95 protein-coding genes, 18 tRNA genes and 1 pseudogene (2 of these 114 running past the window's edge) are annotated in these 115,343 nt (G+C 48.9%); 81 read left to right on the forward strand and 33 right to left on the reverse strand.

Annotation, left to right across the window (positions count from 1 at the left end; translation table 11 throughout):
- Both L2725_RS09875 and pyk read left to right on the forward strand, forming a co-directional pair.
- Nucleotides 1-793, forward strand: the 3' portion of a protein-coding gene (locus L2725_RS09875) for a MurR/RpiR family transcriptional regulator (RefSeq protein WP_115138490.1). 65 nt of this gene lie to the left of the window's left edge; only the last 793 of its 858 coding nucleotides appear in the window; the start codon falls outside the window, past its left edge; its stop codon occupies nt 791-793.
- A gap of 272 nt (nt 794-1,065) precedes the next feature.
- Nucleotides 1,066-2,505: a pyruvate kinase gene (gene pyk, locus L2725_RS09880; RefSeq protein ID WP_248936351.1), complete on the forward strand. Its 1,440-nt coding sequence runs from the start codon at nt 1,066-1,068 to the stop codon at nt 2,503-2,505.
- A gap of 60 nt (nt 2,506-2,565) precedes the next feature.
- Here the strand turns inward: pyk and L2725_RS09885 are convergent, their stop codons facing one another.
- A complete protein-coding gene (locus L2725_RS09885; protein WP_249248821.1) occupies nt 2,566-4,842 on the reverse strand; it encodes an acyl-CoA dehydrogenase in 2,277 nt (758 codons plus the stop codon).
- 11 nt (nt 4,843-4,853) lie between these two features.
- Nucleotides 4,854-5,495, reverse strand: coding sequence for a TetR family transcriptional repressor PsrA (psrA, locus tag L2725_RS09890; RefSeq protein ID WP_249248822.1), 642 nt, complete (start codon nt 5,493-5,495; stop codon nt 4,854-4,856).
- A gap of 176 nt (nt 5,496-5,671) precedes the next feature.
- On the opposite strand from psrA, the gene L2725_RS09895 reads away from it, so the two are divergent.
- Nucleotides 5,672-7,531, forward strand: a complete 1,860-nt coding sequence (locus L2725_RS09895) for a M2 family metallopeptidase (protein WP_249248823.1) — start codon at nt 5,672-5,674, stop codon at nt 7,529-7,531.
- 103 nt (nt 7,532-7,634) lie between these two features.
- On the opposite strand, the gene smrA is transcribed toward L2725_RS09895, so the two are convergent.
- On the reverse strand, nt 7,635-8,225 hold the full coding sequence (gene smrA, locus L2725_RS09900) for a DNA endonuclease SmrA (protein WP_248936355.1): 591 nt from the start codon (nt 8,223-8,225) through the stop codon (nt 7,635-7,637).
- Nucleotides 8,226-8,343: 118 nt separating this feature from the next.
- Between smrA and L2725_RS09905 the strand changes: the two genes are divergently transcribed.
- Nucleotides 8,344-8,910, forward strand: a complete 567-nt coding sequence (locus L2725_RS09905; protein ID WP_249248824.1) for a YybH family protein — start codon at nt 8,344-8,346, stop codon at nt 8,908-8,910.
- Nucleotides 8,907-9,374: a YchJ family protein gene (locus L2725_RS09910; RefSeq protein WP_249248825.1), complete on the forward strand. Its 468-nt coding sequence runs from the start codon at nt 8,907-8,909 to the stop codon at nt 9,372-9,374. The genes L2725_RS09905 and L2725_RS09910 overlap by 4 nt, the downstream gene beginning before the upstream one ends.
- 21 nt (nt 9,375-9,395) lie before the next feature.
- On the opposite strand, the gene L2725_RS09915 is transcribed toward L2725_RS09910, so the two are convergent.
- The 3 genes from L2725_RS09915 to L2725_RS09925 all read right to left on the reverse strand — a co-directional run bounded on the left by L2725_RS09915 (nt 9,396) and on the right by L2725_RS09925 (nt 12,570).
- Complete coding sequence (locus L2725_RS09915; protein WP_249248826.1) at nt 9,396-11,573, reverse strand: putative bifunctional diguanylate cyclase/phosphodiesterase; 2,178 nt, start codon at nt 11,571-11,573, stop codon at nt 9,396-9,398.
- Between the two features lie 167 nt (nt 11,574-11,740).
- The gene (locus tag L2725_RS09920) at nt 11,741-12,022 is read right to left on the reverse strand and encodes a DUF406 family protein (protein ID WP_249248827.1); all 282 of its coding nucleotides are present in this window, start codon (nt 12,020-12,022) and stop codon (nt 11,741-11,743) included.
- A gap of 26 nt (nt 12,023-12,048) precedes the next feature.
- Nucleotides 12,049-12,570 (reverse strand): VC2046/SO_2500 family protein, encoded by a 522-nt coding sequence (locus L2725_RS09925; RefSeq protein ID WP_283164266.1) that lies wholly within the window; start codon nt 12,568-12,570, stop codon nt 12,049-12,051.
- 125 nt (nt 12,571-12,695) lie between these two features.
- Here L2725_RS09925 and L2725_RS09930 point away from each other — a divergent pair.
- The 6 genes from L2725_RS09930 to L2725_RS09955 all read left to right on the forward strand — a co-directional run bounded on the left by L2725_RS09930 (nt 12,696) and on the right by L2725_RS09955 (nt 14,451).
- Nucleotides 12,696-12,780, forward strand: a tRNA-Tyr gene (locus L2725_RS09930).
- Between the two features lie 40 nt (nt 12,781-12,820).
- Nucleotides 12,821-12,905: transfer RNA gene (locus L2725_RS09935), tRNA-Tyr, on the forward strand.
- A gap of 28 nt (nt 12,906-12,933) precedes the next feature.
- A tRNA-Tyr gene (locus L2725_RS09940) sits at nt 12,934-13,018 on the forward strand.
- A 41-nt stretch (nt 13,019-13,059) separates the two neighbouring features.
- Nucleotides 13,060-13,144 (forward strand) — tRNA-Tyr (locus tag L2725_RS09945).
- A 42-nt stretch (nt 13,145-13,186) separates the two neighbouring features.
- Nucleotides 13,187-13,271, forward strand: a tRNA-Tyr gene (locus L2725_RS09950).
- 106 nt (nt 13,272-13,377) lie between these two features.
- On the forward strand, nt 13,378-14,451 hold the full coding sequence (locus tag L2725_RS09955; protein WP_248936381.1) for a PLP-dependent cysteine synthase family protein: 1,074 nt from the start codon (nt 13,378-13,380) through the stop codon (nt 14,449-14,451).
- A gap of 65 nt (nt 14,452-14,516) precedes the next feature.
- Here L2725_RS09955 and queE read toward each other — a convergent pair whose 3' ends face one another.
- Complete coding sequence (gene queE, locus L2725_RS09960; protein WP_249248829.1) at nt 14,517-15,185, reverse strand: 7-carboxy-7-deazaguanine synthase QueE; 669 nt, start codon at nt 15,183-15,185, stop codon at nt 14,517-14,519.
- A gap of 138 nt (nt 15,186-15,323) precedes the next feature.
- On the opposite strand from queE, the gene queC reads away from it, so the two are divergent.
- The 6 genes from queC to L2725_RS09990 all read left to right on the forward strand — a co-directional run bounded on the left by queC (nt 15,324) and on the right by L2725_RS09990 (nt 19,020).
- On the forward strand, nt 15,324-16,016 hold the full coding sequence (queC, locus tag L2725_RS09965) for a 7-cyano-7-deazaguanine synthase QueC (protein ID WP_115138476.1): 693 nt from the start codon (nt 15,324-15,326) through the stop codon (nt 16,014-16,016).
- The gene (rrtA, locus tag L2725_RS09970) at nt 16,001-16,597 is read left to right on the forward strand and encodes a rhombosortase (RefSeq protein WP_249248830.1); all 597 of its coding nucleotides are present in this window, start codon (nt 16,001-16,003) and stop codon (nt 16,595-16,597) included. The genes queC and rrtA overlap by 16 nt, the downstream gene beginning before the upstream one ends.
- A gap of 136 nt (nt 16,598-16,733) precedes the next feature.
- Nucleotides 16,734-17,501 (forward strand): nuclear transport factor 2 family protein, encoded by a 768-nt coding sequence (locus tag L2725_RS09975; protein WP_249248831.1) that lies wholly within the window; start codon nt 16,734-16,736, stop codon nt 17,499-17,501.
- A gap of 26 nt (nt 17,502-17,527) precedes the next feature.
- The gene (locus L2725_RS09980; protein ID WP_249248832.1) at nt 17,528-17,848 is read left to right on the forward strand and encodes a hypothetical protein; all 321 of its coding nucleotides are present in this window, start codon (nt 17,528-17,530) and stop codon (nt 17,846-17,848) included.
- A 17-nt stretch (nt 17,849-17,865) separates the two neighbouring features.
- Nucleotides 17,866-18,669: a glucose 1-dehydrogenase gene (locus L2725_RS09985; protein ID WP_249248833.1), complete on the forward strand. Its 804-nt coding sequence runs from the start codon at nt 17,866-17,868 to the stop codon at nt 18,667-18,669.
- A 48-nt stretch (nt 18,670-18,717) separates the two neighbouring features.
- Nucleotides 18,718-19,020, forward strand: a complete 303-nt coding sequence (locus L2725_RS09990; RefSeq protein WP_249248834.1) for an ankyrin repeat domain-containing protein — start codon at nt 18,718-18,720, stop codon at nt 19,018-19,020.
- 90 nt (nt 19,021-19,110) lie between these two features.
- Here the strand turns inward: L2725_RS09990 and uvrB are convergent, their stop codons facing one another.
- Nucleotides 19,111-21,135 (reverse strand): excinuclease ABC subunit UvrB, encoded by a 2,025-nt coding sequence (gene uvrB, locus L2725_RS09995; protein WP_249248835.1) that lies wholly within the window; start codon nt 21,133-21,135, stop codon nt 19,111-19,113.
- A gap of 784 nt (nt 21,136-21,919) precedes the next feature.
- Between uvrB and L2725_RS10000 the strand changes: the two genes are divergently transcribed.
- The 17 genes from L2725_RS10000 to nth all read left to right on the forward strand — a co-directional run bounded on the left by L2725_RS10000 (nt 21,920) and on the right by nth (nt 32,303).
- Nucleotides 21,920-21,995 (forward strand) — tRNA-Asn (locus tag L2725_RS10000).
- A 20-nt stretch (nt 21,996-22,015) separates the two neighbouring features.
- Nucleotides 22,016-22,091, forward strand: a tRNA-Asn gene (locus L2725_RS10005).
- Nucleotides 22,092-22,130: 39 nt separating this feature from the next.
- Nucleotides 22,131-22,206: transfer RNA gene (locus L2725_RS10010), tRNA-Asn, on the forward strand.
- A gap of 18 nt (nt 22,207-22,224) precedes the next feature.
- A tRNA-Asn gene (locus tag L2725_RS10015) sits at nt 22,225-22,300 on the forward strand.
- A 27-nt stretch (nt 22,301-22,327) separates the two neighbouring features.
- Nucleotides 22,328-22,403: transfer RNA gene (locus tag L2725_RS10020), tRNA-Asn, on the forward strand.
- A gap of 16 nt (nt 22,404-22,419) precedes the next feature.
- A tRNA-Asn gene (locus tag L2725_RS10025) sits at nt 22,420-22,495 on the forward strand.
- A 32-nt stretch (nt 22,496-22,527) separates the two neighbouring features.
- A tRNA-Asn gene (locus L2725_RS10030) sits at nt 22,528-22,603 on the forward strand.
- A 15-nt stretch (nt 22,604-22,618) separates the two neighbouring features.
- Nucleotides 22,619-22,694: transfer RNA gene (locus L2725_RS10035), tRNA-Asn, on the forward strand.
- Nucleotides 22,695-22,717: 23 nt separating this feature from the next.
- Nucleotides 22,718-22,793, forward strand: a tRNA-Asn gene (locus L2725_RS10040).
- A gap of 550 nt (nt 22,794-23,343) precedes the next feature.
- The gene (locus tag L2725_RS10045; protein ID WP_249248836.1) at nt 23,344-25,248 is read left to right on the forward strand and encodes an EAL domain-containing protein; all 1,905 of its coding nucleotides are present in this window, start codon (nt 23,344-23,346) and stop codon (nt 25,246-25,248) included.
- Nucleotides 25,249-25,431: 183 nt separating this feature from the next.
- Nucleotides 25,432-26,010: an electron transport complex subunit RsxA gene (gene rsxA, locus L2725_RS10050; RefSeq protein WP_115138468.1), complete on the forward strand. Its 579-nt coding sequence runs from the start codon at nt 25,432-25,434 to the stop codon at nt 26,008-26,010.
- Between the two features lie 2 nt (nt 26,011-26,012).
- Entirely contained in the window at nt 26,013-26,591 is a 579-nt protein-coding gene (gene rsxB, locus L2725_RS10055) for an electron transport complex subunit RsxB (RefSeq protein ID WP_115138467.1), read from the forward strand.
- A complete protein-coding gene (gene rsxC, locus L2725_RS10060) occupies nt 26,585-29,266 on the forward strand; it encodes an electron transport complex subunit RsxC (RefSeq protein WP_249248837.1) in 2,682 nt (893 codons plus the stop codon). The genes rsxB and rsxC overlap by 7 nt, the downstream gene beginning before the upstream one ends.
- Before the next feature lie 3 nt (nt 29,267-29,269).
- Nucleotides 29,270-30,319 carry an electron transport complex subunit RsxD gene (gene rsxD, locus L2725_RS10065; protein WP_249248838.1) on the forward strand — a complete coding sequence of 350 codons (1,050 nt, stop codon included), beginning with the start codon at nt 29,270-29,272 and terminating at the stop codon, nt 30,317-30,319.
- A 16-nt stretch (nt 30,320-30,335) separates the two neighbouring features.
- Entirely contained in the window at nt 30,336-30,974 is a 639-nt protein-coding gene (gene rsxG, locus L2725_RS10070) for an electron transport complex subunit RsxG (protein WP_249248839.1), read from the forward strand.
- Nucleotides 30,967-31,662 (forward strand): electron transport complex subunit E, encoded by a 696-nt coding sequence (locus L2725_RS10075; protein WP_249248840.1) that lies wholly within the window; start codon nt 30,967-30,969, stop codon nt 31,660-31,662. Before rsxG ends, L2725_RS10075 begins: the two co-directional genes overlap by 8 nt.
- Entirely contained in the window at nt 31,662-32,303 is a 642-nt protein-coding gene (nth, locus tag L2725_RS10080; RefSeq protein WP_115138463.1) for an endonuclease III, read from the forward strand. The genes L2725_RS10075 and nth overlap by 1 nt, the downstream gene beginning before the upstream one ends.
- Nucleotides 32,304-32,322: 19 nt before the next feature.
- On the opposite strand, the gene L2725_RS10085 is transcribed toward nth, so the two are convergent.
- A complete protein-coding gene (locus L2725_RS10085; protein ID WP_249248841.1) occupies nt 32,323-33,207 on the reverse strand; it encodes a LysR family transcriptional regulator in 885 nt (294 codons plus the stop codon).
- Nucleotides 33,208-33,361: 154 nt separating this feature from the next.
- On the opposite strand from L2725_RS10085, the gene metE reads away from it, so the two are divergent.
- The 3 genes from metE to L2725_RS10100 all read left to right on the forward strand — a co-directional run bounded on the left by metE (nt 33,362) and on the right by L2725_RS10100 (nt 37,601).
- Nucleotides 33,362-35,650, forward strand: coding sequence for a 5-methyltetrahydropteroyltriglutamate--homocysteine S-methyltransferase (gene metE, locus L2725_RS10090; RefSeq protein WP_249248842.1), 2,289 nt, complete (start codon nt 33,362-33,364; stop codon nt 35,648-35,650).
- 405 nt (nt 35,651-36,055) lie between these two features.
- A complete protein-coding gene (gene gloA / locus L2725_RS10095; protein ID WP_115138460.1) occupies nt 36,056-36,466 on the forward strand; it encodes a lactoylglutathione lyase in 411 nt (136 codons plus the stop codon).
- A 265-nt stretch (nt 36,467-36,731) separates the two neighbouring features.
- Nucleotides 36,732-37,601, forward strand: a complete 870-nt coding sequence (locus tag L2725_RS10100; protein ID WP_249248843.1) for a GGDEF domain-containing protein — start codon at nt 36,732-36,734, stop codon at nt 37,599-37,601.
- A gap of 23 nt (nt 37,602-37,624) precedes the next feature.
- Here the strand turns inward: L2725_RS10100 and L2725_RS10105 are convergent, their stop codons facing one another.
- The 4 genes from L2725_RS10105 to L2725_RS10120 form a co-directional block, all read right to left on the reverse strand.
- Nucleotides 37,625-39,448: a VRR-NUC domain-containing protein gene (locus L2725_RS10105; RefSeq protein WP_249248844.1), complete on the reverse strand. Its 1,824-nt coding sequence runs from the start codon at nt 39,446-39,448 to the stop codon at nt 37,625-37,627.
- Between the two features lie 221 nt (nt 39,449-39,669).
- Nucleotides 39,670-39,948, reverse strand: coding sequence for a hypothetical protein (locus L2725_RS10110; RefSeq protein ID WP_249248845.1), 279 nt, complete (start codon nt 39,946-39,948; stop codon nt 39,670-39,672).
- A gap of 585 nt (nt 39,949-40,533) precedes the next feature.
- Nucleotides 40,534-41,094 carry a DUF7010 family protein gene (locus L2725_RS10115; protein ID WP_249248846.1) on the reverse strand — a complete coding sequence of 187 codons (561 nt, stop codon included), beginning with the start codon at nt 41,092-41,094 and terminating at the stop codon, nt 40,534-40,536.
- An 86-nt stretch (nt 41,095-41,180) separates the two neighbouring features.
- A complete protein-coding gene (locus L2725_RS10120; RefSeq protein WP_249248848.1) occupies nt 41,181-41,348 on the reverse strand; it encodes a hypothetical protein in 168 nt (55 codons plus the stop codon).
- Between the two features lie 106 nt (nt 41,349-41,454).
- On the opposite strand from L2725_RS10120, the gene L2725_RS10125 reads away from it, so the two are divergent.
- On the forward strand, nt 41,455-41,874 hold the full coding sequence (locus tag L2725_RS10125; protein WP_249248849.1) for a secondary thiamine-phosphate synthase enzyme YjbQ: 420 nt from the start codon (nt 41,455-41,457) through the stop codon (nt 41,872-41,874).
- 80 nt (nt 41,875-41,954) lie between these two features.
- Here L2725_RS10125 and L2725_RS10130 read toward each other — a convergent pair whose 3' ends face one another.
- The 3 genes and pseudogenes from L2725_RS10130 to L2725_RS10140 form a co-directional block, all read right to left on the reverse strand.
- Nucleotides 41,955-43,169 carry an RsmB/NOP family class I SAM-dependent RNA methyltransferase gene (locus tag L2725_RS10130; protein WP_249248850.1) on the reverse strand — a complete coding sequence of 405 codons (1,215 nt, stop codon included), beginning with the start codon at nt 43,167-43,169 and terminating at the stop codon, nt 41,955-41,957.
- Nucleotides 43,170-43,320: 151 nt separating this feature from the next.
- Nucleotides 43,321-44,472 carry a cupin domain-containing protein gene (locus tag L2725_RS10135; protein ID WP_249248851.1) on the reverse strand — a complete coding sequence of 384 codons (1,152 nt, stop codon included), beginning with the start codon at nt 44,470-44,472 and terminating at the stop codon, nt 43,321-43,323.
- A 205-nt stretch (nt 44,473-44,677) separates the two neighbouring features.
- Nucleotides 44,678-45,289, reverse strand: a pseudogene (locus L2725_RS10140) (DUF3334 family protein); the annotation flags it as partial.
- A 194-nt stretch (nt 45,290-45,483) separates the two neighbouring features.
- On the opposite strand from L2725_RS10140, the gene L2725_RS10145 reads away from it, so the two are divergent.
- The 11 genes from L2725_RS10145 (at nt 45,484) to L2725_RS10195 (ending at nt 54,215) form a co-directional block, all read left to right on the forward strand.
- Nucleotides 45,484-47,043 (forward strand): methyl-accepting chemotaxis protein, encoded by a 1,560-nt coding sequence (locus L2725_RS10145; RefSeq protein WP_249248852.1) that lies wholly within the window; start codon nt 45,484-45,486, stop codon nt 47,041-47,043.
- A 136-nt stretch (nt 47,044-47,179) separates the two neighbouring features.
- Complete coding sequence (locus L2725_RS10150; protein WP_249248853.1) at nt 47,180-47,563, forward strand: ACT domain-containing protein; 384 nt, start codon at nt 47,180-47,182, stop codon at nt 47,561-47,563.
- An 11-nt stretch (nt 47,564-47,574) separates the two neighbouring features.
- Nucleotides 47,575-47,841: an HPr family phosphocarrier protein gene (locus L2725_RS10155; RefSeq protein ID WP_249248854.1), complete on the forward strand. Its 267-nt coding sequence runs from the start codon at nt 47,575-47,577 to the stop codon at nt 47,839-47,841.
- Between the two features lie 4 nt (nt 47,842-47,845).
- Nucleotides 47,846-49,567: a phosphoenolpyruvate--protein phosphotransferase gene (ptsP, locus tag L2725_RS10160; RefSeq protein ID WP_249248855.1), complete on the forward strand. Its 1,722-nt coding sequence runs from the start codon at nt 47,846-47,848 to the stop codon at nt 49,565-49,567.
- 44 nt (nt 49,568-49,611) lie between these two features.
- A complete protein-coding gene (gene crr / locus L2725_RS10165; RefSeq protein ID WP_248935571.1) occupies nt 49,612-50,124 on the forward strand; it encodes a PTS glucose transporter subunit IIA in 513 nt (170 codons plus the stop codon).
- A 46-nt stretch (nt 50,125-50,170) separates the two neighbouring features.
- Nucleotides 50,171-50,512, forward strand: a complete 342-nt coding sequence (locus tag L2725_RS10170) for an ArsC family reductase (RefSeq protein WP_249248856.1) — start codon at nt 50,171-50,173, stop codon at nt 50,510-50,512.
- A complete protein-coding gene (dapE, locus tag L2725_RS10175; protein WP_249248857.1) occupies nt 50,512-51,645 on the forward strand; it encodes a succinyl-diaminopimelate desuccinylase in 1,134 nt (377 codons plus the stop codon). The genes L2725_RS10170 and dapE overlap by 1 nt, the downstream gene beginning before the upstream one ends.
- Nucleotides 51,603-52,331: a M15 family metallopeptidase gene (locus tag L2725_RS10180; RefSeq protein ID WP_249248858.1), complete on the forward strand. Its 729-nt coding sequence runs from the start codon at nt 51,603-51,605 to the stop codon at nt 52,329-52,331. The genes dapE and L2725_RS10180 overlap by 43 nt, the downstream gene beginning before the upstream one ends.
- Nucleotides 52,332-52,401: 70 nt before the next feature.
- On the forward strand, nt 52,402-53,019 hold the full coding sequence (can, locus tag L2725_RS10185; protein ID WP_115138444.1) for a carbonate dehydratase: 618 nt from the start codon (nt 52,402-52,404) through the stop codon (nt 53,017-53,019).
- A gap of 191 nt (nt 53,020-53,210) precedes the next feature.
- Nucleotides 53,211-53,948, forward strand: a complete 738-nt coding sequence (kdsB, locus tag L2725_RS10190) for a 3-deoxy-manno-octulosonate cytidylyltransferase (protein ID WP_115138443.1) — start codon at nt 53,211-53,213, stop codon at nt 53,946-53,948.
- Between the two features lie 21 nt (nt 53,949-53,969).
- The gene (locus tag L2725_RS10195) at nt 53,970-54,215 is read left to right on the forward strand and encodes a DUF2897 family protein (RefSeq protein WP_249248859.1); all 246 of its coding nucleotides are present in this window, start codon (nt 53,970-53,972) and stop codon (nt 54,213-54,215) included.
- A 60-nt stretch (nt 54,216-54,275) separates the two neighbouring features.
- On the opposite strand, the gene L2725_RS10200 is transcribed toward L2725_RS10195, so the two are convergent.
- From L2725_RS10200 to rlmKL, 7 genes are all read right to left on the reverse strand, one after another.
- Nucleotides 54,276-57,368: an efflux RND transporter permease subunit gene (locus L2725_RS10200; protein WP_249248860.1), complete on the reverse strand. Its 3,093-nt coding sequence runs from the start codon at nt 57,366-57,368 to the stop codon at nt 54,276-54,278.
- Nucleotides 57,368-58,447: an efflux RND transporter periplasmic adaptor subunit gene (locus L2725_RS10205; protein ID WP_249248861.1), complete on the reverse strand. Its 1,080-nt coding sequence runs from the start codon at nt 58,445-58,447 to the stop codon at nt 57,368-57,370. Before L2725_RS10205 ends, L2725_RS10200 begins: the two co-directional genes overlap by 1 nt.
- A gap of 236 nt (nt 58,448-58,683) precedes the next feature.
- Complete coding sequence (gene rmf, locus L2725_RS10210; RefSeq protein ID WP_248935579.1) at nt 58,684-58,860, reverse strand: ribosome modulation factor; 177 nt, start codon at nt 58,858-58,860, stop codon at nt 58,684-58,686.
- Between the two features lie 221 nt (nt 58,861-59,081).
- Nucleotides 59,082-61,031, reverse strand: a complete 1,950-nt coding sequence (locus L2725_RS10215; protein ID WP_249248862.1) for a DUF3466 family protein — start codon at nt 61,029-61,031, stop codon at nt 59,082-59,084.
- 27 nt (nt 61,032-61,058) lie between these two features.
- A complete protein-coding gene (locus L2725_RS10220) occupies nt 61,059-63,005 on the reverse strand; it encodes an ABC transporter ATP-binding protein (protein ID WP_249248863.1) in 1,947 nt (648 codons plus the stop codon).
- Nucleotide 63,006: 1 nt separating this feature from the next.
- Nucleotides 63,007-63,246: a glutaredoxin family protein gene (locus L2725_RS10225; RefSeq protein ID WP_249248865.1), complete on the reverse strand. Its 240-nt coding sequence runs from the start codon at nt 63,244-63,246 to the stop codon at nt 63,007-63,009.
- Nucleotides 63,239-65,365 carry a bifunctional 23S rRNA (guanine(2069)-N(7))-methyltransferase RlmK/23S rRNA (guanine(2445)-N(2))-methyltransferase RlmL gene (gene rlmKL, locus L2725_RS10230; RefSeq protein WP_249248867.1) on the reverse strand — a complete coding sequence of 709 codons (2,127 nt, stop codon included), beginning with the start codon at nt 65,363-65,365 and terminating at the stop codon, nt 63,239-63,241. Before rlmKL ends, L2725_RS10225 begins: the two co-directional genes overlap by 8 nt.
- A gap of 287 nt (nt 65,366-65,652) precedes the next feature.
- On the opposite strand from rlmKL, the gene L2725_RS10235 reads away from it, so the two are divergent.
- The 4 genes from L2725_RS10235 (at nt 65,653) to L2725_RS10250 (ending at nt 66,189) form a co-directional block, all read left to right on the forward strand.
- Nucleotides 65,653-65,729, forward strand: a tRNA-Met gene (locus L2725_RS10235).
- A gap of 122 nt (nt 65,730-65,851) precedes the next feature.
- A tRNA-OTHER gene (locus L2725_RS10240) sits at nt 65,852-65,947 on the forward strand.
- Nucleotides 65,948-65,995: 48 nt separating this feature from the next.
- Nucleotides 65,996-66,072 (forward strand) — tRNA-Met (locus L2725_RS10245).
- 40 nt (nt 66,073-66,112) lie between these two features.
- Nucleotides 66,113-66,189, forward strand: a tRNA-Met gene (locus tag L2725_RS10250).
- Nucleotides 66,190-66,842: 653 nt separating this feature from the next.
- Here L2725_RS10250 and L2725_RS23225 read toward each other — a convergent pair.
- Complete coding sequence (locus L2725_RS23225; protein WP_283164268.1) at nt 66,843-67,331, reverse strand: type II secretion system protein; 489 nt, start codon at nt 67,329-67,331, stop codon at nt 66,843-66,845.
- A 1,726-nt stretch (nt 67,332-69,057) separates the two neighbouring features.
- Between L2725_RS23225 and L2725_RS10260 the strand changes: the two genes are divergently transcribed.
- The 19 genes from L2725_RS10260 (at nt 69,058) to L2725_RS10350 (ending at nt 94,035) form a co-directional block, all read left to right on the forward strand.
- The gene (locus L2725_RS10260) at nt 69,058-69,876 is read left to right on the forward strand and encodes an ABC transporter permease (RefSeq protein WP_249248869.1); all 819 of its coding nucleotides are present in this window, start codon (nt 69,058-69,060) and stop codon (nt 69,874-69,876) included.
- Complete coding sequence (locus L2725_RS10265; RefSeq protein ID WP_249248871.1) at nt 69,873-70,550, forward strand: ABC transporter ATP-binding protein; 678 nt, start codon at nt 69,873-69,875, stop codon at nt 70,548-70,550. The genes L2725_RS10260 and L2725_RS10265 overlap by 4 nt, the downstream gene beginning before the upstream one ends.
- Entirely contained in the window at nt 70,540-71,769 is a 1,230-nt protein-coding gene (locus tag L2725_RS10270) for a KpsE/RkpR family capsule polysaccharide export protein (protein ID WP_249248872.1), read from the forward strand. Before L2725_RS10265 ends, L2725_RS10270 begins: the two co-directional genes overlap by 11 nt.
- 2 nt (nt 71,770-71,771) lie before the next feature.
- A complete protein-coding gene (locus L2725_RS10275) occupies nt 71,772-73,433 on the forward strand; it encodes a polysaccharide biosynthesis/export family protein (RefSeq protein ID WP_249248874.1) in 1,662 nt (553 codons plus the stop codon).
- A gap of 342 nt (nt 73,434-73,775) precedes the next feature.
- Nucleotides 73,776-74,753 (forward strand): glucose-1-phosphate thymidylyltransferase RfbA, encoded by a 978-nt coding sequence (gene rfbA, locus L2725_RS10280; protein ID WP_428985281.1) that lies wholly within the window; start codon nt 73,776-73,778, stop codon nt 74,751-74,753.
- Nucleotides 74,744-75,289 carry a dTDP-4-dehydrorhamnose 3,5-epimerase gene (rfbC, locus tag L2725_RS10285; protein WP_249248876.1) on the forward strand — a complete coding sequence of 182 codons (546 nt, stop codon included), beginning with the start codon at nt 74,744-74,746 and terminating at the stop codon, nt 75,287-75,289. Before rfbA ends, rfbC begins: the two co-directional genes overlap by 10 nt.
- A gap of 267 nt (nt 75,290-75,556) precedes the next feature.
- The gene (locus L2725_RS10290; protein WP_249248877.1) at nt 75,557-75,895 is read left to right on the forward strand and encodes a four helix bundle protein; all 339 of its coding nucleotides are present in this window, start codon (nt 75,557-75,559) and stop codon (nt 75,893-75,895) included.
- A gap of 417 nt (nt 75,896-76,312) precedes the next feature.
- On the forward strand, nt 76,313-77,197 hold the full coding sequence (rfbD, locus tag L2725_RS10295; protein WP_249248879.1) for a dTDP-4-dehydrorhamnose reductase: 885 nt from the start codon (nt 76,313-76,315) through the stop codon (nt 77,195-77,197).
- A gap of 435 nt (nt 77,198-77,632) precedes the next feature.
- Nucleotides 77,633-78,718: a dTDP-glucose 4,6-dehydratase gene (gene rfbB, locus L2725_RS10300; protein WP_249248881.1), complete on the forward strand. Its 1,086-nt coding sequence runs from the start codon at nt 77,633-77,635 to the stop codon at nt 78,716-78,718.
- A gap of 197 nt (nt 78,719-78,915) precedes the next feature.
- Nucleotides 78,916-81,624, forward strand: coding sequence for a hypothetical protein (locus L2725_RS10305; RefSeq protein WP_249248883.1), 2,709 nt, complete (start codon nt 78,916-78,918; stop codon nt 81,622-81,624).
- A complete protein-coding gene (locus L2725_RS10310; RefSeq protein ID WP_249248885.1) occupies nt 81,621-82,478 on the forward strand; it encodes a sulfotransferase domain-containing protein in 858 nt (285 codons plus the stop codon). Before L2725_RS10305 ends, L2725_RS10310 begins: the two co-directional genes overlap by 4 nt.
- A gap of 735 nt (nt 82,479-83,213) precedes the next feature.
- Nucleotides 83,214-85,016, forward strand: coding sequence for a glycosyltransferase family 2 protein (locus L2725_RS10315; protein ID WP_249248886.1), 1,803 nt, complete (start codon nt 83,214-83,216; stop codon nt 85,014-85,016).
- A gap of 563 nt (nt 85,017-85,579) precedes the next feature.
- On the forward strand, nt 85,580-86,692 hold the full coding sequence (locus L2725_RS10320; protein WP_249248887.1) for a hypothetical protein: 1,113 nt from the start codon (nt 85,580-85,582) through the stop codon (nt 86,690-86,692).
- 11 nt (nt 86,693-86,703) lie between these two features.
- A complete protein-coding gene (locus tag L2725_RS10325; protein ID WP_249248888.1) occupies nt 86,704-88,464 on the forward strand; it encodes an SLC13 family permease in 1,761 nt (586 codons plus the stop codon).
- 389 nt (nt 88,465-88,853) lie between these two features.
- The gene (cysC, locus tag L2725_RS10330) at nt 88,854-89,468 is read left to right on the forward strand and encodes an adenylyl-sulfate kinase (RefSeq protein ID WP_249248889.1); all 615 of its coding nucleotides are present in this window, start codon (nt 88,854-88,856) and stop codon (nt 89,466-89,468) included.
- Nucleotides 89,465-90,274 (forward strand): 3'(2'),5'-bisphosphate nucleotidase CysQ, encoded by an 810-nt coding sequence (gene cysQ, locus L2725_RS10335; RefSeq protein WP_249248890.1) that lies wholly within the window; start codon nt 89,465-89,467, stop codon nt 90,272-90,274. The genes cysC and cysQ overlap by 4 nt, the downstream gene beginning before the upstream one ends.
- 27 nt (nt 90,275-90,301) lie before the next feature.
- Nucleotides 90,302-91,210 (forward strand): sulfate adenylyltransferase subunit CysD, encoded by a 909-nt coding sequence (gene cysD / locus L2725_RS10340; RefSeq protein ID WP_249249077.1) that lies wholly within the window; start codon nt 90,302-90,304, stop codon nt 91,208-91,210.
- 436 nt (nt 91,211-91,646) lie between these two features.
- Nucleotides 91,647-93,050, forward strand: a complete 1,404-nt coding sequence (gene cysN / locus L2725_RS10345; protein WP_249248891.1) for a sulfate adenylyltransferase subunit CysN — start codon at nt 91,647-91,649, stop codon at nt 93,048-93,050.
- Between the two features lie 61 nt (nt 93,051-93,111).
- Nucleotides 93,112-94,035 (forward strand): sulfotransferase, encoded by a 924-nt coding sequence (locus tag L2725_RS10350; protein WP_249248892.1) that lies wholly within the window; start codon nt 93,112-93,114, stop codon nt 94,033-94,035.
- A gap of 11 nt (nt 94,036-94,046) precedes the next feature.
- Here the strand turns inward: L2725_RS10350 and L2725_RS10355 are convergent, their stop codons facing one another.
- Entirely contained in the window at nt 94,047-95,465 is a 1,419-nt protein-coding gene (locus tag L2725_RS10355; protein WP_249248893.1) for a glycosyltransferase family protein, read from the reverse strand.
- Nucleotides 95,466-95,700: 235 nt separating this feature from the next.
- On the opposite strand from L2725_RS10355, the gene L2725_RS10360 reads away from it, so the two are divergent.
- Nucleotides 95,701-97,743 carry a capsule polysaccharide biogenesis protein gene (locus tag L2725_RS10360; RefSeq protein WP_249248894.1) on the forward strand — a complete coding sequence of 681 codons (2,043 nt, stop codon included), beginning with the start codon at nt 95,701-95,703 and terminating at the stop codon, nt 97,741-97,743.
- A complete protein-coding gene (locus L2725_RS10365; RefSeq protein WP_249248895.1) occupies nt 97,740-98,957 on the forward strand; it encodes a capsule polysaccharide biogenesis protein in 1,218 nt (405 codons plus the stop codon). Before L2725_RS10360 ends, L2725_RS10365 begins: the two co-directional genes overlap by 4 nt.
- Before the next feature lie 72 nt (nt 98,958-99,029).
- Here L2725_RS10365 and L2725_RS10370 read toward each other — a convergent pair whose 3' ends face one another.
- Entirely contained in the window at nt 99,030-99,548 is a 519-nt protein-coding gene (locus L2725_RS10370) for an acyloxyacyl hydrolase (RefSeq protein ID WP_249248896.1), read from the reverse strand.
- 408 nt (nt 99,549-99,956) lie between these two features.
- Between L2725_RS10370 and L2725_RS10375 the strand changes: the two genes are divergently transcribed.
- Together L2725_RS10375 and L2725_RS10380 are read left to right on the forward strand one after the other, a co-directional pair.
- Nucleotides 99,957-100,580: a winged helix-turn-helix domain-containing protein gene (locus L2725_RS10375; protein ID WP_249248897.1), complete on the forward strand. Its 624-nt coding sequence runs from the start codon at nt 99,957-99,959 to the stop codon at nt 100,578-100,580.
- Nucleotides 100,543-100,956, forward strand: coding sequence for a hypothetical protein (locus L2725_RS10380; RefSeq protein WP_249248898.1), 414 nt, complete (start codon nt 100,543-100,545; stop codon nt 100,954-100,956). The genes L2725_RS10375 and L2725_RS10380 overlap by 38 nt, the downstream gene beginning before the upstream one ends.
- Nucleotides 100,957-101,020: 64 nt before the next feature.
- Here the strand turns inward: L2725_RS10380 and L2725_RS10385 are convergent, their stop codons facing one another.
- Nucleotides 101,021-103,699 carry a winged helix-turn-helix domain-containing protein gene (locus L2725_RS10385; protein WP_249248899.1) on the reverse strand — a complete coding sequence of 893 codons (2,679 nt, stop codon included), beginning with the start codon at nt 103,697-103,699 and terminating at the stop codon, nt 101,021-101,023.
- 257 nt (nt 103,700-103,956) lie between these two features.
- Between L2725_RS10385 and L2725_RS10390 the strand changes: the two genes are divergently transcribed.
- The 5 genes from L2725_RS10390 to L2725_RS10410 are packed head-to-tail and all read left to right on the forward strand — an operon-like array spanning nt 103,957 to nt 111,181.
- Entirely contained in the window at nt 103,957-106,125 is a 2,169-nt protein-coding gene (locus L2725_RS10390) for a TonB-dependent receptor (protein ID WP_249248901.1), read from the forward strand.
- 3 nt (nt 106,126-106,128) lie between these two features.
- On the forward strand, nt 106,129-106,626 hold the full coding sequence (locus tag L2725_RS10395) for a hypothetical protein (RefSeq protein ID WP_249248902.1): 498 nt from the start codon (nt 106,129-106,131) through the stop codon (nt 106,624-106,626).
- A complete protein-coding gene (locus L2725_RS10400) occupies nt 106,616-108,706 on the forward strand; it encodes a hydantoinase/oxoprolinase family protein (protein ID WP_249248903.1) in 2,091 nt (696 codons plus the stop codon). The genes L2725_RS10395 and L2725_RS10400 overlap by 11 nt, the downstream gene beginning before the upstream one ends.
- Nucleotides 108,703-110,370: a hydantoinase B/oxoprolinase family protein gene (locus L2725_RS10405; RefSeq protein WP_249248904.1), complete on the forward strand. Its 1,668-nt coding sequence runs from the start codon at nt 108,703-108,705 to the stop codon at nt 110,368-110,370. The genes L2725_RS10400 and L2725_RS10405 overlap by 4 nt, the downstream gene beginning before the upstream one ends.
- A 1-nt stretch (nt 110,371) precedes the next feature.
- Entirely contained in the window at nt 110,372-111,181 is an 810-nt protein-coding gene (locus L2725_RS10410; protein ID WP_249248905.1) for an aspartate/glutamate racemase family protein, read from the forward strand.
- 54 nt (nt 111,182-111,235) lie between these two features.
- Here L2725_RS10410 and L2725_RS10415 read toward each other — a convergent pair whose 3' ends face one another.
- The 6 genes from L2725_RS10415 to L2725_RS10440 form a co-directional block, all read right to left on the reverse strand.
- Complete coding sequence (locus tag L2725_RS10415; protein WP_249248906.1) at nt 111,236-111,436, reverse strand: hypothetical protein; 201 nt, start codon at nt 111,434-111,436, stop codon at nt 111,236-111,238.
- A gap of 118 nt (nt 111,437-111,554) precedes the next feature.
- A complete protein-coding gene (locus L2725_RS10420) occupies nt 111,555-112,151 on the reverse strand; it encodes a HupE/UreJ family protein (RefSeq protein WP_249248907.1) in 597 nt (198 codons plus the stop codon).
- A 144-nt stretch (nt 112,152-112,295) separates the two neighbouring features.
- Entirely contained in the window at nt 112,296-113,354 is a 1,059-nt protein-coding gene (locus tag L2725_RS10425) for an FUSC family protein (RefSeq protein ID WP_249248908.1), read from the reverse strand.
- Between the two features lie 122 nt (nt 113,355-113,476).
- Nucleotides 113,477-114,013, reverse strand: a complete 537-nt coding sequence (locus L2725_RS10430) for a cell division protein ZapC (protein WP_115138422.1) — start codon at nt 114,011-114,013, stop codon at nt 113,477-113,479.
- Nucleotides 114,014-114,194: 181 nt separating this feature from the next.
- Nucleotides 114,195-115,214: a quinone-dependent dihydroorotate dehydrogenase gene (gene pyrD / locus L2725_RS10435; RefSeq protein WP_249248910.1), complete on the reverse strand. Its 1,020-nt coding sequence runs from the start codon at nt 115,212-115,214 to the stop codon at nt 114,195-114,197.
- 66 nt (nt 115,215-115,280) lie between these two features.
- Nucleotides 115,281-115,343 carry the end of an NAD-glutamate dehydrogenase gene (locus L2725_RS10440; RefSeq protein ID WP_248935613.1) on the reverse strand. The gene runs 4,782 nt beyond the window's last position, so 63 of the gene's 4,845 nt are visible here — the last part of the coding sequence; its start codon lies beyond the right edge, outside the window; it ends in the stop codon at nt 115,281-115,283.

A 115,343-nucleotide genomic window follows, 5' to 3' on the forward strand; every position in this document is an offset into this window, starting at 1 on the left:
TGAAGTCATCCTGGCTTCACCCCAGACGGCCATTCACTCCAGTATTGCCACGCTGGCCAAGATGGCGGACGTCAGCGAGCCAACCGTTAACCGTTTTTGCCGCAGATTGGATACCAAGGGCTTCCCTGATTTTAAACTGCATCTGGCCCAAAGTCTCGCGAATGGCACCCCCTATGTGAGCCGCCACGTAGAAGAAGATGACTCCCCGGATTCTTACACCACTAAAATCTTCGAATCTTCAATGGCATCGCTGGATACGGCCCGTCAAAGCCTGGATACCAGCGCCATTAATAAAGCCGTGGATGTGCTGACTCAGGCAAAGAAAATTTCCTTCTTCGGCCTGGGCGCATCGTCAGCTGTGGCCCACGACGCTCAGAACAAGTTTTTCCGATTTAATGTGCCGGTCATCTGTTTTGATGATGTGCTGATGCAGCGCATGAGCTGTATCAACAGCACTGAGGGTGATGTTGTGGTGCTTATCTCCCACACAGGTCGTACAAAATCACTGATCGACATTGCCCGTCTGGCGCGTGAAAACGGTGCCGCAGTTATCGGTATTACCGCCCGTAATTCGCCACTGTCTGCCGAGTGTACCCTGCCGGTCACGATTGAAGTACCGGAAGACACTGACATGTACCTGCCAATGGCATCGCGCCTGGCACAGCTGGTTATTATCGACGTATTGGCTACCGGCTTTACCCTGCGCCGCGGCCCTCGATTTCGTGACAGTCTGAAACGTGTCAAAGAAGTTCTGAAAGAGTCCCGAATCACAGTTGACCACAGCCACGTGTAGTTAGTGTGATTTCGAAAAAAAAGCACCTGCAGGTGCTTTTTTATTGTCTGTATTACGGCAAACTGACCTTTGCAAACGGTGTAATCAAGTTGTCATCTATGCCCCAGATACTGACCACAACTGGAATACAGGCAAATTCCGGCATAAAAACCCGGTGAGACTTCACAAATTTCGATCAGGCGTTTTACGGTTTTTGATTGTAATTTTCCTACAATTTCAGGTGGAAGCTGATAATATAACGGGCAGACAATATGAAATTAACGGAGTGTCATATGTTCCGCAGAACCAAAATCGTGACCACACTCGGCCCAGCCACTGATCGTGATGATAACCTTCGCCGCATCATCGCCGCCGGTGCCAATGTTGTCCGCATGAACTTCTCCCATGGCTCACCAGAGGATCACCTCGAACGCGCCAACGCAGTCCGTCAAATCGCCAAAGAGCTCGGCACCCATGTCGCTATCCTGGGTGATCTTCAGGGCCCTAAAATCCGCGTTTCTACCTTTAAAGATAACCAGAAAATTCAGCTGAACCTGGGCGATACTTTCGTGCTGGACGCTGAGCTGGGTAAAGGTGAAGGTGATCAAAACGCGGTAGGTATTGATTACAAGGCGCTGCCTGACGACGTGGTTGTTGGCGATATCCTGATGCTGGACGATGGCCGCGTGCAACTGAAAGTGGAAAAGGTTGAAGGCCGTAAGGTTATTACCAGTGTTGTGGTGGCAGGTCCCCTGTCCAACAATAAGGGGATCAACAAGCAAGGTGGTGGTTTGTCTGCGGCAGCTCTGACCGACAAGGACAAAGCTGATATTCATACTGCAGCTCAAATTCAGGTGGACTACCTGGCGGTGTCTTTCCCACGCAGCGGTGCTGATCTGGAATACGCCCGTAAGTTGGCCCGTGAAGCTGGCAGCAACGCACTGATTGTAGCCAAGGTAGAGCGCGCAGAAGCGGTTGCCACCGATGAAGCGATGGATGATGTTATCAATGCTTCAGACGCTGTGATGGTTGCCCGTGGTGATCTGGGTGTTGAAATTGGTGACGCTGCACTGGTGGCTGTTCAGAAGAAACTGATCGCCCGCTCACGCCAGTTGAACAAAGCGGTAATCACTGCGACTCAGATGATGGAGTCCATGATCTCCAGTCCAATGCCAACCCGCGCAGAAGTTATGGACGTTGCCAACGCAGTACTGGACGGTACTGATGCAGTGATGCTGTCCGCCGAGACTGCAGCCGGTGATTTCCCTGAAGAAACCGTTAAGGCCATGGCCAATGTGTGCCTGGGCGCAGAGTCACACCCAAGCGTACGTGTATCCAAGCACAGACTGGATGAGTCTTTCACCACAGTGGAAGAAACCATCGCCATGTCTACCATGTACGCTGCCAACCACCTGCCAGGCGTCAAGGCGATTATTGCCCTGACTGAGTCTGGTTCGACTCCTCGCCTGATGTCACGTATCACCTCGGCACTGCCTATTCTGGGTCTGTCCCGTCATGAGACGACCCTGGCGAAAATGGCACTGTACCGCGGCGTTCAGCCTATCTACTTTGACACCACAGCTTACACAGCAGATGAAGTTGCGGCCAACGCGCTGGTTATGCTGAAAGAGTCAAACTACCTGCAGTCCGGTGACATGGTATTGATGACCAAAGGTGATGCCATGGAGACCATTGGCGGCACCAACACCTGTAAGGTTTTGATTGTGGCTTAATTGCCAACGTCATAAAAAAGGAACGCCGCGGCGTTCCTTTTTTGTTTCAACAGTTTGTCGTCAGAGCTTGTCAAACTCATCAACTGCAATGGCCGCCTTTCTGGCCTCATCTGCCTGCTTAAGCTTGTCAGACTCTTCCGCTGTGATGATACCTGCCTCATAGGCAGCATCGAAACGGTTGTCACCGGACTTGAGCTGAACTTTGCCCTTACGAATGGCTTTATCCACTCTGGCTCTCAGGGACTGGGTACAGTGCATCGCCATAAAGGCAGTTTCCACTTCAGCTATACCACTGGTGTCCCCCTCAAGATCCGGACACAGGAAGGTGAGACGAGACCGACCCGGCCCCGGCTTTAACATACCCTCAACCGCCAGCCGAACGGTCTCATCCGATGGGCCATTAAAATGGTTGCCCAGTGGAAACAGAATCAGTCCCAGCTTGAACTTCAACACTGGATTCGGGAAGTTCCTCACCACATCCTTCAGCGCCGCGGCAGCCTGCTGCAAACGGGTTTGCATAACATAATGCACCACAGGCAGATCTTCATACTGACGACCGTTGTCCTCGAATAACTTAAGGGTGGCAGATGCCAGATATAGCTGGCTGAGCACATCTCCCAATCTGGCAGACATCATCTCCCGGCGCTTCAATTCACCGCCCATCACCAGCATGGCGAAATCTGTTGCTATAGCCAGGCCCGAAGAGATCCGCTCCATATGTTGATAGTACGTCCGGGTTTCACCGCTGACTGGGGTCGTGGCTAAGCGGCTTCCTGTCAGTGCATGACCAAAGGCACGGAAACCATTCTTATAGGCATAAATAATGTGTGAGATAAGCAGCTCATCAAATTGATCCAGTCCTTCCTCTTCATCATCCATTGAGGCCGCAGCCATCTCTTTAAGAACAAATGGATGACAACGGGTTGCCCCCTGACCAAATATCATCAGGCTGCGGGTCAGTATGTTGGCGCCTTCAACAGTAATGGAAAGCGGGTTCGCCATATAATGGTGACCCAGGTAGTTTTTGGGACCCAGTTGAATCCCCTTACCTGCCTGAATATCCATGGCGTCGTTCATTACCGAACGCCCCATTTCAGTCATATGGTATTTGGCAATTGCGGTAACCACAGAAGGCTTAACTTTAAGGTCCAAACCTGTCGTGGTGAGTCGGCGCGCAGCCTCCAACTGATAGGTGTTGCCGATAATACGTGCCAGTGCTTCCTGTACCCCTTCAAACGCCCCAATTGGCATACCAAATTGCTGACGCACCGCACTGTAGGCAGTGGTGGTTTTGGTCGCCATATGACCACTGGCCGTGGCCAGCGCAGGCAGCGAAATGCCCCGGCCGGCTGACAGACACTCCACCAGCATTCTCCAGCCATGTCCGGCATATTGAGCACCGCCGATAATCCAGTCCAGAGGAATAAAGACATCCTTGCCCCTGGTGGTGCCATTCATAAATGCCAGACCAAGTGGGTCATGACGAATGCCGGTTTCAACACCTGGGTGAGAGACAGGGATCAGCGCACAGGTAATGCCAATATCCTGTTTGTCACCGAGCAAACCATCGGGGTCTTTTAACTTGAACGCCAGACCCAGCACTGTTGCTACGGGTGCAAGAGTGATATATCGCTTGTCCCAGTTGAGTCGAATGCCCGTGACTTCCTCGCCAGCAAACTCACCCAGGCAAACCACACCTGTGTCGGGTATAGCGCCCGCATCTGAGCCGGCTTCAGGGCCTGTCAGTGCGAAACAGGGAATTTCATCCCCTTTGGCCAGTGCTGGCAGCCACTGCTCTTTTTGCTCACGGGTACCATAATGACTGAGCAATTCGCCCGGTCCCAGGGAGTTGGGCACCATCACAGTTACCGCGGCGCTGATACTGCGGCTAGCCAACATGGATACAATCGTTGAGTTGGCGTAAGCGGAAAACTCATGACCACCGTACTGTTTGGGGATAATCAGTGAGAAGAACCCCTCTTTGCGGAAGTATTCCCACAGTTCAGGCGGCAGATCCCTGCGGTTGTGGACTATGTCGTAATCATCGATAAGACTCAGGGCGTGGCTGACCTGAACCTTGATGAACTCCTGCTCCTGTGGAGTCAGCTCACTCTTGCCAAAACCGTGTAAGCGATCCCAGTCTGGCTTGCCCCCAAACAGTTCCCCTTCCCACCAAATATCGCCGGCTTCCATCGCCTGTCTTTCGGTGTCAGATAAAGGGGGTAAGACGCGCTTAAAAAAAGCAAAGGCAGGTCGTGAAATGACCTGCCTGCGAACACTGGTTACACCAAACAGCACGACAATCAGTGCTGTCAGCAATAAAAGGAAACTTATCATCACATCAGCCTTTATGCAGTCAGTTGCGGCGCATTGACCCCGGCAGCCATATAAGGAATCACCTTGCGGATCACTGCTTCAATATCATTTTGCTCATTGAAGTCTGCGGCAGCAATTTCCATCAGGGCATCAGCCGACGCCATGGTGAAAACAATCGTGCCCAGGGTGAAGTGCAATCGCCAGAACATATCCGCTTTGGGGATCTCCGGAACACTTTCAGATACCGCATCAACAAAGAAACTCAGGTGCTCACCATAATGGGTGGTAATAAACCATCTCAGGTGACCCTGACTCTCAATATACCCTCTGCCGAGCAGTTGCAGAAACAAAGTCGTTCCATCAGGACGCAATTTATTGAGTTCGAGCAAAGGATTGACCAGAACTGAGAACACCTGCTCAAGTGGAATGTGCTGTTTTTCTGCTTTGAGCTGTTTCAGCTCATCGGTTGCCAGCGGCATAAAGACATCGAGATACCTGGCCAGAACAGCGCGAATAAGCTCTTTTTTAGAGCCAAAATGATAGTTGACTGATGCCAGATTCACTTCCGCTTTACTGGTGATCAGTCGCAGCGAAGTTTCAGAAAAGCCACGTTCAGCGAAGAGTTTCTCTGCAGCGTCTAAAATTCGGGTTTTGGTGTCACTTCGGCTTGCCATGAGTTCTACCTAACTTATTTAAAACACTCGTTTAAATTAAACAGCGGTTAATAAATTGTCAAACACTATATTCGATGTTTTTCTCTGGTAGAACCGCGCCTTTCAACGCCTCAGGCTATCTGGCTACTTAAGGATAGGGTAAACTCTCCAACAAAAAAACAACAGGGATAGCATATATGTTTCAACGACACCTCAGTATATCCACACTGGCAGTGATCACGGCAATAGGAATTACCGGCTGTCAGCAGCCCCAGTCTCCGCAATCAGATACAAACACACAGTCGCTTGAGTCCAAACAGCTGGCACCTTCGACTGAACAGGCAGTAGCATTTATAACAAAAGCTGAAAACCATCTGGCTCAGCTCTCGGAAAAACAATCCCGGACAGAATGGATTTACTCCAACTTTATTACTGAAGATACCGCAGCATTGGCTGCGGAAGTCGCCGAAGAGGTAACAGCAGCCCAGGTCGGCTATGCCACCGAAGCGGCTCAGTTTGTCGGCGTTGAGCTGGACCCTGTCAATCAACGCAAACTCAATATACTGCGCAGTGCACTGGTATTACCGGCGCCACTGGATCCCGCCAAGAATAAGGAACTTGCCTCCATCGCCGCTGACCTTAATGGCATATATGGCAAAGGTAAGTACTGTTTCGCTGATGGTGACTGCAAAACGCTTCCCGAACTTTCAGCCATACTGGCAGAGTCCAGAGATCCCGCCCTGCTTGAAGAGGTATGGACTGGTTGGCGTCAAATCTCACAACCTATGCGCCCTTTGTTTGAGCGTGAAGTCCAGCTGGCCAATGAAGGGGCGCAGGATCTTGGCTTTGCCGATCTGTCCGAGTTGTGGCGCAGCCAATATGATATGAAGCCTCAAGAGTTCAGCGCCGAGCTTGACCGTCTTTGGGGTCAGGTTGAACCTCTGTATGAGTCACTGCACTGTTATGTCCGTGGTGAGCTTAATGAAGAGTATGGTGACGAAGTCGTCGCCAAAGACCAGCCAATTCCGGCCCACCTGCTTGGCAATATGTGGGCGCAACAATGGGGCACCATCTATGACATGGTCGCACCGGAAGATGCCGACCCTGGTTATGATGTTACCGCCTTGCTGGCCGAGCACAATTATGACGAGATAAAGATGGTGAAGCAGGCTGAATCCTTCTTTACCTCTTTGGGTTTTGAGCCGCTGCCCGATACCTTCTGGACTCGCTCCCTGTTCGTTCAACCACAGGACAGAGATGTTGTGTGCCATGCTTCTGCCTGGGATTTGGATAATGAAGACGATATCCGCATCAAGATGTGTATTCAGAAGACGGGTGAAGAATTTGTGGTGATCCATCATGAACTGGGCCACAACTTCTATCAAAGAGCATACAAGGGCCAGCCTCATCTGTTTAAAAACAGCGCCAATGATGGTTTCCATGAAGCCATTGGCGATACCGTAGCCCTGTCTATTACTCCGGCTTATCTGCAACAAATTGGCCTGCTTGAAACCATTCCCGATGAAAGTAAGGACATTGGCCTGCTGCTCAAACAGGCGCTGGATAAAGTTGCGTTTCTGCCCTTTGGTCTGATGATTGACCAATGGCGCTGGAAAGTGTTCTCCGGTGAAATCAAACCTGAGCAGTACAATCAGGCCTGGTGGGAACTGCGTGAGAAGTATCAGGGCGTCGCTGCACCGGTGGCGCGCAGCGAGCAGGATTTCGACCCGGGTGCAAAATACCATGTTCCGGGTAATGTGCCTTATACCCGCTACTTCCTCGCCCATATTCTGCAGTTTCAGTTCCACCGCTCCTTATGCGAGCTGGCAGGAAATACCGGCCCGGTTCATCGCTGCAGCATCTATGGCAGCGAAGTGGCCGGTGAGAAACTCAACACCCTGCTCGAAATGGGGATGAGCCAACCCTGGCAGGTCGCACTTAAAGAAGTGACAGGCACTGATACCATGGACGCTGGCGCCGTACTTGACTACTTTGCCCCGCTGAAAGTTTGGTTGGATGAGCAAAACAAGGCAGCCAACCGTCAGTGTGGTTGGTAAAAAGCTTAACGTAAAAACGCGGCCCATGGCCGCGTTTTTTATTTTGTGTCCGCTGTTGTAAAAATCAACCTGTGACTACAAATCAATGGATAAGGTCCCGGTATTATCTGAAGCCAGAACCTTTATGGTGAGTTTCCCTCGCGGCATCCTTCTGAGCCTGAGACTTAGCCAGCATCACATACATGGCACCATTTCCGCCCTCTTCTTTGAGGGCAGAATGAAATCCCATCACCTCATCCAATTGCGGCAACCAGCTGCTGACAGCCGATTTAATCAGGGCAGGATAAGGTTTGTTCCCCAGACCTTTACCATGGATAAGCAACACACAGCGCTCTTCACGGCCAAACGCTGCCAGCATGCCATTGACCAGTGCCTCTTTGGCATCTCTCAGCCGCATACCCCTTAGATCAAGAATGGTGGGATGCTTGTATTTCCCCAATCGCAGATTTTTAAACACCTGGTCCTGAACTCCCTGGCGTTTGAAGGAAACAGGGTCGTCCGGGGCCATGGGTTTAAACAGGGCTGGATCAGTTGGCATTCTGTCGAGATACTCATTGGCCTCAGCCGCTGCACGCCTGCTCAACTGCGCCTGAGTAACAGAATTTGCCTCCGGGTTGAATACCTTATCGCCCTGCTCCAAAGGCTTCACACCCGCCATTTCAGCCCAAAACAGTTCGCTTTCATCTCCGGTCATACACCCTCCCGACATCTAAGACTCATCGAGCAACACACTTTGTAAAGATCTAATACTTTAGTTAGTTAGCTGCATTTATTATATTTACTGCATCAGATACAGACACAGTGTTTTTTTAATGGGAAAGTTTTTTCGGGGTATTTTTGTCCTGTTGGCAATCTTCGCAACCCCAAAGAGTTGGGCACAGGACAGCCCGAACCTCAACAGTGATATCAATGTACACTACCAGCAATTGAAAAAAGCATTCAACAAACTGGATGTATCACTGATCGCCCCCCTCTATTCCGAAAATGCCTGTTATCTTCCTGAGGGTCAGAGTAAAGCCATCATTATCGGCAAAGAGAAGATACTGGATCTGCATCGCAACTTCTTTTCCCGCATTCGTGCCAAACGCGCCCGAATAGAGGTGGACTTCCGGGTGATAGACAGGCAATTGAATAAGCCAAAAGCCACAGATGTTGGTTACTTTCTGGTGCGCTTTTACCCTGCCGCTGAGACAGGGGAACCCACCAGTGAGTTTGCCGGTAAATTCGTCTCCGTGCTGGAACAAAGCGAAGATGGCAAGTGGCACCTGACGGTAGACAGCAGCCACAAAGCCGACCCATCCCTCTATTTCTCTGCAAAACCAGTCGACAAACTGTATTATGGCGAGCTGTTCAGCCCCTTAAACCAAGAGAAAGAATGACAGCTCAACCCAAGCTTTGCCCCTGCCAGTCAGGTCGGGAGTATGATGCCTGTTGCCAACCCAGACACACAGGCAAGACTCCCGCAGAAACTCCAGAAGCGCTGATGCGATCCCGTTACTGTGCCTTTACTTTGGCACTTTGGCCCTATCTGATTGCCACCCACCATAAGGCGCACCTGAACGGTTTAACCGAGACAATGTTGGCAGAAGGCCCACAAACCCAATGGTTGGGATTGGATGTCATCGCATCTGACAGCGTGAAAGACAGTGGCAGTGTCACCTTTAAAGCCTGGTATAAAGACGGTCAGGGTGTCGATGCGATTTTTGAGCAGTCACAGTTTATTCGCGAAGATGGGCTTTGGTTCTACACCACTGGTGAACAGTTTACCGCTCAGCTGCCGGGTCGAAATGATGCCTGCATTTGTAAAAGCGGTAAGAAATTCAAGAAATGCTGCGGTAAGTAATTACTCGGGGGGCGAGTATCATCAAACTTCGTCCCTGAGTTTATCCTCCAGATTGATAAACTCGTTGAACTCCGGGCTTCGCAGCGCCGGACTGTACAAAAATCCCTGCGCCTGATGGCAATCACAACCTGACAGGAACTCTTCCTGCTCACAGGTCTCCACCCCTTCCGCAGTCAGGGAAATATTCAAGGCTTTGGCCATAGCGATAATGGCACTGACAATCTCCTGGCTTTCTCTGCTGACAGTCAGATCTGAAATAAATGAGCGGTCAATTTTAATCTTGCTGATGGGAAACTGCTTGAGGTAACGCATCGAGCTATAGCCGGTACCAAAATCATCGATGGCCAAGCCTACGCCAAGTTCAGACAACTCTTTGCACATATTGGTCGCGTGGATCACATCTTCCATCAATTCGGTTTCAGTAATCTCAAGAATCAGGGTTCTGGGCTTTAATCGATAACGGGTAAGCAGTTGCCACACCTGCTCATACAGGTGACCACCAAAGAATTGCCGGGCAGATACGTTCACATGCATCGACAGATTGATATTATGGTGTTGCCATAAATTCAATTGCTTACAAGCAGCTTCCAATACCCAACTGCCAATATGGCCGATAAGCCCGCTCTGCTCAGCGACGTCGATAAAAGAGCCGGGATAGAGAACGCCCCGTTTAGGGTGATGCCAACGGATCAAAGCTTCAGCACCTATATATTGCTGGGTTTGCAGATCCCGCAGAGGCTGATAATAGAGTTCGAACTGGCGACCCCGAATCGCCACATGCAGCTCCCGCTCAATTTCAGAATCCTGGTGAAACGCACTGACCAGGGCACTATTAAATAGCTGAATATTGTTGCCCTGCTTTTTCTTGGCATATTGAACCGCAATATCCGCACCCGCAATGGGAGAAATAATATCTGCCACTTCGGCAATGTCGACCACTGCCAATGCTGGTTTGGGATCCACCTGCTCTCGTCCGATATGCAGTGGCGCCTTCAGTTGCTCATAGAGCTTTTCAATCCGCGCATCTTCGCCCAGCTGCTGTGATGGTGCCAACAACAGAGCAAACTCATCGCTGCCGACTCTGGCAATCTCAATTGCTTTATGAATATCGCCGAAGTGACGGATCCGCCTGGCCATCTCAATCAGCATGACATCGCCCTGATCATGACCATAGGTATCGTTGAAGCGTTTAAAGCCCACCAGATCAACCAATACCAACACCCCTTCCATAGTGCGTTCGAGTATCTGGATAAAATGGGTGCGGTTATAAAGACCGGTTAAGCCACAACACCAGGCCAGCCTTTCCAGCTCAGCCTGGTAAAGATGAGGTTGAGTGTTGTCTTCGCTGTGAACCAGCGCGTAGAGATTCCCTCTTTGGGTAACAAAGGGGGTTGCGTGATATTTGAGATAGTAGCGTTTACCATCGGGACGGGTCAGGGGCACCTCACCGCTGACCGGCTTGCCTTCCCGCAGCTGGGTGAGTAAGAGCTGCGCTTGCTCAGGGTATTGATTGAAAAAAGTCAGGTTACCTACACTGCCACCCTGCACCTTTTCCCGTGCAATACCCGACATTTTGCTGTGAGCCGGGTTGATATACTCGATGCGCTCTGAGTTCAGATTCACCAACATGGTGACATAATCGGACTGCTCAACAGCACTTTGGAACAGCGACAGTATCTCCTGCTGTTCATAGCCTTGCTGAGTTGCCAGGGTTAACGCCAGTTGATCGGCAATCTGGCAAGCGACATAGATTTCACTGTCATGCCATATACCTCTGGAATTTGCCCGCTCCAGACACAACACGCCTTCCAGCCGCCCATTGATTCGAATAGCCACATCCAGGGTGGACTTAACCCCCCTTCCACTTAGCCAGCAGGATTCTATCTCCCTGACTCTGGGATCTGACGCAGCGTCACTGGCATCTATGTAGCGGTTGGTTTTCAGGGTGTTGAGATAGGAAGGACATAGTGAGATGTCGACATCTCTGAGCTGGTAAACATCATCGTTGAGGGCAAAGCGCGACACCGCATATTGTCTGGTTAAATCCAGGTTATAGCGCCAGATACTGACACCATCCAGAACCAGATGTTGACACAGGAGCTCACTGATAAGCTCGGCTGTTTCACGAAAGTTTCCCTGCATTTTGGCAGGTGAGTTGACGATCGTTTCAACAAGATGTTGATGCTTTCGTTGTTTCACTAATGCCCCTGACGACCAACATCCATATTGTTGGCGATGACAATTATTATTATTTTTATATTTTATTCGGGCTCAGCTGAGCCCGAATATACAGTCAGCAGATTACAGGAAGTAAACCTGCCTCATCAAGTTGTTAACAATAAAAACTTGAAGCTACAACAAGGGGATCAGATGCTCAGTTGAAAAATCATCTTTTCCACGCTGACATCAAAGGTCAGCACCAGTTCGACACCATCAGCCTGTGGGTTGATAGCAAACTGAGTTTTGTCAAAACGGCTGACGGCACGCTGAGCCAGCGCTTCAGCCTGGGCGTGAGCATCGTCACCGGCAAAGTGAACTTTCAGCTCTGTATCATCGGCTTCGATAACCGCGCCAACATCTACGAAGCTGCCACAGTATGTGCAGGTATCGTTAATAGCGTCGGATTGTGCATCTCGGATGGCTTTCATCACTATATCTCCTGTGAAAAGCCGCATTATATGCCAGCGACCTCAGGCTCACCAAGGTGCTGATCTGATAAACCAGCTAATTTTCGACTGAAATTCCGCTGCATGGTCAATATATCAGCCAGAGTTAATGTTTCGGGCATCTCAGCCCTAGAGTCGTCCATCCTCAGCCGGGTGTGTAAGTCGGTATTATCCAGTACTTCGCTCATGGCGCTCTCCCTGCCACCGCGGATAACCAGCGCCTCCGGCACCAATGCCTGATGCAGCTGAAAACTTCGGGCCCCTTCCGTCAGAAAGTGGCGGCTGTTATCTACTATATAGTCGGTAGAGAGATCTGCAGTAAGAGGTTGAGACTCAGGTAACTCAAATTCCAGCTTGAGTTTCGCCTCGAGTGGCGTGTCCTGGCTGAGGGTGAATTGAGCCATATCCCTGGCATCATTGGATAGCATGGCCAATAGTAAGCCAAACTCACCCCGGCGATTGAACTCTATCGCCCGGTTAAGCGTATCTCCCAATTGAAGCTCATTGATTAAAACTGGCTCAACGCGCATAAAAAAACATCACAAAAACAACTCGTTGTTACTTAATCGACCGGTCGAGCCCGAACTTTAGAAGATTTTTGCGTTTTAGGCTTTACATGCAAATCCAGAATGAATAATATTGCCGCCGCTGATGAGGAGGGGTTCCCGAGTGGCCAAAGGGATCAGACTGTAAATCTGACGGCTCCGCCTTCGAAGGTTCGAATCCTTCTCCCTCCACCACTTCAGCAACAACAATTTGAAAGTACGCGATTGAATTCGTGGAGGGGTTCCCGAGTGGCCAAAGGGATCAGACTGTAAATCTGACGGCTCCGCCTTCGAAGGTTCGAATCCTTCTCCCTCCACCACTTTCAATTCAAGTACATTCGCCATGATGGAGGGGTTCCCGAGTGGCCAAAGGGATCAGACTGTAAATCTGACGGCTCCGCCTTCGAAGGTTCGAATCCTTCTCCCTCCACCATCTTCTTTGTTGTAAAACTGGCTGTAAAAATCTCCAAATGTGGAGGGGTTCCCGAGTGGCCAAAGGGATCAGACTGTAAATCTGACGGCTCCGCCTTCGAAGGTTCGAATCCTTCTCCCTCCACCATCTTCTTTGATGTAAAAATGGCTTTAATAATCTCCAAAATGTGGAGGGGTTCCCGAGTGGCCAAAGGGATCAGACTGTAAATCTGACGGCTCCGCCTTCGAAGGTTCGAATCCTTCTCCCTCCACCATCTTCTTTGCTGTTCATTGCTTAATCTTTCGCACGTTAATCCCTGTTTTTCTGCAGACGAATTCTCTATCATCTTTGGTTATGAATAATAAATAAACCTTATGACTATGAATTCTTCCTGGGTCAGCCAGGCTATCGAGAAAATCGAAGCCGACTTCCAACGCAGTGCCGACACTCATCTGATAAAACTGGATATTCCCGCACTGTCTGGTGTCGACATCTACCTTAAAGATGAAAGCACCCACCCTACCGGCAGCCTGAAACATCGTCTTGCCCGATCTCTTTTCCTTTATGCCCTGTGTAACGGTTGGATTAAGGAAGGCACCACGGTTATTGAATCTTCTTCCGGCAGTACTGCCGTCTCAGAAGCCTATTTTGCCAAGTTGCTGGGCCTGCCATTTATTGCAGTAATGCCAAGCTCCACCGCCAAAAAGAAGATTCAACAGATTGAATTTTATGGTGGGCAATGCCACTTCGTTGACCACTCTAGCCAGATTTACGCAGAGTCAGAGCGTCTGGCAAAAGAACTGAATGGCCACTATCTCGATCAGTTCACCTATGCCGAGCGCGCGACCGACTGGCGCGGCAACAACAATATTGCCAACTCAATCTTCAGCCAGATGGAGCGTGAGCCTCATCCGACACCACACTGGGTAGTCATGAGCCCGGGTACAGGTGGCACATCAGCAACCATTGGCCGTTATATCCGCTATCAGCGACTGCCGAGTAAACTGTGCGTAGTAGACCCTGAAAATTCCGTGTTTTACGACTTTTACAACACAGGGAATGCCAATATCAGCTGCGAAAAAGGCAGCCGCATTGAAGGTATTGGTCGCCCGCGGGTAGAGCCATCCTTTATCCCTGGTGTAGTGGACAGAATGATCAAAATCCCTGATGCCGCCTCCATCGCCACCATCAACTGGCTGGAGACGCTGATTGGGCGTAAGACTGGTGCGTCAACCGGTACCAACCTGTTTGGCGCCCTGATGCTGGCAGCGGAAATGCAGCAGGCAGGTCAGTCAGGCTCCATCGTGACCCTGATCTGCGATTCAGGTGAAAGATATCTGGATACCTACTATAACCCTGACTGGATAGCAGCGAACATCGGCTGTTATCAGCACTATTCAGGACTGTTGAATCAATTCTCCGAAACCGGTGAACTGACACTGCCAGAGTGCTGAACAAGAGTACTTGATATAAAAAACGCCTCGCTTTTCAGTGAGGCGTTTTTTATTCAACAGTACAATCAGTCAATATTCAGATACTTGTGGGTCTGTACCGATAAGCGCCAATTGCGGGCAATACAGGTTGCCATAGCCAGCTCAGTCGCTCTTGGCTTCTGACTGATGGGCTGCAAACAGATGGTTTTGCCAGTTGTGTCTACCTCAGCCAATAGTGCATCCAGCTCATCGATGTGCTTTTGTGTTGCTATCGGGTGCTTAATCTCATTGGCTCTGTTCAGTGCCTGAGGCAATACCGCCAGCCCACCTTTCATATTGACCTTGGGCGACACCGTCACCCAGGTGTTACTGCTGCAAACAACATCAAAGGTGCCACTGGTTTCAATCTGACATTGGTATCCGGCAGCTTCCAGCTCAGTCGTCATATCTGTCAGGTCATGCATGCAGGGCTCACCACCTGTGATCACCACATGTTTGGCGCTGAAGCCTTTATCGTTAAAAGCCTGAATCAGCTCCGCTGCGGATAACATGGCCCAACGCCCCTGCTCTCCATCGACCTGAATCACATCCGCTTTGGCAACCTTGTTGGTGTCCAGTAATTCCCAGGTATGTTGGGTGTCACACCAGGGACAACCAACCGGACATCCCTGCAACCGCACAAACAGCGCTGGCACTCCGGTATAAACACCTTCACCCTGTATGGTTTCAAAAACTTCATTGACCGGATATTGCATAGCAGAGTGTTCCTGTTTAAACCCTATTGTAATGGCGGGGAGTTATAGAGGATTTTGCAGCGCTTCGCAAGCTGATGGATTTGCATCACTGACGACCCGAGCTACAATGTGCGCTTTTATTGTTAAGGACTTATCTCCATGTCAAAAGCAGTTGTGGTATTCAGTGGTGGCCAGGACTCAACTACATGCCTTATTCAGGCTATGAAGCAGTATGACGAAGTCCACGCCATCACCTTTGACTATGGTCAGCGCCACAGCGGCGAAATTCAGGTCGCTGAACAACTGGCAAAAGATCTGGGTATTGCCAGTCACAAGGTACTGGATGTGGGACTACTGAATGAGCTGGCGATCAGTGCTCTCACCCGGGACAACATCCCTGTCTCCCATGAGCTGATGGATAATGGCTTGCCCAATACCTTTGTACCCGGCCGTAATATTCTGTTCCTTACCCTGGCCGGCATTTATGCGTACCAGCTGGGCGCAGAGGCGGTTATTACCGGAGTATGTGAAACCGATTTCTCCGGTTATCCGGATTGCCGTAATGACTTTATTAAAGCCATGGAGTCTGCGCTGGTTCAGGGAATGGACAGACAGCTGAATCTGGTTACACCATTGATGTGGCTGAATAAGGCAGAAACCTGGGCACTGGCGGACAAGTTTGACAGTCTTGAGCTGGTTAAAAACCAAACCCTGACCTGCTACAACGGCATTAAGGGTGATGGCTGTGGTGATTGCCCAGCCTGCCATCTACGCCGCAATGGATTGGAAGAGTATCTGAATAACAAAGCTCAGGTGATGAAGTCATTGGATGACAAATGCAGCAAAAACTAGCCAGTTGGTTTAATTCTCCCATGGGAGCAGCTTTGCTGCTCTCTTTACTATGTCCTCTACTCTACTTTCTTGGTCTGGATAACGAGCTGGCTTTTCGCCGTTCCCAAATCGGGGATGGTCAGTGGTTCCGGTTGATGACCGGTAACTTGCTGCATACCAATCATTGGCACTTGCTGATGAACCTCGCCGGGCTCTGGGTCATCATCTCACTGTTTAAGTGGCCATTCCGTCTGCCGGGCTTTAGCCTGCTGCTATTGGCACTGTTTGCCACCGAAGGTCTGGGACTGTACTGGTTTGTTCCCGCTATGATGGGCTATGTGGGTCTAAGTGGTGTGCTGCACGGCCTGTTTGCCTTTGGCGCCTGTAATGAGTTGCTTAACGGCGTCCGTTTCGGTTGGGTACTGATAATCGGCGTCATCGCCAAGGTCAGTTATGAAATGGTCAGCGGTGGCAGTACTGAGCTGGCGTCACTGATAGATGCCAAAGTCGCGGTAGAGTCTCACCTTGTGGGCATGCTAGCCGGTATTATCTGTGCGCTGCTGTGGCAGTGGTTGTCCAAACGTCCGGGTTCAAATCACTGACATCCCCGTCAAAGGGGCGTTTGCCCCTACTCCCAGGTTAATCTGAAAATTCACATCTCTTACTCTACTTTCCGGGGGTATTAAACTCCCTAAAGGCAGAATATGCTGGCAAAGTCAGTCAACTCCGGGAGTGATTATGGAAGAAAGACGCAAACAGGGGATTATTGCCCTGCTGAAAGGCATAGAAACCGGCGAGCCAGAATCGGTTGCCGTGGTCAATGAGCAGCAATACATCCAACACAATCCGCTGACCCGGGAAGGCGATGTGGGTCTTGCAGAACTCTTTGCCCGCCTGGCTAAAACCAACCCCAGAGTCTCAATTATCAGAATATTTGCCGATGGCGATTTCATTTTTGCCCACACAGAATATGACTTCAGCAGCGAGAAGATCTGTTTCGAGGTCTTTCGCTTTGACGGTGATCAGGCGGTGGAGCACTGGGATAATCTGCAGCTAAAGCAACCTGCAAACCTATCCGGACATACCATGACTGATGGTGAAACCCGAGTGCTGGACAAACACCTGACGGAAGCCAACCGCCAACATGTTTCAGACTTTATCCAAACAGTCATGATCAACAGGCAGTTCAACCAGCTCAGCAGTTTTATCGCCCCTGCAGAGTATATTGAGCACAACCCGCAACTCGAAGATAACCTCAGCGTACTTGAGACCCATTTAGCCCGACAAAGCGACAAAGGTGACGCCCTGACTGAATACCGGCAGTTACACCGTACATTTGCTGAAGGCAACTTTGTGCTGACCCAATGTGAAGGTCAAAAGCTGGGATACGCCACTGCGTTTTACGATCTGTTTCGTCTGGACAACGGCAAGATAGTGGAGCACTGGGATACAACGGAAACCATACCGCCACGCAGTGATTGGGTGAATCAGAATGGCAAGTTCTGAGTAGCAGGAAACAAAGGAAGAAATAGATGGAAGAAGAGATAATCCTTGGTGATTTCCACATCCTGACCCGCCCCCATGAAGTCAGGATGTCACATTGGATCTACGCCCCTGTCGTCACTCACAGGCAAAACGGCCGTCTCTTACTGGATCTGTCACTCAGCCAATGGGACTTTATCGAGGCCCGCGAAAACTCGGGTAAGTTAGTGTTGTATTTGCAGCCTTATGGCCAAAACCAACACCCAAACCGGGTTGAGCTGTTACTATGCCCGGATACCGACACTATTATATTAAATGGTCAAAGGTTTCCCGCTTCATCAGCCCGTGAAGCACTGCATAGGGTCTGTTGACCTTTCATGGAGGAAAAATGCCAAGATTAACCAACAAAGTCGCCCTGATTACCGGTGCCGCCCGGGGGATTGGCCAGGCTACGGCTGAACTGTTTGTGCAGGAAGGCGCGGAAGTGATCATTACCGATATCAATGACCAACAGGGGGCAGAGTTAGCCGGCAGACTGGGTCACCTCGCCAGCTATATCCATTTGGACGTCAGCGATGAGAGCCATTGGCAAAAGGTTGCCCAACAGATACTGGATCAGTTTGGTCGCCTGGACATTCTGGTCAATAACGCCGGTATTACGGGTTTTCTTGAAACACCTGGGCCCCATGACCCGGAACACCTGGATTTGGACAGTTGGCACAAGGTCCACAGCACCAACTTGAATGGGGTGACGCTCGGCTGTAAGTACGGTATCAGCATGATGAAGTCTTCAACTGCGGCGAGTATTGTGAATATCTCCTCCCGCTCCGGCATGGTCGGTATACCCGGTGCGGCAGCCTATGCATCAAGCAAGGCTGCCGTGCGCAACCACAGTAAAACAGTCGCCCTTTACTGCGCCCAACAAGGTTATCCCATCCGCTGTAACTCAATTCATCCGGGAGCCATATTGACTCCCATGTGGGACGCCATGCTGGGAGACGGAGAAGCAAGGGAAAACGCCATTAACGCTGTGGCTGCCGATGTGCCGCTGCAAACCATGGGAGAGCCACTGGATGTGGCCTACGCCGCACTCTATCTTGCCAGTGATGAGTCCAAATATGTGACTGGTACTGAGTTAACCATAGATGGCGGCATTTTGGCGGGCTCAGCCGCAGCACCGGCCAAGAGCTGAAACCGAAATGAAAAGGCTTGTACCAGACAGGGAAGATTGAAGTCTTAGATGAACTCACAACTGACAGACGCAGCAAAGCAAAATGATCTCGACGGAGTCATTCAGGCATTGAAGCAAAAAGCTGATCCTGATATCAGGGATAGATCTGGGCTGGCTGCTATACACTACGCATGCCAGCATCAAAACCCACAGATACTTCGCCTGTTACTCCAGGCCGGCGCGGACCCAAACCTGCAAACATCTGACGGGCACAGCCCGCAGGAGCTTACCCTATGGCATGGCGAAGTCAGTATGGGGGTACAAAGCCAAACCAGCCAGAAGATGCTCAAGCTACTCAAGCTCCGCAGTTAAACGCCATAATCCACTGGTAAAGCTTGCCGTGATGGGAACTTGAGATGATAAAAAAGCGACCACCCAGGTCGCTTTTTTATTAGTGCGGCATCATGCTTTAATCATCATCTCCCGCATCTGGCTGACCTGATCCCGCAGAGCTGCGGCCTCTTCAAACTCCAGATTGCGGGCATGCTCATGCATCTGTTTTTCAAGCCTGTCAATCTCATGGCTGAGATCAGCCGCATCACGTACCTGATAATCTCCTTTCGGCTCAGCAACTCTCGCTGTTCGACTGTCACTGCCACGACGGGAAGAGCGCTTGTCGCTGTCACCAACATCCATAACGTCAGTGATCTTTTTCACCACGCCTTTGGGGACAATGCCATTAGCAAGGTTAAACTCGTGCTGTTTGGTACGTCGCCGTTCAGTTTCTCCCATGGCACGGGCCATAGAATCTGTAATACGGTCAGCATACAGAATAACTTTGCCATTCACGTTTCGGGCGGCACGACCTATGGTCTGGATCAGAGAACGCTCTGAGCGCAAAAAGCCCTCTTTGTCAGCATCCAGCACGCAGACCAAAGAGACTTCCGGCATATCCAGACCTTCCCTCAACAGGTTAATGCCCACCAGTACGTCGAACATGCCAAGGCGTAGATCCCGGATGATCTCAACCCGCTCGACGGTATCGATATCTGAGTGCAGATAGCGTACCCGTACACCATGTTCATCGAGGTATTCAGTCAGATCTTCCGCCATCCGCTTGGTCAGCGTGGTCACCAATACCCTTTCGTTGACGGCGGTACGTTTGCCGATTTCAGACAGCAGATCGTCCACCTGAGTCGCCACCGGACGCACTTCGATCTCAGGATCCAACAGTCCTGTAGGCCTGACCACCTGCTCGGCGATCTCACCATCACTCTTGTCCAGCTCATAGGGTCCCGGCGTTGCCGATACGAATACAGTCTGCGGGATCAGAGACTCAAACTCTTCAAACTTGAGCGGTCTGTTATCCAGTGCAGAGGGCAAACGGAATCCATATTCCACCAGAGTTTCTTTCCGTGATCTGTCACCTTTATACATGGCACCAATCTGAGGCACGGTATTATGAGACTCGTCTATCACCAGCAGGCCGTCAGCCGGAAGGTAGTCAAGCAGAGTCGGAGGTCCTTCACCCTCGGCCCGGCCCGACAGGTAACGGGAGTAGTTTTCAATCCCAGAGCAGTAACCCAACTCTGTCATCATCTCCAGATCATACTGCACCCGTTCGGTGATCCGCTGAGCTTCAATCAGCTTGTTATTGTCCAGCAGTTGCTGCTTGCGAACCTTGAGCTCCTCTTTTATATAGTCAGTCGCTTCAAGGATCTTCTCTCTGGGCGTCACATAGTGAGTCTTGGGGTAAACAGTGGTTCTTGCCAGCTTGCGGGTCATCTGCCCTGTCAGCGGATCAAACTCGCTCAGGCGCTCAATCTCATCATCAAACAGTTCAACGCGGATCGCATCGCGATCAGAGTCCGCAGGGAAGATATCTATTACCTCCCCCCTGACCCTGAAGGTACCACGCTGCAGGTCCATATCATTGCGGGTGTACTGGAGTTCGCTGAGGCGCTTGAGGATATCCCTTTGCCCCATAAAGTCGCCCTGACGCAGATGCAACAGCATCTTCATATAAGAGTCAGGGTCACCCAGACCATAGATAGCAGACACTGAGGCAACCAAGACGACATCTTTGCGCTCAAGCAAGGCCTTGGTGGCCGACAGTCGCATCTGCTCAATATGGGCATTGACCGATGCATCTTTCTCAATAAAGGTATTCGACGCGGGCACATAAGCTTCAGGCTGGTAATAGTCGTAGTAGGAAACGAAGTATTCCACCGCATTATTGGGAAAGAACTCCTTCATTTCGCCATAGAGCTGGGCCGCCAGGGTTTTGTTGGGCGCCATTATAATGGTCGGACGTCCCAGGGTGGCGATCACATTGGCAATAGTGAAGGTTTTCCCCGAGCCCGTTACCCCGAGTAGTGTTTGTCTCGCCAGACCGGACTCAATCCCGTCAACCAGTTGTTCAATGGCTTTGGGTTGATCCCCGGCAGGAGTATAGTTGGATTGCAAATCAAAGACGGTTTTTGACACTGGCACTATTCCTTTTGGTTAGAGCTCTAGTGTACTCAAGCCTTCCTGCCAGCTCCAGTGACACAAGCTGTTGTGTCACCGATTAAAAATCGTGCCCAATAGCTGTTGAAAGTTTTCGACAGCTGTAATTCCCCCTTCTGTGCGAAAAACTGGACGCCAGCACCCAGCCTGTCGGCAATTTAATACACAAGCATGAGTCAATTGTGACATCAGTCGGTAACACTTGCTCAAAATCAGTACGATTGCCGACTTGATTTTCTTATCTGTCTGAAAAATAGCCAGTTTCCAAAACTCATCAAAAGTCGTACATTTTGTAGCAAATGCCCATTGGGGCTGGGATACAGCCGAGTATGATCAGTGTGCTCACAGGCTTATCCACAGAAACAGTGGATAACTGAAGCCAGCCCTTAGTTGATGCGGGATTCAGGCTTGTGGATTTGTAAGGCCTTTCATCTCCACATTGTGAAAGTTTATTACATTTGAAACTCAGCTCAGGCGAATTTCAATATAATCAGCCACTACCATTCTCTATGTCTGTGGGTATAGCCAAGGACAAGCACAAAGGCCTGAACACGCGAACAGGCCTATTACCTTTGCTTTTTATCTATCGCCATTTGTCAAAAGGGCGCATTTATTCAACAAGTTGCCTGCAAACAAAGCGGCCGTGCACATTAGATGAGCACTTGATGCAATAAAACCGATTTTTTTAGGGTAGCGAGTTGACTCATATGACTGAGCGATTTACTATGCGCTCCGTTCTCAGCGAGACGCTGTTGAAAACGATTCCCCCGTAGTTCAGTCGGTAGAACGGCGGACTGTTAATCCGTATGTCACTGGTTCAAGTCCAGTCGGGGGAGCCAATTTTCAACGTAAAGTATGTTCCCCTGTAGTTCAGTCGGTAGAACGGCGGACTGTTAATCCGTATGTCACTGGTTCAAGTCCAGTCAGGGGAGCCAAGCTGAGTTCAGCGCTTTGCGCATAGTAAGTAACGAAATTCCCCCGTAGTTCAGTCGGTAGAACGGCGGACTGTTAATCCGTATGTCACTGGTTCAAGTCCAGTCGGGGGAGCCAATTTCGATACAGTGTAATTCCCCTGTAGTTCAGTCGGTAGAACGGCGGACTGTTAATCCGTATGTCACTGGTTCAAGTCCAGTCAGGGGAGCCACACACTTTATCGCGCTTTTGATGCAATTCCCCTGTAGTTCAGTCGGTAGAACGGCGGACTGTTAATCCGTATGTCACTGGTTCAAGTCCAGTCAGGGGAGCCACATCAAAACAGACAATTCCCCCGTAGTTCAGTCGGTAGAACGGCGGACTGTTAATCCGTATGTCACTGGTTCAAGTCCAGTCGGGGGAGCCACTTACTTCGCAATGCCATATTATTGATGCAATTCCCCTGTAGTTCAGTCGGTAGAACGGCGGACTGTTAATCCGTATGTCACTGGTTCAAGTCCAGTCAGGGGAGCCACATCAAACCATCGATTCCCCCGTAGTTCAGTCGGTAGAACGGCGGACTGTTAATCCGTATGTCACTGGTTCAAGTCCAGTCGGGGGAGCCACTCTAAAAAGCGTTAACATCAATTCCCCTGTAGTTCAGTCGGTAGAACGGCGGACTGTTAATCCGTATGTCACTGGTTCAAGTCCAGTCAGGGGAGCCAACGCTTAATCTTCATTATTTATCCCCTTCCCGTCTAAGCAATTTATCGTTAGCCAAACTCCCCATAAGATCTATCGATAAAGCTCTATCACCACATTCAACGTTACCCCACTATCAAGACTGAAAAAGGGCTTGGAAAAACTTGGCCCACTGATTGCCTTTAGTAAAACCATGTTACTTAAGCTGGGCTATTAAATTTTTTCTTAGCCTCACACTCAGCTTCAGGTTACAATTTCCACTCTCCCGATAAAGACTTGCAGTATTGACGCTTTAAAAAGTGTTCAACAATCGCTGTCAGTGCAGTGTCGAGCGCCATCTCCAGCTGTTAATTTTCTCAGGCGTCCAACTAACTCAGCCTTCGCTCGCAAAAGGTCATCAATGACCAAGCATCTGCATCGCAGTAAAACATTCTGGCTTTATTCCGGGAAACGTAAAAAAATAAGGCATTTAATCCAAATGGGCGTCATACTCATAAAGGGAAACCTTTAGCGCAGTTGACTATTTAAAACTGCTCCGTTGATGGACTACTAAGGAAGACGGTGGAAAGGAATATGGGAATCAGAGTCCCCTTTCATCTTGTACTTTTTGCAACCTTTGCTGGTTTAACGGCTGTTGAATACCAACAGAGTAAAACCAGCTATGATGAGTTGTCTGCAACCCAGTTGCGCCATTATCAAACAGAACTGAAAAGATATGGAGATACCTCTTCAGGCGAAACTCTGTACCAGCAAGTATCAAAAGATGTCTCTTTCAACTTTTTTCAGTACATCAGCGCTGAAGACAGCAGATTCAATTTTACTCATGGGACGTTGAACGCTAACCCCCACCCGGTGCTTGATCTGTTGTTCCCCATCAATAACAAGCAAAAACAAGCCTTTGGTAATGCGACTCTGCAGGTTGTACTGAGCCGGCCCGAGCAAACCGAACAACTTCTAGCAGCACTGCAACGCACAGGCCTGATCTATCTGGGTGGATATCTGATACTGCTGATCTCTTTTATGATGTTCGTATCGGGTGTCAAAAGGCGTGTTCGTTACGCAGCCCAATATATTTCGCAGATCCCTAATCTTAATTACGCCTTGGTTGCCAGCTCAAAATTAGGGGGAATATTTAAACCTGTTTCAAATGCGCTGGAAAACTGTCGTAAAGATCTTAGAAAGACAATGGAAGAGTTTGCCGTGGAAAACGACCAGCTACAAAAGGTCGCGTTTCATGACTATCTGACAGGCTTTGGCACGCCACAGAAATTCTCGGCCAAACTGGACAATATTTATAAAGACCAGCGCCCACGTCTCGGTGTTATCGCTCAAATCAAAGCAACTGAGCTGTCATCAATTAATCAGGATAAAGGTCGTGAGGCCGGTGATGATTATCTGTTGCATATCGCCAATATCATCAGGGCCACACTCAAAAACATGCCAGAGGCAGAGTGTTTTCGCATAAATTCCGGAGACTTTGCTATCTACATTCCAGACCTTGCCATTGCTCAGGCAGAGGCCGTTCTGGGTCTGCTGAAGGTTGAATTCAATTCTATCCAGTCCAAGTATGTGACTGACAGTATTGCTTACACCGGAGTGGTTCCCTGTCAGTCGGGGGCGGAGCCTTCTACAATTCTTAACCATTTGGATACCGCTATCACCATAGCACTGACTCAATCCCCAAATTCTGTCTACATCATGGAGAAAGCTCCGGATGACATTAATGCAGGGGAACATCAGTGGCAGACCATTATCAATGCAATGGTCGACAATAAAACCATAGAGTTTTTCCAGCAGCCGATCCAACCCAGCAGAAATGGTGCTGAGGGATATACTGAGTTACTGGCACGTTTTTATAATCACGCGGGTAATGCACTGCCAACTCAAACAGTACTGGCGATGGCCAAACGCTACGAGATGAGTGACCGCCTCGATAAAGCCATTATCTCCACTGTACTGGAGATCCTGGCGAGCTCGTCCAACCTGACGGGTCAGTATGGTATCAATATCAGTGGGGACAGCATCACCAACAACGAGTTTCTGCTGTGGATGAAGAATATTTTACTTAACAAGCGTGCTCTGGCATCCCGCCTGGTATTTGAGGTATCGGAAAACAGTATGCAGTCCAACCTGCTTGCTGCTTCGCGTTTCGTAAAACTCTGCCATGCGCTGGGTGCAAAAGTTTCGGTTGAGCAATTCGGTCATGGATTTACATCATTCAAGTTCTTCCGGGAAGTATTGCCTGACTACATCAAGTTAGATGGTAGCTACAGTCACCGAATCGACCAGGACGGTAATAACCGATTCTATGTTCGTACCCTTGTTGATATTTCAAGGCGTGCCGGCATTCAGGTGGTGGCAACCGCTATCGAGCGCCAGGAAGAAAAAATTGAACTGGAAAAGCTACTTGTTGACGGTATGCAGGGATTCTACATCTCTCGTCCTCAGGAACTGCAAGTGAATCGCAAAGTTGGCTGAAAGGCGTTCCATTAGATTTCCCCCTTGTCACGACAAACTGGTCAGTGACACCATGATGCCCCAGGTTTGGGGCATTATCTGAACAAAAATAAATCAACACCCAGTAACCCTGCTTTTCCCATGTTGTTTATGCCCTTCAAAAGGCCGATAATATTGCCAAGCCCAGACTAAACATATGATGAGATGAGCGAATATCTACTGTTGTTGATCAGTACCGTACTGGTCAACAATTTCGTATTGGTCAAATTTCTTGGCCTCTGCCCCTTTATGGGGGTATCCAGCAAACTGGAATCAGCCATCGGCATGTCGATGGCCACTACTTTTGTACTGACCCTGGCATCCATACTCAGCTATCTGGTCAACGTTTTCCTGTTGGCTCCCTTTGAATTGGATTACCTCAGAACCATGGCCTTTATTTTGGTTATCGCCGTGGTAGTGCAGTTTACTGAGATGCTGGTACAAAAGACCAGTGCGACTCTGCACCGTGCTCTGGGTATCTATCTGCCTTTGATCACCACCAACTGTGCCGTATTGGGCGTTGCCTTGCTCAATATCAATGAAGACCACAACTTTATGCAGTCGGCCATTTATGGATTCGGCGCGGCTGTGGGCTTCTCTCTGGTACTGGTTCTCTTTTCTGCCATGCGTGAACGCCTGGCTGCAGCCGATGTACCTGCGCCGTTCAAAGGCGGTGCCATCGCCATGATCACTGCCGGCCTGATGTCCCTGGCATTTATGGGCTTTACAGGATTGGTAAAATAGTAATGACCACCATTATCACAGCTGTCGTGCTGCTGACTCTGTTGGCACTGGTCTTCGGTGTCATTCTGGGATTCGCAGCGCAGAAATTTAAAGTCGAAGGCAACCCCATTGTTGACCAACTGGAGGCCACCCTGCCCCAGACCCAATGTGGCCAATGCGGTTACCCTGGCTGCCGTCCTTATGCAGAAGCCATTTCCAATGGTGAAAAAATCAATCGCTGCCCTCCCGGCGGTACTGCCACCATGGAAAAACTGGCGGAACTGATGGGTGTCGACCCTGAGCCCGTTGCAGCCGTTGAAGAAGAGCCTGTCAAAAAGGTCGCCGTTATCCGCGAGGAAGAGTGTATTGGTTGTACCAAGTGCATTCAGGCGTGCCCTGTAGATGCCATTCTTGGCTCCGGCAAAATGATGCATACCGTCATTGCCGCAGATTGCACAGGTTGCGATCTGTGTGTCGAACCCTGTCCGGTGGACTGTATTGACATGGTGCCCGTACAAACTGATCTCAGAAACTGGGATTGGAAGCTAAAAGGTCTGGAAACTATTCCGGTGAAGTTTGTGGAAGAGGAAAAGTCGTGCTGACAAATTTGGAACAACTGGACAATGGCGTAGTGTGGCGCATTCCCGGCGGCATCCATCCTCCCGAGCAAAAACACCTGTCAAACCAGACGGCCATCGGCACCTTGCCGTTGGACGAATACTATTATGTGCCCGTTCCCCAGGTGGGAGAGCAGGCTTCCATGGCTGTTGCTGTTGGCGATCATGTCTTAAAAGGCCAGCCTCTAACCCATGGTCTTAACCAGCATCATCTGCCGGTCCATGCCCCTACTTCCGGGGTAATCAAAGCGATTGAACCCCGCCCAAGCAACCATGCGTCCGGATTGCCGGTTAATACCTGTGTAATACAAGCAGATGGAAAAGACAGCTGGGTAGACCTGCAAAGCGCCTCACTGGAGACGCTGTCCAACGATGATATCGTTGCCCGGGTTCAAGCCGCCGGTGTCGCAGGCATGGGGGGCGCCGCGTTCCCAAGCCATATCAAATTGTCCCCCGCCAGTGATATCGAGCTGGTCATCATCAATGCCGTTGAGTGTGAGCCTTATATCACCTCTGATGACCGCCTGATGCGCGAACATGCGGATAAGATCATCTCGGGCATGGAGATCATCCATCAGGTTCTGACCCCCCAACGCATAATTGTGGGTATTGAAGACAACAAGCCAGAGGCTGCAGACGCCCTGCGTAAAGCGTTAAGTGCCAGCAAACTGCCTGCTGGCGTCGCCCGGGTAACAGTGGTTCCAACAAAATATCCATCCGGCGGTGAAAAGCAGCTAATTCAATTGCTGACAGGTAAAGAGGTGCCTTCCGGCGCGATTCCGGCTCAACTGGGTATTCTGGTTCACAACGTAGGAACCTGCGCAGCTATCAGCGATGCAGTACTGCAGGGCAAACCCCTCATTGAACGTGTCGTCACCGTGACCGGGGGCAATGTCGCCCAACCCGGTAACTATTGGATGCCAATAGGTACCCGGGTTGACCATGTGCTGAAATGCTGTGGCTTTAACCCTGAAGCCGATCAAAAGGTCATTATCGGTGGTCCTATGATGGGCTACACCCTGCCTCTGATTCAGGTTCCTGTTATTAAAGGCACAAACTGTGTGCTGGTGCCCTCATCCGCGGAAATGTCGGTGGATGCGAAGGAGCTTTCCTGCATTCGCTGTACTGAGTGTGCTCAGGCCTGCCCTGCCAGTCTGCTGCCCCAACAACTCTATTGGCACTCTAAGTCTGGAGACTATGACAAAGCGTCAGACTATAACCTGCGTGACTGTATAGAGTGCGGCTGTTGTAGCTATGTCTGCCCAAGCGATATTCCTTTGGTGGAATATTTCCGGGTAGCCAAGTCCGCGATTCGCAACGCCAATGAAGAGAAGTTGAAATCTGAGCGTGCCAAACAAAAGTTTGAAGCCAAACAGGCACGTTTGGAAGAGGAAAAGCGCCAACGTGAAGCCAAGGCAAAAGAAGCTGCAGAACGACGCCAGTCCAATATGTCCGGTGGCGACAAAGACGCCATCGCTGCAGCACTCGCCCGGGTTCAGGCCAAGAAAGCGGTCAGTGCAGCGACTCCGGAAGCAGGCGCAGACCGTAAAGATAAGGTCGCTGATGCCGTGGCCAGAGCCAAAGCCCGTAAGGCTGCGCAAGCAGCCCAGAGTGATAGCCCAGCCCCTGAGCAAAACCAGGCTAACGACGCCCAAAAGGACAAAGTTGCTGCCGCTATCGCCCGTGCCAAAGCCAGGAAAGCCGCGATGCAGTCAGATAATGAGGCCGAAGTTGATACGAATCAAACCTCCGCAGCCTCAAGCCAGAAAGACAAGGTAGCAGCAGCGATTGCCAGAGCCAAAGCCAAGAAGGAGGCTCTTAAGCAAGCCCTACAAGCAGAGGCTCCAACCGACTCAGACAATAAATCGGCAGATGAGGCAGCAGACACCTTAGAGCCCAAGGCTGACGACAGGCAGGCAAGAATTGCCGCAGCCGTTGCCCGAGCCAAGGCGAAGAAGGCTGCAGCTAAAGATGCCGGAGTAAACGACCCGAAAGGCCAGATACCCGAGCAGAACAGTGTTGACTCAATTGCTCAGTCTGACCCAGGTGAGCTCTCTGCCGAGGAAGCCAAAAAAGCCAGAGTCGCTGCAGCCGTTGCCAAAGCCAAAGCAAAGAAAGCGGCTCAGCAAGCGGGTGATAGCAAAAGCACTGTTGAGGATACTCAGGCAGAAAGCGCTGAGCCAAAGCCAGAGGTGGAACTGACCGCCGAAGAGGCCAAAAAAGCCAGAGTTGCCGCAGCTATTGCCAAAGCCAAAGCAAAGAAAGCAGCCCAGCAAGCTGGTGAGGGCCAAGGCAGTGATGCTCATATGCAGAAACAGCCAGCTGATGTTAACTCTGCTGAGCCTGATTCGAATTCAGAGCCCGCTGACGTGAAGCCAGAAGCGGAGCCTTCTGCCGAAGAGGCTAAAAAAGCCAGGGTTGCTGCGGCAATCGCCAAAGCCAAGGCTAAAAAAGCGGCCCGGCAAGACGGTGAGGCTCAACGCCCGGATAATGCAGCTCCGTTGAATGATGAAAGGTCTGAGGCAATGTCGCCTGATACAGATCAGAGTGAACAGGCACCAGCACAGTCTGCTGAAGAGATTAAAAAGGCCCGTATTGCTGCAGCGATCGCCAAGGCCAAAGCCAAGAAAGCGGCAAAAGATGCCGAAGATAAGGAATAACAGATGGCGTTTAAAATAACCTCATCACCCCATGTCACCAAAAACAGTCAAACCGCAACAGTCATGCAGCGGGTTATCCTGTGCGCCCTGCCGGGGCTTGTGGTGCAGTGCGTTTACTTTGGTTGGGGCAGCCTGATTCAGGTATTGCTGGCTATCGCCGTAGCACTGGTAGCTGAAGCCGCTGTGATGAAACTGCGAAAGCGAGCCGTTGGTGTCGCCCTTGGGGATTACAGCGCCGTACTGACCGCGTTACTGCTGGGTATCGCCATTCCGCCTCTGGCTCCATGGTGGGTAATTGTTATCGGTACCCTGTTTGCCATTGTAGTGGTGAAGCACCTGTATGGTGGCCTGGGTAATAACCTGTTTAATCCAGCCATGGCTGCATATGTACTTCTGCTGATCGCCTATCCGGTACAAATGACCACCTGGGTTGCACCGGCTCCGGCGGCGCAATACAGTCCGGACCTGCTGGCCAGTATCAGCCAGATTTTCCTGCCTGGCTCTGGTGATATTAACCTGTTCCGTCTCGGCATTGATGGCACCACTATGGCCACGCCACTGGACACCATGAAAACCGGCCTGTCCATGGGGCTGACCAGCACAGAAGTACTGGCAAAGCCGCTATTTGATGAAGGTCTGAGTATTGGTTGGTTCTGGGTGAATATGGCCTATCTGGCCGGTGGTCTGGTGATGCTTAAGCTTGGCGCCATCCGCTGGCAAATAAGTACTGGTATGCTGGCCGCCCTGTTCATCTGTTCAGGTATTGGTTTCATGATGAACCCTGATACCCACGGTTCACCTGTGTTCCACCTGTTTTCCGGCGCCACCATGCTGGCAGCCTTTTTCATTGCCACGGACCCTGTCACAGCAGCCACCAGTAACCGCGGACGCCTGATATTCGGCGCGTTAATCGGTGTACTGGTTTATGTTATCCGTCAATACGGCGGTTATCCGGATGCGGTCGCCTTTGCCGTATTGCTGGCTAACCTGTGTGCTCCACTGATTGACTATTATGTGCGCCCCCGCACCTATGGCCACAGATCCGGCAACTGAGATTACGGAGTAACAAGTGAAAAAATCCATGATTAAAAACGGTTTGCTGCTGGCCTTATTTGCCCTGCTGTGTACCGCATTGGTTGCTGTGGTGAACGACCTGACCCGTGATCAGATTAAGGCCCAGGAACAGCAGCAATTACTACAGGTTCTGGGACAGATTATTCCCACCAGTATTCATGACAATGTACTGACCGATAACTGCACCCTGCTCAATGATGCAGAGGCTCTGGGAACAGAAGAGGATATGCCCGCTTTTATTGCCACCAAAGATGGCAAGCCGGTTGCTATCGCGATTGAAACCATAGCACCTGATGGTTACAGCGGCGCAATTAAGCTGATTGTAGGTATCAACAGCAAAGGTGAAGTATTGGGCGTACGTACTTTGAGCCACCAGGAAACACCTGGGCTGGGTGACAAGATTGAGCTGAAAAAGTCCAACTGGGTGCTTGGCTTTAACCATAAAACCATTGAGAGTGCCAATGACAAGCAGTGGGGCGTTAAAAAAGATGGCGGCGGGTTTGACCAGTTCACCGGTGCCACAATCACCCCAAGAGCCTATGTCAAAGCGGTGAAAAACACCCTGCTGTATTTCAATGCTAATAAACAACAGATTTTCAGTCAGCCGCTGACCTGTGGAGTATCCCATGAGTAATTACAGAGAGATCGCCTGGCAGGGACTTTGGAAAAACAACCCGGGGCTGGTGCAATTGCTGGGCCTTTGTCCCTTGCTGGCCGTCACGGCCACAGTCACCAACGCTCTGGGGTTGGGCGTCGCTACCATGTTGGTGCTCATCTTCTCCAATATTCTGGTCTCTTTGGTGCGTGATTTTGTCCCCAAAGAGATCCGCATCCCTGTGTTTGTGATGATCATTGCCGCACTGGTGACTACGGTTCAGTTGCTGATCAATGCCTACGCCTATGGCCTGTACCTGTCGCTGGGCATCTTTTTGCCTTTGATTGTGACCAACTGTGTCATCATTGGTCGCGCAGAAGCCTTTGCGTCCCGTAATACGCCGGCCAAGGCCGCTTTTGATGGCTTGATGATGGGCCTGGGCTTTACCGCCGTCCTGGTGGTACTGGGTGCTGTCAGAGAGATCCTGAGTCAGGGTACCCTGTTCGCCGGAGCAGATCAGTTGCTGGGCAGCTGGGCTGCTAATATGACCATACAGATATGGCATGTGGATACTTCATTCCTGTTGGCAATGTTGCCACCTGGAGCCTTCCTCGCGATGGGATTTTTGATTGCATTGAAAAATGTTATCGACACAAAATTACAAGAAAAACAACCAACAGCTGAGCAGCAGGAAATTGCTCGCGCCAGAATCACCAAGGTGAACTGATGAATGCAGAAAAGAGACGCCAGATACTGGAACGTTTAAGGGAAAACAATCCACATCCGGAGACAGAGCTGAACTTCTCCAGCCCGTTTGAACTCTTGGTTGCCGTGACCCTGTCGGCTCAGGCAACCGATGTCAGCGTGAACAAGGCGACTGACAAGCTATTCCCTGTGGCCAATACGCCTCAGGCAATCTGGGATCTCGGTGTGGATGGTCTCAAGGAGTACATTAAGACGATAGGTCTGTTCAACTCCAAGGCGGAAAACGTTAATAAGCTTTGTCGCATCCTGTTGGATAAACACGAGGGCGAAGTGCCGGAAAGCCGTGAAGCTTTGGAGGCTCTACCCGGAGTGGGCCGTAAAACCGCCAATGTTGTGCTCAATACCGCCTTTGGCTGGCCAACGATTGCCGTAGACACTCATATTTTCCGGGTTTCAAATCGTACCAAATTTGCCATGGGCAAAGATGTGGTGGCGGTAGAGCAGAAGCTGGAAAAGGTGGTTCCCAAAGAGTTTAAGGTGGATGTTCACCACTGGCTTATCCTCCATGGACGCTATACCTGTCTGGCCCGCAAGCCCCGCTGTGGCAGCTGTATGATTGAGGATTTGTGTGAGTTCAAAGACAAGGTCTACCCGGAAGAGTAATGCGGTATTCCTGAATTCATCATCCGGTCGCGCAGGCCTGGGCAATAAAGTCATTGAGATATTCAATCTTTTGCTCACCTGTGCGAACCCCGACAAATATCTGCTTGGCAATCCCCTGCTCACCGAACCGCAGGCTTTTAATCGCCATGGAGTTTGAATACTCCTCCACCAGCCATCCCGGCAGCGCACATACTCCCCGACCGGCTGCGACCATCTGCAGCATGATTTCCGTAGTCTCAATAACTTTATGTTTCCTGACCGAGCATTTGGCCGGACTGAGAAACTGGCTGAAGATATCCAGACGCTGTGGCTCAACCGGATAACTGAACAGCACCTGATCTGCCAGTTGCTCAGGTAATACATGCTCTGCCGCTGCCAACGGATGTGAAGCGGACACCACCAGCCTGTGTTCATAGTCAAACACGGGAATATATTCGATTCGGGTGTGATACAGGGGGTCAGGCGTGATCAGCAGATCGATATCGTAACTCAGCAGTGCGCCCAATGCCCCAAACTGAAACTTCTGTCTGACATCAATATCTATCTCAGGCCAATTATCCAGATAAGGCGCAATAACTTTAAGTAACCACTGATAACAGGGGTGGCACTCCATCCCTATTCTCAGTGAGCCCATTTCCCCTTTGGCAATCTGGCTGAGCAATAACTCAGTATGAGAGAACTGTGGCAACACCCGATTGGCCAACGCCAGAATACGCTCACCCGCTGCCGTCAAACGCAAATTGCGCCCCTCTTTTTGCCATATTTCGGTCGACAGCATACCTTCCAGCTTTTTGATGCTGTGACTCAAAGCAGATTGAGACAAACAGAGCGCCGCTGCCGCTTTGGTCAGCGTGCCATGCTCCTTAATCGCCGTCAGTATTTCCAAATGAATTCGCTCTAACATCCCTGACTCCTGCACTCCACCTCAATCCATGAGCAACATTCATAAGTTGATGCAAACATATCATTGTTTTTCATCAATCAGTTGCCACTAGAATGCATTAAGACATCTAGCCATCTAAATGTCCAATTTTATACAGACTGATTAAGGATTGATGATGACCACAGTACATAACCTCGGCTTTCCCCGTATTGGCGGCAAACGGCAATTAAAATTCGCACTGGAGAAGTTCTGGCAAGGCGACACCGACAGCCAGGCGCTGGAGCAACAGGCACAGACCTGTTTTGAAGAAAACCTCAGACTGCAGGCCAATCTTGATTTCCAGCCCGTTGGCGATTTCTCCCTTTATGATCATGTACTGGACCACTCAGTGATGTTTGGCAATATCCCTGAGCGCTTTGTGTCTGAATCTGATACTGATCTGCAGCGCTATTTCCGTATCGCCAGGGGGCGCTCTCCTCAGGACGAAGAACAACAGCACACCTGCGCAGCCGAAATGACCAAGTGGTTTGATACCAACTACCACTACATAGTGCCTGAGTTCGACAAACAGACTGAGTTCTCACTCAACGATAAACCACTGCTGAAACAGATCCACCAGGCAAGATCCCAGGGCTATACACCCAAACCTGTGCTGATTGGCCCCCTTACCTATCTACTGCTCGGCAAGCCGAAAGATGAGGTAGACCCACTGTCATTATTGGATAAACTGCTGCCTCAGTATCTGCAGTTGCTGATTAACATTGAGCGCTGTGGAGTGGAATGGGTACAAATTGACGAGCCCGCACTGGTCACTGAGTTATCACCCGAATGGCAACAGGCCTATCATGTCGCCTACCAGGCGTTGGCTAAATGCCATATCAGGATTCTGCTGACCACCTACTTTGGCACCTTGCAGCAAAACCTCAAGCTGGCCACCCAGCTGCCGGTAGCGGGGTTGCATCTTGATGCTGTCCGCGGGCACAGCGAAGTAAAGCAGGTACTCGCATGTTTGCCGTCTGACAAAGTACTGTCACTGGGAGTCATTGATGGCCGCAATATCTGGAAAACTGATCTCAGCGCCATTCTGGATTGGCTGGAGCCTGTTGCCCGGGAATTAAAACAGCGCCTTTGGATTGCCCCCAGTTGTTCACTACTGCATGTCCCGGTGGACCTGGATAGCGAGACTCAACTGGATCCGGAAATCAAACGCTGGCTGGCGTTTGCCACACAAAAGCTGGATGAATTGAAGATTCTTGGAGATGCACTCAACAAAGGACGGGATGCAGTCGCAAGCGAACTGAAGGCCAACCAGCAAGCTGTTGACTCACGACGCCAATCAGAACGTGTGCATAAGGCTCACGTCAAACAGGCTGTCAGCACTATCACAGATAGGCACCTGAGGCGCCAATCAACATTTGATAAACGAATTCGCCTTCAAAAGCAGGCATTAAACCTGCCTTTGTATCCCACTACGACCATAGGCTCATTCCCACAAACATCGGACATCCGTGGGCTGCGTCGCAACTACAAACAAGGCCATTTGTCTTTGACTGAATACGAGCAGGCCATTAAAGCTGTCATTGCTGATTGTGTTGATAAGCAAGAACAACTGGGTCTGGATGTACTGGTTCATGGTGAAGCTGAACGCAACGATATGGTTGAGTATTTCGGTGAGCAGCTCGACGGCTTTACCTTCAGTCAATTTGGCTGGGTGCAGTCCTATGGCTCCCGTTGTGTGAAGCCACCAATTATCTACGGTGATGTGTCAAGGCCCAAGCCAATGACTGTCGATTGGATCACCTATGCCCAATCCCTGACAAATAAGCCGCTGAAGGGCATGCTTACCGGCCCTGTCACTATACTTAACTGGTCTTTTGTGCGTGATGATCAACCCAGAGCGGAAACCTGCCGTCAGATAGCCCTCGCCATTCGCGAAGAGGTCACGGAACTTGAGCAGGCAGGTATCGGCATTATTCAGATAGATGAAGCCGCTCTTCGGGAGGGCTTGCCATTGCGCAGAGCTGAGTGGAGTGAGTATCTTAACTGGACCGTCAATGCGTTCCGTCTGTGCGCCAATGGGGTTGATGATGGCACTCAAATTCACACCCATATGTGTTACTCACAGTTCAATGACATTATCGAGTCCATCGCGTTACTGGATGCCGATGTCATCAGCATTGAAACCTCACGTTCAGATATGCAGCTGCTGGATGCCTTTAATGACTTCAGTTACCCCAACGAGATAGGTCCGGGCGTATATGACATTCACTCGCCCAACACTCCTGAAGTGGAAAATATGGTGGACCTGTTACAACAAGCCGCCAAAAGATTGCCCGAAGACAAACTCTGGGTGAATCCAGACTGCGGATTGAAAACCCGTCGCTGGGAAGAGGTGTTACCCGCGTTGAGGAATATGGTGGATGCAGCGAGACAACTGCGCCAGCAAGAAAGCGCCGCAGCATAATGACTGAGTCATTTAGCTGGAAGTTGGCTGAATACCTGTAGGCCCCAAAGACAAAAAACCGCTCCTGTGAGCGGTTTTTTAGACTGGAAAGTTTCCAATCAAAACATTGACACGAAAAATGCTGCAAAAATCACTGCAATTACAGCTACGGTACCCAGTGCCATTTTCAATTCTGTTGCCATGCCCAATCAATACTCCCTGTTATAGTGCGTCTTCATTATTACCAGCAGCAATTGTGATTCCCACGATGAACATCTGATTTTGTGACCTGGTTCAGAAAAAGCTGCACTTGTGCCAGTTACCGGGCTGATACAACACAAGCCGCTGGCAAAACGACTATCAATCAGGACATTACCGAGAAGGCTTTGGTATACTCGCCCCACTACTAACAAGGAGTGAATTAGCATGTCACAAATCCTGCATACCATGGTACGTGTTGGCAATCTGGAGCGAAGCATCGCATTTTACACCCAGGTGCTTGGCATGAAACTACTGCGTCAATCTGAAAACCCTGAGTATAAGTACACCCTGGCGTTTGTTGGTTATGGTGAAGAGTCCACCGGTCAGGCAGTGATTGAACTGACCTATAACTGGGGAACCGAGGAATATGATCTGGGCACAGGTTTTGGCCATATAGCCATAGGTGCAGCTGACATTTATGCCCAATGCGACGCGATTCGTGCAGCCGGTGGAAAAATCACTCGCGAGCCTGGCCCTGTGGCTGGCGGTACCACCGAAATCGCGTTTGTCGAAGATCCTGATGGATACAAGATTGAGCTGATCCAGATGAGCAGTGCCGAAAAAGGCCTGGGATAATACGGTATTGATTGCACGCAGTTGGGATAACCAACTGCGTTTTTATAACAGATTTTTGGTAAAGCCCTTCTCGTCTGCCATATTTAAAGGAGACTGACAGGTCAGACATTGTAAAGGAGACGACAGTATCGAATCACCTGCTGACAATCCTGCACTATACCTTCCTAAAAATATCAGTATTGCCACTCATTTAGTGGCGATAGCTATTCTTTCGAGCTTTTCAGTCTACAGAATTTACTCCGAACTTTATGGTATCGCTGCGGTATTGACCCTTTCAGCTTTGGTGCTGGCCTGGTCGGCCTGGCTGGAGTGGCGGGACAAACCCAGTCTGAAGATGAAACAGGTGAGCCTGGGTGTAACCTCCCTTGCCGTCTGTTTTGCTTGTTACACCATGGGTTATAAAGGGATGATCTATATCTTCCCCATCAGCTTTATCTACTTCATGCTGTTTCCCTGGTTGCAGGCACTCATATTCACAGCTTGTTTTTGTGTGATAGCACTCTATGCCGGCAGCTTTACAGAACCTATGCCGGTCTGGGCCAGATACAGTTTCGCGGTATTCAACAATCTGATCTTTGCGGCACTGCTGGCGCGTGTGGTAGCCCAACAAAAAGCCATGTTGGTTGACGTTGCCAAAACCGACGAGTTAACCGGATGCCTGAACCGCAAGGCCCTTATTCCGGACCTGCAGGAAGCCATAGATGATTTTCATCAAAAACAGAAGTGCAGCGTAATCCTGCTGATAGATATTGATCATTTCAAATCGATTAATGACACCTATGGTCATCTCTACGGCGACCTGGTGTTGCAGAATTTCGCCGAACATATCAAGGTGCAGCTCCCCAAAGATACCCGTGTATATCGATATGGAGGTGAAGAGTTCCTGGTGCTGCTCAATGGCTACAATATCAACCGATCGATTGCGCTGGCCAACCCCATGTTACAGATGATTCTGCCCGGTGATCAGCGCTGGCCACCATTGAAAGTCACCTGCAGTATCGGGATTGCAGCATTCAGCAAAGGTAATTCACTTGAGTTGTGGCTGAAACATGCAGATGAAGCTCTTTATGAGGCCAAGTCTCAGGGACGTCACCGGGTCAAATTAGCCGATGCATTGAACACTCAGCTGGCCTGAATGCAAACAGCCCCGTCCCGCGCTCAGCGCCCGAACGATTCAAACTCATCACTCCAGCTCAGATAGCACAAGTGACTCCCTAGCCCCAACGCAGCAAGCTTGCTTAGCCAAATGCCCTGATTGTCCCTCAGGCTGTCTCCCGGCCCTTTCACTTCAACCCACTCCAATCTGACACCCGCAGATGTATCACACGCCACCAGCAGATCCGGCATACCCGAGCGCATAAATCTGGGGTCATTGAGGATCAGCCGCATCAGCTCAGTAATTTGTTTGGCTGAAAGAGTCTCGAGCAACAAATGGATCAGCTCTGGTTTCAGCCACCTCCAGTTTACCCAGGCATTGGCAATGCCCTGCCTAGTATTCAGATGCTGTTCTATCGAGCTGTAGTTACCATCTGACAGCTCTGCCAGCCTCTGGTCAATGAGGGCTTCCCTACGTGGTTTAAACTCGGGATGAAACATATCCAGTGGCGCTGCCTGGAATGGGTGAACAAACTGTCCTTTCCGGCGGGCAAAAATGATATCCCAGAACGCCAGACCGAACAGCGCACAAAGGAGTTGATTCTCAGCATATACAGCCCTGGCCTCATAGTCTTGCCAGCCATACAGATTGATATAGTCAACCAGACTTTGCTCGGCGCTGCCTGACTGAGGTATTTCCAGCCGGTGGACACCAACGCCAACACTGTCCAGTTTAAGGGCTTTCAATGCCTGAGAACACATGACCTCAGGCAAAGCGATATTCGCTTTTTTTGCCTTGTTGCCCAGACGCCTGGCCAGACGTTTAAGACACTCCAGCTCTTCAGATTCACGTTCAAGGTAACTGCTCCCATCAGTAAACTCCGGCTCGAGGAATGAAGACAATAAAACCACAGCCTCATCCAGCCGCTCCAGCTGTTCAAGACAACGTACCGCTCGCTCTCTTGCCGGTGGCAGGCTGGTTAATTGATACAGGCGCAGCGCGGTTTCATACTCCCCCATACGTTCTAGTTGTCTTGCTACCGCGTTTCGACAACGCTCGAGTTTACCTTTCAACGGCAAACTCATGGCATCTGTAGCCTCCATTAACGGATTTAAAATCGGATTGGTGAGTAACTGCTCAGGCATTTCAGATGCCAGCCTCTGCAATGTATCCAAATGCTGCCAACTGTCAATCTGGGCGCGGGTATCAAACTTTCTGTCTTCAGGCAAAATGGGATAAGGCTCAAAACGTTGAACACCAATATCCACCAGCACAAACTGGCTCAGTTCCTGATAGCTATTGCCAAAGTAGCAAAGCATCAGGGTTGCGACAGGTTCACGACAATTTAGCTTTACCCACGGGAAGCTTTGCCGTTTGATAATGCGCTCAAAATCCTTATCAAGTTCAGCCACCAACTGGGACTTATTAGGTTTGAAACTGGAACTCCAGCCCTCTCCGCCCTGTTCCAACAATGCTCTCAACTCAGCCAGTGTTACCCCTTTGGCAAAGTCCTCAAACGGTGGGACGTCAGCCAGCAGCATACCTTTAGCGACCAATTCATCAGCTGCAGCCTTCAGGTCTGCAATTTCGCTGTAGCTGAGCTTATCCAGGCGAAACCAGTCACCTTTACGGCACAGCAACCGAGTCAGCAGACAGGCCGCACCATGGCTTAATTCACTAAAGCCCCGAATAAACCCAAGCTCTTCAGGGGAAAGAATATCCTGATAGAGAGAGGAGACGTGAGTGAGCAAAGCCTGAAAGTGCTGCAGGTAATAATCAGGCGCCAACTGTAATTGGGCGGATGCTTCTGCATCCCGAAGAACAGTTGGTGTCAGAAGCTCTTCGCTGATGGAGTTTTGTGGTTTATTGAATGCTGAAGGGGACATGAGATGGTTGGGGAGCAAACCTACAAATCAAAATATGTAACGAGTTTAGCACCCCTGCTTTGCCAGTCACTACACAGCCACGTTTCGATATTAGATGGATTGCTGCTCAGGAGCGGGAGTTTGTATCAGGCCTTGACGTGGGGCACGCCAAGGGAACAAAGGTTTGTTCATTTCCTGAGATAGGGGTGTTAAGCGAAGACTATTATTATTTGTTTTGCCGTCTATATTTTGTCACCACTATTGGAAACTTTCATAAAGACAAATCCTATTCCAAGTACTATAAGGAAAATGATAATGGGAAATAAGCCCACAAACACAGCAGATAAACCATAGCCTGACTCAACGGCTGTGAGTTCAAAATTGTCACTCGTACCAGATAGTTGAAAAGCCGTTGGTACATAGAAAGCAGTATAGAGTGTAAAACCAACGGCAAGTAAAGCGCCTGCACCACCGATGAATGCGAGCAGTACGCCTAGTGATTTCAATAACTTGTTGTTCATAGTTGGTTCCTTTTGAAGTCCGTTTCAATGAATATTGCCATTTTTCGTTCTAGGTGGATAACGCCTAAAATCGCAGTTCCTTGCAATGTACAGAACTTATCAGTTTTCTTCCAAATGCACTATTTTGAAAAACGCCCATACGCGTTTTTCATACCTATGTTCTACTTAAATAAAACCTCAAGTCATTGAATTTAAGTAGCACTCCTGAGTGTTAATGGAAAAGTGCGAAGAGATGGACGAGAAAAATCGTTCAAAATCCTAATGATTTCAACACAACTATACATACAGTTGTGTTGAAGTTAATGAGTCAGATCACACGAGTGTATTAGTGAGAATTTCTAGGCCTACATCAACCCTGCTTGCCCGCCATATGCACCAGAAAAAGAATAAGCCCGTCAAACACCAGCATGCCGGCGTTCACCATAAATATGAGAGTTTTTGAACGCTTCATTGATTTAGCAAGTTCCGTGCCTCAGCCTACCAGGTTTAAAATCACTTCCAGCATGATAACCTTCCCTGTCATTTACTGGTTTTTCCACCAGGCATATGGTGCAGTCAGCCCACAATCCATAGCCTCCATTAATGTTAAGTTTGTACCTGAAGCTGTCTCCACCGGTGATACAACACGGCAATTGCGAATAGATAGAGCAGCACAATCACAACCGAAACCGCCAAAAATCGGGAGTCAGGAAACAAATACCAGGCAACCAATACGCATAGGGTTCTCAGCACTCCATGAACAACACCAATCCAGTGCTGAATAATCCAACTGATGGGCAGCCACATCAGGCCCGTCAGTACGCCCACTGTTAATGGTAAAGAGGTGATATCAATCAAATAGAAAGGAATAGCAATGGCATAAACCAGAAAGGACATACCCACAGTGTAAAAAAACAGGCTATCAAAGGTGTTTTTAGGTTTATCCTTACTCAGGAAGTCTTCACCGGTAAATTTGGAAATAAACATGCCCAAATACACTATCATGCCAGTGGCAATAAACAGCACAATTGACACGGAATAGGAGTCAAGAAACAGTGCACTTATGGCAACAACACTCCATGCAATCAAACCGGCAATCGGTGTCGCAATAAGTGGTCTTTGAGCAAACTCCAACCTCTGAGCTTCAAGTGTTCTCTGCGTTGGCATAATTGTTGGGTCCCCACATTTTATTAGCGTTGGTTTTAACTCACATCTAACCTACCCAGCTTCAGAGCAGATGTGAACACCACTACTCAACCCTGCTTGCCCGCCATATGCACCAGAAACAGAATAAAGGCGCCAAACAACAGCATGCCGACGATCACCATAATAGTGAGAGTTTTTGAACGCTTCATCGATTTGGCCAGAGCGGTATCTGCCCCATCCACTGACCCCAACAGAGCCAATAAAAAATCCAACACGGTAACACTCCTTGTTATTGTTTCGGGCTCACTATCAACCATAGCCTTGGCTGATTGCGTCTTTGCGATAGAATACAGTCAATTAAGTTTGCGTTGGAGTCAAAGTATGTGGAAACAAAAGGAAATTCGCCTGCAGGCCCGAAGTCGGGGATTTCATCTGGTAACAGACGAAATACTGGATCAATTGCCGGAGCTGAAAAGCTATCGTGTGGGCCTGATGAATGTGCTGATAAAACACACTTCGGCGTCGCTGACAGTGAATGAAAATGCAGATCCCAGTGTCCGGGTAGACTTTGAATCCCACTTTAACCGCATGGTGCCTGAGGATGCTCCCCACTATACCCACATCTACGAAGGCAGCGATGATATGCCGGCGCACCTGAAAGCCAGCTTATTGGGCCCTTCCCTGACCTTGCCTATTACCAATGGACGCTTGAACCTGGGCACCTGGCAAGGCATCTATCTGTGCGAACACAGGGATCACGGCGGCAGCCGCAGCCTGGTGATTACCTTGCAGGGGGAATAGCTTCATTTTGACCAAAGACCAACAACAAAAAAGGCCACACAGGTAGACTATGTGACCTTATTTCAACGAGGAAATCTGGCTTATTCAGCAATACGCTCGATACGGGCCAGATAGAAACCGTCAAAACCTGAATTTGCCGGCGTGATGGTTTCATCATCCAGCAGACGGAAGTTAGAGTGAGATGCCAGGAACTTGTCCACCTGCTCACGGTTTTCCTGCGGCATGATAGAGCATGTTGCGTATACCATCAGACCACCCACTTTTACCATCCGACTGTAGCTGTCGATAATATGGGTTTGCAGATCCATCAGTACCTGCAGACGCTCAGGTGTATCACGCCACTTGGTATCCGGATTGCGTTTAAGTACGCCCAAACCTGAGCAGGGTACATCCAGCAGCAAACGGTCAGCCGTCAGCTTCAGGCGCTTAATGGTCTTGCTGGAGGCGATAATTCTGGTTTCCACATTGTGGGCACCCGCGCGGCGGGCACGCTCTTTAAGATTGTCCAGTTTCCACTGCTCAACGTCCATGGCAAGCAATCTTCCTTTACCCTGCATTTGTGCTGCCAGGTGCAAGGTTTTACCACCTGCGCCGGCGCAGGCATCAATCACCCGCATACCTGGTTTGGCATCCAGTGCTGCCGCTACCAACTGAGAGCCAGCATCCTGCTGCTCGAACCAACCATCTTTAAAGGCCTGGGTACGGAACAGAGCTGAATTTGATTCTACTTTCAGAGCTGTCATTACATTTTCGACTTCACTGGTCTGCACGCCCTCTTTACTCAAACGTTTCGCCAGTGCGTCGCGGTCACACTTAAGCTCATTCACCCTCAGGTAGCGGGCAGGAGCCTGCCACATGGCTTCACGCTCAGCGCCCCAACTGTCACCAAGCTGCTGCTCACCCAGATCATTGAGCCACTGCGGACAACCATCCCACAATGCCGGGTCAGATTTAGCCTGCTCGATACGACTCTCCAGCTCCTTATCTTCCAATACTTCGCAGTAACGGAATTTAGGGACATCCAGCTTGTGGAATCTGTGCCATACATTCAACAGCAAGGTGCCCTTTTGACCGACCTGCTCTGGGGTCATGTTGGCCAGGAAACAGTACAGATTCAGGCGACGCATAATGTCACCCGCCACCTGAGTGATCTCGGCCTGTGCCTGAGGTGCCATTTTCAGGCCGGAGAATGCCAGGGAATAAGCACGGTCCAGAGGACGGTTATCACACAGGGCACTGGTCAGTACCTGGATAACCAGGTCAGCCGCAGACGCGGACAGAGAGGATTTCAACATATCAAATACCAGTAGGTATGGTCCGGGAAGAGAAAACCGGGGGATCATAGGGGCTGAGACGACGGTTAGCAACCAGCCAGCAATAAAAAAGCCGGGGTATTGGCCTGATTGGTTCAGGTTATGCCCCGGCCTTATCGACAGTTAAGCAGTATCAATCCTGATCGTCGGCATCGAAATACCAATAGCCTTGCGAGATCCAGCCTGTCATCAGCTCAATCACCTGATCGTTATCCAGCCATGGGCGCAGTTGCTCCCACTCAAGCTGTGGGCAGTTACACAGCAGCGGAATTAAACCTGCACATTCACCCGGCACTTTGATTGCCTCACCATTAAGGTAAAACATGCCTTTGCGGTAATTATGCTCGAAGTAATGACAACGCAATCCGCCCAGACGGGTCAACGATTCGCTTTGGAGTTGGTCCAGCCACTCATCGGCAGACACGTCCCAGGCTTCTTCAAACAGGTCCAACGAGCATTTGGAGTTGGTCAGCATACGGCCAGCAAAATCACTGATGCAATCATCAGTCAGGGCATTCAGCAGTTGCTCGCGAATACGGGCCAGATCACTGTTGTCTATGCATCCGGAGGTATTTGTCACTGTGCGGTCAGGATCTTCGATCTGCGCCTTACCCATCTCATTATCAATCAGATAATCGGCAAATGCGCTGAACATATCCCTGGCGGATGCGGTTCTGAAGCCAACCGAAAAGCTCATGGACGCTTCCAGAGTCACGCCGTCGTGAGGGAAGCCCGGTGGCAGATAGAGGATGTCGCCCGGCTCAAGCTCTACATCGATAATAGGCTCGAATGGATCTGTGTGCAGCAGGGCTTCGTGAGCGGCAAATTCGCGGTGCTCACCCTTATCACCGACTCGCCAACGACGACGGCCAGAGCCCTGACAGATGAATACGTCATACAAGTCGATATGGGGACCTACACCGCCGCCCGGTACCGCGAAGCTCACCATGACATCGTCGAAACGCCAGCGTGGGATAAAATCAAATTGACGAGCCAGTTTTTCCGCTTCAGGAACCCAATTATTCAGCGCCTGAACCACCAGTGTCCAGCCCTCTTCGCCCAAATGATCGTAGGACTCAAATGGGCCAAACGCAGCCTGCCACTTTTCGCCTTCACGCCAAATAAGACGTGACTCGACTTCCTCTTCCATCGCCATACCGGCCATTTCATCCGCCGTCAGCAGATCCTTGAAGTTTTTGAAACCCTGGCGGATAACCACTGGCTTCTTCTGCCAGTATTCAGCCAGAAATTGCTCTGGAGTCAGATTGTTCAAATTCAGTTGCATCAAAGTCGCCCTGTTGCGTTAACGGCATTACGTGCGCCAACGGCATTGAAAGCACGCCAGTGGCAGGAAAAAAGGGCACGCATGCTAACAGGAAGTGCAACCAAACAATGTGAGCAAGATCACGGCGACTTTGATTACATCATTTGTCGGGTATAAAAAATGCGCAGCCAGGCTGCGCATTTTCGCTTAACTCCAATATTCCCTAGGAACCATGTTTGGCCAGCAGAACATCAGGATCATAATCTTCTTCAGGATCAGGCTCCTCCAGACGGACAAACTCACTCTTATCCATGGAGAACTCCATATAGAAGGTGTGATTGTCTTCGGTCATAAAGGCCATGCGACTCATCACGGGGTTATCCAGATTAGCATCGATGGAGATATTCAGAGCCTTGTTGATGGACAGCATCTTGGGCTGGCTTTGATTGATTGAAGTTTGCAGCTCGCGGGATACTTTAAAGATAAAGTCGCCGATAATCTGATTGGTCAGCTCACCCATGACGTTACTGACGTCATCAGAGGTGTGAGTAAAGGCCAGCTCGCTCTCTTTGAAGTTCATATTCAGCATGTATTTACGGTAGATTTCCACCGCAGCTTCACCACTGAAGTTCAGCAACACCAGTCCCGAAAAACCACCATCGAATACTGAAAAACAACCAATATCCGGCTTGAGTTTGGTCTGACTGATACGGCGCACCATACCCGAGTGTCTTATTGTTGAATCTGTCGTATTGGACAGCACTTCAGACACGCTGCGGCAAAGGGTCAGTAATATATCATCTGAAGTCACCACTTCCGGTGAGGCTATTGCATTCATGATTCTTTCCATCTGCTGTAAAAGGAGTTTCCTATCAATAAAGCGTAGTCGCAAAAAAATGAATTCAGCAGCTAATTTTTCATAATATGCAAATTAAAGTGCCACAGGGTTAACATTTTTAACCCATTAAGATTAACAACTTGAGTCAATTCATTAAGATGGGCTTTCTTATGTGATGAAGGGAACTCATATCCATGTTGCTATTGAGACAACTCACGATTCTGCAACGCCTTATTCTGATGTTGGTACTCGCCGCCATAGGTACCTTTGTGTTCGCCTCTTTCTCCATTCTTGAGCAGCGCAGTAATCTGCAGCATCAACAAAACAAACAGATCCGCGAGCAGTTGGATACCGGAGTGAGCCTGCTCAACGCTCTGGCATCAACCGGGATCGCGCCAAAAACCTTAGTTGAGGGTTTAAAATATGGACAGAGTGGCAACTTTGTATTGCTTGGTCCAAATGGAAATCCTCTTGGGGAAACCGAAGCTCTGAGCAGTAAAGTAAGTCGGTCGCAGTGGCAAAAACTGGCAGCTTCAGCACGGTCAAACGGCTATGCAGAAACTCAGGTTGAGATCAGCTTTCAAGGCAAAACCGACACTCTGATTATTGGTGCCAAACCTGCCGCCAATCATGTATTGGCCACCTGGGGTCTGGAAAGTGACATTAATGAGATCATGATTTCTCTGGCAGTGAACTATCTCATCATTATGTTGATTATCTCCCTTCCTATCTTTGGATTCTTTCTGGTCCTGAATCGCTCTATCAGCCAGCCATTGGGACAAGCCATTGCTGCAATGGAGAATATCGCAAGGGGCGATGCAGACTTAACTCAACGCCTGGACACCTCAGGCCGGGATGAGGTCGCGCAGCTCAGCCTGGCTTTCAATGAGTTCGTCTCCAACCTTGGTCAAACCATAAGTCAGCTACAGCCCTTGGGGAGTAATCTGGACCAGGAGTCCGGCCGCCTGCAGCAGGCCGTTCAGGATGCCAACCACAGTGCAGAACATGTTCACCGGGAAACCTCTGCTGTGGCGGTTGTCGTCAAGCAGATGCTGACAACTACACAGGAGATGGCAGCCAATACCCAGCATGCAGCAGACTCAGCAGCCAGTGTCAGAGTACAGGCGGATACCAGCCTGGAGATGATGAGTCACACCACTCAAAAGATCAGGGTGCTTGGGCAGGAACTCAGCCAAAGCCGCACAGTAACTGAGTCACTGGAGCACGCCAGTAATCGTATCGGGGATATTCTGAACGTTATTCAGGGCATCTCTGAGCAAACTAACCTGCTGGCATTAAATGCAGCCATTGAAGCGGCCAGAGCCGGTGCTCAGGGACGCGGCTTTGCAGTAGTGGCTGACGAAGTTCGGGCTCTGGCCAACCGAACTCAATCCTCCACCGAGCAGATCCAACTTATTATTAAGGAGATCCAGCAGGGGGTGACTGCGGTGCTGACCAGCAACCAGACGACACAGGAGCAATCAAAACAGCTGCAGCAGCAGGCCGACAATGTCGCCGAGGCGATGGAAGCTATCCTTGCTTTGGTTAATCAGATAAGTGATATGAACACTCAGCTTGCCAGTGCCACTGAAGAGCAGTCACTGGTGACCGCAGAAATCAGCCGTAACGTCAGTAATATCAGTGAACTGACCGAGGTGTCGCTGCAGGCCAATCAAAGTAACGCCAAGGCATCGAGCGCGCTGCAAATCATGAGTGAGCAGATAACCAAAGGCCTGGGCCACTTTAAAGCCTGAATACGGGCCCGGCATTGCCGGGCCTTCTCTTCCCCTTCCCTTCAAGGAATCTTTTGCCCTGCCTACGCCGCTATACGCAAATTGATATTGTGTTAAGCTTGAGGTGACTTTCATTTCACCGAGAGAGGGAGCCCAGGTGAGACTGACACTAGCTGTTCACGCGCAACTTTATACCATTCACAGCTTCAGTCCGGATACGGAGATTCCGGCGTCGATTTTTTCTCAACCTATGTTCTTTATTGGCAAAACCCGGGAAGAGCTTTCTGTGGTCGTGCCATCGGATCTTGCTCTGGAGAGTCTTGAGCAAGAGGACGACTGGCGCTGCCTTGAGATCCTGGGGCCACTGGGATTCTCCATGACAGGTATTCTTTCGCGTATCTCCACCACGCTGGCAGAAGCCAACATCAGTATTTTTGCCATATCTACCTTTGACACTGACTACATTCTGGTAAAAAAAGACACACTTGAAGCCGCCAAGGCTGCGCTTAAACAAAAGCAGTATCAGGTTATTGATTATTAGCAGGCACTTCCATGACCGCAGTCCATCGCCAATCCTTGATCATTAAAGCCAGGCATGGCATCCATACCCGCCCCGGCGCCCTTTTTGTTAAAGCGGCCAAAGGGTTTGAAGCCGATATCCGACTGGCGTGCGACGGCAAAGAAGCCAATGGTAAAAGCCTGTTTAAACTGCAAACCCTGCCCCTGAGCTGCGGCGCACAGGTAGAGATTATTGCGTCGGGTCAGGATGCACATCAGGCAGTAGAAGCCCTGGCAGCACTGCTAAGTGAGTTGGAATAACAATATGGGCCGCATTGCTCAAGGAACCGGAGTATCTGCTGGTATCGCCTTTGGCACCGCTCTGGTGTTACCGCCACCATCGGATATTGACGCCAATCAGCGAATCAAACCAGCCGACGTTGCCAATCAGCAATCGGCCTTTAATTCAGCTTGCCAATCCCTCATTTCTCAATTAACACCACTGCTGGAGCAGTTTGAAGAAAGCTCCCCACAGGGGCAGCTGATTGAAGCAGAGCTCATGCTGCTTGAAGATGAAGAATTCACTGACGCGGTTCATCAGGCTATTTCCACCCTCAGATTGCCCGCTCACCTCGCGGTAGACAGAATTGTCCAGCAGCATGCAGATGAGCTGGAAGCACTGGAAGATGAATACCTTGCCGCCAGAGCCAAAGATATTTTGAGTCTGGGGCAACGCCTTGTGAGGCAACTGCGTGGTGAGCAACTGCCGGATCTCAATGCCTTAGAGCGCGACACCATACTGATCGCCAGGGATATGACTCCGGCAGAATTTGCCGCACTGCCGATGAAGTCCATTAAAGGACTGGTGCTGATTGAAGGCGGACTGACAAGCCACACAGCCATTCTGGCCAGAGCCGCTGGCATACCAGCCCTGCTTAGCTGCCGCATTGAGCCGGGAGAAGTGAGTTCCGGAGACAGTGTTATCCTCAATGCCAACGAGCAAACCCTGCATATTTCGCCATCAGCCAATACCATTTCAGAATTGAAAAAGTCTCTGGCTCAGTTTCAGGCGAGACAGGATGCGCTGGCTGAGCTGATAGACAGGGAGTGTGTCACCCGGGATGGTACCCCAGTGCCTCTGTTGGCCAATGTCGGTTGTAAAGCCGATATCGATCAGCTGTTGGCTCTTAATGGCGCAGGCGTTGGCTTGTTGCGGACCGAGCTGATGCTGCTCAATGCCGAGCAGTTGCCTGATGAAGAGGAGCAGTACAAAGCCTACCTGGATTGTTTACTGCAGTTGGACGGCAAACCTTTTACAGTTAGAACCATGGATATTGGCGCAGACAAAGTAGTGGCCGCACTGAAGTTACCTAAAGAGCCCAATCCGGCGTTGGGCCTCAGGGGAATAAGGTACAGCTATACCCACCCGGATCTGTTCCGTAGTCAGCTCAGAGCACTGCTCAGAGTCGCCAACCATGGTCCGGTCAGGCTGATGTTCCCCATGATCAACCAGGTAGAAGAGTTGGACTGGGTGCTGACCGAGCTGGAATCGTGCCGGCAATTACTATTGCAAAATGAACAAGGCTATGGAGAGATCGCCTTGGGGATTGTCGTCGAAACTCCGGCGGCGGCCCTGAATCTGGAAAGCATGTTACCTGAGCTTGATTTTATCAGCATAGGGACCAACGACCTGACCCAATACACCATGGCTGCAGACCGTATGCAGCCAGAAATTACCCGCGCCTTCCCGACCCTGTCACCTCCCCTGCTAAGGTTAATCAAGCACTGTATCGATGCTGCACATCAATACGGACTGCCTGTATCTATGTGCGGAGAACTGGCAGGAAACCCTCAAGCCACGGCGTTACTGCTGGGATTGGGACTGGATGAGTTCAGCCTGAGCCCCAGCGGACTGCTGGAAGTCAAAGCAAAGGTTCTTGAAACCGATATGGAAGCCGCTGGCCTCATTGCTGAAAAAGCGCTCAAATGTCGACGTTTGGATGAACTGAAGGCCTGCATTGCCCCTGTCAATTCCACCTCTGATTGAGTATCCTGTCGTTTGGTTAAATTAAGGATAGCAGGCAAGAGGTTATGGGATTCTTAAGCCGAATCAGACGTATGGTTTCAGGCCAGCCCCCGGTTGAAGGCGGGGTAGATATTCTGGCGCCCGTCAGTGGTCAGTTGGTGTCACTGGAGAATGTACCGGACAAGGTATTCGCTGAAAAAATTGTCGGCGACGGTATAGCCATTGAACCCAGCGGAAAGCAACTGTGCGCCCCAATCTCAGGCACTCTGGCCAAAATATTTGAAAACAATCACGCCTTCAGCATTGAAAGCCCCCATGGCATAGAACTCTTTGTTCACTTTGGTGTGGGGACAGTAGAGCTGGGCGGAAAAGGCTTTACCCGCCTGAAAGAGGAAGGCTCCCAGGTTGAAGCCGGTGAGCCGGTTATCGAGCTTGACCTGAAATCAATCAAACAGGAAATTCCCTGCGTGCTGACCCCTGTAGTGGTTGCCAATATGGAGGATATTGCCTCCATGACCCAAAAAACAGGCAGCGTCACCGCGGGTAAAGACACCATTTTCACCGTCACCATGCAATAAACACTGCATCGAGTGCGCCCCTAGACGATAATAACAGGAGTAAACAGTGACCCTTTACGGCATTAAAAACTGCGATACCGTCAAGAAAGCCCGCAAATGGCTGGAAGCCAACGAGCACAATGTTCCATTTCATGATTTCCGGGAACAGGGTCTGGACGAAACCGATCTGACCGCATGGGTAAAAAGCCTGGGCTGGGAAGCGGTCCTGAACAAACGCTCTACCAGTTTTCGCGCTCTGGATGATGCCGACAAACAAAACATTGATGAAGCCAAGGCGATACAGCTGATGCTGGCCAACCCTACTCTGATCAAACGTCCTGTGCTGGCGACCAATGGCAAAGTCATGGTGGGTTTCAAAGACGCTGATTATCAAGCCTGGTTTGCCTGATGAGCAGAGAAGTTACCGATATTGCGATAGATTTAATCGCGCGCCCTTCAGTCACACCCGAGGATGCCGGCTGCCAGAAAATGATGGCTGACTACCTGGCACCTTTGGGGTTTGATATTGAGTCCATGGTGTTTGAAGACACCACCAATATGTGGGCCCGAAAAGGCAGCGAAGGCCCGCTGTTCTGCTTCGCCGGCCATACTGACGTTGTACCGGCCGGTGACCTGAATCAGTGGCATACCCCTCCGTTCGAGCCAAGAGAGATAGATGGCTATCTGCACGGCCGGGGCGCAGCGGATATGAAAGGCTCACTGGCAGCCATGATGGTGGCCACCAAGCGCTTTGTTGAAAAACATCCTGACCACAATGGCTCCATCGCGTTTCTGATCACCAGTGATGAAGAAGGCCCTTTTATCAACGGCACGACAAGGGTTATCGATACCCTTGAAGCCCGTAATGAAAAGATTACCTGGGCTTTGGTGGGCGAACCATCATCAACCCACCTGCTGGGTGATATTGTCAAGAATGGCCGTCGTGGCAGTCTGACTGGTAACCTGACCGTTAAAGGGGTTCAGGGGCATGTTGCCTACCCACATCTCGCCGATAATCCTGTGCATAAAGCGGCCCCGGCGCTGGCAGAACTGGCTCGTATCAAATGGGATAATGGTAATGAGTTCTTCCCTCCTACCAGCTTTCAGATAGCCAATATTAACGCGGGAACAGGTGCCTCCAATGTGATCCCAGGAGCGATGGAGGTGATGTTTAACTTCCGCTACTCCACCGAAGTGACTGCTGAAATATTGATAGAGAGAGTTCTGGGCATTCTCGATGCCCATGGTCTGGACTATGATATCAGTTGGGTATTCAACGGACTTCCTTTCCTCACAGGTGAAGGACCTTTGTTGGATGCAACCCGGGAAGCGATCTACGAGGTGACAGGTACACAGACGGATCCTCAGACCAGCGGCGGTACATCCGATGGTCGCTTTATCGCCCCGACCGGCGCACAGGTTATTGAACTGGGCCCGGTGAATGCCACCATTCACAAAGTGAATGAATGTGTTCGTACTGCAGATCTGGAGCTACTGGCATGCTGCTACGAAAAGATTCTGGAAAAACTGCTGTGCCGCTGATCCCCAACGGCCGCCTTTATGGTTTGACCGATGAGGGGCTGGACGCAGTGGGCAACACCATGCTCACCACGGCGGCAAAAGCCGCCTTTCTGGCAATGCAACAAGCCTGCGGTAAAGAAGGAATAGCACTCACTATTTGTTCTGGCCATCGCAGCTTCGAGCGCCAACTTGCGATCTGGAACGGGAAAGCCAGTGGCCGCCGGCAATTGCTGGATAAATACTGCCAACTGGTGAACCCGACAGACTATACAGAAGATGAGCTGGTGCAGTTAATCCTTATCTGGTCGGCCTTGCCGGGATGTTCCCGCCATCATTGGGGAACCGATATCGACGTGTTTGATGCAGCCATGATTAACCAGTCTGAGCTGAATCTTGTCCCGGCAGAATACCTGGATGCGGGTCCCTGCCACCAGCTTTACCAGTGGCTGCTGGCAAATGCCGCAGACTATGGCTTCTATTTCCCCTTTCAGGCAGGTCTCAGCGGCGTCAGCCCGGAGCCCTGGCATTTAAGTTATTTTCCCGAGTCCACTGAGTATCTGGACTCATTCAATATCGATACCCTGTCGTCGATATTGCAACACAGTGAGTTGGGATTGAAAGGATCCGTAATTTCCCAGCTTGAGAAACTCGTTAATGAGTTTGTCTACAAAGTGGCCCCAATTCCAGAGATGAGTTCCAAAGGATAGACCAGTCGCAGCAAAAACTGCTGCTAGACTCATCTTTGTGGAAAAAACCACTTTACCTAAGTGAATTTCAATGAAAATTTTGAAGCCTTTATTTGATAACAACAGGCTGTGGGCCGAGCGGATCCGTACCGAAAAACCTGACTTTTTCGAGCAATTGGCCCAACAACAAACCCCCGAGTATCTTTGGATCGGTTGTTCCGACAGTCGGGTTCCCTCCAATCAAATTATTGACCTGATGCCCGGCGAAGTCTTTGTGCACCGTAATATCGCCAATATGGTGATCCATACGGATCTCAATTGCCTGTCTGTGATTCAGTACGCGGTCGAAGTACTGAAGGTCAAACATATCATGGTGGTAGGTCACTATGGATGTGGCGGAGTCAAAGCCGCTCTCAGTGATGGGCGTCTTGGTCTTATCGATAACTGGCTTGGGCACTTGCGTGATGTCTACCGGACATATCGTGACGAGATAGACCAATTGGATGGCCAGACAAAGATTGACCGTATGTGCGAGCTCAATGTGATTGAGCAGGTACAGAATGTTATCAGCACCTCTATCGTTCAGGATGCCTGGCAAAGGGGACAGTCACTCTCGGTACATGGCTGGATCTACAGCATCGACAACGGGCTGCTTACCGATCTTGATGTCACCCGGGATGAAAACAGCGGGTCAGCCTCTAACGGCTGACAAGGCTGGTTTGCTGAATCTTAGCTGACGCTCCTCAAAAAACCTCACTATCTTGCTGCATATACAGGGCAAATATGAAAAAATTGCCCTGTCATCCCGCTTGCTCTACTTGCATGCCCTGAAGTTCAGGTTTAGGCTCTGGCACCAGTCTGACGCCGAGGTGGCGTCTCTTTTGACAAGAAGGTAACACCATGAATGTAACCCTGTTAATTCCGGCGCGTTATGGCTCCAGCCGTTTTCCCGGAAAGCCACTGGCACCGATTAACGGTAAGCCAATGATCCAGCGCGTATACGAGCGCGCATCTCTGGCCGAAGGGTTGGACAATATTTATGTCGCCACTGATGATGAGCGTATCCGCGAGACCGTAGAAGGCTTCGGTGGCAAAGTGGTGATGACAGGCAGTGAAGCTGCTTCAGGTACTGACCGTCTGGAAGAAGCCGCCACAAATCTCGGCCTGCCGGACGATGAACTGATCATCAACCTGCAGGGTGATCAGCCACTGATTGACCCTATCTGCATCGAGCAGTTAATCAACCTGTTCAAGCAACAGCCGGGACAGTTTGAGATGGCCACTTTGGGCGTCGAGATCCTGCGGGATAACGAGCGCACCGACCCAAACAACGTCAAGCTGGTTTACGATAACGACCACTTTGCTATCTATTTCTCCCGTGCTTCTATTCCACACGGTCGTGACGTTGATGATTACCCAATGCACAAGCATTTGGGGATCTATGCTTACACCCGTCGCTTCCTGCACACATTTGCCAATTTACCGGTTGGCCGCCTGGAGTCTCTGGAGAAACTTGAGCAGCTGCGAGCTTTGGAAAATGGCTATAAAATCAAAGTAGCCATCGGCGCGTTTGACTCTCCTGAAGTCGACACGCCAGCCGATATCCGTAAGTGTGAGCAGAGACTTGCCGCCGACTAAGCTGCGTTTTGAGGATTGATTATGTCCGATTGGGAAACCGTACTGCTGATCGTTCTTGTGGTTGGTATTATTGCCAGCAACCTGGTTGTGCTTAAACACACGACAAAGTTCAAAATGCATCAGTTTGGTAACCACAAAGACAAGTCAGTCACAACCAAAGACAAAAAGTCTGAGGACAAAGCAGAGCAGGATAAGCCAGAATCTGAAACCGATTCTTCCAAGTATCCCAAGTACAAAGAGTGGGATGACGATAAAGACGAATGGTAAAAACAACGCCAGTCAATATGACTGGCGTTTTTGTTTTCAGGTTTCAATTCATCATCAGTATCAGTCGGCCAATTCCCGCTCAAGACGCTTACTGACCTCATCCGGCGTTGTGGTGTATTTCGCCAGTACACTGTATGCCACAGGCACAACCAACAGGGTAAAGAGAGTCGCGACCACAATGCCGCTCAGCACCACGACACCTATCACAAAGCGGGTTTCAGAACCTGCCCCGAACGACAGTACCAGGGGAATGGCACCGGCCGCAGTGGTGATACCTGTCATCAAAATTGGACGCAGTCGCTGCACTGAGGCATCAATCAGCGCCTTTTGAAATTCCAGCCCTTCATCTCTCAACTGGTTGGCAAACTCCACAATCAAAATGCCGTTTTTGGCAGCAAGACCTACCAGCATAATGATGCCAATCTGACTGTAGATATTCAGGCTCTGGCCGGTGAAAAACAGCCCCAACAAAGCGCCAAGGGTAGCCAAAGGCACGGTCAGCATAATCACCAACGGATGGATATAACTTTCAAACTGTGCCGCTAACACCAGGAACACAATCCCCAACGCCAACATAAACACAAAGTACATGCTGTTGCCCGACTCCTGATAATCCAGCGACTGGCCTTTGTAACTCACCACCGCCTCAGCAGGCAGATGCTCGGCCACCAAACCATTAAGGTAATCCAACGCTTCACCCAGGCTGTAACCTTCCACCAGACTGGCCTCTATGGTAATCGCCCGCATTCTGTTATAGCGATTGAGATTAGAGGCATCGGCAAACTCCTCAACAGTCACCAGATTGGACAATGGAATCAATTCGCCACCCCGGTCGGAGCGCACATAAATATTGCTGAGATCGTTGGCGGTATTCTGATATTCGCGGTTACCTTCAATTATCACATCATACTCTTCGCCATCCCGCATAAAGGTGGTGACCAGACGTGACCCCAACATTGACTCCAGCGTCCGACCGATATGGGCAATGGACACCCCCATATCTGAGGCTCTGTCGCGATCGATAACTACCCTCAGCTGAGGTTTGGTCTCTTTGTAGTCGTGATCAAGCCCAAGCAGATTAGGGTTTTCCTTGGCTTTCTCCAGCAGGATATCCCGCCATGCAGACAGTTCGTCATAGGTCGGGCCTCCCAACACAAATTGCACCGGCTTACCCACACCCCGGCCAAAAGCCTGACGCATGATAGGGAACGCACGGATACCCGCCAGATCGGACAACCTCGCCCGGATATCTGCAGCTATCGCTCCGGCCGGACGGCGCTCAGACCAATCCTCCAGCACGATAATCGCCATACCGCCGGAGAAATCCGCCACAGTCCCCCAGCCTCTTGGAGCACGAACCAGCAAACGCTTAATTTCACCACTTTCCACCAATGGCATAAGGCGGGTTTCCACCTCATTCATGTACTCCTTAATGTACTCATAGCTGGCGCCCTGAGGCCCATTAACCATCAGGAAAATACCGCCTCTATCCTCCCGGGGGGCAAACTCCTGAGGCAACTCCTTCACCAGGAATACACTGGATGCCAGCGCTGCGACAGCAATCAGAGCCACAATCACAGGAGTTTTAACCGCCTGACTTAACATACGCGCATAGGCTCGGGATAACGCATTCATCGCCCGGTCCACCTGACGCACCAACCAGGGATCATGGTCTGCACTTTTCAGTACCTTAGAGCACATCATAGGACTCAGCGTTAACGCCACAATGCTGGAGAAAATCACCGCGGCACTCATGGCGACAGCAAACTCTTTAAACAACTTACCCAGATCGCCCTCAAGGAAGGTGATCGGCATAAACACGGAAACCAGCACCAGTGTTGTCGCCACCACCGCAAAGGCTACCTGACGCGCCCCAAGGAAGGCCGCCTTCAGGGGCGTCTCACCCTGCTCTATACGTCTGTGAATATTCTCAAGCATCACGATGGCATCATCCACCACCATGCCGATAGCGAGGATCATCGCCAGCAAGGTGAGCAGGTTAATGGTATAGCCAAGCGCAAACAGTACGATAAAGGTAGAGATAAGCGAGACAGGTACCGCTAGTGCGGGGATCAACATTGCCCGAACACTGCCCAGGAACAGGTAGATCACCACGATGACCAATATCATGGCGATAAAAAGTGTTTGGTAAACCTCTTTAATGGAAGCCTCAATAAACACAGAACTGTCGTAGGAGCGTTTAATCTCCATGCCAACGGGCAGGGTTTTATTCAGCTCATCCGCCAGTGCATTGGCCTGTCTGGCTACATCCAGTGTATTGGCAGTGGACTGTTTGGCGACGCCCAGTCCAATCATGGACTCGCCGTTGCCACGGAACATAATCCGCTCTTCTTCTGAACCAATCTCGACCCGGGCCACATCTTCCAACCTGACCAAATGACCATCGTTACCTTCGGCCAGCACCAGATCGGCAAAGTCATCACGGGTTTGGAACGAACGCTCGACCCGCACAGAGAAGTGACGTTCAGCAGACTCAATGGAACCTGCCGGGAGCTCAACGTTCTGGGACCTCAGCGCACTTTCCACATCTGAGACTGTCAGGCCATGAGCTGCAAGGCGTTGTCTGTCCAGCCACACTCGCATGGCATAAACCTTACCGCCGCCCACACGTATGGTGGACACACCATCCAATGCAGAGAACCTGTCGACCAGGTAACGGCGAGCGTAATCAGTCAGCTCGAGTGTATTGAGGCGATCCGACACCAGGTTGAGCCACATAATCACTTCATCGCTGGAGTTGGCTTTTTCAACCTCTGGTGGGTCAGCTTCTTCAGGGAGGTTATCCAGCAGGCCCGAGATACGGTCACGCACATCATTGGCGGCGGACTCAATATCCCTTCCTACATCAAACTCCAGAGTGACACTGGAGCGCCCATCCCGACTGGTAGAGCTGATGTGGCGAATACCTTCAACACCGCTGACCCTGTCTTCCACCAACTGGGTAATACGGCTTTCCACCACTGAAGCACTCGCGCCCCGGTAGTTGGTGTCAATAGACACCACAGGTGGATCGATATCCGGGTACTCCCGCAAAGGCAATTTGCCAAAAGAGACCAGACCAAGAATGACCAGCAGCAAGCTGATCACAGACGCCAGAACCGGACGTTTGACCGATATATCTGTCAGTACCATCAGCCGCGCTCCGTGTCCGTCTTATCCTTAAAGGTAAAACGCTCGCCCTGTTCAGTGGTTACTTCACTGCCGGGGCGAACTTTCATAATGCCGCGGATAACCACAGACTCACCAGGAGTCAGGCCTTCTGTGATTTCCACCCAACCGCGCTCACGGGAGCCAATAGTGACCTGGCGGCGTTCAATTTTACCTTCTACTACCAGATACAAATAATGTCGGTCACTGATTGGGATAATGGCAGACTCCGGTACCATCAGCGCTTCCCGGGTGTCACGAATAAGCTTTACCTGCATCAGCATCCCCGGCAGCAGCTTTAGTTCAGGGTTGGCGATCTGAGCCCGCACTGTGACTGCCCGTGTGGCAGGATCTACCCGACTATCGATGCTGCTGACGGTACCGACAAACACTTCATCAGGATAAGCTGTGCTGAGAGCCTCCACTGACTTGCCCGGTTTCATCTGAGCGATAAAGCGCTCAGGCACGGTAAAATCCAGCTTAACAACTGAGATATCATCCAGAGTCGTGATCAGGGTACCCGGGGTAACCAGGCCGCCAATGCTGACCTGACGCAGCCCAAGGCGACCAGCAAAAGGCGCGGCAATACGACGGTCAGTCAATGACGATTGTGCAGCTTCCAGCTCTGCTCTGGCGGTATCCAGCTGCGACTGAAGTCGGTCCCGTTCCAATTCTGCAACGGTTTTATTGCTGACCAGAGAACGAATACGGGCAAGCTCTCGCATTTGCTCTTCAAGCTTCACCTTTGCGGCCTTAACTCTGGCCTGCTGCTCAACATCCTGAAGTTGCACCAGCAGGCTGCCCTGCTCCACCAGATTGCCATCATCAAAATGAATTTCGGTGACCACATCAGTCACTTTTGGAGTAATAGATACAGCTTCATTGGCCTTAAGCGTGCCCAGCGCTTCAACTTCATCGCGAACCTGAGCCATCGCTGCTTCTGTCACGACCACTTTAACTGGGCCACGGGGTCCACTGCGCCCATTGGACTCTTGTTTAGGCCAATAAAAATAGCCTGCCGCACCGATCCCCAGAACCAGCACACCAATTATTATTTTTTTCATTACTTCATCTATCCTGCTGAAATCTTTGGCCAGTTTACATTTAGGCAAAGTCACATCAAGCAACTTTACCTTTGGTTACATAATTACTCATTTAAACCGCTGTAAGTTCAATAAAAATCGATGCTGCAAGGAAGGATTTGTAACTGCAGGTTTCTGAAAAATTGTGTGGAGAGGCGGATACAAATATGCCCTCTGAAAAGAGGGCATTTTGCTTATGCTTGACGCTGAATTAACTGTTACTTGGTAAATGTCCCATTAAGTCGACCTTCTACGCCTTCCCGCCAACCTCCAAGCCATTGCGACCTGGAGTCCAGATTGGAATATGGACAATTGTCCTTGGAGCGACCACCCACTCCAGCCTGGAAACCTTTGGAAAAAGCCCTGTCTAGCCGATCTCGTTTTTGTCTTTTCATGTAAGCATCCTCTGTTCTACACAAAAGGGAAGCGGAAAAAATATCCAACTCCACTGTTAGGAATAGAACGTTTTGGAACCAAGATCAATGATCAAAACCGGGTATTTTAGCGTTCAAATATTAAGCTATTGAGAACATGGTGAAAAAAAATCGGAGCCTGGGCTCCGATTTTCGTTTAAATATCATTTCAGCCTTAAAACACTGAAAATGTTAATATTTTGTTAACCGATGATTTTGCGTCGTACCCAAAGCAGCGGCAGCAGCATCAGCCAACCCAGGCCAGCAGCGCCCTTACGCTCGTATGGTGCGTCATCGTCGTCAGGAGCAATATAGGTACAAATGTCCTCTTTGGTGCCCCCTGCAATCTTTTCCAGAACCACAGCACGTGGAAGGAAAGAGGTCAAAGGCTGACCGTTGGCATTAAGCTCAAATACCGCATCTTCGACACTGGTCACAGGTTCACCATCTTTATCAACCAGATTACCCTGGCTATCTACTTTATAAAGAGGCTTACGCACAAATGCAGTACCAACAATGTAATTACCGTCGTCGGATACTGTATCAGCATCAACAATTAGAATTTCGGTCTTATAGCTTAGCTCCAAACCTGAGCCATCAGTGACCTTCACTTCGTGCGGCTTCCAGCTGCCATTGCCATCAGGCTCAAGACCTTTTGACTCACAAGTCAGTACTTTGTTCAGATCTACCAGTTCCTGAACAGAAGAGTCATACAGGAAACCGGCTTTGGGTCTTGAAGTCTCTTTGTCGTGGGTAATCTCAATAGAACCTACGACCTGCCCTTGGTCGTTAATGTCTCTTGGTCTGCTGCTGAGATCAGAGATAGTTCCATAGAAATCCAGTGGTGTGAAAATGCTGCCACCAGCGTTTATGTCATAGGTGAAGAACTTGGTACGAAGATAGCCTTCGATATATCTGTCATAAGTACCAATCAGCAGGCCTGAATCATTCACATCATAAGCGATGGTGTTGTAGTGCTCGCGGTCAGGGAACGGAACAGGGTTAAACGCATACTCCTCTGTTCCGGCATCATTAGCTTCTTTTTTCCAATAACCCGCATCCAGCCTTCTGTCGTCGGTATCACCGTCACGGTACGTATCAGAACGCCCTGCAACAACACCATTACCACTAATCCCAAGCCCCTGAGCAGTAAACACTGTCTCAGAATCTTCTGCTGGCGTCAGACCAAGCGGCAAAATCAATGGCTGAGGTTCAGCATCACTCAAGTCCCAAATCGCAGCCCTGGTTTGATACTGAATATTGCGAATGCCGTTGGTCGCAGATGGGTACTGGTTGACCTGAACACAAACATCAACTGGCAAAGTTGCGTCATCACCGAAACAGGCATCAATTCGCTCTGCCCCGAATTGTGATATTTCGGTACTCGCATAACCGGCGACCAAGTTGGAACTGTTTACAGCAGCTGCTACCGACCAACCACCAATATTAACCGTCTGGGCCGCACCATCCTCAGGATCATAGGTGTAGGTCATTGATGATGCTAAAGGTGGCAAAGAAACCTCGGCTTCTTCCCCTTTTTTGGCAATCCCCCGCATCTCAAAATCACGAACATAAAACTCAGTTTGCTCTGATTCATTATCCGGATTGTCAATTACCTGTTGAGGGCCAGATACTCCGCCAACCTTAAAGCCTACAGAGTTTGCGCCATAATAAAGTGCATCAATACGGCTAACATTCTCTGTGTCATCCGGTGGTGTCGAACCACCAAGCGCCTCAAAATCAGGAAGCCATGGGGTTGGCGTAGAGTTTTGTTCAGCTATAAATGCGAAGTTGTTCGCTACGATGGGATCATTAACTGAATAGGTAATCTGCTCTTCGGGAGCAATGCCGTCTTCGATATCAATGAGGTCGTCATCAACATCTTCATCGCGCAATCTCTTCTTACCCCGCGCAACCCCTACCATCACGGGTGTACCATTTTCAAAGGTCAGCCCCATGCCGTATGAGCGTTGAGTGTTTTTGAGAACATCAATATCTGGGAAAGGAGTACCATCCACATCAGTTCCTTCACTGATGTTCACTACTCTAAATGGTGTCTCAGCTAACGTCTGAGCATAAGCCGGCAGGGTACCGAGGGCCCCGACAACACTGAGTGCAACCAGTGACAGGGTCTTGTCCAAAGATAACTTCATTCAGATTTCCTATTTATTATTCTGTGCTTACTTCATTGACTCGAGCTCTTCCCATCGCTCGAAGTACTGCTCCAGTAACGCTTCTTTGTCCGCCAACGCCTTCAATCCGGCGTTCACTTCGTCACTGGGGCGGGAATAAAATTCCGGATCATTCACAGTTTCCTGCAAACCTTCAATTTCAAGCTCCAGCGCTTCCATTTGAGCTGGCAGAGCATCCAATTCACGCTGCAACTTATAAGAGAGTTTCTTACCGGTTTTAGCCTGTGCCTGCTTGGCATCACCCTGTGTTTGCTTGCCAGCCTGAGTTTCGACCTCAGATTTCGGCGCAGGTTCCCCAGTTGATTGATCTGCAGCAGGTTCACGGTAAAAACGCGCCCCCTGCTCAACAGCATCCTGGTAACCACCAACGAACTCATTCCAACGACCATTACCGGCAAACCACCAACTACTGGTCACTGTATTGTCGATAAAAGCACGGTCGTGACTGACGATAACCAAGGTGCCCTCATATTCGGCCAACATGGACTCTAGCAATTCAAGGGTCTCAATATCAAGGTCATTCGTCGGCTCATCGAGAATAATCAAATTCGCAGGACGTAACAGTAACCTTGCGAGCAATAAGCGGTTTTTCTCACCACCTGAAAGTGCTTTGACAGGAGTACGAGCCCGCGCAGGCGAAAACAGGAAGTCCTGCAGGTAACTCAGGATATGGCGATCACGGCCATTCACCGTGACAGTTTGCTTGCCTTCACCCACGTTCTCTTCAACGGTTTTCTCCTGATCCAGCGCCTCACGGTACTGGTCGAAGTACGCCACTTCCAGCTTGGTACCACAACGGACGTTACCGGATTGAGGCTCCAGTTGAGACAGCAACAGCTTAATCAGCGTCGACTTACCGCAGCCATTGGGGCCGATAATGGCGATGCGGTCACCGCGCATTACTGTGGTGTTGAAGTTCTTCACCAGGTGCAGATCAGGCAGGTTGTAGTTGAGGTCAGTGACCTCGAATACCAGCTTACCGCTGCGCTCTGACTCAGATACCGCCATAGCCACATTGCCCTGGCGGTTGATACGTTCTTTACGCTCAACCCGCAACGCTTTAAGGGCACGCACGCGACCTTCATTTCTGGTACGACGGGCCTTAATCCCCTGACGGATCCAGGCTTCCTCTTCCGCCAGCTTCTTATCAAAAGCAGCGTTGTGCTCCGCTTCTACGCGCAGCCATTCTGCTTTGCCTTCCAGATAAGTTTGATAGTTACCCGGCCAGGAGGTGACGACACCTCGGTCGAGGTCGACAATACGGGTTGCCATGCGGCTGATAAAGCCACGGTCGTGACTGATAAAGACAATGGCACCTTTATAGGCCAGCAGGTATTGCTCAAGCCATTCGATGGTATCGATATCCAGGTGGTTGGTCGGTTCGTCAAGCAGCAACAGATCGGGTTCGCTCACCAGCGCGCGCGCCAGTGCCACTTTACGCTGCCAGCCACCGGACAATTCAGACAAAGGTGTATCAGGGTCCAACGCCAGGCGTTTACAGTGACCGTTAATACGGGTATCCAACTGCCAGCCACCCAGATGATCCAACTCACCCTGCAGACGTTCCATCTGCTTGAGCATTCGCTCCATTTCGTCAGGGTTGGCATTGGCCATGGAAGCTGACAGCTTATGATACTGCTCCAGCGCCTCACCCACTTTCTGCAGGCCGCCGGCAATATAAGCATAAACAGTGCCCTGCTCCTGCTTAGGAGGATCCTGTTGCAAACGACTGACTTTCACATCGTTGGCGATATTGAATTCACCATCATCCAGTAAAGTGTCGCCGGACAGTACTTTCAACAGGCTGGATTTACCGGCACCATTGCGACCTACGATACACACTCGCTCACCGGCCTCAATGGTAAAATCAGCTTCCTGCAGCAAAGGAATGTAGCCATAGGCCAGTGATCCTTTGTTAATTCGAACCAGACTCAATCTAGACTCCCAAAAATTGTTTCACTGCCGCTTCATCGAAGGGCCAGTTCAGTTCCTGACCACTTTCGGTGGCCAGGACCGGTATGCGAATGCCATAGCGTTCAGCCAGTTGCTCATCATCACAAATGTCCTGGTGAACAAAGTTCAGCTGCATTGCACTGAGCAACTCTGCTGCCATCTCACACAGATGGCAGCCGTCGGTATGGTAGAGGGTAAGCGCTGATACACTTGTCTCAGGCATGAGTCACCAGCCACACGTTGTGGATCTGAGCGTTACGCTTAAAGTCTTCCGGCAGCAGTTTGGCATCAATGTTCACCGCCTGCAGACCAACCTTAGCCAGTGCATCCATATCCATTTTGAATTTACGCTTGTTGTTGGAAAAGATGATCTCACCGCCCGGACGCAGCAGCTTTTTCAAGTCGGCCAATACATTGGCGTGATCACGCTGCACATCCCAGGAATCTTCCATCCGCTTGGAGTTGGAGAAAGTCGGCGGATCGATAAACACCAGGTCAAATTGCTGCTCACAGTCTTTAACCCACTGCAAACAGTCAGCCTGGATAAACTGATACTGGCGGCCCATCAGACCGTTCAGTACAAAGTTATCTTTAGCCCAGTTCAGATAGGTGTTGGACATATCCACTGTCGTAACAGACCTGGCACCGCCCTTACCTGCGTGTACAGAGGCCGAACCAGTGTATGAGAACAGGTTCAGTACATCGCGCTCTTTGGACTTTTCACCGACCAATTTGCGGGTCAGACGATGGTCAAGGAACAAACCGGTATCCAGATAATCGGTGAGGTTCACTTTGAACTGACAACCATACTCGTGAGCAGTCAGCTCCAGCTTTTCCTTATCCAGCTTCTGATATTGGCTGGTGCCCTTTTGCTTCTCACGGGTTTTGACCACTATTTTTTCCGGGTCAACACCACTGGCTACCGGCAGCGCCAGCAACATATCTGTCATACGACGCTTGGTCACATTCTCCGGGATCTTGGCGGGCGCAGCATACTCCTGCATCACCAGATAATCCTGATAACGGTCAATAGCCACGTTATATTCCGGAATGTCAGCATCATAAATACGGTAACAATCGATACCTTCGCGCTTGGCCCACTTATCCAGCTGCTTCATGTTCTTTTTCAAGCGGTTGGCAAATGGTTCAGCAACTTTGCTGATATCGACACCCTCTGCCGATGGCATTTCACGACGGGTAGACTTGGCGTGCAAGGTGTACAGGTTAAAACCACACTCCAGCGCACCATTGAACATCTTCATCTGCTTGTCAGCTTTCAGCTTGATGGCAGACATGAGTTCGATATCGGAGCACAACATCGCGACCTTCCAACCACCAAACTCACGTTTGAATTTATCACCCAGCTGATAGTACAGCTGCAACAGTTCAGACATGTTACCCAAACGCTCGCCGTAAGGAGGGTTGGTGACCATAAAGCCAGTTTCAGCAACAGGTTCCACAGTCAGCGCATTGGCCACTTTAAAGTCAATCAGGTGGGCCACACCGGCGTTCTGAGCATTGCGCTTGGCCAGCGCCACCACGCGGGAGTCGATATCAGATGCATAGAACTTAAGGTCGCAGGACTGCAAGCCACGGTTAGCACGCACATCGGCTTCGGCCTTAACCTCGCGCCATACATCTTCTTTATGACGGCGCCAGTATTCAAAGCCAAAGCGGCTGCGTTTCAGGGCTGGAGCAACATCAGCCGCGATCAGTGCAGCTTCAATCACAACAGTACCGCTGCCGCAGAATGGATCCATCAAGGTTTGAGGCGCTTTGGTCCAGCCGCTGCGCACCAACATGTTACAGGCCAGATTCTCTTTCAGCGGCGCTTCACCAGTACGATCGCGATAGCCGCGCTGATGCAAAGCGCCACCAGAGAAGTTAAGTCCAATAGTCACCTGGTTATTGCGGAAGTGAGCGTCGATACGGAAGTCCGCGTCAGTTCGGCTGACGTCAGGACGACGGTCGAAATCATCACGGAAACGGTCAACAACCGCATCCTTAATCTTCAGCGCGCCAAATTGGGTGTTATTGATAAAACCGCCGGTGCCATGAAAATCAATGGCAAAGCTGTTGCGGTAATCAAAGTGGCTTGGCCAGTCAATACAGTAAGCAGCGTCATACAGCTGCTGAGCAGACTCGCAAGGGCCTTTATAGATGATGTGTACAATCCGGCTGGCCAAACGAGTCCACAAAGTGATTCGGTAGGCTTGCTCCAAAGTTGCAGAAAAATAGACGCCGGCCACACTCTCTTTGATCTCAGAGGCGCCAAGCTCGGCCAGTTCGCCCGCCAGGGCATATTCAAAGCCCTTGGGGGCTGCGGCAAAAAATGAAAACATGTGTGTTGATGCTTTGGCTTGCTCGTAATTTAGTGGCGCATTATACCTTCGAACCTCATCTATGTATAAACAGTTCTCACATTTAGTAGCTCACACACTTTATGCAACTCACCTAATGAAACCTTAAGGGAGCCAAACGCCAACACCCTGAATACAAAGCGGCAAACATCGATGATTATTCAGGCAAACAGACGCATATTCCCGAAATCGGCTTGCAATGAAAAAGCTCGGTCGTTATAGTTCGCCCCGCTTTCGACGCAGTAGCTGAGCAAAGCAGAAATATCGGACGCGGGATGGAGCAGCATGGTAGCTCGTCGGGCTCATAACCCGAAGGTCGTCGGTTCAAATCCGGCTCCCGCAACCAACTTTAGTTGATGAGAAATAGGTCTTCGGGCTCAACTCTTATTAACCGCAGGCGAAGGTCTCATACCCTACTCCCGCAACCACTTCCTTATTAAGAAGTAAAACTGATAACTACAATTCGGACGCGCGATAGAACAGCATGGTAGCTCGTCGGGCTCAACTCTTTTCATAAAGAATCGAAGGTCGTCAGCTTCACATCAAATCTGGCTCTCGCAACCAACTTTCTGGCTGACAGAAAGATTCAAAATAAACAGCGAACAATTCGGACGCGGGGTGGAGCAGCATGGTAGCTCGTCGGGCTCATAACCCGAAGGTCGTCAGTTCAAATCTGGCCCCCGCAACCACTTCCTTATTAAGAAGCAAAACTGATAACTACAATTCGGACGCGGGATGGAGCAGCATGGTAGCTCGTCGGGCTCATAACCCGAAGGTCGTCGGTTCAAATCCGGCTCCCGCAACCAACTCTTTTTAAGAGAGAGAACAAGCCTGCAGATGCAGGTTTTTTTGTATCTGAAGATCCAGTGATAATCGAGCTTTACTTTAGCAGACGCTGCCAGCTCATAATCATAACCCTCAAGCCATCGACAAGTGTTGCCCAGTTAAATCCGGCTCCAGCAACCAACTCTTTTTAAGAGAGAAAACAAGCCTGCAAATGCAGTTTTTTTGTATCTTAAATTCCCTGCTCTTCCGTTAAACACATCATAACCCTCAGGCCGTCGGCTTCATATCAAGTCCCACTATCGTAACCAACTTCTTATCTGAGGAATTTAAGTCTGCTTTGGAGGATTTTTTGTGACTTAAACTGCCGACGCCACTATAGATATAAATAGAGCATAGTTATCTTTACAAAATTCGGGGTATGCCCCGCACAGTTCTTACTGCAAGAGAGCTTTACGGTTCTGCAAATACCTCCTAATCGAGGCAAAACCTATGACTCTATTTTCCCGAGAAATACCATCAGTTGTTGAAAGTGCTGCAGCTCAAGACTCCCGCATTGTTGATCTTACCCCCTACTCCCACAACTTTTACAGAATGAGCACTCAACTAGCTAAACAGCCGTAAAGGGGCACAAAAAAAGGCTCCATAGGAGCCTCAAAAGGAAATAAAGTTTTTATTAGCAACCAGTGGTAATAACTTCAACTTCCGGTAAGTCATTAGCAGTAGCTTGTGTATATTTCACTAAGCAGGTCGCAGGTGAATCGACTTGAGAAATGTTAATTGAAGGCGTCGGAGTAACGTCACCACCATTTTTTGAAGTTGGAACTGACACCTTCCAATCTTTAGTGTCCAAGTCAAGAGCACTAGTTATGCCTTCAACTGTCGCAGGAATGTAACCAAATGCAGTTACGTAAGGCTTAATAGTCTCAGTAGTAACACCATCGAGATTGATGTTACCGGTAGCATCGAGTTGATCTGCAACCTGTGCCTTGGCATGAACCATGGCGTTAGCACCTTTAATAGAACCAGCTACACCTTGCAAAGCAGCTTCGCGAGCATCTGAGGAAAGATTAATAAACTTAGGGGCAGCAACTACAGCCAGAATGCCCAGGATAATAATTACAACTACGAGCTCAATCAGGGTAAAACCATTTTGCTTTTTCAAAACAACACCTCTAACAACTGGGTAAATAAATAAGCACAGTGATTATACTTAAGGATTGAGATATCACGCCTAATTGGAATGCGAATTGTGATGCAGCTCTCTATTTTATTTGTCACACGCCAAATAATTGACTAACAGATTGATGTTCACGCCGATTGAACAAGGTTGTAAAGCATTCAATTATTCAGCTTAATCAAATATAGGCGAACAATAAACGTGCAGCACAAAGAATAACCAAAGCACATTTGCCTTCAACTTATAAACACTCCCTAAATTAATTACTGTCTAATAACTAAAAATGAATGCATTCTCTCTTATCCAATACTGAACAATAGCTGCTCACTTACTTTTTGGTGGGAGTAGTGCCAGCTCTATAAACGAATATAATCTGACTTTAATAAACAATAAAAACATGTACATACACCTAGTGAAGGACTGACAGGCCCCTACCCACTTCACAGACCACACCCAAACGCCCCACTCCTTTGTTCTGGGAACACTAATGTCTCTGGTTGAAACTTAGAACGACAAAGCGGTGCCAACAGCATTCTCAATCCCCCCCGCCCTACTTTTATAAGCGAATATAAGTCACTTACTTTGATTGAGCTCCCTATCATCCGCACTCGCTTTTCTGTGTCCTGGGCTCTACCTACATACGACGTTTGCATAGGTGACCATATGGTGGTCATGGCTCGAAGCTTGACAGCAGAAAACAGCGAATAAATTTCACTAAGTTTGTGAAGTATAGATTGCAGGATAAATAAACTGTTTAGTGCAGAAGTAAGATTGAGATATGGCTGCTTAGGAATATCCGTTTCACCACGTGTGAGATATCTCCTACAGCACGTCTATCATTTGTCTCTCTTCTTGCGGAAATATTAAGCCAGACAACATGTAACGGCTAATTTTTAGTCGCACTTCGTCGTGATATAGATCACAAAAAGCGTGGAAATCTGTTTGTGTGAGCTGTGCAGAGCAAATTTATTATCAAACAGAGTTTAGAAACAATACTGCAACACGAAATAGGTTGTTAATAAAGAAAAGCGCACGCTGACGGTGCATATAAGGTAAGTGATTACAAAGTATATAGATTACCGACTTTGAATATACATTTCTTATTCAACAATCTAATTCACCAAAAACACATAAATAAATAACAGTGAGCAACATTAATAACGGTTGCAAACAACTGAAACTGGCACTGATGCAATCGATACAGACTGAAACAGTCAAGATATTGTCATCTGTCAATCAGAACTAAATAATTCGCCACCTTAAACTTTATTTTAAGTTCAAAAGCTTAAGGCTAAACAAACATCACTGTTGATTGAAGTGATAACCAGATAAGGGTTATCCGCAGCTAATCGTTAGTGATTTAACAATTGAAAGTATCGACGGTTTTTTAACCGCACAGCGAGTGGGAAGCTGACAAACCCGTGCGGTAGCCATGTCTGAAGAAAGCAAGAACGAGCTAGAGGCTATTCGAGGGCGCTACGCTACGAGGTCGGAACAAGCTCCCTTCTAGAGCACTCCGTTTCGAGAAAAAGCAAAAACGAGACCGCTTCGCTACGAGAAAAAGCAGTTAGCAAATCAGACTTTGCCCTCTGAGCAAATCTTCGATTTGTGTCCTCCCTTTCTCGAAGGCAAAGCCGCTCTGGAACCTCGCAATGACCGCAGCGAACGCCCTGCTCCTTTATAACGACTCCAAAAATCAAAACTGAACTCAATGACCACTCAGTCAAACAACACAAATGCTGCCAAGCGTCCTCCTAAACGCAGCCATTGGCAAATCATGTGCGATGTCATCTTCGCCCTGATTATCCGTGAGCTAAAAACACGATTTGGAGCCAATCGTCTGGGTTACTTCTGGGCACTGGCAGAACCCATGGCACAAGCGGCGGTCATGGCATTAATCTTCTCATTACTGGGTAGAAGCAGCTTATCAGGCGTACCAGTAGCCTTGTTTATGTTGGTCGCCATTTTGCCATTTAAACTGTTCAGCAAGTTGCTACCTCAGCTATCGGCTGCCATTGAGTCTAACAAAGGGCTTTTGGGCTATCGGCAAGTTACTGCTTCTGACCCTATCATCAGCCGCTTGATTATTGAGGTCATAACATTCCTCATCGTCTATTTGCTGTTGATGAGCACCATGGCATGGCTGGGTTACAACGTAATCCCCGACGATCTACTTGAGCTCCTGGGCGTGAGCGCCCTAACAATCATCATGGCTACTGGCTTAGGCTTAATGCTCTGTGCCGCCACAACCTGGTGGAAAGACACTGGCAAAATAGTATCAATGGTCATGCAACCCATGTTCTTCATTTCAGGAATAATGTTTTGCGCCACCATGATCCCACAGCAGTATTGGTACTTGTTAAGTTGGAATCCCCTATTCCATGTCACCGAATTGAGCCGTGATGCCTATTTCAGTGCCTACCAAACACCGGTAGGAAGCTTTGAGTATTTGGGTATCTGGGCCATAGCCAGCTTCACATTCGGACTGATGACTTTCCAGGTCAATCGCCAACGGTTTATCACGACATGATCCACTTTGAAAACGTCAGCAAATTCTACCCTACCAAGCAGGGTAGGCATTACGTGTTCCGCAATATCGACCTTGACCTGCCAACCGACAGGAATATCGCAATATTGGGTCCAAACGGAGTCGGCAAGTCGACTCTAATCCGCATGATAGGCGGGACAGATATGCCAAATGAAGGGCGTATTCGCTCTCTCAAAAACATTTCCTGGCCACTGGGGTTACAAGGAGGCCTCCAAGGCTCAATGACCGCAAGAGAAAACGTCAAGTTCATCGCACGTATTCATGGTTATAAAAATACTCGCCCCATAGAGAAAAGAGTTCAGGAGTTCGCCGAAGTCGGCAAGTACTTCGATGAGCCTGTAAAAAGCTACTCAAGCGGCATGCGCTCGCGGGTCACCTTCGGCCTGACTATGGCGTTCGACTTTGACTTTGACGTACTACTTATCGATGAGTTGGGGGCTGTAGGCGATGCTAATTTCCGTAAAAAGAGTGAAGAGTTACTGCTGAGTAAGTATGAAACCACCAAGCTCATTATGGTGAATCACAATATCCGTGAACTAAAAAAGTTCTGCCAAACCGGATTAGTCATAAAAGACCAGCAACTGCACTTTTTTGATGATATCAACGACGCCGTTGAACTCTACCAAGCAACTTACGTAAAAAATAATGTCAAATAACAAACTAATCCAAAAACAAGAGCCATTAGAAGAGCAAAAGCTATCTTCTGCTCAACGCAAATTGCGCAAGCTCAAAAAAGATCCCAAGTTGTTTCTGGTTGACTCTAAAGCTTATGTCACCACAAGAAAAACCCTGTACCTGACCTGGGCCAAGCTGGGGTCTTTCGCCTTGGTACTATTGGCATCTATGATGGTCATTGGATATTACACTCTGCTCGCCTCGCCCAGATTTGCCAGTCAAACCCAGTTTGTCGTTAAGCAGGCCAGCGATAACGAAATGCCGATTCCAGGTCTGGCCGCCATAGGCGCCGCCTCCCCTTCGACCCGTGATGCCTTGATTATTCAAGAATTTGTTCAATCTATGGAGATGGCCGAAGCACTTGATAAAGCTGTTGGCCTGAAAGCACATTATGAAGATCAAGCATGGGATCAGTTCAGCCGGCTAAAGGCTGGCAGTACACGTGAAGAGTATCTTGAGTATTTCCAAAGCAGAATTCGTGTTGAATACAACGAACTGTCCGAAATTTTGCTGGTAGAAGTTCAGGCGTTCACACCTGAGTATGCCCTTGAGCTGGCAAACACACTCTTGAGTATCAGCGAAAAATTCATCAATCAGTTGGGAGTGAATATGGCCAACTCCCAATTGCAATATGCCCAGCGAGAGGTAGACAGAAGTCATGAGGCACTAAAACAGCAGCAGGTTAGATTGGTTGAGTTTCAAAACACCCACAAGCTTATCAGTCCTGATACCCAAAGTGGCGCGCTGCTAAGTGCAGTACACCAGCTTGAAGCAGAAATTATCACGCAGGAAACTGAGCTTAAGTCGCTTCAGGCTTATATGCGACCAGATACCGCTCAGGTCAAAGCCCTTGAATATCGAATCGAAGCCTTAAGACAGCAGTTGGTACAGGAAAAAGCCAAGCTCACCAGCTCAAATCAGGAGTCTCTCAACAAGCTTGCTGCCGATTTTAAAGAAATTGAGCTCAACACCAAACTCAGCGCCGACTTGTACGCTTCTGCCCTCACTAGCCTCGAAATGGCCCGGGCAGAAGCGGTAAAAAAACTCAAGCATTTACTGATTGTTGAACAACCCAGGCTGGCACAGGAAGACAGCTACCCCAAACGTCAGCACAGCATTGTTACCTGGTTCGTCGTGCTGCTGCTCATCTACTTTGTAGGCCGCCTGACTCTGGCAGTAATAAAGGAACACAGAGATTGATTATGCAATACAACAAAATTACGGCTTCACTGCTGGCCAGCTCAATTATGTTTGCCGGTATTGCTCACGCCGCGGTCTCGTTCCAACAAGATGCTGATGCCGAGCAGGTACAAACCATTATTACCGAAGGCAAGCAAACACGTTACGGTAATTGGCTATTCAATGGCGCGTTTAAGACACATTCCTTCTCCGCGACCAACCCGGATTACAAAATTACTCAGGGCGATAAGTTATTAATTCAGGTTTGGGGCGGCGTCGACTATCAGGCAGAAGTGCAGGTAGATCCCCAGGGCAACATCTTCATTCCTAAAGTCGGTCCCATCAAAGTGTTGGGGGTGACCAATAGCCAGCTCAACAAAGTGATTCTGGCCAGCGTAAAGCGGGTTTATAAATCAAACGTCGAGGTCTATGCCTCATTAATGTCCAGCCAAACCGTTAAAGTTTTTCTCTCCGGCATGGTGAACAACCCAGGTCTGTATGAAGGACAAAGCGCAGACAGTGTATTGCGCTTTATCGATCAGGCCGGCGGCATTCGCAACGACATAGGCAGCTACCGCAATATTCAGGTTAAACGCGGTAACAAAATCGTGTCTCAAATCGACCTGTATACTTTTTTACAATCGGGCACCATGCCTGCCCTGCAGTTACAGGATGGCGATGTAATTTTTATCGCCCCCAAACAAGGCGAAATTACGCTGGAAGGAAAAGTTGGATTTCAGGGCCGCTACGAGCTGGTGTCTTTCAAAGGTAAAGACAACACGCTCAAACCAATTCTGGATGCCGTAGTCGCAGACGAGCAGGCAACTCATGTCACTATCGTCGCACCAGATTTTGACTCAGCCACCAATATCAATGGTAATCGTCAGGTCAATGCGACTCAGTACAATATTAATGATGCTGCCAACATCCAGGTGGAGCCTGGTGCACTTGTAAAAGTCACCGCTCAACTGAGACCGAACTCCATCAGTATCGACTTAATAGGCGAGCACAACTCAGCCCAGGAAATGGTACTGCCATGGGGAGCCAGTCTTCAGGATCTGCTTGCAAACACCGAGTTCAGTGTCTTATCCAACCCCGGCGCAGTGCAGCTTTACCGTGAATCAGTCGCTGACCGCCAATTCGAAATGCTGCAGGCTTCATTGTCTGCTCTGGAACAGTCAGTACTGACCGCCCGCTCTGGCACCAAAGAAGCTGCTGAGCTAAGAGTCGCTGAAGCCGAAGTGATTTTGCGATGGATTGAAAAGGCCCGTCAGGTCCAGCCGAAAGGCCAGGTCCTACTGACCAAAGACAGCGACTTGAGTCAAATCACGCTGCAACAGGGTGACAAAGTGGTGATCCCGGCCAAGCGTAATCTGGTGATTATTCACGGTGAAGTGATGTTCCCAACGGCAATAGCTTATAACGGCGACATGTCGGTTGAAGACTTTATCGATAAAGCCGGCGGTGCCAGCCAGGACATCGACGAAATGAACATTCTGGTGATGAAACCCAATGGCAGCTTTATTACGGCTAACGATAACTTGAGCCGCGCTTCTGTTGTTGGCCCGGGTGATGAAATCTTCGTACTGTCCAAGCCTGATGAAAAAAGCATGCAGTTTGCCAAGGATATCACCCAGATCATTTTCCAAATCGCCATGTCGGCAGCAGTAGTCTTGAAGATATAAGTGCAGGACAAGCCAAAGGCGCTTCGAGAAAGTGAGGACGCTGCGCTTCGAGTGCGGGAACGAGTTCCCTTCGAGAAAGCGAGAAAGCGAGAAAAAGCAGAAGATCAGGGCGCTTCGCTTCGAGAAAAAGCGAGAAAAAGCTGAAAGCGTTAAAGCTTTACCCTCATGCGTACTCGCCTTCTCGAAGGCCGCAGGCCGACCTCGAAGCAACGGAGTTGAGCCCTCGTTTTCTCGCAGGCGTAAGCCGACCTCCAAACAACGAAGTTGCGACCTCGCCTCTCGTAGGCCGCAGGCCACCCTAAAGAATTTTAAACCCAAAACCCTTTGTAGTAAGGACCCACGATGTTCGAAATGGCCAAAAGCGAAAAGCAAGTAAGGCGGAAAGGAATCATACTCGCTGGCGGATCTGGGACCAGGTTGTATCCTCTGACCCAGTCTGTCAGCAAACAACTGATGACTGTGTATGATAAACCTATGATCTACTACCCTCTCAGCACCTTGATGTTGGCGGGTATCAGAGAGATATTGATCATTACCACACCGGATCAGCAGGAAGCATTTAGAAAATTGTTGGGTGACGGCAGCCAATGGGGGATCTCATTGGAATATGCGGTTCAGCCATCTCCAGATGGTCTGGCGCAAGCCTTCATTATCGGTGAAGAGTTTATTGGTGATACCCCCGTCTGCCTGGTTTTGGGTGACAACCTGTTCTTCGGTCACAATATGTCGAGAGAAATGCTGGAGGCGGTATCCTGTGATCAACAGGGCGCACTGGTCTTTGGCTGCCGGGTAACCAATCCTGAAGATTACGGGGTCGTTGAATTTGATATTGAAGGTAACGTGCTGTCACTGGAAGAAAAGCCTAAATATCCAAAATCAGACTATGCGGTTCCTGGCCTTTATTTTTATGATAATCAGGTAGTTGAAATCGCAAAAAATATTCAACCCTCAGCTCGCGGAGAGTTGGAGATTACCGATGTCAACCGAGTTTATTTAGAGCAAAATCAGTTGAAGGTACAACTGCTGAGTCGCGATACCGCCTGGTTCGACACAGGCACCCACGACAGTTTATTGGACGCCAGCATGTTCATTCAGGCCATTAACAAACGTCAGGGTTTGAAAATCTGCTGCCCTGAAGAAATTGCATTCCGCTTGGGACTTATCAGCGAACAACAACTGAAAGAGCAAGCAATCAAATATCAAAAAAGCAGTTATGGGCAATACCTATTGAGTATTCTCCAACTGGCATCACAGCCTTCTCCGCGAAAAAATCCGGAGCGCAGCAGCCAATTGGATGAACCGGAGGCACTATGCGTTTAGTCGATACCACTATCCCTGAAGTCAAAATTGTTGAGCCTCAGGTCTTCGGCGACGAGAGAGGCTTCTTTATGGAGACTTTTCGCGCCAGCCTGATGGATGAACTCACCGGCGGCAAGCCCTTTGTGCAGGACAACCACTCAAAATCCGGTCAGGGCATCCTGCGCGGTTTGCATTATCAAATGCAGCACACTCAGGGCAAGCTGGTCCGCGTGGTTCAGGGCTGTGTATTCGATGTTGCCGTCGATATGCGTAAAAGTTCCCCTACTTTTGGTAAGTGGGTTGGTGTTGAGTTGTCAGCAGAGAACAAACGCCAGCTATGGGTACCAGAAGGCTTCGCACACGGCTTCTACGTCATGAGTGAAACCGCTGAGTTTGTATACAAGTGCACAGACTACTATGCACCGGAACATGACCGCAGCCTGCTATGGAACGACGCAGATATCGGTATCGAATGGCCACTGGTCAATGGCGAACAACCGCTACTGTCTGAAAAAGACCAAAACGGTAAGCCATTCCGCGAAGCAGATACCTTTTAAAGCGTCAGCAAAGCTGACTTCGAAAAGACGAGTACGAGCCTGCGGCTCTCCGAGTACGGGAGCAAGCTCCCTTCGAGAAAAAGAGGGAAACAAGGACGCTGCGCTTCGAGAAAACGAGAAACGAGAGAACGCTTCACCCTCGCAGTAACGAAGTTTCGCCCTCGTTTTCTCGCAGGCCTTAGACGAACCTCCAAGTGAACGAACTCGACGCAAATCTCCGTATTGCACTCTAAACTGTAAAATTCTATATGTTCAGGGGGCTGAGTTATGCAGTACGAAAACATGGATGTTTGGCTACGCAGTAGAAAGCTTGCAGTTGATGTTTACAAAGCACTTGCGGCTTTGAATGATTTTGGATTTAAGAGCCAAATCACCAGAGCGATTTTAAGTGTCCCCAGTAATATCGCCGAAGGTTTCGAGCGACTTTCATCGAAGGAAAAAGTGAGATTTTTGGACTTCGCCAAAGGTTCTATTGGAGAGTTTAAAACTCAAGTCGATATTGGTATCGAAATTGGTTACATAGACCCTCTACTTGGTGCCAACTGGATGGATGAAGCTGAGCAAATCAGCAAAATGCTCGGGGCATTGATTAGGAAAAATAGATAGTAAAGCAAAACGCTTCGCTTCGAGAAAACGAGTACGAGCCTCCGGCTCTCCGAGAACGCTGCGCTTCGAGATAACGAGAAAAAGCTTGACCCTCGCAGCAACGAAGTTGCGTACTAGGTTTCTCGGAGGCCTCTGGCCGACTTCGAAGTGAGTGAAACGAACGCCCTCGAAACAAATCTCCGATTTGTGCTCCCGCTTTCTTGAAGGCCATAGGCCGACCTCGAAGTGAGTGAAACGAACGCCCTCGAAACAAATCTCCGATTTGTGCTCTCGCTTTCTCGATGGCCATAGGCCGACCTCGAAGTGAGCGAAACGAACGCCCTCGAAACAAATCTCCGATTTGTGCTCTCGCTTTCTCGAAGGCCATAGGCCGACCTCGAAGTAAGTGAAACGAACGCCCTCTCCTTAAAGGTTTATATGAAAATACTAATTACTGGCAGCAAAGGTCAGTTGGGTTATGAACTGCAGCGCAGTTGCCCTACTGGCCTTGAAGCTATTTACACCGACTCTGCCGAGTTGGATATCACTGACCGTGATGCGGTGTTCAGCACTATCGCTGAATTAAAGCCTGACGTGGTGATTAACGCAGCGGCCTATACCGCCGTAGATAAAGCCGAAACAGATAAAGAGATCTGTTATGCCGTTAATGCTCACGCTGTGGGGCATTTGGCAACAACATGTCGCCAGCATGGTGTCCGCTTGGTGCATGTTTCAACCGACTTCATCTTTAATGGTGAAAAACAAAGCCCTTATCAGCCAGAAGATACGCCAGCGCCTTTAAGTGTGTATGGTGACTCAAAGCTTAAAGGTGAGCAGCAACTGCTTGAGGCATTGGCAGTAGATCACAAGGCTGGATACGCCATCGTTCGCACATCCTGGGTATACAGCAGACATGGCAATAACTTTGTCAAAACCATGTTGCGCCTGATGAATGAGCGTGACCAGTTAGGCATTGTTGGTGACCAAATTGGTACGCCCACCTGGGCTCACAATCTGGCATGGGTATGTTGGCAACTGGCCTTGCAGTCAGAAGTGAATGGCCTGTTCCACTATTCAGATAGCAGTGAGCAAACTCAAGGTATTAGCTGGTATGACTTTGCGTCTGCCATTCAATCCATCGGCTTTGAACAGGGCTTAATGTGTGAAACCATTCCCTTGGGAGCAATTACTACCGCAGACTACCCTACTCCGGCTAAGCGTCCGACCTACAGCGTGATGGATACCTGCAGAATTCAAAAAGCCCTGGGCTTCACCGCCCCCCACTGGCGCGACAGCCTGAAAAAAATGATGCAAGAAGTGTAAAGAGCGAGCCTTCGGCTCTTCGAGGACGCTTCGCTGCGAGTGCGGAAACAAGTTCTCTTCGAGGGCGCCGACAAGTCGGCTTCGAGAAAAACAAGGTCGCTGCGCTGCGAGAAACCGATGAAAGCGTACATGCTTCCCCTTCGCCTCTCGTAGGCCGCAGGCCGACCTCAAAGTAAGCGAAGCGAACGACCTCGAAGTGAGTGATACGAACGTCCTCGAAGCAACGCAATTGCATACTCGCTACCTCAAAGTGAGTGAAACGAACGCCCTCAAAACAACGACGTTGCGCCCTCGCTTTCTCGTAGGCCGCAGGCCGACCTCGAAGTGATTGAAACGAAAGCCCTCAAAGCAACGAAGTTGCGCCCTCGCTTTCTCGTAGGCCGCAGGCCGCCCTCGAAGTGAGCACAGCGAACGAACTAAACTAAAGGACTTTTAATGAGTAAGTTACTCGTTACTGGTGGTGCCGGGTTTATCGGCGCCAACTTTGTACATTACTGGATGTCTGAACATCCGCAAGATACCCTAGTTGTGCTGGATGCTCTGACCTATGCTGGCAATAAAGCCAACCTGGACCCGGTTGCTGATAACGCCAATTTCCACTTTGTACACGGCAATATCTGTGACACAGACCTGGTAGAGCAACTGTTGACTAAACACGGTATTGATACCCTGGTGCACTTCGCTGCAGAGAGTCATGTAGACCGCTCCATCAGTGGCCCGGATGCCTTTATCGAAACCAACATCATTGGCACTCACAGCTTGCTGAAAGCCGCCAAAAAAGTGTGGATTGATGCCCCCAAGGCAAAAGGCCAGCAGCCTCTGCCCCATCGCTTCCACCATGTGAGCACAGATGAAGTGTATGGCACCTTAAGCCCAACAGATCCAGCTTTCACTGAAGAAACCCAGTACGCCCCTAACTCGCCATATTCCGCCAGTAAGGCAGCGTCTGATCACCTGGTTCGTGCTTACCACCATACCTATGGGCTTGAGGTCACTACCTCTAACTGCTCTAACAACTATGGGCCGTACCACTTCCCGGAAAAACTTATTCCTCTGGTAATCACCAACATTCTGGCGAACAAGCCCTTGCCTATATATGGCGACGGCCAGCAAATCCGCGACTGGCTGTATGTGACTGACCATGCCCGCGGCATTGAACTGGTACTGAAGAAGGGACGTCTCGGTGAGTGCTACAACATAGGCGGCATAAACGAGTGGGCCAATATCGACATCGTTAAACTGATATGTAAGTTGATGAATGAGGCATTTGCGCTGAGCTCCCTAGCTTCTCGCTTCCCAAATGCGACCGCCGCCATTGAAGGCCAAAGCGAAGATCTGATCACCTACGTTGAAGATCGCGCAGGTCATGATCGCCGCTATGCCATCGATCCAACCAAGTCGACTAATGAACTGGGCTATAAACCAGCCGAAAACTTAGAGAACGGAATTCGAAAAACTGTTTACTGGTACTTGATAAATCAACACTGGTGGCAGCCAGTAAAATCAGTCATCAAAGACTGAAAAATAAGGTCAACGGTTAAATCATATTGGAGTTATCCATTACATTAAATTGCCATTACCGAACCGAATTAAAACCTATAGCAAGGCCCCGTAAGCTTGGTCGAAAAAAGTGCTGTGACATCATCTACATCGCATATACCAAATTAAATATACGTGCAACACGCGAACAATCATTACTTGTTTAAAAGAAAATTGAAATGAAATTTGAAAAACAATCCTATTTATCTGAAATTCACGCCATAGTAAAAAATGAAGCTATCTCAATAGTAAGCTTCGATTTTTTTGATACTCTGGTGGGAAGAACCCATAAAGATCCAAAGGAAGTATTTCTAACCTTATCTCAGAGTCTTAGGACGAAAGGAATCATTCAGCAAAATGTATCAAATGATGAATTTTTAAAGTATCGAGTTGAGGCTGAATCCGAAGCAAGAAAAAGGGAGGTCAATAAAAATGGGGAAGTAAATATCTATGATATATACAAATATTTTGACCTCGAACTCCTAGGCCTGCCGAATAACCCAAACATAACCAATAGCATTATTAATGAAGAATTAATCCAAGAGAAAAAAACAATATTTAAGTATGAGCCAGCTTGGAACATTGTAAAGCTAGCCAAGTCTTTAGGTAAAAGAGTTATTGTAGTTTCAGACATTTATTTACCAAAAGATTTTCTTAAGGCCATCATTGACGATGAGGACCTTATCGATGAGGTATATGTCTCCTGTAATTACGGCTGTGGAAAGTACTCGTCTTTATTTTCCAAAATTTTAGAAATCGAACAGGTAAAGCCCTGGCAAATTGCTCACTTTGGTGACAATTATCATTCAGACGTTATTAAGTCGTCTGAAATTGGAATCCATAGCTATCTAATTCCAAATGGATCTTCGGAATTCTGGGACTCCGTAAACTTAGAGTATCCACCTTCAAGAATTAAGGAAGGTGTATACGAGGATTTAGGGCTAACGTCAATCAGAGCAAAATCATATCAACTTTTAAAAATTGAAGATGTTAATAACTATTCCGGTTATGGAAGTGGTATTCTAGGGCCGATATACTCATCTTTTATCTCTTGGATGAACCATCTGGTTTTAGACAGCAATGTAAAAGCAAAATTATTTTTAATGAGAGAGGGGCAATTTCTAAAACAATTAGATGACATAAGGTCTGAGTCTGTACAAACAACAGTAAAAAGTGAAGAGTTGTACATATCTAGAAAAACAAGTAGGTTAGCGGCAATCTCTGAATTCACGTTTTCTGAGTTTTGTGATTACATCAAGGGAAGAAAGTCCATTTCCGTATTCCAATTAGTCAATAGCTTTAATTTGATCGAAAGAGATTACGGCGCCATTGAAAATATATTAAATAAAAAAATCGATGAAGAAAACAAACAATTTATTTATGATGAGCTTTTACAAAACGGTATTGTAAATAAAATAACAGAGACTTGTAACACGGTAAGATATGGGTTAAAGAATCATATTGAGAATAAACTACATGATATCGACCTAACCTCAGATTTAAACATTGCTTTAGTAGACGTAGGATGGAATGGCTCAATACAAAAGTCTTTAAACAAACTAAAGAAACTGTTAGGGTGGAAGGTTAATTTTATTGGAATATACCTCGCTACCACTCCAAATATAAGATCTGAAAATAACGGAGAAAGCTATGGTTATATTTATCAAAGCGGGATGCCTGAAGATTCTTTTTGGGCTTTTATCCGCAGCGTTGAAATTCTAGAACAATCCTGTGGTGCGACAATAGGTACAACGATAGGATATCACGCAGATGGCACTCCAATATTGCATAACAAGTATATTAGCTCTTCACAAAAAACACAGATGCTCGAAATTCAAAAGGGTATTAAGGTGTTTTACCAATTGATGCTACATCAAGGAATGGATTCTCAGTGTACGAATGAATATTGGCGAACTCAAATAAGAAATATTGCATATCGTGCCATGGTAACACCGACGTTACATGAAGCAACACTTTTTTCTGAGTGGAAGCATGATGAAAACATGCTAGAAGATTCAGATGAATACATTATCAACAAGAGCTTAACAGATCTATCTAGTTACTTTAGCTATTACGAATACGATTCCATGTCGATGGAAGATGTTTACTGGAAAAGTGGTTTTAAAGTCCTCGCAGGAATAAATGATTCAGAGCTGAACTATATAAATTATGGCAAGGCAAAGTGTTATCTAATTAAGAAAGGTAAACAAGTTGGATATCAGGATCTAGATATTAGAAAAAACAGCAATGGTTTATCTTTAATAGTTATCAGTGGAATACATAGCTGCGACTCTATAAAGATTGTTTTTGGGGGTGGAGTACATTCCGCCTTACCCCATAAGATTATAGATAATCAGGGTAATAACATTTTTTATAAAACACAAAAAAATTCGATGGGGTTTATTGAAATAACCGTAATAGATATTGATAAAAATGCTGACAAGATATTTATTGGCTGTGAACTAAATGGCTCCAGCATAGCCTCAACCACTCTTCATAAAAAGCGAAGGAATCTATTTAGATCAGCAATTGGCAGAATTTCAAACAGGGGTAGATGGAGGCTGATTGTAGATACTGTGATTGAGAAAAAAGCAGAACAAAACGATTCAAAAAATACGATTGAAATTGATGGGTGGTTCTTTCAAAGCAGTAATTACGGGACTCCAGATATTTATATACTAGACAATAAAACCTCTCAAATTTACGCTCCTGAGAAAAAAATAAGGGAGGACGTTTCACGTGCTTATGGCGAAGATGAAATGAAGTTTTCAGGATATCACTTTATTATACCTAAAGACTCCACAACTACAGATTTAAGTCACTTAAAGTTTGTTTTTGAACATAGTGGGGAAATGATCTCAAAAAGTATTAGAAAGGATGTATTATGAATATTTCATTTATTTTAGGAACACCATTCTCAGGCAGTACAATAATCGGAAACACTCTTTCCAGCTTAGAAAATTGTTCGTATATTGGTGAGATAGATAGACTCCCTGCATTCAAGTCTAACAACATTTCTACAACAATATGCGAATCATGTTTTTCCGTTTCAAAAGAATGCCCAGTTTATAGCAAAGACTTAATAGATAAACTTTCTAATATTGGAGTAGATATTAATATATATCGTGAGCTGAAATCCGTATTGAATGTTGATCATCTTGTAGATGGGTCTAAACATATCACTTGGTTTCGAACAATCACTTCAAAATTCAGCTTGGAGGAAAAAGCTAACATTCGAGTTATAGTAACGGTCAAAAACCCAATCATGTTTGCACTATCTTATTATAAGTCTTTACCAGTTAGTAACTCCGAAAAGAACAATAGAGATTTTTGGAGCTTCGCTAAACTATGGCGTGATACTTATATAGATATTTTCAGGACTTTAAATATTGAAGGTATTAACTATATAGTAGTTAAAAATGAAGATCTGATAGAAAAGCAAGACCATACAATAGCTAGAATGAAAAACTTTCTAAATCTAAACGCCAACAAAGATAAAGCCAAGGATGAAATATTTCATTCAATCGGTGGTAACCCAAAAGTCCAACTTATTAAAGCTGACAGAAAGTTTAAAATAAATGATGAGTGGATTACTGACATGGAGTATCATGAAATATTACAGGTTATTAATGAGCCAGGTATATATGAGTTAGCAGTAAATACTTTAGGGTATGACTTGACGAGTAACTTAGAGTATTATTGGAAGAATAAATACATCGTATCTAGAAATATAGATAAGTAAAAGTCATAATATGTACTCTATCTAGCTCGTCTAATTTTAATCTCTTAAAAATTTATCATCTAACACCATAGGAACTAGCGATATTCATTCCCTGCTCTTTGGGAGCAGGGACCTTGCTTTACAATACATCATAACATTTTTGACATTGCATATATAATGAGAGGCTATAACCATATCTTCGGAGAGCTCCTAATTTTGAATACCGCCCTTATTAAAACTTACCAACACAATATATAAAGTTGCCGTTTATATGAATAAATCAAATATTAAACCAGACAATTAAAGAACCTATATCAAACATATCGCATTAAGCTCACACTCTATTCCACCACAAAGAAATAGTACATATTGATTTTTCTATTGCTATAAGCACGCATATTAGTGAAAAAAATTACAACCACTTTATTCAACTGGTTAAACCAACCAAAACCCCTAGGTCACCTAGTAAATAAACCAGAAGATGGAACCTTCTTAACTTCTTCATTTTATATGCTAGAAGTAGATACACGAATAATTAAAGGAAAGAAATTAAAGCTAGTAGTTTTGGGAAAAGACAATGTAACCTATTCTTTATCTTTGCATCTGAAACCAGACCAAATATGTAAGCGAATCATTTATCTACCAGTTTCATCAACGGTGAAAGTTAGGATCATCGAACTTTATCAGCCTTACCAGAACCTCAACGTTAATGCTGTGGTTTTGAAATGTCTGCTAGAGCGCTTCGCACTGAAGCGTATGACGCAAAAGTTAAGTCATAAGCATGGTAGAAAAATTCAACTTAAAGATCTGGGATTAGCGGATTTTATTGCCGCATATAACCAACTGTTCGAACATGAAGTATGCAGCATGACTCAATATCAACGCTGGATTACTGAGTCAGAGCCCAAGCTCTGGTCACGCACCAACCCGATAGAGTTGGCAGCACGAGATAATAGCCCCAGCTTTTCGATTGTGGTGCCGACCTATAATGCTAAGTCTGAGTGGCTAAACGCCTGTATCGAGTCGGTACTGGCACAAAACTATAGCAAATGGCAATTAGTGGTGGTCGATGATGCATCCACTTGCGTCACCATCAAAGCCTGTTTAAATGAATGGCAGGCAAAGAGCAAAGCAGAACCGCGTATTCAAATTATTCAGCGGGATCTTAATGGTCACATCAGCGCCGCCACCAATACTGGTCTGAGCTATTGCACTGGAGACTATATATGCTTTTTAGATCATGACGATATGCTGTCGCCCCATGCATTGCATGAACTGGCAGATATCATCATCCAGTCACCGGATATCAAGCTGATATACAGTGATGAAGACCTGATGACAGAAGCCGGTGAGCGAGTCACGCCTCACTTCAAATCAGGCTGGAACCCCGAGCTGCTGCTGGCCCACAATTATCTGACCCACCTGTGCTGTTACCGTCGCACATTTGTCAATCAACTTGGCGGATTTGGCGTTAAAGTCAATGGTGCCCAGGATTATGATTTAGCTCTCAGAGCCAGTCGCGAACTGGATGCCAGTGAAATACGGCACATCCCCAAGGTGCTGTACCACTGGCGCATGGTAGAGGGCTCCACTGCCACCAGCTCAGATGCCAAACCCTATACTGATAAAGCTGGCCTGAATGCGCTTAATGCGCACCTTGAGATGATTTGCCCGGGGGCTACCGCCGAATATACCGACAGAGCCCATTTTTACCGAGTACGCTGGCCGCTGCCAGCGGTATTGCCGAAAGTCGCGGTAATCATCCCTACCCGCAATGGCCTTGAGGTGCTCAAGCCCTGTATCGTCAGTTTGCTCAGTACTGACTACCAGAATATGGAAGTTGTCATTGTTGACAATGGCTCTGACGATGTCGACGCACTGGATTACCTGCATTCTCTCAAACATACCCCAGGCTTTAAGGTGATCCGGGATGACGGCGAATTTAATTATTCCCGCATCAATAACCTGGCTGCCGACAATACCGATGCTGAGCTACTTTGCCTGCTGAATAATGATACCGAAATCATCTCAGCCGATTGGCTCAAGGAGATGGTTACCCAGGCCATTCGACCTGAAGTGGGCTGCGTCGGAGCCAAACTCCTATACCCGGACGACACCATTCAGCATGCCGGTGTGGTATTGGGGCTGGGTGGTTATGCAGCTCACTCCCACAGAGGGATTGAACGCCATGCTCCCGGCTATTTTTGCCGCGCGCAGTTGCCGCAAAATTTAAGTGCCGTGACCGCCGCCTGTTTGGTAGTCAAAAAATCCATTTACGATGAGGTTGGCGGCCTGACGGAAAGCTTCGAAGTGGCCTATAACGACGTGGATTTTTGCCTTAAGGTAATGAAGGCTGGTTACCGCAACCTGTATACCCCTTATGCAGAGCTTTATCATCATGAGTCCAAGACCCGCGGGCAGGATACCAGCCCTGAAAAAAACGCACGTTTTGACCGGGAAAAGGCCAGACTAAGCCAATACTGGCAGCCCTGGCTGGACAATGATCCTTATTACAACCCTAACCTCACCCGCAGCAGAGAAGATTTCTCGATAGGGTGAGGGCGTCAGCGAAGCTGACTTCGAGAACAAGCCAGAAAGCAAGTACGAGCCTGCGGCTCTTCGAGGGCGCCGACAAGTCGGCTTCGAGAAAAAGCAAAAAATCAGGACGCTGCGCTGCGAGAAAGCGAGAAAAAGCAGAAAACGAGGACGCTTCGCTTCGAGAAAATGCTGAAAGCGTTCAAGCTTTGCCCTCCGAGCAACGAAGTTGCGCCCTCGCCTTCTCGAAGGCCGCAGGCCGACCTCGAAGTAAGCAAAGCGAACGATCTCGACGCAATGCAGTTGCGCCCTCGCCTTCTCGAAGGCCACAGGCCGTCCTCGAAGTAAGCGAAGCGAACGATCTCGACGCAATGCAGTTGCGCCCTCGCCTTCTCGAAGGCCGCAGACCGACCTCGAAGTAAGCGAGGCGAACGATCTCGACGCAATGCAGTTGCGCCCTCGCTTTCTCGAAGGCCACAGGCCGTCCTCGAAGTGAGTGAAATGAACGACCTTGAAGCGATGAAGTCGCGTACAAATTTTTCTATTTTTATTATGCCCAGTTGGGCTATTTCCCTAGGTTATCCATTGTGAATGTTTCAAAGTTAAAACTACTTAAGCGGATACCCAAGCAGCTTAATCAAGCGCTTGGGTACGCATTTGGTGATGATAAATACATTGGCCGGGTGGAGACGCCCTTCTCCCATATAGTTAAAGGCTGGGCCGGTTGTAAGCAAACCGCAAACCCAGTGTGGGTGAAAATATCAAAAGGTGAAGAAGTTCAGGTGGTGTTGGCCAATGAACCAAGATCAGATGTACTACAGGGCAAGCAACTTTCAAATGCCAATTGCGGCTTTTGCGCAGTGTTCTCCAACAACAACCAAGCTATGGCTATTGTTGAGGTGATGTTGGCTGGACCGACTCTGTCTATAGCCAAACCTAATTATCAAGGCCGCAAACTGTTTTTTATTCACATTCCCAAGACGGCTGGCAGCAGTGTCAACAGTAACATTCAGGCACAACTGCAGGACAATCCAGGATTCACTCATGCAGAGGGGATGAAGAATGATTGGCATCACATGATCGAAGCACCTTATGTGTCCGGCCACATTCGCTTTACCGACTACCTTAAACACTTTTCCTATGGCGACTTCATCACGCTGGCCTTCTTCAGAGAACCGTTCAGTCACCTGAAATCTCATCTCAACTGGGTTTGCCACCTCAGTGAACCAGAAAAGGTGGAGTTTTTTAACAATCATAGCGAAGTCGTCAAGCAAATCAGCCGTAACCTGTTCGCTAAAGACTTTTGCGCACCATCCACCTGGGCTGCTTTTGCCGATGAAATGAAACCAAGAGAGTACGGTTTATTTGATAACCCTCAGGTCAGGTACCTGGCAGATATCGCGCCAAACCAGAAAGTCACCACAGCGCATTTAACCCAGGCGCTGAACAGACTTGAATCGTTGCATTTGGTTGGTCTGGCCGAAGAGTTTGACAGCTCGATGCAACTTGTATTTTCAGCGATGGGGTTAGGCCAGCCAGTCAATGAGTTCAAATCAGAGAATATCAATCGCTTTGACTATGGCGCAGATTTCAGCAGTCCTGAAATCAGGGAACACCTGACCCCTTTGGTTCAGTATGATCAGTTACTGTACGCAGCGGCAAAACAAAAGTTCAGCCAGCAACAGATCATCTTTGGTTAAGGGGCAAATATATGTCCTCTTTAATCATCGTCTCAGGTGTGTTGGTTAGTGTATTGATTGCCTCACTGCTTAACCTTCTTAGTCCGGCAAAACTATTTATGATAGGTGCGGCTACACTGATGTTAAGTGGCGTCTTGTCAACTCAACAGGCGCTTGGGGGGTTCGCCAATGCAGGTATATTCACCATTGCGGCACTTTATGTGGTCGTGGCGGGTTTAAGAGAGTCTGGGGCAACGCTGCTGATCCGTCGCTATTTGGTGGGGCAACCAAGCTCCCCGGGACAATTGGTCAACAGGATCTTGCCCGTAACCTCTATGCTCAGCGCTGTAGTGAACAACACCCCCGTTGTTGCCATGTTTACCAGCCTGACTCAAAGCATGAGTAAACGCTTCAATATTCAGCTGTCCCATGTATTACTCCCCATCAGCTATGCCTCAATTCTTGGTGGTTTGTGCACCCTGATTGGCACCAGTACCAATCTGGTCGTTGATGATCTGATGCGAGACGCGCTGGGCCATGGGTTTAGTCTGTTTGAATTGAGCTGGGTCGGGGTTCCTTTAACCATACTGGGACTCGTTTACCTTAAGTACGCCACTCCCCTGCTTATGCCGCAACGACATGGTACCCGTGAGCAATTTGAAGAGACACGTGAATATTTGGTGGAGATGCAGGTTGCAGGCAACAGTGAATTGGTGGGGAAAGATCTCAAAAGCGCGGGCCTGCGAAACTTGCCCGGGTTATTCCTGGTAGAAATCATCCGTAATGAGCACCCTATTACTGCAATTGATACCAATACAATGATTGAGGCACATGATCTTTTGGTATTTGCCGGAAACCCTGACTCGGTATTTGAACTACAGAATATTCATGGCCTCAGTTTATCTAATCAACAAAGGTTTAAGTTGAATGCTCATCATACCGAGCGACGACTTTTTGAAGTTGTGCTATCACAATCAAACCCTATGGTTGGCAGCACGCTTAAAAAATCACGTTTTCGCCACCAATACAATGCAGTAGTGCTAAGTATATCCCGTCAGGGGCAACGGTTGAGTGGTAAACCTGGCGAACTTGAACTGCAAGCCGGTGACACCTTACTGATTGAAGCGCAAAAAGGTTTTTTGTTCCGTTACCGATACAGCCGGGACTTCTTATTGGTCAGCAAACTCAACAATGGATTGCAGGTAGACAGCAGCAAAGCGGGAGTTACTCTTGGCATTTTCGTCACCATGATTGTGGCTTCAGGCTCTGGTGTTTTGCCTATTTTCCACAGTGCGTTGCTGGCCGCTGCAGCTATGTTGGTTTGCCGATGTATCAGCTTTGAGGATGCTGGCAAAAGCATTGACTATCAGGTTCTGATTGTTATTGCCTGTGCATTTGCGTTGGGACAAGGAGTTCAGGTTTCAGGACTTGCGGAGACACTATCTGGCGGCTTGTTGCAATACGCAACCACCCCTTTGCTGGCGTTGGTAGCCATTTATTTTTCGACACAGCTTTTGACTGAGATGATCACCAATAATGCCGCTGCCATCATCATGTTCCCGGTGGCACTATCAACTGCGTCCAGCCTGGACACGAATGTAGCGCCCTTTGCCGTTGCTGTTATGGTTGCAGCATCAGCCAGCTTTATTACGCCCACAGGCTATCAAACCAATCTTATGGTCATGGGGCCGGGAGGTTACAAGTATTTGGATTACGTAAAACTTGGGCTCCCCTTGAGCACTTTGGTCGCCATAGTGTCACTGACACTTATCCCCATGGTTTGGGGGTTTTAATAACGTTAGAGCGCCTGCAAAGCAGGCTGCGAGGTACGAGGGCGCTTCGCTTCGAGACAACGAGGGCAAGCCTTCGGCTTTTCGAGGACGCCGACATGTCGGCTTCGAGAAAAAAAGAGGACGCTCCGCTGCGAGACAGAGAGTACGAGCCTATGGCTCTCCGAGGACGCTTCGCTGAGAGAAAAGGCTGAGAGCGTTCAAGCTTTGCCCTCAAAGCAACGCAGTTGCGCCCTCGCTTTCTCGAAGGCCGTAGGCCGATCTCGCAGTGAGCGAAGCGAACGTCCTCGAAACAACGACATTGCGCCCTCGCCTCTAGTAGGCCAAAGGCCGACCTCGAAGTGAACGTAGCGAACGCTCCCTGAAAAGCATTTTTATACTGAGATACAACCATGAATAACGAAAACATTGTTTGGCACCAGCATGTGGTGAACCAGCAAACTCGCAGTGAGCTGAAAAAACAAAAGCCCTGCTTATTGTGGTTTACCGGACTGAGTGGTTCAGGTAAGTCCACCATTGCCGGACGAGTGGAAACTCTGTTGGCAAAGCTGAGTTGCCACACTTATCTACTGGATGGTGACAACATTCGCCACCGTTTGTGTGCTGATTTAGGGTTCAGTGATTCCGATAGAGTGGAAAATATTCGACGTATTGGTGAAGTGAGCCACCTAATGGTCGATGCAGGCTTAATCGTGTTATCAGCTTTTATCTCCCCTTTTACTGCCAATCGAAAAATGGTCAGAGACATGCTCAAACATGGGGAATTTATTGAGGTATTTATCGACACTCCTTTGGACGAATGTGAAAAACGAGACCCAAAGGGACTTTATAAAAAAGCCAGAGCCGGAGAAATAAAAGACTTTACCGGCATTGACTCGCCTTATGAGGCACCAGTTAACCCTGAACTCAGAATTGTGAATCACAACATCGACATTGATACCGCCGCAAAGCAGGTCGTCGATTATCTGAGACAACACGGTTACATCCCAGGAAGGAGTATAAATTGAACCAACTGTTAAACCAGGCAATAAGCGTCGCAGTTAAAGCCGGTGAAGCCATTATGGCTATTTATGACACAGACTTCGCCCAGTACGAAAAACAGGATTCCAGTCCACTGACAGAAGCAGATCTCGCGTCACACCGAATGATTATTGACGGACTGTCAAACTTCAGCGATCTGCCTGTTCTCTCAGAAGAATCATCAGAAGCTGAGATGGATTGGGATATCCGCAGACAATGGCAAAAGTACTGGTTAATCGATCCTCTGGATGGCACCAAAGAGTTCATCAACAAAAATGGCGAGTTCACCGTCAATATCGCTCTGATTGAAAATGGTAAGTCTATTTTGGGGGTTGTTTACTGCCCTGCCATAGGACGCTTGTATTACGGTGCTCAGGGTATTGGTGCTTATAAAGTCGAAAATGGCCAACAAGCCAGTCCGATTCAAGTCGCCGCCAACCCAATAGATAAACAGAGCTGGAAAATTGTCGGCAGCCGTCGCCACGGCATCGAAACACTTAACCAATTTGCTTCAGCATTGGGTGACGTTGAGCCCGTGTCTATGGGCTCTTCGTTGAAGCTTTGTCTTGTTGCTGAAGGAGCCGCACATCTTTACCCGAGACTGGCACCAACTTGTGAGTGGGATACTGCTGCAGCTCAAGCCATTGTAGAGCAAGCCGGTGGTCAGGTCCTGAAGCCTGACCTGTCTCCATTGGAGTACGGCCGCAAACAAGAACTGCTGAATCCATTTTTCATTGTCTGCAATCGTGCAGACGAGCGCTGGACGCGCACTTTTACCGAATTAAGCAACTAAGAAATACTGATGGAATCTATTATGAGATTGACACCTGAACGCCTTACTCACCTGCAACAACTTGAAGCGGAAAGCATTCATATTATCCGTGAAGTTGCTGCCGAGTTTGACAACCCTGTAATGCTTTACTCCATCGGTAAAGATTCTGCTGTCATGCTGCACTTGGCCGCAAAAGCATTTTATCCAGGTACTCCTCCTTTCCCTTTGATGCATGTAGACACTACCTGGAAGTTTAAAGAAATGATTACTTTTCGCGACCGCATGGCAGCCAAGCTGGGGATGGAGTTGATTGTTCATACCAACCCCGAAGGTGTGGAGCAAGGTATCGGCCCCTTCAGCCATGGCAGCGCGGTTCACACCGACGTGATGAAAACTCAGGCCCTGAAGCAAGCTCTGGATAAATATGGTTTTGATGCGGCTTTTGGCGGTGCTCGCCGCGATGAAGAAAAATCCCGGGCCAAAGAGCGCGTTTATTCTTTCCGTGACAAACATCATCGCTGGGATCCTAAGAACCAACGCCCTGAATTGTGGAACACATATAACAGTCGTGTTCACAAAGGTGAAAGCATTAGGGTATTCCCGCTGTCAAACTGGACTGAGCTTGATATCTGGCAATATATCTACAAAGAAAACATTGAGATTGTTCCTTTGTACTTCGCCGCAACGCGTCCTGTAGTGGACCGTGATGGAATGTTGATCATGGTTGACGACGAGCGTATGCCAATCGCACAGCACGAACAGATCGAAGAACGTATGGTTCGCTTTAGAACACTTGGCTGCTATCCGCTGACTGGCGCAGTGGAATCCAGTGCAGATACTCTACCGGAAATTATTCAAGAGATGCTGCTCACCACGACGTCTGAACGCCAGGGCCGCGCCATCGATCACGACACCGCAGGCTCGATGGAAAAGAAAAAGATGGAAGGTTATTTCTAAAGCATTAAGGATTAGGGCGCTTCGCTGCGAGCAAAGAAAGAAACGAGGACGCTGCGCGTTGAGTACGGGAACAAGTTCCCTTCGAGAAAGCGAGAAGAGCAGGACGCTTTGCTTCGAGAAAAAGCAGAAAACGAGAAAGCGAGAAAGCGAGAAAGCGAGAAAAAAGCTTCACCCTCGCAGCAACGAAGTTGCGCCCTCGCCTCTCGAAGGCCAACGGCCGACCTCGAAGTGAGCGAAGCGAACGCCTCGCTTTCTCGAACCAACGCAGTTGTCCCTCGATTTCTCGATGTGAGTGAAACGAACGCTCTCGTAGCAAATCTCCGATTTGCGCCCTCACTTTCTCGAAGGCCAACGGCCGACCTCGAAGTGAGCAAAGCGAACGACCTTAAAACAAATTTTGGCCACAGGCCGCAAAACAGCATTATTAGGTATAAAAATGGCACATGCATCTGAACTGATTGAGAAGGATATTCTCGGTTACCTGAAACAACACGAACAAAAAGACATCCTGCGTTTTTTAACCTGCGGTAACGTCGATGATGGCAAGTCAACATTGATTGGTCGCCTGCTGCACGATTCCAAATTGATTTTTGAAGATCAACTCGCAGCTATTAAAAAGGACTCACAAAAGTTTAATACGACCGACGAAGAGTTTGATTTGGCCCTGTTGGTAGATGGTCTACAGTCTGAGCGGGAGCAAGGTATTACCATCGATGTTGCTTATCGCTATTTTTCCACGGATAAGCGCAAGTTCATTATCGCTGACTGTCCGGGACACGAACAGTACACCCGTAATATGGCAACCGGTGCTTCCAATTGTGACCTGGCGGTTATTCTGATTGATGCCCGTAAAGGCATTCAAACCCAGACCAAGCGCCATAGCTATATCGTCAGCTTACTGGGCATTAAGAAGGTTGTCGTTGCGATTAACAAGATGGATCTGATGGATTTCAGTGAATCTGTGTTTGAGCAAATCAAGCAGGATTACCTAAAATTTGCCGATAACCTGGCCATTGAAGAGTTCCACTTCATCCCATTGTCTGCCCTGAAAGGTGACAACGTAGTTGAACCAAGCTCACGTACTGAATGGTATCAGGGCGACACCCTGATCAATGTGCTGGAAACCATTGCGCTTGATAATACCGACAAACTGGATGCCTTCAGACTACCAGTGCAGTATGTAAACCGCCCTAACCTTGATTTCCGCGGCTTTTGTGGAACCATTGCCTCGGGGACGGTTCAGCCCGGAGATACAGTTACCGCTCTCCCTTCCGGTAAACTATCTACTGTAAAAGCCATTGTTACTGCTGATGGTGAACTGGACGTTGCGGGTAAAGGTCAGGCGGTCACCATCACTCTGAATGACGAAATCGACGTTTCGCGTGGTGATATGTTGGTATGTGGTAAACAGGCCCCAAAAGTGGCTGACAGCATTTTTGCTGAAGTTGTTTGGATGAGCGAACAGCCAATGCAGGTAGGTAAAGAGTACCTGTTTAAAGCAGGTACCAAATCCGCATTTGGCCGTGTTACCCAGATTGACCACCGCATTGATGTCAACACCCTGGAGCAACACAAAACGGATGAGTTGCAATTGAACGAAGTTGCAAAAGTGGCAATTAGTTTGAATCAGCCACTTGTATTTGATGCATATCAGGATTGTCGCGGCACAGGCAGTTTTATTCTCATTGACCGGATCAGCAATGCCACTATGGCCGCTGGCATGATGGAATCAGAGTGTGACTCATCCATGCAGTCCATCTCCGATATGTCTTATGAAGAGAGGCTGGCCGCATTCAACGCAGAAGTAAGCCTGCTGGTTAAGAAATACTTTCCCGAGTAATTTCATGGGCTGATTTTAAAGGGGCAGTTTTGCCCCTTTGTCGTTATTGCGACCAAAATATATGAAACTCATCCACAACGTCATCATACGGTTCAAACGCAGACGCATTCCCGTCAACCCAAATCGCTCAGCAATTATCGTGACCGGTGTTAACCGAGGCGGAACCTCAGCAATATCTGTCGCCCTCAATGCTCTACAGATCCCTTCGGGAGACAGGAGTTGTTCTCCGACCTATGAAGACCCGGACCTTGCAACCTTGTTCTCACGAAAAGACTGGGATGGCTTATTAAAAAAAATCGCAGCCTATTCAAATAAACATCCAATATTTGCCTGGAAGTGGCCCAATGCATGTCGTCACCTGGACACTATTGACCAGCTGTTTACCCGGAAAAAGTACATTTTCGTGTTCCGGGATATCTATGCCATCTCAATACGGCAACAAAAAGCTTTAGGAACGGTCATCGATGCCAGTATGCAAGAATCACTGTCAAAGTATTCGGCCATGTTGAAGTTCATACAAGGCTGTAAATCTCCTTACTTACTGATTTCCTACGAAAAGTTACTGAAGAACCCTGAAATGTTTGCTCAAGACCTTCTGCAATTCCTTGAGTTGGAACCCACGGATGAGCGTGTTAATTCGGTAGTCTCAGTGATATCCCCTTCACCCATTGAATATGAGCGTTGGGCAGCCAGCCTGTCTTCAGGTTTGCTTGGTCATATAGACAGCATTAGAAATGGCATGATTAAGGGATGGGCTAAACATAAGCACAGTGAACACTCTTTAATGCTAAAACTATGTCTGAACGCAGACGAAATCGCAGTTTACGAAGCAAATAAGGTACGTGAAGACTTAATAGCCTCGGGTATATCAAGCAGCGCAAAACATGGCTTTGAGGTGCCCTTTGATCAACCTATAATTCCCGGGGACAAAATTACCATCGTGGATTGTAAAACAGAGACTGTAATCGCCACTTATCAACACTGATCCAATTAAGATTAGTTTCGTCTGATGGATTTTCGTAATCGGGAGTCCTGCCAAAACAAACTTGGCGAGTTGACAAGCTTCCTGACTTTTCGTTTTACGACTTGGAACCCGGATAGTTCAATAGTACTTTTTGCGTCAGCCTGCTCTTTTAGGTGATCAAGTAACTTTCGACGCTCAAGGGTTGTCAGGGTAGCCCACTGGGGCAACATGTTTGCAGACTTCTCGGCTTCAGCGTCACCCCATAGCTGATCATAAACGTCTCTTACCTGACCATACTGTGAATGCAAAGGATTCAGTCGAATCAAAGGCCAGGAATACCCAAACTGTGAGGATAGCACACGGGACTTTAACCAGCCAAAATCACCTGATGAGTGGCTTTGGGTACCATTATAGGTTAATCCCAAAACGGAAATTCGTTCATCCGGCCTTTTCCCGAAAATCGAGTTGGATGATGCTTTGTATACTTCATTAGAAGCCTGCTGGTACTCTTCGAAACAGAGCATTCTCTCGAGAAAATCTGTCCACTCTGAATACGAATTCGACAGACAAAGCCCTCTGCAGTTAAACCTGATCATATCAGGCAAAAAAGAGGATATCACGGGGACGTGAAGTAACCCGCTCTCCCAAGCCTTTAACCCACTTTTGCAGGCATTAAAGGGATTATTTACCAATGGTGCAATGGTGATCCAGGAGTTCGCCATTATCTCGGGTAACTGTTCAAACGGAACAGACGGATGAGATGATTGCTGACCATCACGGCATTTAAGCTGACCCGGTATAATATCTCCAACAACCTGAAAGTGAAGAGAGGGGTGCTTTGCCAGCATAGACTCTATCCAAGGCTTAATAAGCTCGTAATCATGTTGATGATGGCTCGTTCCCGGCAAGTACCTGATGATTTTTGACTCAAACCTGGAATCACACTCTATGCTGGCGTAAGAAGGAATTGCTCGTGATGGGAGTTTATTAAAGCAAGTTGATACCCTTTTATTGGGAAATACTTGTTCAGTGCGAATGGCTAACTCTTCGGTAGAACAAACAATATGCTCAAACAGAGACAGAGCAGCAAGGTAGCTCTTTGCGGACTTTAAAGCAGCCTTTTCACTGGACTTTCCTGACAACACCGCAGGACTGCTAGATTGAATATCGGGGGAAAAGAGGTAGTCATCAATATCTGCCGATAGATTCAATCCATTGCCAGATGCACGATTGATAAGCCTCTTCAGAGCAAGACCATACAAGGGGCGGTGACAAATCAGATGAGAGTAATCTGTCAAATCGAGATTATGAGCCTGGCTGATATGAATCACCGAAGACTCAACGCCCAGAGCCGTTAGATATTCAGCAGGGTATATGCAACGATATCTCACTGACGCATCAGCATAACAGTCAACACCTCGCTTGGAGAAACTGACATACAGTACCTTCACAGCTTTCTATCCTACTGAACTTTAAGACCCGGAATGCTAGCAATAGATTGATTTATAGGGCAAGAAAAACGTAAGGGACAAAGGAAATTCTTAGTTCCGCCATCACTTCAGATCTCTAACTTTAAACCAAGGTCACAATTCAGATGATTATAGCGTACTAAACCATGATAATAATGGAGCTAAACCCTGTGCACAATTATAGTAACACGCTAATAAATCGAGTTTTTATCCCCAAATGACTTTGTATACCCGTTCAACCGGCATCATGACGCGTAGCTCTGTATTACAGGCGTGTCTCGGACAACCGCTGGCCCGCTACAGCCCTCTAAGTCGTATTACCGAAAGCGATGGATTCGTGGGCTGGGGAAACAAAGCCAACAGCGCAGGACTTGAGGCGAAAGCGAAGTCCAGTGGTGTGCCATTTATTCGCCTTGAGGATGGTTTTATTGGCTATACCGGCCATCCAGCGAATGGTGGGCAGTCATTATCAGTCGTAGTCGATGATGAAGGGATTTACTACGACGGCCGCATGCCGTCTCGACTTGAGAGTTTGATAGCAAAGCCTCTGTGTGCTGAAGAGACCAGTAGAGTAAATGCACTGCAAAATGCACTAATCAAATTTGGCATTACCAAATACAACTGCTACGCCAATCCATCAGCACATCTCGAGTTGCCTGAAGTGTTGGACTATCTGTTGGCAGGAGCGCCATACGTACTTTTAGTCGATCAGGTTGCCGGTGATTTGTCTCTCGAAGGCGCTGAAGTCAGTGAAGCTGATCTCATCAGTATGATTACAGATGCCCGTGCTCAGTACCCTCACGCAAAACTCTTGATAAGAGCGCATCCGGATACATTGTACGGGAATAAAAAAGGTCTGCTCTCTTCCCTTAAAGACTCACCTTTGCTGACAGATGTCATTTGGTTTGCGGCGCCTTGCCACCCCCATGCGTTGATTCGAGGGGCAGACGCCATATTTACTCTGTCATCTCAGCTCGGCTTTGAAGCATTAATACTGAGCAAAACTGTTCACTGCTACGGTTTACCCTTTTACGCCGGCTGGGGCCTTACCCGCGACGCAAAGCCTTGCCAGCGAAGAAAGGAGCTCGCGCCACACGGAGCCTCACTTGAACAGTTGATGTATGGCGCTTTGGTGCGCTATGCAAGGTACTATCACCCTGTTCTGGAAAGACGCTGTGAGGTCGAAGATGCCATTGAGGTTATTCGCACGCAGCAGGTCGGCGAACCCAAATTGAATAAGCTCTACCTTCTTGGTTTTTCAATGTGGAAGCGGGCCTTTATGGGTGACTTTTGTCGACATTTAGCCACGGAGATTCAATTTGTCAGCAAGTCACCTTACAAGCTTAACCGGGATGAAAAACTGCTGGTTTGGGGTAATCGCTTTGACAACATGCACCAGGTTTTGAGGGCTGAAGACGGATTTATTCGCTCTGCAGGCTTGGGGTCCAACTTGTGTCGCCCCTCCTCTGTCGTTATTGATTCCCAGAGTATGTACTTCAATGCGCAAAGACCCAACAATCTGCGGCAAATGCTCAACACCGCTGAATTGACCCAGGAAGAGATCAGCAGAGGCGAAAAGCTGTGCCGACTTTTGGTTGAAGCTGACATCAACAAATACAACCTTAGTCAAAACGCTGAATATCTCCCTGACAGCAATGCAGCTGGTAAACAAAAACTCCTGGTCGTTGGCCAGGTTGATGGTGATGCCTCAACGGTCACAGGCAGTCCCATCATTCAAACCAATGAACAACTGCTTTGGGCTGTTCGAGAAGCTTATCCTGATGCCTGGATAATTTATAAGCCTCACCCGGATGTCGTTGCCGGAAATCGACAAGGTCAATTAAGTGCTGAATGCCAACAACAATGTGTCGATGAACTGGTTGATAATCTGACTCTGAATACTCTGTATCCGCAGGTTGATGAACTACACACCATGACGTCGCTGTCTGGTTTCGAAGCCTTGCTGAGAGACAAGAAAGTGGTGACCTGGGGACAGCCTTTTTATGCCGGTTGGGGACTCACAGAGGATAACCATCCCGCTAATGACAGATTGCGTGCCAGAAGTCTTGCCGAATTGGTTTTTATCGCCCTGGTGAAATACCCAATTTACATAGACTGGGACTCTGGCCTGTACTCTTCGCCGGAATGGATGACAGCAAAATTTGCCTCAAGAAAAGCTGCAGCCAATCTTCAACAGTCACGTTGGCGACGCTGGCAACTGAAACTCAACTATTTAATGGAAACCTTGAGTAAAGGATGAACGTAGTATTACTTCAAGGACCTTTAGGCCCTTTTTTTCAAACTCTTGGCAATCACCTTATTAACGAAGGACACCAGGTCTATAAAATTTGTTTTAATGGCGGCGATGAGTGCTGGCCAACCGATGCCAAATTGGTAAGGTACACTGCCCCAATAAAGTACTGGTCCAAGTATTTCAGCGAGTTTTGTTCAACCCATAAGATTGACGCAGTCTTGGTGTATGGGGATTGTCGCAGCTATCACGCTCTGGCGGCCAAAGTGTGCACACGAATGGATATCGCGTTCTGGGCACTGGAAGAAGGCTATTTGCGGCCTGATTTCGTGACCATGGAGCAAGGAGGAGTCAACGCCAATAGCCCTCACTATCCTGTGCGGGCTAACCTCGCGAACTACAAAGCTGATACTCCAGGGTCTTACCGAGTCATTGTGGGCAAAACCTTTGGTGCCCGGGCATGGTATGCCAGTCGTTACCATATCAACAAGTTCCTGGGCCGCGTCCGATATACCCACTTTGTTGATCATCGACCATGGGGCCTGGTGAAGGAGGCTCTCAGCTGGGTAAAAGGAGGCTTAATCAAACTCCGCTATAAGCCCAGGGACAAAGCCCTGTTGACTCACCTGCAAGCACACGCTGGGAGTGTATTTCTTCTGCCATTACAGGTTTCTGAAGACTTTCAGATACGTAATCACTCCAATTACCGGGATGTTGCCAGCGTCATTAATGAGGTCGTCACCTCTTTTGCCAGGCACAGCGACCCACAAGACATCTTACTGATTAAGCACCATCCTATGGATCGAGGGTTTATCGACTACCAGGACCAGATATTACGCTTGGTCAATGCACTTAAGGTTCAGAACAGGGTTCACTATGGATATGAACTCCCCTTGCCGAAGGTGTACCCCTTACTTAAAGGCGTAGTCACAGTAAACAGTACCGTTGGTTTTTCAGCATTGCTGCATCAGGTTCCTGTAAAGTGCCTGGGCAGAGCGCTATATCACATCAAAGGACTGACGAGTGATGTTCCTCTTTCAAGGTTCTGGCATGAGCAGGCTGAGGTTGATATGGAGGTATTCGAAAATGTGCGAACGGCATTTCTTCACGAGACCCAGCTCAACGGTTGTTACTATAAAGATATGGAGCTGACCGCTCAAAAGGTTTGCCAGAAAATGGCATCATCAATTGCTCATCAGCTCAATCTGGAGCTGGTCAGTTAGCACATCTATACAGATGTGTGCAGATAGAACTTAGTTGGCGGCTGTGCCGCCACATCGTTTAAACAGTGCAGATTAAAAATTCACCCTCAACCCAAAATTGTGGGAGTTCAAAGCCGGGTTATATTCGTACCTGTCACCATTGGACATATGCTCATATCGATAAAACATTTGCCAGTGAGAAGATACATTCCATGCCATTTCTGCTCCGTAGGTAAACTGAAGGTTACCACCATAGTTTTTGGTTCTGAGTTGCTCTGAACCAAACTCGGTTTTCTCCAGCCACACTACCCCTATGGGCAGTGAAAACGTCACCCAACCAAAATTCTTCGCCACGAAAGCCCCTACGCCAGCCCTGATAGCGGATTCATCATCCAACTTAAGTTGACCAACCCTCGCACTCATTCCAATTTGAGCAAAATCGTCACCCAGCGTCCAGGGACTGTGACGAACTCCAATATCCCAACTCTCAATTTCTTTATTTTGCTTTTCAGTCGGTCGCCCATCACTAAAGGAAATACCGGTCTCATTGAATCCAAATGTATCGAAGGCCAACAAAGTACCTATTGATAATACGAATATCTTTTTCAGCATCCCGCCCCCAAACTTTAACCGGTCGTTACTTTTAATAGGCGACAGCGTTGCCAGCCCTTTAAATAACTGTAGTAAAGAAATCGAGCTGAACGACCAAAATATAAACAACAAATACCAAGCGGAGCAGACGCCAACAGGCATAACAATTTATAAAAGTGGAGAGCGTTAGATACCAATACGCCGGAGCACAAGAACCTCAGTTCAAATCACTTTTAAACAACCAGCATCCAGATTTTTTCCCAGGCGAACATTCCTAAGATTACAGCGACCACAAACAACACAAATGACACATCAAAACCAAACCCGCAACAAGCGTTTCAAGCTCACATTTATCACGGTATGACCTTGTCCACCTTCTTCCACTGTGTATAATCCGCTCCCCTTTTCTCATCAGCTCAACAACGTTTTATGTCACGGCAAATCTTCACTCTTGGTCAGCGATACTGGGATGCTCAGACGGGCTCACTGTATTCAGGATTGGTTGAAGGGATCCCCGATGAAAACACCACAGTCAAACTCACTAATAAGCAACAGCTCCTGTTAAAAGCCTTAATGGAAGCTCATCCCAACATACTGAGCTACGAGGAGTTAACCCGGGAAGTGTGGCTTGGAAGGGTAATGTCGCCGGAAAGTTTGCCGCAACTTATAAACCGCACCAGGACTGCGCTGGGTGACAGCGACAAAGGCATCATAGTGAATCACCCCGGCAGTGGCTATGAGCTGAAGTTTCAACAATGGCGGGGGGAGAAATCTGCTGACTCTAGCAAAACAACCGCTTCCTGGCTCTATCAACTGGCGCAGCACAAATCTGTCAGATTCGGGGTTATTGGTCTATTGTCCTTCGTAACTTGCCTTAACTCCTATCTACTTTACAACAGTGTAGAGAGTGAGCGTAAGTTCCTGAAAGTCATTCAATCTACACCCTACCCATATGTCATTAAAGACGAGAATGGTCGAGTAACCGCAATTAACATTGGAGATTATCGTTGTGACTATGAAAAAGCACAAAGACTACTCAAGTGTAATTTTTAAGTATTTTGTGGTTATAGGCGTTTTCGCCAACATTGGACTTGCAGTTGCAAACTATCAGACTCAGACGAAATGGGTTGGCTCTGTTGAATCGAGCAAATTCAGCTGGACGGTTTATACAATTCAGAATAATGACAGAGTGAACGTTGATGTCATTTACTCCATAGCTGATGGCGATATCGTCGAAGAAAAAAGTGAAACCTACGATTACCGGTTCTGGGTAGACGACGAAAACACATTACTGCTGGAAAACGATAACATGAAGCTGAAAAACCGAAGGACGTCGTACTATTTCATCGATGATGAATGCAGACTGTCTTTCAGAGGCAGCGAAAAGATGAAAACAAGTAATTTCCATATGGTTTGTCGCTTCAAATGATGGCAATACCAATTGGGCTCGTTATTGAAGCCTAGCCGTTCGATGCAAGCACTTTTTGATGTGATTAAAGGTACGGATGCAACACAGAGACAGCTTCTGCGCGGGTAGCCACTTTCAACTTGCTGAACAGGTTCTTCAGATGAAACTTCACGGTATTGTCTGAAATGCCCAGATGTTGGCTTATCTGCTTATTACTCAATCCGCGGGCCAGCAGAGGGGCGATTTGGCTCTCTCTGTGTGACAGGCCGAGTTCGCTGAGGCCAAATCCGGGGTTGACCTGAGTGCCCTGCTCCACCGTCTCCAGTAGATCAGCAAACTGCGGGTATTCACGAACAGCAGCGCTGTTTTGCTTAAGCAGAGGTGTCATTCCATTAGGCGCATCAATAAAAACTCTGATATAGCCCTCTAATGCGCATGTCTCCAACATTCGATTTAACGGCTCGCGGGCCTTCTCCGCTTCCCCTCTTTGTTCAAGCACAATGGCTTCAATTGCCAGTGCTTTGGCCAGATCGGATTGCCGCTCAATTTTCGAGCCATGGGCATGGAGCTTTGTCGCCAGTCTTTGAGCCTCAGCACCGGCATTTCGGGCCAATGCATCTTTGGCTTTCAGCTCCAGATAGTCGGACAATACCAGCCAGTTGCTGTCCTGCTTGAGTTCATTAAGGTCTATCGCCAGGCCAGATATCGGCTTATCTGTCATTAATTTTCCGCCAAAATGTTGATTGGTTTTGGCCTCCAGCACGCCACACAGCAGAGATAATCTGTTCAGGTGCCTGTTGCTGGCCACTTCAGCGATACGGGTGAGCAGCGCTTCAGCGGCAACTTTATCATTGGATGCCAATGCCAGATTCAGCGCCAGCCGGAAGCTGACAGCATAGATATCATGCCAGCAATCCCGGCTTTCAAGCACGCCAAGGCCTTTGTTCAGCATTTGCTGCGCCTTATCAAGCTCATTGCGCTGATAGTGAATGTCTGCAGCCAAACACCAGGACATCGCCTGCAGCCCGTTATCTTTGCCATAGTGCTCTTCGGCCAGCGCTGCAGCCCGTTCAAACTGCTCAAGCGCCTGCTGCAGGTGTCCCCGGTAGGCCAGACTTTGACCATGGTGCAATAGCGCATAATTGAGGCCAACCCAGCAGTTGGCCAGTTGCATCTCCTGCTCACAGGCAATGGCCATAGATTCGGCCTGGCTGAATCTGGCTATCTGATTCAGGATCAAGGACTGGCACGCCAGCAGTACGCCCTTTCCCAAATGATCCCCTTCGTCCAGTGTATTCAGTCTCGAGTCAATCAAGTCCAGCACATCCGCGGATACGTGTTTGTCGAGATAGATGTCCACCAGCAGCCCGATGACGATAAAGTCTCTTTCGGTCACCTGCGTGATTTCATGATCCGCGGTTATCTCATTAAATCTGACTGTTGCCAGGTTGAAGTACTCTTCCGCTTTGACGACTCTGCCGAGCTTCATGCATAAGTAGGCCTGCATCAGCCCCAAACAGGGGTATTTAACCAATGAGGTCTCATCAAACTGAGCCAGCAGGGATTCCACCAGCCCAATGCCCCGGGTCATGATCATTTCCCAGCCGCCGGCATCGGAGATCAGTTCAACCGCCAAATCCATCTCTCCAGCGCGAATACACTGGCTCACGGCCTCAGCCAAATAGTCATGTTCAGCATAAAACCGCGCCGCCTTGCATCTGAGTTGATTACAGATCTGCTCGCCAACTTTAGCCAGCAATTTTTGCTGCAAAAAGTCGCCGAACAGATGGTGATATCGATAGGTAGATGACTCAAAATCAATGGGGATCACCAGCGCGCGAAATGGCTCCAGCTGCTTGATAAACTCCTCTGCTCCCCCAGCCTCGCAAACATGGTTGGCCAGGGTTGGATTGAAACGATCCAGCAAGGAGGTGTGAATAACAAACTCCTGCAACTCAGGAGAAAAACGCTCGAAAATCTGCTCTGAAAAATAGCGGTTCAGTATCTCAATATTCTGAGTTCCAAGGGTCTGCATTGAGTGCTGTGGGCTTTGCTGCAACCACATCTGCATCAGTTGCATGGCAACAATCCAGCCCTCGGTTTTACTGTACAGGCCTTCAAGCGTGTCCTTTGGGATCACATCTCCAAACAGGGTTCTGGCTTCTACCAAATCAAACTTGAGTTGGGCTGAGTCTATCGACAACATCTGCCCCTGTGCCATCAACAGCCCCACTTCCAAGGGGGGCTGAATGCGGCTGGCCAATACCAGACTGAAGTTGTCGGGACAATAGCGCATCAACTGGTCGAAAAAACTGATGACTGCCGGATCTGAAATGTAATGAAAGTCATCCACAAACCAGTAGATATGGTTATCGCAGCTGGAGATAACTTTTACAACTTCGGCGAGAAACCTGTCTGTGTCCTCGGTTGCTGAAAAGTGTTGGGCGCGGTTAATAAAGGAAGGTTGCGCCAGGTTTGAATCAACCAGGGCGTGACAGAGCAGATGAAAAAAACGGTTTGCTTCGTTGTCCGATGGGTCCAATGCCAGCCAAACACAAGCACAGCTGCGTAGTGTCATCGCATTGACAAACTGGCCCATTAACGTGGACTTACCAAACCCCGCCGGGGCAACTACGCTGGTCAGCTGATAATGCTGTTTATCATTAAATGCCTTCAGCAGATTTTGCCTTTGGGTCAGCCTCACTCTTGGCTGTGGCGGTTTGAATTTTTGCTGCAGGAATACCTGTGTTTGTCGTCCGCTCAAATCAGTCCCCTCTAAGGGCTTCTGTTATCACTTACTTCAATCATCCGTTGTCTGCATCGGTACATCCACGAAGTATGCTCGTTCCATAATCCTAGCACTATCTTTTGCTGTTCAATACTTACCCACCTCTGCCTACCCACCTGGGTAGGTTGCCACTACCCAGCTCAGTCCACTTACCCGGTGGAGTCGTTGCCGCCAACCTTTACAACTCAATAACATTCAGCCTGACATCAATCAGACAAAAAGAGAGTAAATCCATGGCAATCAAGTACTCCCAAGTCGCGCTTTCCCTGGCGGCTATTTTATCGGGCCTCATACCAAACACCGGACAGTCGGCGGACGACATGGAGGTGATTGAAGTCACTTCACGTCAGCGCAGTGAAAATATTCAGAATGTTCCCATCGCCATTACTGCTTTTGGTGAGCAGGACATTGAAGATATGGGACTGGAGCGCGCGGCTGACTTTATCTCACTCACCCCCAACATGACGATGGTCGAGGCCCAGAATGCCGGGACCAGCTTTATTACCATCCGGGGCTTGTCTCAGGTGCGTAACGGCGAATCCCCTGTCGCAGTATCGGTTGACGGTGTACTGCAGATCAGCCCCAACCAGTTTAATCAGGACCTTTACGATATAGCGCAAATTGAGGTGCTAAAAGGTCCTCAGGGTGCGCTTTATGGTCGTAATGCCATTGGTGGCGCCATTAATATCACCACGAAAAAGCCCACTGATGAGCTGACCGGCTACGCTGAGCTTGATTTGGGTAATGGTGGACTGAAAGCCATATCAGGCGCGGTGTCCGGGCCGGTTACCGATGAACTTAGCTATCGCATTACTGCTCAATACCGGGACTTTGATGGCCTTATCGACAATGTGTATCTGGGGCAAAAGGTCGACTTTCAAACCGATAAGAATATCCGTGGCCGTGCGTTGTGGTACCTCACAGATGATCTGACCGCCGACTTTCGTCTGGCTCATGGTCAAACCCGGGGCGGCGCAGTTAACTATATATTCCAGCCACTGTTTGGTGTGAATGACGCCAATGTTGCCGATCTGGACATTGAAGCCAACAACATAGGCGAAAATGAGCGGGACACCACCTCAGCTGCGATCAAGCTGGATTGGACGTTGGACGACGTAACCGCCAGCTTTATTGTGGCTGCCGACAAGCTGGAAGAGTATTTATCAGGGGACCAGTTCCCATACTCCAGAGCCATTTCGGCCAACTCCCCTTTCGGCCCCAATGTTTTTGACGGTACCCAGGCACAGTATCTGGATGTGTCGGCTCAAAGCTATGAGTTGAGATTTACTTCTGCCAGCGATCAGGATCTGCGCTGGATTGGGGGTCTGTATTACCTGAACACAGACAGATTTATTTCCAGCTTCACCGGCCTGGATTTGGGTAAAGGTATTCCACGCATCACCAAAAATCCGGATATCGCGCCGGATATCAGCCCGGCAACCACTTATCTGTCAGATGACAACCACAACACCGCCTGGGCGGTATTCGGTCAGCTGAACTATAGCCTGACGGATACTCAGGAGTTGAGTGTTTCGGGCCGTTTTGACTCAGATAAGCGTGAGCAAACCAATACCACGCCGCTCAAGTATTCCGCCACATCCGGCGAGGTACGTTCTGAAACCTTTGATAAGTTTCAACCCAAGATCTCTTATGTGTATACCGGCATAGACAATATCAGCCTTTATGCCAACTATGCACAGGGATTCCGCAGCGGTGGCTTCAACCAAAGTGGCGTCGGCAAGCTGGCCGAGCAAGCAGGGCTAAAGGGAGTCAACGACCTCTATAAAGCGGAAGAGACCAGTAACTATGAACTGGGCTTTAAAGGCCTGTTCCCCGGCGCTTCAACCCGCATCAATGCCTCACTGTTCAACACCCGAATCGACAATCAGCATTACTTTGTTTTTGTTGGTGCTCTGGGTGCCCAGGTACTGACCAACATAGATGAAGTCTCACTCATAGGGGGTGAACTCGACTTCAAAACCGGTATTACCGAATTTATGGATATCTATGGTGCCTTCGGTATCACAGACAGCGAAATCAAGGCCTATTCCCTCACTCCCGCCGATGTCGGTAACAAAGCCCCTTATGTCCCCGAGTACACCATCAACCTGGGTGCTCAGGTCACGGCTGAACTGCTCAGCGGCTGGGATACCAAGTTCACCCTGGAGTGGGAACAAAGGGGAAAACAGTACTGGGATCCGGCCAACACCAGCGCCCGTGATGCCATAGATCTTGTGAATGCCCGAATTGGATTACTGCGTCATCAGGCGGATTGGTCAGTCAATCTGTGGGCCAAAAATCTCACCAATGAGAAGTATCTGGCCGAATGGGTTTTGGGCGGGTTTGCCCACCCTGCGCAGGAGCGCACCTTTGGTTTGGAAGTTCGCTGGAATATGGAGTAACCCATGCAGTCACAGCATCAAGATATCCTGATGGAGGCATTGCAACTGGGAGATCATCGCCGATTTCTCAGTCTGCTTGAGCAGTGTCTGCATCAAGCCTTTGACTTCAGTCTGTTTACCCTGACGGCAGTGGATAAAGACGGACTCAGGGTCAAACGCCTGTACAGCTCGGCTCCCGACAAATATGCAGAGGGCGGATATAAACCTATACCCACCAATCATTGGACAGAGCAAGTGATGCAAAGAGCCACACCTTTTATCGCCAATACCCAAAGAGCGCTGGCTGAGGTGTTCTTCGATCATGGTCTTATCGCTTCAATGGGGCTGGGTGCCGTTATCAACTACCCGGTTGTATTCGGCAACTCAGTGATTGGCACAGTCAACTTGCTGGCTCCCGAGGGAGCCTACCTCGACGCTGACCTAAGCCCATTGTCAGCATTCTATCCGTGGTTGGTTCTGGCTTTTATCAACAACAGGGAGGAAGCCCACTATGAAAAATAATGTCTTTGTTACCACAGATGTGGGCGGTACTTTCACTGATCTCGTCTACCTGAGTGAAGATCCTGCTACCGGCAGACAGCAGCTGAAAACGGCCAAAACTGATACCACGCCTCCCAACTTCGAGCAGGGTGTGCTCAAAGTGATGGAGAAAGCTGGTGTCAGTGGCGAAGAGATCCAGGTCATGGCCCATGGCACCACAGTGGTGATCAATGCGCTGACGGAGCGCAAAGGTGCAACCACCGCGCTAATCACCACACAGGGCTTCAGGGATGTGCTTGAGATTGGTCGCGGCAATCGCCCGGATTTCTTTAATCTCAACTATCAAAAACCCGAGCCTTATATTCCAAGGTATCTGAGGTTTGAGGTAGACGAACGCATTGACTGCCACGGTCAGGTTGAACGTCCTCTCGACAGTACCCATCTGCCACAGATTCTCGACACCATGCGTAATGAGGGTGTGAAAGCCATTGCCATCTGTTTGCTCAGCAGTTATCGCAACCCGGAGCATGAAATTTCGCTGGCCAGCGCTATTGAAACTCTGTCTGAGCCCGGAGAGTTCGAGCTGATATGCTCCCACCAGGTTAGCCGGGAGTGGCGAGAATATGAAAGAACCAGTACCACGGCATTGTCAGCTTATGTGCAGCCTGTGGCCGCCAGATACCTTTCTGAGCTGGATACCGGTCTGAAGCAGAAAAACTTCGACGGCAGGCTTTATATCATGCAGTCCAACTGTGGCGTGGATACCCTGGCCTCTGCGAAACAGGTTCCCATCACCATGGTGGAGTCGGGGCCTGCCAGCGGAATATGGGGGGCGGCCGAGCTGGGTAAAATCATCGACGAGCCCAATATCATCGCTCTGGATATCGGCGGCACAACCGCTAAGTGTTCTTTGATCCACAACGGCGAAGTCACCGTCACCTCAGATTACTACATTGAACGCAGCCCCAGGAGCGCAGGCTATCCCATTATGGTGCCTGTGGTGGATCTGGTTGAAATAGGCAATGGCGGCGGCTCCATCGCCTGGCTGGATGAGTTTAATAAGCTGCATGTCGGTCCCCAAAGTGCCGGCGCCCTGCCCGGCCCGGTTGCCTATGGTCGTGGTGGCAGTGAACCTACCACGACAGACGCCAATTTGATGCTGGGCAGAATCAATCCCGATTATTTCTGTGGCGGTGAACTCACGGCAGATATGACAGCGGTTGAAAGGTCGATGAACCGACTGGGGCAGCAGATGGGAATGACGCCTGCGGATATCGCCCGGGGCATAGTGCGTATCGCCAACAACAATATGGTCAATGCGCTTAAGCTGGTGTCAGTCAACCGGGGCCATGATCCCCGGGATTTCACCATGGTGGCCTTTGGTGGTGGCGGCGCCATGCACGCCTGTGCACTGGCTGCTGAACTTGGCATTAAGAAAGTGGTTATCCCGGCCACCGCATCCGTCTTCTCCGCCTGGGGCATGATGATGTCGGACATCCGCAGGGATCGACTGCAAACCTTCCTGTGCTCATGGGATTTGAATGCCATCGATGCGATTTCACATGAGATGGAAAACTTATACCGCTCTCTGGAGCAGGAGTTTATCGACGATGAACTTCCCCGGGATAAAACTGAGTTCCAGTTTTATGGGCGCTTCAGATACGTCAATCAGGAGCACTCTATTGAGATCCAGCTGAGTTACCCCTTGAGCCAGTCTCACCTTGAGCCAGTTATTGCCAGGTTCAACGAGGCTTATGAGCAGGAGTACAGCTATCGTCTCGACAATGACATAGAGCTGGTTGGTCTTCACCTTGTAGGTAAAGCCGACGTTGGCAAGGTCAAACTGGCCAGGCAGGCACAAACCGGTCGGCTGCTGTCAGAAGCCATTAAAGGCGAGCGTATGGTGGACTTTGCCGAGGATGGCAGACATCAGGCGGTGATTTATGAAGGTGAGTTACTGGAGCCGGGAATGACCTTCCCCGGGCCCGCCATTATCGAGCAAACCGGCACAACCATAGTGGTACATCCCCAACAAGAGGTGCAGGTGGATGAATACGCCAATATTGTCATTAACCTGACTCCGGGAGGTGAGCAGCAATGAAGACTCAGGACCCCTTTACACTGGAAATTATCCAAAACTCATTGCGGGCTATCAGTGATGAGATGTTTTCAACCATAGGTAAAACGGCGATGAGCCCCATTATCTATGAGGTACTGGATATGGCCACCGCCATTACCGATGCCGACGGCGAACTGGCCAGTGCCGGTTCCGGGATCCCGGCATTTGTCGGGGCTCTGGACAAGTCGGTACGCGCTATTCTGGATAAGTACCCTGACGATGCAATCCGCGAAGGCGATATTTATATCACCAACGACCCCTTCTATGGTGGTGTGACCCACCTGAATGATGTGGTGCTGATAAAGCCGGTGTTTGCCGATGGGGAGCGCATCGCCTGGGTGGTGAACATTGCTCACTGGAACGATGTTGGCGGTAAGTCTCCCGGCTCTATGTCTGTGGATGCCAATGAGATCTATCAGGAAGGCATACGCATCCCCGCCGTCAAGCTGTTCAGCAATGATGAACTTATCACCTCGGTGATGGATATGTTGCTGGCCAACTCCCGTATGCCTGATTTCCTTGAGGGTGACCTTTGGGCACAGATCTCGGCGCTGCGGGTGGGTAACAAGCGCATTAAGGCACTTGCAGGTAAATACGGAACAGCAACCTTCAGAGATGCCATTCAGGGATATCTGGACTTTGGCGAACTCATGGCGGCCCGAACTTTGAAAGCTCTGCCTGAGGGTGAGTACACCCTGAGCGAACCCCAGGATGATGGCAGCGAACTGTCGGTCACCATCCAGGTAAAGGCCGGTCAACTCATCATAGATTTAACCCAGGCTCCGGATCAGTCAGACAGTCCAATCAATATCTCCCGTGATGGTACCTTGCTGGCATGTCAGATGGCCTTGATGGGGCTGATTGGTGACAGAGAGATGGCCAATGGCGGCTGCTTCAGAGTCATGCAGGTAAAAACCCGACCCGGCTCACTGTACGATGTTAAAGCGCCCGGTGCCTGTGGCATCTACTTTGAAACCATGATCCGCCTGAATGACCTTATCTGGCGGGCGCTGGCGGAAAATATGAGTGAACACCTGCCCGCAGGTAACTTCTCTTCCATTTGCGCCACCATCATGGGTGGAACTCATCCGGATACGGGTAAGCACTACTCCATCATTGAACCTGAAATCGGTGGTTGGGGTGGTGGTCCCGGAGGCGATGGCGCTAATGCCATGTTCTGCGCCATGCACGGCGACACCTTTAACTGTCCCGCTGAGGTGGCCGAAACCCGCTACGGAGTAACAGTTGGTCAGATGGCCCTGAACCCTGAGGATGGCGGCGCCGGAGAGTTCAGAGGCGGTAAAGGCATAGTGATTGATTATAAAATCCGCAGCGACAACAGCTTTGTGACCTGCGCCTACACCCGCTCAGTGGTTCCTCCCTGGGGACTCAAAGAGGGCCACAACGGCACAGCCAACCGCATTGAAGTGATCCGTGATGATGGCAGCAGCGAGAGGTATGCCATGGCGACCGGTATCAATGTCAACACAGGGGATACGGTACGGGTAATCACCGCCAATGGCGCAGGTTATGGTAAGCCGGAGAACAGAAGCCAGGCTGCAATAGAACAGGATCTGAAAAACGGATATGTCACTGTGGAGTACGCACGCAGTGTGTATGGTTTCAATCAAAGTGGGAGTCGTTGATATGCAGGTTCATACAAACAACAAAAACAGGGTTCGTTGGTTAAACCCCATCAACCTTCCCCACTATGACGAACCCATGGGACAGGCGCTGGCGTCTATCAAGCAGCCTTCTACTGAATTACAGGTCATCTCTTTGGGAAACCCGGATGCGCCCATGGATAATCTGGAGTATCGGTTTTATGAAGCCCTGGTCACAGGAGATATCGTCAGGGCAGCCAAAGATTCAGATGAGCAGGATGTCGATGCGCTGGTCATTGGCTGCTTTTACGACCTCGCACTGGAGGACTGTCGGGAGATCTGCCACAACACCATAGTGGTTGCGCCCTGTCAGGCCAGTGTGCAACTGGCTGCGAATCTGGCTAACCGCTTCTCTGTGATTGTGGGTCAGGATAAGTGGATTGAGCAGATGACCCAAAGGGTGCACAGTTACGGGTATCGTGATTATCTGGCATCGATGCGAGCTATCAATATCTCAGCCAATGCGCTGCAATGCGACCCGGAGCATACTGTCTCGCGCATCATAGAGCAGGGGCGACTGGCTATCGAAGAGGATAAAGCTGAAGCGCTCATACTTGGCTGCACCTGCAACTTTGGCCTGTATGAGAAAGTGCAGGAGATCCTGGGGGTGCCGGTTATCGACCCCTTGATTGCTGCATTCAAGCAAGCTGAAAACCTGGCGGCAATGAAGTCTAGCCTGGGACTCAAGCCCAGCAATCTGTGGAGCAGCGAGCCACCGCCAACAAGTGAGCTAAGCCGTTTTGGGCTGGACAGGCCATCGTCAGCCATAGGCAACTGCATCACGTTTAATTAGTAATCTATGGTGGGGTAATCTGCAGTGGGGTCATCTCTTTGGCCCCACCGCTCATCATTTGATTTCGGTTACGACAGAGTTATAGGGATCGCAAACCGCAGACTCATGGGTTGTTTTGAGTACCTGGAACGCTTGCTTTACCGCGTCAGAGGCACTGGTGGCAGACAACTCCTCAAACTCCCGGGTACTGAGTCCACAACCGGAAATACCCGGCTCTTCGATATAGGCCAGAGTCACTCGGTACTTTTGCTCCATATTCATCCCCTTTTCAGTCTTGCTGGCAATCTCGGTCCACAGGCCTAAACCAAATTACTCCAATCCCCTTGCCTTGCATAGCGTGACCAATCTGCCTGCCAGCAGCACCTGAGTTACCCTATGCCAACCATACCAGAGCTGCGCCGCATAGCAGCGTCGCCATCCCCAACAGCTCACGGTTTCGTTGTTTATGGGTAATGTCCAGCACATTGGCAAGGGTCACACCTGCAGCTATCGATAAGGCACTGGCCAGAGTGATACCGCCAATATAGGCAATAAAGCCATGGGGATTGGTATATTCGAAACCATGGCCGTAGCCATGAAACAAAGAGAGTACAGAGACCAGAGAGAGGGATATCAACACAGGCCATCTTACATTACCGGCGATAAGCGCTCCCAACATAAGGACTGACAACACCATGCCCGCCTGACAAAGCGTATGAGCCATGGCGCTGCGCCCAAGCAAAGAACCGATCACCAAGGCGGATAGCACTCCGAGGGGTAACCAGAGCCAGGCCTTATGACCCAGCATGACAGCCCAGATACCGATCCCCAGCATCACCAGCAGATGGGCTACACCTGATAGATGATGCAGCAAACCCGCCTGCACTCCCTGACTGACTTCAGGGCTGACCATGGTCTGCTCCAGCCCTGCCATTAGCAAAACGCAGAAAACAATTATCAAGCTCACCAAGCTGTTACGTACATTCAACATGGTACACCTCCGGCTGATAACCTGGCTGATTTCAACATACGCCCGGTATCGGAGGAAAAAGCTGATCCCGCTCAAAAATTCTTGTTAATCACTAATAAAATCTGAAGCTTATATCTTTTCTTACCTTTGACTCCCCGACTAGGGTTAATGGCTTCTTGCTATTGTCCCCAGAGCAGCAATATCCGCATGCAGGCTTTCAACGGCACAGGCGTATTGATACAAGAGCCAGGTGTATCCTGTCAGCGCAAACTGATGCTGTTCATGCTCATCCAATGATGCCAGCAGCTCCTGATGCAGGGTCATTCCCATCTGCTCAGGTAAGGGTGCCAGAGACTGACTGGTACCTGCCACGTATTGACTCAGTGACTCAAGAACAGGCAGCAGGCGAACAGCGAGTTGATTGATTTTGGCGTAGGAGCTGTATTCATCATCGCGCCAGCGGGTTTGACTGAGAATTTCCATCAGGGTGACCAAACGTATTTGCTCCTGAGTGAGTTGCTCCAGCCTTTGCTTATGGTGTCTTAAGGTGCGACTTTCCCACTCCAGTGAGAAGAAGAGTTTCTTTTGCGCAAGAACCGACTTCATGGTTGACTCAAGTTCGGCCCGGCAATCTTCTGCGCCATTTATCCCGGCGCTGAGATGTGTTTTCAACATTGAGGCCTGTTTGGCAAACACTGCAGACAGTTGCTGCCGCCAGTCCTGCTTGGCCTTTATCGGCAGTATAAACAGAGAAACGCATACCGCAATCAAACACCCCAGCAGAATATTGGCTGTTCGCCAAACGGCCTCAGTCGTATCGTGGTTGGCATCCCCCACCACAATAATCATGGTAAAGCCGGTGACCAGGTAAGCATAACTGTATCTGCCTTTGCCTATATAACAGACCAACCCCACCGCCATCGCCAGCAAAACCATCAGAGCCCAGTAATTCTGAAAACCAATGATTAACAGCACGCCACATAGTGAACCTACACAGGTTCCGATGGCACGTTGCAAAGACTTTTCCAGCGCACTGCCCACCTGAGGCAGGCCCAGCATAATGATCACTATGGTGACCATGCTCCAGATAAAATGAGGTAAGGGCCAGATGCCATTAATCACAATGGCTATCAACAAAGCGAGGAACAACTTAAATGCGTGCACTACCCTGGCGTGCTGATAAATAAAACGGGTGAATTTGCCATCAGGCGAAAATACAGACATGGGGGCTTTGTCTATTGAAGTGCTTTACCCCATTTTATAAAACATTGAGGCGCAAAAGCTCAACCGGGCCGACAAAAATTCAATGGGTGGGAAAGTGGAATATTGCCGCGTAAGGACAATTATTAAGCGGCAATAACCTGACGACTGACTTTAATTGGCTGAAGGCGGTTATGCATAACCTTAATGGTTTCAAATTTAACCATACTCTTCACTTCAGAAAGTTCGCACTCCGGACTCAGCAACATAACCTGAGCGGCTTGCAAGCCGTTCTCTACGACCAAAACCAATACTCTTTGTTTCTTGGTTGTCGCCAGTTCAAATAATTTTCCAACATCGCAATATACACACTCATCGCAGGCATCAAAAAACCATGACTTTGGCATTTGAGGCTTGAGCATAAAATGAGCAGCTGTTGCGTTGAGTGAAATTTGAACTATTTCAGCATCAGGTACAGATAAATGCTTTTGCAGACATTCAAGCATAGCAATATAGAACTTAGCCTGTTCCATGCTAAATTCCATTGGCGACATTGCGTCGGGTATCAGTAATTTCTTTTGGTAGGGAGTCAGAAATTCCATTTCTGCGCCTAACGAAACGCTCAGCGAATTGTACGCATCGTTATAACTCCACTGCCAATCCTGCTGTGGCATTAATAGCATAACGTCTACCTATTATCCGATATCAGCTCGATAATAGTTGAAAAAATAGTCAAACTCAAAGGGAATTTACAAGTTAGTTGCTGTTTTATATAAAAATATCGCGATCCCCTTTAGATCGTTTTCAGATCTAATAAGGATCGCGATCGGCGTTTTTGGATCCTAAATAAAATACTGAATGATTTTATTTGGTTCTGAACGCATCAGAGATCTCTTTAATCAACTGAGGTCCCTGATAGATAAAGCCTGAATAGATCTGAACCATTTCAGCGCCAGCATCAATTTTCGCCAATGCATCTTCAGCGCTGTTAATTCCACCCACTCCAATAATTGGCATTTTACCTTTTAAAGCATCTGCCAATTGCTTAATAATCTTGGTGGACAGCTCATTCAACGGTTTGCCACTCAGGCCACCGGTTTCATTACTGTTCTTCAGACCATTTACACCATCGCGGGTCAAAGTCGTATTGGTGGCGATCGCACCATCAAATTCATTCTTGATTAACGACTCAGCGATCTTTTCAATTTCATCCGGAGTCAAATCCGGTGCAATTTTCAGTGCAATTGGTACATATTTTCCATGCTTCTCAGCCAACTCTTTTTGCTTGGCTTTTAACGCACTCAGCAGCTCATCCAACAACTCACCGTATTGCAGGGTACGCAGGCCAGGAGTATTTGGTGAAGAGATGTTAACCGCAATGTAAGCCGCATATTCATACACCTTTTCCATGCAGATCAGGTAATCATCTTTACCCTGCTCTACCGGCGTATCACGGTTTTTACCAATATTAACGCCCACCAGCGCCCCGGACCTGGCAGCTTTTAAATTGGCCACCAGATGGTCGACACCTTTGTTGTTAAAGCCCATGCGGTTGATAATCGCCTTGGCAGGCTTAATGCGGAACAAACGTGGCAGGTCGTTACCTGGCTGAGGACGTGGGGTCACGGTACCGACTTCAATATGACCAAAGCCCATAGCTGCAAACGCATCAATGGCTTCACCATCTTTGTCCATCCCAGCTGCCAGACCTACCGGGTTAGGGAAAGTGATTCCCATCACTGTCACAGGCGCCGGAATGATGTCCTGTCGATAAAAACAGTTCAGAGGTGAGTTACCGGTCGCACGGAGGCCTGTCATTGCCACGTTATGAGCCTGCTCCGGATTCATCTGGAACATCACTTTCTGCGCTATTTTATAAAACATGTTTTCTCCTAGACCTAAAAAAGCCCCGGCATTCGCCAGGGCTCTTATTTTCATATTGTTATTAGCTTACTTTTGTCCTTCGCAGTGAAGGATAAGCAAATTCAGCTCACGCAAGGCAACCGAGAACTT

It is taken from the genome of Shewanella corallii, from assembly GCF_023349125.1.
GTDB lineage: Bacteria > Pseudomonadota > Gammaproteobacteria > Enterobacterales > Shewanellaceae > Shewanella > Shewanella corallii.

Bases quoted from the DNA above. Each gene is read 5' to 3' on its own strand.
- L2725_RS10105 (WP_249248844.1), bottom strand. From the start codon at position 39,448: ATGTCCCCTTCAGCATTCAATAAACCACAAAACTCCATCAGCGAAGAG.
- L2725_RS10045 (WP_249248836.1), top strand. From the start codon at position 23,344: ATGGGAATCAGAGTCCCCTTTCATCTTGTACTTTTTGCAACCTTTGCT.
- L2725_RS09910 (WP_249248825.1), top strand. From the start codon at position 8,907: ATGACAGCTCAACCCAAGCTTTGCCCCTGCCAGTCAGGTCGGGAGTAT.
- L2725_RS10310 (WP_249248885.1), top strand. From the start codon at position 81,621: ATGAATATTTCATTTATTTTAGGAACACCATTCTCAGGCAGTACAATA.
- crr (WP_248935571.1), top strand. From the start codon at position 49,612: ATGGGATTCTTAAGCCGAATCAGACGTATGGTTTCAGGCCAGCCCCCG.
- L2725_RS10425 (WP_249248908.1), bottom strand. From the start codon at position 113,354: ATGTCTGTATTTTCGCCTGATGGCAAATTCACCCGTTTTATTTATCAG.
- L2725_RS10350 (WP_249248892.1), top strand. From the start codon at position 93,112: ATGAAACTCATCCACAACGTCATCATACGGTTCAAACGCAGACGCATT.
- rfbB (WP_249248881.1), top strand. From the start codon at position 77,633: ATGAGTAAGTTACTCGTTACTGGTGGTGCCGGGTTTATCGGCGCCAAC.
- cysN (WP_249248891.1), top strand. From the start codon at position 91,647: ATGGCACATGCATCTGAACTGATTGAGAAGGATATTCTCGGTTACCTG.
- psrA (WP_249248822.1), bottom strand. From the start codon at position 5,495: ATGGCAAGCCGAAGTGACACCAAAACCCGAATTTTAGACGCTGCAGAG.
- L2725_RS10370 (WP_249248896.1), bottom strand. From the start codon at position 99,548: ATGCTGAAAAAGATATTCGTATTATCAATAGGTACTTTGTTGGCCTTC.
- pyrD (WP_249248910.1), bottom strand. From the start codon at position 115,214: ATGTTTTATAAAATAGCGCAGAAAGTGATGTTCCAGATGAATCCGGAG.
- L2725_RS10315 (WP_249248886.1), top strand. From the start codon at position 83,214: ATGACGCAAAAGTTAAGTCATAAGCATGGTAGAAAAATTCAACTTAAA.
- L2725_RS10145 (WP_249248852.1), top strand. From the start codon at position 45,484: ATGTTGCTATTGAGACAACTCACGATTCTGCAACGCCTTATTCTGATG.
- L2725_RS10180 (WP_249248858.1), top strand. From the start codon at position 51,603: ATGCTGCTACGAAAAGATTCTGGAAAAACTGCTGTGCCGCTGATCCCC.
- L2725_RS09980 (WP_249248832.1), top strand. From the start codon at position 17,528: ATGGAAGAAGAGATAATCCTTGGTGATTTCCACATCCTGACCCGCCCC.
- L2725_RS10275 (WP_249248874.1), top strand. From the start codon at position 71,772: ATGCAATACAACAAAATTACGGCTTCACTGCTGGCCAGCTCAATTATG.
- L2725_RS09920 (WP_249248827.1), bottom strand. From the start codon at position 12,022: ATGAAAGCCATCCGAGATGCACAATCCGACGCTATTAACGATACCTGC.
- L2725_RS10405 (WP_249248904.1), top strand. From the start codon at position 108,703: ATGAAGACTCAGGACCCCTTTACACTGGAAATTATCCAAAACTCATTG.
- rfbC (WP_249248876.1), top strand. From the start codon at position 74,744: ATGCGTTTAGTCGATACCACTATCCCTGAAGTCAAAATTGTTGAGCCT.
- L2725_RS10305 (WP_249248883.1), top strand. From the start codon at position 78,916: ATGAAATTTGAAAAACAATCCTATTTATCTGAAATTCACGCCATAGTA.
- can (WP_115138444.1), top strand. From the start codon at position 52,402: ATGAAAATTTTGAAGCCTTTATTTGATAACAACAGGCTGTGGGCCGAG.
- L2725_RS09955 (WP_248936381.1), top strand. From the start codon at position 13,378: ATGAATTCTTCCTGGGTCAGCCAGGCTATCGAGAAAATCGAAGCCGAC.
- L2725_RS09985 (WP_249248833.1), top strand. From the start codon at position 17,866: ATGCCAAGATTAACCAACAAAGTCGCCCTGATTACCGGTGCCGCCCGG.
- L2725_RS10085 (WP_249248841.1), bottom strand. From the start codon at position 33,207: ATGTTAGAGCGAATTCATTTGGAAATACTGACGGCGATTAAGGAGCAT.
- L2725_RS10195 (WP_249248859.1), top strand. From the start codon at position 53,970: ATGTCCGATTGGGAAACCGTACTGCTGATCGTTCTTGTGGTTGGTATT.
- L2725_RS10365 (WP_249248895.1), top strand. From the start codon at position 97,740: ATGAACGTAGTATTACTTCAAGGACCTTTAGGCCCTTTTTTTCAAACT.
- rlmKL (WP_249248867.1), bottom strand. From the start codon at position 65,365: ATGTTTTCATTTTTTGCCGCAGCCCCCAAGGGCTTTGAATATGCCCTG.
- L2725_RS10265 (WP_249248871.1), top strand. From the start codon at position 69,873: ATGATCCACTTTGAAAACGTCAGCAAATTCTACCCTACCAAGCAGGGT.
- L2725_RS10155 (WP_249248854.1), top strand. From the start codon at position 47,575: ATGACCGCAGTCCATCGCCAATCCTTGATCATTAAAGCCAGGCATGGC.
- L2725_RS10125 (WP_249248849.1), top strand. From the start codon at position 41,455: ATGTGGAAACAAAAGGAAATTCGCCTGCAGGCCCGAAGTCGGGGATTT.
- L2725_RS09925 (WP_283164266.1), bottom strand. From the start codon at position 12,570: ATGCGCGTTGAGCCAGTTTTAATCAATGAGCTTCAATTGGGAGATACG.
- L2725_RS10075 (WP_249248840.1), top strand. From the start codon at position 30,967: ATGAGTAATTACAGAGAGATCGCCTGGCAGGGACTTTGGAAAAACAAC.
- L2725_RS09975 (WP_249248831.1), top strand. From the start codon at position 16,734: ATGGAAGAAAGACGCAAACAGGGGATTATTGCCCTGCTGAAAGGCATA.
- L2725_RS09905 (WP_249248824.1), top strand. From the start codon at position 8,344: ATGGGAAAGTTTTTTCGGGGTATTTTTGTCCTGTTGGCAATCTTCGCA.
- L2725_RS10415 (WP_249248906.1), bottom strand. From the start codon at position 111,436: ATGGAGCAAAAGTACCGAGTGACTCTGGCCTATATCGAAGAGCCGGGT.
- L2725_RS10375 (WP_249248897.1), top strand. From the start codon at position 99,957: ATGTCACGGCAAATCTTCACTCTTGGTCAGCGATACTGGGATGCTCAG.
- nth (WP_115138463.1), top strand. From the start codon at position 31,662: ATGAATGCAGAAAAGAGACGCCAGATACTGGAACGTTTAAGGGAAAAC.
- queC (WP_115138476.1), top strand. From the start codon at position 15,324: ATGTCAAAAGCAGTTGTGGTATTCAGTGGTGGCCAGGACTCAACTACA.
- rsxB (WP_115138467.1), top strand. From the start codon at position 26,013: ATGACCACCATTATCACAGCTGTCGTGCTGCTGACTCTGTTGGCACTG.
- L2725_RS10110 (WP_249248845.1), bottom strand. From the start codon at position 39,948: ATGAACAACAAGTTATTGAAATCACTAGGCGTACTGCTCGCATTCATC.
- pyk (WP_248936351.1), top strand. From the start codon at position 1,066: ATGTTCCGCAGAACCAAAATCGTGACCACACTCGGCCCAGCCACTGAT.
- rmf (WP_248935579.1), bottom strand. From the start codon at position 58,860: ATGAAAAGACAAAAACGAGATCGGCTAGACAGGGCTTTTTCCAAAGGT.
- L2725_RS10325 (WP_249248888.1), top strand. From the start codon at position 86,704: ATGTCCTCTTTAATCATCGTCTCAGGTGTGTTGGTTAGTGTATTGATT.
- dapE (WP_249248857.1), top strand. From the start codon at position 50,512: ATGAGCAGAGAAGTTACCGATATTGCGATAGATTTAATCGCGCGCCCT.
- L2725_RS10390 (WP_249248901.1), top strand. From the start codon at position 103,957: ATGGCAATCAAGTACTCCCAAGTCGCGCTTTCCCTGGCGGCTATTTTA.
- rfbD (WP_249248879.1), top strand. From the start codon at position 76,313: ATGAAAATACTAATTACTGGCAGCAAAGGTCAGTTGGGTTATGAACTG.
- L2725_RS10270 (WP_249248872.1), top strand. From the start codon at position 70,540: ATGTCAAATAACAAACTAATCCAAAAACAAGAGCCATTAGAAGAGCAA.
- rsxA (WP_115138468.1), top strand. From the start codon at position 25,432: ATGAGCGAATATCTACTGTTGTTGATCAGTACCGTACTGGTCAACAAT.
- L2725_RS10290 (WP_249248877.1), top strand. From the start codon at position 75,557: ATGCAGTACGAAAACATGGATGTTTGGCTACGCAGTAGAAAGCTTGCA.
- L2725_RS10135 (WP_249248851.1), bottom strand. From the start codon at position 44,472: ATGCAACTGAATTTGAACAATCTGACTCCAGAGCAATTTCTGGCTGAA.
- kdsB (WP_115138443.1), top strand. From the start codon at position 53,211: ATGAATGTAACCCTGTTAATTCCGGCGCGTTATGGCTCCAGCCGTTTT.
- L2725_RS09895 (WP_249248823.1), top strand. From the start codon at position 5,672: ATGTTTCAACGACACCTCAGTATATCCACACTGGCAGTGATCACGGCA.
- L2725_RS10420 (WP_249248907.1), bottom strand. From the start codon at position 112,151: ATGTTGAATGTACGTAACAGCTTGGTGAGCTTGATAATTGTTTTCTGC.
- queE (WP_249248829.1), bottom strand. From the start codon at position 15,185: ATGCAATATCCGGTCAATGAAGTTTTTGAAACCATACAGGGTGAAGGT.
- L2725_RS10380 (WP_249248898.1), top strand. From the start codon at position 100,543: ATGAAAAAGCACAAAGACTACTCAAGTGTAATTTTTAAGTATTTTGTG.
- L2725_RS10205 (WP_249248861.1), bottom strand. From the start codon at position 58,447: ATGAAAAAAATAATAATTGGTGTGCTGGTTCTGGGGATCGGTGCGGCA.
- smrA (WP_248936355.1), bottom strand. From the start codon at position 8,225: ATGACCGGAGATGAAAGCGAACTGTTTTGGGCTGAAATGGCGGGTGTG.
- cysC (WP_249248889.1), top strand. From the start codon at position 88,854: ATGAATAACGAAAACATTGTTTGGCACCAGCATGTGGTGAACCAGCAA.
- ptsP (WP_249248855.1), top strand. From the start codon at position 47,846: ATGGGCCGCATTGCTCAAGGAACCGGAGTATCTGCTGGTATCGCCTTT.
- L2725_RS09990 (WP_249248834.1), top strand. From the start codon at position 18,718: ATGAACTCACAACTGACAGACGCAGCAAAGCAAAATGATCTCGACGGA.
- L2725_RS10360 (WP_249248894.1), top strand. From the start codon at position 95,701: ATGACTTTGTATACCCGTTCAACCGGCATCATGACGCGTAGCTCTGTA.
- rsxD (WP_249248838.1), top strand. From the start codon at position 29,270: ATGGCGTTTAAAATAACCTCATCACCCCATGTCACCAAAAACAGTCAA.
- L2725_RS10225 (WP_249248865.1), bottom strand. From the start codon at position 63,246: ATGCCTGAGACAAGTGTATCAGCGCTTACCCTCTACCATACCGACGGC.
- L2725_RS10200 (WP_249248860.1), bottom strand. From the start codon at position 57,368: ATGGTACTGACAGATATATCGGTCAAACGTCCGGTTCTGGCGTCTGTG.
- L2725_RS10260 (WP_249248869.1), top strand. From the start codon at position 69,058: ATGACCACTCAGTCAAACAACACAAATGCTGCCAAGCGTCCTCCTAAA.
- metE (WP_249248842.1), top strand. From the start codon at position 33,362: ATGACCACAGTACATAACCTCGGCTTTCCCCGTATTGGCGGCAAACGG.
- L2725_RS09885 (WP_249248821.1), bottom strand. From the start codon at position 4,842: ATGATAAGTTTCCTTTTATTGCTGACAGCACTGATTGTCGTGCTGTTT.
- L2725_RS10395 (WP_249248902.1), top strand. From the start codon at position 106,129: ATGCAGTCACAGCATCAAGATATCCTGATGGAGGCATTGCAACTGGGA.
- L2725_RS10430 (WP_115138422.1), bottom strand. From the start codon at position 114,013: ATGCTATTAATGCCACAGCAGGATTGGCAGTGGAGTTATAACGATGCG.
- rfbA (WP_428985281.1), top strand. From the start codon at position 73,776: ATGTTCGAAATGGCCAAAAGCGAAAAGCAAGTAAGGCGGAAAGGAATC.
- L2725_RS10400 (WP_249248903.1), top strand. From the start codon at position 106,616: ATGAAAAATAATGTCTTTGTTACCACAGATGTGGGCGGTACTTTCACT.
- L2725_RS10215 (WP_249248862.1), bottom strand. From the start codon at position 61,031: ATGAAGTTATCTTTGGACAAGACCCTGTCACTGGTTGCACTCAGTGTT.
- rrtA (WP_249248830.1), top strand. From the start codon at position 16,001: ATGCAGCAAAAACTAGCCAGTTGGTTTAATTCTCCCATGGGAGCAGCT.
- gloA (WP_115138460.1), top strand. From the start codon at position 36,056: ATGTCACAAATCCTGCATACCATGGTACGTGTTGGCAATCTGGAGCGA.
- L2725_RS10115 (WP_249248846.1), bottom strand. From the start codon at position 41,094: ATGCCAACGCAGAGAACACTTGAAGCTCAGAGGTTGGAGTTTGCTCAA.
- L2725_RS10130 (WP_249248850.1), bottom strand. From the start codon at position 43,169: ATGTTGAAATCCTCTCTGTCCGCGTCTGCGGCTGACCTGGTTATCCAG.
- L2725_RS10410 (WP_249248905.1), top strand. From the start codon at position 110,372: ATGCAGGTTCATACAAACAACAAAAACAGGGTTCGTTGGTTAAACCCC.